The sequence below is a fragment of the Capnocytophaga felis genome, from assembly GCF_009684755.1.
GTDB classification, from domain to species: Bacteria; Bacteroidota; Bacteroidia; order Flavobacteriales; family Flavobacteriaceae; genus Capnocytophaga; species Capnocytophaga felis.
Genome location: NZ_BLBC01000006.1, coordinates 1 through 115,343 on the forward strand (window position 1 = coordinate 1; position 115,343 = coordinate 115,343).

The following is a 115,343-nucleotide window of genomic DNA, read 5'->3' on the forward strand; positions in this document are numbered from 1 at the left end:
TCGAAAAGTTTAAACAAGTTTTAAATAAAATACTACATAATAGAATGTTAATCATTCTATTATGTAGTATTTTTTATGAAGGTAAAATCAGCGGATTACTCCACAATTGTCATTTCATCAACAATGTGTTTTGCTCCTGAAAATTTGTCGATTACCCAAAGCACATAGCGGATATCTACATTAATGGTACGTTGTAATTTTGAGTCAAAAATAACGTCCCCTGCCATTGCTTCGATATTTCCGTCAAAAGCCAAACCAATCAGTTCTCCTTTGCCATTCATCACTGGCGAACCTGAGTTTCCTCCAGTAATATCGTTGTCTGTCAAGAAATTAACGTGCATTGTTCCGTCTTTATCCAAATAACGTCCGAAATCATTTGCTTCATACATTTCAATCATACGTTTCGGCATATCAAATTCCGGGTCGTTAGGTTTGTACTTGGCAATCATTGATTTGAATGCTGTATAATTATTGATAGAGGCATCGGCATTGCGTTTATCGGTAGGAAGTGCACGAACTGTTCCGTAAGTCAAACGCAGTGTGGAGTTTGCATCAGGATATAATGTATTTCCGATTTTGGAAACTCGCATTCCTTTCACGAATTTTCGGAAAGCTTTCTCGTAAGAATCTTGCAATGCAATTTCTTCCTCCGATTTATGATTATATTGATTTACAAGTGATAACGAAAGTTGTGCCAACATATCGTTTTCAAGTACTTCAGGATTTGGGTTTGCTAAGAAGTTTTTGAAATTCTCCTCTGAACCAAATACGCTCGTTTCGAAGGCCTTATCTGCAAATTTTTTGAAATCTCCTTGATAATTTGCCTGTATTTGTTTTACTTCTGAAGGAATATTTTTTGCTTTGTTTGCATATAATTTCAGTCCACTTGCCAAAATTGCTTTTTCCGTAGGAATGTGTTTCTCTTTATAGATTTCCAAAACGTTTTGCATACGGCTAACCAATTGGCTTTTTTGTTGATCAGGCATTTGTTCGTACTTTTGAAAAGCTTTTGTTATTGCTTGCGGAAGCCCAACAAAATCCGTTGCACGAATAAGCGAAACCAAATAGTTATTATCAGCCGATTGAACATTTGTTTTTTCAAAATAATCAGCCATTGTTTTTAGTACATTGCCGTATTCAGCTCTGTTTTGCTTTTTGTTAGCCCACTTAGCAACTTTTTTCTCGTAACTACGCTTTGTATCAGCGGTTTTGTGAGCTTTCAGAGCCTCAATCATACCTTGACGATTTTTCCAGTAATTTGCAATTTGTGCGTATTTTGAAGCATACATCAAACGTACGGCATCATCAGCATTCATAAAAGGTTTCATAGCGTCCATTGCTGTTTTTGAACCTTCTACCCAAGCCGGATACGCATATTCCACATTTTGGTCAACCCAGAAAGAAGGCACCCAGCGATTTGTACGCCCGGGATAGCCCAAAATCATAGCAAAATCTTTTTCTTGAACACCTTTCAGACTTACTGCCAGATGCTTTTTGGCTTTCATTGGGATATTTTCGGCAGAATAATCAGCTGCATTTCCGTTTTTGTCGGTATAAACACGGAAAAGTGAAAAGTCTCCTGTTTGACGAGGCCACTCCCAATTATCAGTATCTCCACCAAATTTCCCGATACTTTCAGGCGGAGTTCCTACCAAACGAACATCTTTAAAATCTTGATAAACAAAATAATAATATTCATTTCCTTGAAAGAATGAACGAACAGAAACCACATATTTTCCGCCTTCATCGTTTTCTTTTTGAATTTTTGCTATTTCACGATTCAATGCCGCTTCACGCTCTTTTTCAGTCATTTTATCATTAACAACAGAAAGCATTCGGTCAGTAACATTGTCCATACGAACGAAGAAACGAACAAAAAGTGATTGTGGTTTTATTTCATCTTTGTGTGTTTTTGCCCAAAATCCATCACGTAAGTAATTATTTTCGGGAGTAGAAACCTCAGCAATTTGTCCATATCCGCAATGGTGATTAGTTAATACCAGCCCATCTTTTGAAATAATACTTGCCGTACAACCTCCGTTAAATTGCACAATTGCATCTTTCAAACTATTGTTGTTGATGCTATAAATCTCTTGGGCAGTAAGTTGTAAGCCCATTTTTTGCATATCACGCTGATTCAAACGTTCTATGAACATTAAAAACCACATTCCTTCATCGGCACGAGCTATTGGCGTTAAAAGCAAAGCAGCGATGAATGTCAAACATATTTTTTTCATCATAAAATAAATTAATTTTTTTTCGAGGCTAAAAATAAATAATAATTACAACTAAAAACACTATTTAGTTATTTTTAACATTTTAAGTTGATTCCTTATATTCTTCTTTTTGGAAGAAAATTGAACGAAAGGTTTGAAAATGCTTTTTGCAAAATGTTTATAATGAAATTATTATGTTTTATAAATAAAATTATTTTTTTGCTCTTAACATTTCACGTTTTCCGGGTGGTCCTTGAAGTTTTTCAACCTGAAAACCACAGGATTTCATTGCTCTTTGAACAGTTCCTTTTGATGAATAGGTAACTAAGTAGCCACCTTTTTTCAGAGCTTTGTACATTTTTTCAAAAATAGAAATTTCCCAAAGTTCGGGTTGGACTCTTGCTCCGAAAGCATCAAAATAAATAAGGTCAAACTGCTCAAAATCATCAATTTGTTCAAAAAATTGCTTTCTTTTTTTGATGAAAAAACTTTCTGAAATAGAAATTTCTTTTTCCCATTCCGATTGATGAATTTCTTTAAAAATGGATTGTAGTGTATTGTTATTCAGTTGATTGCAATAATTCATTTGCTGGGCTTCTTCCCAAGAAAGTGGATAACCTTCCACAGTTTCATAGTGGATTTTCAAACCTAATTTTGAATGTTCCAAATACGTAACTAAGGCGTTTAATCCTGTTCCGAAGCCAATTTCAAGAATAGAAACTGATTGATTTTCAAATAAATGAAGACCATTTTTTATGAAAACGTGTAAAGCTTCCTGAACAGCACCGTGTTTGGAATGAAAACATTCGTCCCACTCCGGAATTTGAAAAGTAGTTGAACCATCGGAAGTTATGATAACTTTACGTTCCATTTTTTAATTTTTAAAACCTATTTTTGAAGGTTCAGAATTTTCCTTAAATTCCTTGACATTAATGTTTGTCAATTCTGCTAAAGAATAAGGTTTATTTACAGTGACTTGTTTATCAGTTGATTGTAAGTATTTATTTGCTTTCTCAACGGTAAGTTCTTTGAATTTATACTCTGCAATAAGTCTTCCTTTTCGCAAAAGTGCGGGATCAATTTTTGAAATATCAGAGTTGAAAGTACAAATTAACTGACATTCAAGCACATCGGAAAGCATTCCGTCAGCAATATTTAAGATAGAAGAAACTACATCTGTGTTGCTGTTGAAAACAGTTCGTTCGGCGATATAATTCTCGCAATCTTCCAAAACCAAAATTGAGTTTTTATTGCCAATTAACAAACCGATAAAAGCAGGGTCAGTAAGTGAGCCAATCATCGTTGTAGGAATAAAAATGAATTTCTTATTCGGAATTTGACTTGTTAACCATTTGATATAGTTGGTTTTACCAGAACCCGCAATACCGTGAAACAGAACGACTCCTTTCGTGTCATTGGTCAAAACATTTTTTACGCGATTGTGAATTTCTAAAAAATCATCATTGTACATTGTTTCAAAATCAATACGGTACGGTTTTATGGTATGCGTTTTGATTTCAAGCCCAACTTGAGTTTTCAGCAAAATAGATACTTTCGAATCTTTGGAAACGTACTTTTCAATATACTCCGAAAAAAGAATCATTAAATTTTCTTTTGCTTTCGGATTTGTATTCTCGTAGTACACATAATTCACCTTAAAAAGCCCGTCTTCAAAAATTTGATTGTCATATTCATTGGATAAGTTCTTGTCTGTCAAAATAAAAACCTCCAACTCAGGATGAAAAAAACATTCCTCCGATTCAAAAAGTTTGTTCTGGTGTGAAGCATAATCAACAGTGTAGTAATCAGTACATTTTATAAGATGTTTCAGTTTTTCTTTCTGGATTACCAAATCTTCTCCACGCAAATAAATTCGAGTCATTAAATCATCTAACAAACATTGATATGGATTGCTGTAAGTCAACACTTTGAATTTATCTACAACCTGAACGTTATCATCTTCATCGGTCTGTAATAAGTTAATAGGGCGATAATATTTAGAATCTTGTATTTTCATAAATGGATAGTTTTAAAAAGCATTCAAAAAATGAAAAAAGTTTGTTTTTTTTGTAAAAATAATTAAAATATTTTTTCCCAATCTGTATCCGGATTGTATTTTAAAAATCCTTTTTGAACAGATAGTGGAGAGGCAATGTTATTGGTGTATAAGGCTCCCGTTCCCAAACCTTGAGGCATTGGGTTGTTGAGCTTGAAAGTCCATTGAGCAATGGCATTGAGCCCGATGTTACTTTCTAAAGCACTGGTTATCCACCAACCGATATGTTGCTTTTCGGCGAGGGAAATCCATTCTTCCGAATTTTTATATCCTCCTACAAGCGAAGGTTTTAAAATGATGTATTGCGGATTTATTTCTTCCAAAAGTCTTTTTTTATCAGAAAAATGAATCACTCCGATAAGTTCTTCATCTAAGGCAATAGGCAAAGGTGTTTTTTGGCAAAGTTCTGCCATTTTTTCGGTTTGATTTGCTTTGATAGGCTGTTCGATGGAATGTAATTCCAATTCGCTGAGGCGTTTTAGCTTTTCCAAAGCCTCTTCAGCAGAGAACGCTCCGTTGGCATCTACCCGAATTTCAATATCTTGTGATGAAAATTCCTTTCGTAGGTTTTTTAAAATTTCGTACTCTTGTTTAAAATCAATTGCCCCGATTTTCATTTTAATACAACGAAATCCTTGCGAGAGTTTTTCCTTAATTTGCGATTTCATAAACTCGGGCGACCCCATCCAAATCAGTCCATTAATGGAAATGGAAGTCTTGCCTTTTGTGAAATCAGAAGGAAATAGAATGTGTGGGTTATCCGATTTTAAGGAAAGAAAAGCCTGTTCCAAACCAAATTGAATAGAAGGGAATTCGGTAAGTTTTTCGAGTAAATATTCTTTTCCTAACGCAATGTTATTGCAAACCCATTGTAAGGTGTCCTCATAATCAGGGCGGTGGTCGAAGCTCAATGTTTTTAGTAAGCCACATTCACCAATTCCTTTTTTTTCATTTTCGTTGATTATCAAGAAGTAAGTCTCTTTTTGGGTAAGTATTCCTCTTGATGTTCCTGACGGACGCTTAAAATCTAAAATATGTTTTCTGTAAAAAGCTTTCATTAATTTTTGGATTGAAGTGCTTAATTATCTTCCATTAAATCAACCTCAAGATGTTGTTCTTCCTCTTCGATTTCTTCTTTCTTTTTGGTGATGAGTTTTTCCATTTTCCGGTCATTTAAAACATATAAAACCGATTTTTGGTCTAATTCATCAAGAAATTCTTTAGAAATATCAACTTTTAGCTGTCCATTATCCATATTTAGATGGATGTTCTCTTTAGTATTGTGGATAACAAATGAAATTGGATAGTTTCCGCTATATTTTTCGATAATTTCTTTATAACTTTTGATTAAATCTGTTGAAATTTCCTCAATATTTAGATGTAAGGCGATTTTTTTTGAATAATTTTCCAACACATCTTGAAGCACCATCATTTGATTGAAAATGATTCGAGGTTCCGATTTTTCGTTACTTTCTTTCTTCTGCCACCCTTCTTTAACTCCGAACTTGCAGAACAGAAACGTTCCTAAAACCAAATAATTACGGAATTTTAAATAATCATCATTGAACAATTTAAACTCGTGCGAACCGTCGTAATCCTCCAAAACAAATGAAGCCCAGCCTTTACCGTTTTTTGAGGTGCGATGCTGAACGTCGGTAATCATTCCCGCAACGCTTATTTCTCTGTTAATGAGTGGATAAAGGTCTTGTAATTGACTGAGTGACAGATTGCAAAAATTATCTAAAGAATGTTTAAAATCATCAAGTGGATGCCCTGAAATGTAAATTCCGACAACCTCTTTTTCGCGTCGTAATTGCTCCAAATTTCCCCAAGTTTCGCAATTAGGAATTGTAGGTTCAGGGATTTCTACCTCATTGGTTCCGCCAAAAAGGCTCATTTGTGCAGAATTTTTACTTTCTTGATATTTATTTCCAAAGCGAATGGCCTTTTCCAGAAAAGGAACTCCATCTGCTTCAGTATGAAAATATTGGGCTCGATGTACTTTTGTGAAAGAATCAAAACCTCCAGCCAAAGCGATGTTTTCAAAGGCTTTTTTGTTGATATTTTTGTAATCGACACGTTTAGCCAAATCAAAAATAGAGGTGTAATTTCCGTCTTTTCGATGTGAAACAATGGTGTCCACCGCATTTTTCCCCACGCCTTTAATAGCCCCCATTCCAAAGCGAATATTACCGTCCTTATTTACCGTAAATTTGTAAAATGATTCGTTTACATCAGGGCTTAACACTTTGATTCCCATACGTTGGCATTCTTCCAAGAAGAAAGAAACTTGCTTGATGTCGTTCATATTATTGGAAAGCACTGCAGCCATAAATTCCGCCGGATAGTTGGCTTTTAAGTAAGCAGTTTGGTAAGCAATCCACGCATAACAAGTAGAGTGCGATTTGTTAAAAGCGTAACTTGCAAAAGCTTCCCAGTCTTTCCAAATTTTTTCCAAAACATCGGCAGGATGTCCGTTTTTGATTCCTCCTTCCACGAATTTGGGTTTTAGCTTTTCAAGCAAGGCGAAAATCTTTTTTCCCATTGCCTTACGGAGCATATCGGCATCACCTTTGGAAAATCCTGCCAACTTCTGCGAGAGCAACATCACTTGCTCCTGATACACGGTAATTCCGTAAGTTTCTTTTAAGTATTCTTCCATCGCATCAAGGTCATACACAATGGGTTCCGTGCCATGTTTTCGCTTAATAAAACTCGGAATATACTCCAGCGGACCTGGCCGGTACAAAGCATTCATCGCAATCAAATCGGCAAAAACAGTGGGTTTGAGCTCACGCATATATTTTTGCATTCCGGGCGACTCGTATTGGAAAATCCCCACAGTTTCACCACGTTGGAAGAGCTCGTATGTTTTTTTATCGTCAATCGGAATTTCATCCGGATTGATTTCTATGCCGTTACGTCTTTTGATGAGTTCAATCGAATCTTTAATAAGTGTAAGGGTTTTCAGCCCCAAGAAGTCCATTTTCAGTAGTCCGGCACTTTCAACGACAGAGTTATCAAACTGAGTTACAAATAAATCCGAATCTTTAGCGACCGAAACAGGTACAAAATTGGTGATGTCGTCAGGCGTGATGATAACCCCACAGGCGTGAATTCCCGTATTTCGGACAGAACCTTCCAGAACTTGAGCTTGTTGCAGTGTTTCGGCGGCTAAATCCGTTCCTTCGGCTATCTGTTTGAGTTCGTGTACTTTCGGAAGCTCATCGGAACGTAGTTTTTCTTTCAGTTGCTTATCATCCATACCGAAAATTTTCGCCAATTTCATATTTGGCACGAGTTTGGCAATTCTGTCCGATTCGTGCAAAGGCAAATCCAGCACACGGGCAGTATCTCGAATGGAGGATTTTGCCGCCATCGTTCCGTAAGTGATGATTTGTGCAACCTGATTTTTTCCGTATTTATTGATAACGTAATCCATTACTAATGAGCGTCCTTCGTCATCAAAGTCGATATCAATATCGGGCATACTAACGCGGTCAGGATTGAGGAAACGCTCAAAAAGCAAATCGTATTTTATAGGGTCTATATTGGTGATTCCGAGGCAATAAGCCACAGCCGAACCCGCTGCCGAACCCCTTCCCGGACCTACGGAAACGCCCATTTCCCGAGCCGCTGCGATAAAGTCCTGAACGATAAGGAAATATCCCGGGTAACCCGTTTTTTCGATAATCATCAATTCAAAATCCAATCGTTCGATAACTTCTTCTGAAAGAGGTAGTTCGTAACGTTTTTCAGCACCAAGATAGGTCAAATGTCTGAGATATTTGTTTTCTCCTTTTTTTCCGTCAGGGTCGTCTTCTACTAAAAAATCATTCGGAATTTGAAATTTTGGCAATAAAACCTCGCGAGCCAAGTTATAAATTTCAATTTTATCAATGATTTCTTGAATATTTAAAATGGCTTCAGGAATATCCTTAAACAAGTTTTTCATTTGTTCGGCGGATTTGTAATAATATTCCTGATTGGGCATCCCGAAGCGATATCCACGACCTCTTCCGATAGGAGTTGCCTGCTTTTCGCCGTCTTTTACACATAACAAAATATCGTGTGCGTTGGCATCTTTTTGATTGATATAGAAGGTGTTATTGGTTGCTACAAGTTTTACCTGATGTTTTTTGGATAGTTCTATAAGTGCTTGATTCACACGATTTTCATCTTCCTGATTATGTCGCATCAGTTCGATATAAAGGTCATCACCGAAAAGATTTTTCCACCAAAGTAAGGCAATTTCAGCTTGTTTTTCACCGATATTCAGCACTTTAGAAGGTATTTCGCCATTCATTCCGCCGGTTAATACAATCAGGTCGTTTTTGTATTTTTCAACGATATTTTTGTCAATTCGTGGCACGTAATAAAATCCGTCGGTATAGGCGATGGAAGCCATTTTTGCCAAATTGTGATAGCCTTTTTTGTTTTTGGCTAACATAACAACTTGATATCCATTATCTTGATGGCTCTTATCCAAATGGTTTTCACAGATGTTGAATTCACAACCTACGATGGGTTTTATTTCAATTTCTGTAGGGACTTCGCCTTTTTCGAGGGCTTCATCGTTTTTTGCTTTGGCAGATTTGTTATGCCCCAGAACTTCCTTGATGAAGTGAAAAGCTCCCATCATATTTCCGCTGTCAGTCATTGCAACGGCAGGCATTTTTTCCTGAATGGTTTTTTTTACTAAGCTCTGAATAGATGTAGTTGCTTGTAAAACAGAGAATTGTGTGTGATTGTGCAAATGAACAAATGAAGCATTTTCAAGCAGAGCGATGTTAGCTTCTATTTGTTGCTGAGTAAGTCCGCTTTCGGTTTGTTGGGATTGACGGATTTTATCGGAAGCCTCTTTTAAATTGACGTGTTTCAGCCCGATGGGTTGAATTTGAGTTGGGTTATATTCTTGAAATTCAGATATATATTCAGCACTAATATCTTTCGATTCAAAGCCTTGCCCGATGCGTATCAATTCAAAGAAACAACGTGTGGTAGCTTCCACGTCGGCAGTGGCGTTGTGAGCTTCAGCGAAAGGTTCTTGAAATAGAAATTCGTGTAACTCGGTGAGTGTAGGGAGTTTAAATCGACCTCCGCGACCTCCGGGTATTTTACAGAGTTCGGCGGTGATTTCGGTACACGTATCCAAAACGGGCATTGTAGCCAATGGACTTTCCACACCGTAACGATGGAATTCCGCTCCCATAATATTGATGTCAAAACCAATGTTTTGTCCCACCACGTAAGCCGATTTTTGCAACGCTTCGTTAAATTGTGCAAATACCTTGTGGATTGAAACTCCTTGTTGCTGAGCTAATTCGGTAGAGATTCCGTGTACTTTTTCAGCATCATACGGAATGTTAAAATCATCGGGAGCAATCAGAAAATCTTTATGTTCAATGAGCTTTCCGTGGCGGTCGTGCAATTGCCAAGCAATCTGGACAGCCCGAGGCCAATTGTCTGAATCTGTGATGGGTGCATCCCAACGTTTGGGTAAACCTGTGGTTTCGGTATCGAAAATTAAGTACATAAACTCTACTTTTGTTCAAAAGCGTAAAATTATGAAATAAAATTGTAACCAAGATAAAAAGTTATTCACAACTCATATAAATATATTGATTATCATATATTTATGTGGTAAATTTATAGAGAATATGACTTTATAAAAATTTTATTAGATTGTAATTACCTTTTTCTGGTGGGACTTATTATTTTTACGTTGTGAAAAGCAATTGCACCACGAATAACTCCTGAGATGACCTCGTATAAAGCATTGATTGTTTGTGATTTGAGTTCGTTTTTGTGGTAAATAAGACTTATTTCGCGTGCAGGATGAGGTTCAGCGAAAGGATGTATGTGTTTTTTTTCGTTTTCTTTCAATTCCAAAGAATGTAAGTAGGGAATGAGAGTCATTCCCAAGCCTTCGTTTGCCAATCGTATTAATGTTTCAAAACTTCCGCTTTTGAGTTGAAAACACGTTTTGGATTCTATAATGTCTTGGTTACAAATGTTTAACACGCTTTCTTTGAAGCAATGCCCATCTTCCAACATTAAAATATCATTGATGTCCAAGTCTTCCGTATAAATGGTGTTGTTTGCTTGTAGTCTGTGATTATCAGGTATATATGCTACAAAAGGCTCGTAATAAAGAGGTTTTTCAATAATATTTAGATGATTCAAAGGAGTTGCCAAAATAGCAGCATCATAAGTACCTTCTTCAACTTTCTGTAAGATGCTTTCAGTATTTTGTTCCTCAATTTTTAAGCAGACTTTTGGATATTTATGAATGAAATTAGCCAAAAACATCGGCAGTAGGGTAGGGGAAACCGTAGGAATTATTCCCACGCGGAATTCTCCACCAATAACTCCCTTTTGTTGAGCAACAATATCGTTCATTCTATCAGATTCATTAACAATGACTTGTGCCTGTTTAATGATTTGTTCGCCAATTTTAGTAATTTGCAATGGTTTTTTGCTTCTGTCAAAAATAATCACACCCAATTCCTCCTCTAACTTTTGGATTTGCATACTTAAAGTAGGCTGAGTTACAAAACTATTTTCGGCTGCGGTGGTAAAATTTTTATATTTTGCAACGGCTAAAACGTACTGAAATTGAGTGATAGTCATAGTTTCTTATTTAAAGTTGGATAATTTTTCGCTCGCTAAAAAGTTCTTTTTAATTGAGGGAGAACTTCTCTTCCAATTTCATCTAAAACAACATCTACTGGGCGTGAACTGTATTTTAGTACTAACATTACGTGATTGACCCCTATTTTCCTCAAAGTCAGAAACATATCAATCAAATAATTTCTGCCTAATCGGAATCCTAAATTAATATTAACAGGTTTGAAATCAGGGTCTTCCATAAGGTCAATGTATATGGATTGAATGTAGGGTTTTCGGGGTTGTCCTTCGTTTTCCAAAGTCTCAATCCAATTTTTAACAACTTTTCCCGTGAGAGCAAAATCACGAGGATAGTAAATCCATCCATCAGAATTTTTTGCAATCCATTCCAAATTAACTCCTCCAATATGTCCTGTAACATACATAGGAATATTTCTTTTCAAAGGTTTTGGAATTACATCGCCCGATTTGTTCATAAGGATGCCATAATCATTATTGTAATAAGGAAATTCCTTTGACCAAAAATTTCTCAGCATCTGCATATGCTCAAATACTCGAGCACTTCTTAATCCAAAAGGCTGATTAAAAGCAGGATACTCAATAGGACGGTCGCCTGATGCTACTCCCATATGAAAGCGGTTCGGGAAAAGAACATCCAAACTTGCTGAAGCTTTCGCAACGTGTAACGGATGACGCAAAGGCAACACTAAACTTGCTATTCCTATTTTGATAGTTTTTGTAAGAGACGCAATATGTGAAAGATATATCCAAGGATCAAAAATCTGACCTACATCTTTAAAATCGGGGTCTTTTAATGGAATATCACGAACCCAAACAGTATCAAAACCGTAAGATTCAGCCAATTGTATTAAATGTATCTGATTTTCCATCTTCGGAACGCTTCCTTCATAAGCCTCTATAGGAAGAAGTAACCCTATGGATAGATTATGGGCATCTAGCATAATGTTGCTTTTTACGTATGCAAAGGTAATTTTATTTTCAAAAATAACAAAAAATGAAATTGGATTTGTCTTGAAAAAGTTATCTTTTTCCAAACTTGTAAATATTTTTATTTTCTAATATAATCAGGATTAAATCATAAGAATAAACAAAAAGGTATAAAGTTCAGATAATGAGTGATTTAGTATGTTTCCAAGAATATATTTAAAAACAAGGCATAAGGTGAGGATAAAATTTTGTTTTATGTGTTTGATTTACAAATAATTAAAAACTATCTTGAAGATTCTAAATTAAAAAATGTTAATTTATTTTTTTAGATAAATCTAAATTATTATTTTTGCTAATCTAAAAATAAGACGAAGATAACAACATAAAATAATTGAAAAACAAAAAACTAACTATTTAAATCTGAAAAAAGACAATGAAAATTAATCATACACTTCCAGAGCTTCCGTACGATAAAAATGCTCTAAATCCGATTATTACAGAAGAAACTTTTGATTATCACTACGGAAAACATCACGCAGCGTATGTCAATAATTTGGCGGGTTTGGTAAAAGATACGCCAATGGCAGATGAAAACATCGTGGACATCATCCGAAAAAGCCACGCCGAAAACAATGTAGCCATTTTCAACAATGCAGCTCAGCACTGGAATCATTCCTTTTTTTGGCATTGTCTTTCGCCCGATGGCGGAAAAAATCCTACGGGAAAAATAGCCGAACTCATCAATCGCGATTTCGGAAGTTTTGATGATTTTAAAGAGCAATTTTCAACCACCGCCGTAAAATTATTTGGTTCGGGCTGGGCGTGGCTGGCTCAAAACCAAGAAGGTAAATTGGAAATTCTACCAATGAAAGATGCTTTTACTCCTCTAACCGAAAACAAAACGCCTATTCTCACCCTTGATGTGTGGGAACACGCCTACTATATCGATTACCGCAATGCACGACCTAAATTTGTGGAAGGATTTTGGGAAATCGTCAATTGGAATTTTGCTAACGAAAATTTGAAATAATATGAGCGACACTTGCGTAAATCACATCGAAAATTATTGGAAGATTTTGACCGAAGATGCTAATGAATCTTTCAAGAAAGGGAAGTATGAACTCGCTTTGGAAGGCTACCTCAACGCCTTGTACAGAGCCGAAGTGTTAAATAACAATCTGTCCGATTGTTTCCGACTGAAAGTTCCCTTTTTGCAGCTGTACATCGTTTCGCACAACAATCTGGCGAATTGTTACGAGAAATTGAATTTGATTGAAAAATCCGAAGAATCTTTGCGGAAAGTCGTGTTTTTTATCCTGTATTTCTTTGAGAAAAAACTTATCAACCAAGAGGAAATGAATAGTGAATTAAAGAAATCGGTTGTTACTTATTTAAACTTTATCAAGAGTAATAATCTTCAAATGAAAGACGAAAATTTATTTTTTGAATTATTACGAAGATACACAAAAGAAACAGAATTACAAAAACTTAATACATTAATCTATGCGTAAAATAAGGAATACTTAGCGTTAGAGGGCGACTCTCTGAATTTAAAAAAAGCCGTTATATTAACCAAACAAGATATAGAAATTACCGCTTGTATGTGAAAATCAGTGGTGTAAGTTCTATTTCAGTAAATTATAAAGATAAAATACAAACAATTTATAAATGAGAATGAAAAATATTTTTACAATTTTTTTAATAGCAGGACTGCTTGTTGGATGTTTTAATAAACAAAAAATCAAACCTTTAGAAAATTCTGTCAAAGTGGAATGGACAGCATACAAAACCACCGACAAACTGCCCGTCAAAGGCACATTTAACTCCGTAAAATTAGAAAAAATTGGAGAAGGGACTTCCGTTGAAGAAATTTTGAATGAAGCAGAATTCAGTTTGAACTCACTTGACTTGGCGACAGGAGATATTTCCAGAGACGAAAAAATCAAAAAATCTTTCTTCGGGCTTATGAACGAAGCTGGGACGATTTCTGGGAAAATATATCTAAAAGACAATCAATGGTTTGTAAAGTTAAAAATGAACGGAATTTTAGTTGAGGAAGTTCCTGCAACGGTCAGTTATGAAAATAGAAAACTAAAACTTACTGCTCCTATCAATCTGAAAGACTTCAACGCATTACAAGTTTTGGAGATGCTTAATAGTGTGTGTTTTGATTTACACAAAGGAGCAGACGGAATAAGTAAAGTCTGGGAAACAGTAGATGTTTTAGCAACAATGGAATTTACTGAAAAATAGGATTTATACCCAAAGAAACTATTTCGCAGGAGAATAAAGACCGATTTGTTATTTTTGTAACTTATTGATAATTAAAATTATAAAACAAATATTTTACTTTTCTGACTAAAAAATATATCTTTGCTACAAAAAGAGAGCATTTATGAAAATAATAGCAATGATTCCTGCACGTTATGAGGCTTCTCGTTTTTCGGGGAAATTAATGAAAGATTTGGAAGGAAAACCTGTGATTGTCAGGACTTTTGAAGCTGTACTTAACACGAAGCTTTTCGGACAAGTGTATGTGGTTACCGATGATAACCGAATTGAAGAGGCAATCCTGAATGTGGGAGGCAAGGTCATCCGTAGTAAAAAGGAACACAAAAGCGGAAGTGACAGAATTGCAGAGGCTTGCGAGAATCTGGAAGCGGATGTAATTGTAAATATTCAAGGAGATGAACCTTTTACAGAGAAGAAGAATTTGGAAATGTTACTCAAAATATTTTCGGAAGATGTTAATAATGAGGTGAGTGTAGCCAGTTTGATGGAACGATTAGATAATCCTGAAGAGGTTTGCAATCCAAATAATGTGAAGGTTGTAGTTAGTAAAAACGGTGATGCACTCTATTTTTCAAGGGCTTTTATTCCTTTCCCACGAGATGAAAAATCGGAAGGTGTTTATTTTAAGCATATTGGAATTTATGCTTACAGAAAAGAAGCCTTAATGCAGTTTACACAATTAGAAGAATCAATTTTGGAAAAGACGGAGAAGTTAGAGCAACTTCGTTATTTGGAAAACGGATTTAGAATTCGTTTAGCAGAAACCAACATTTCTACCATAGGCATTGACACGGAGGAAGATTTGCAAAAGGCAAGGCAACTTTGGAAAAAACGTAATCATTTATAATCAAGTTTTTAGTAAATATATAAGTAAAGGCTGTTTTTCTTTAGGAAAATAGCCTTTATTTTTTGTAATTAAAAGAAAAATATTATTTTTGTCGCCTTAAAAAATCAGTAATATAAATGAAACTACTTACTAAAAGATTGAAACTGAGGTTGTTTGCACTAGTGGGACTATTAGCTTTTGGATGTGCAAAAAACGAAAAACAAGAAAAAATCGTTGAGGTTGAGGTTGAAAAACAAGTTGTTAAAGATTTTGACCTTGCCAAAGCTTCCACAGTTACCGCTTTACAAGTGAAAACTTCAGGAACAGAAATGTTTACAGAAGAAGATAATAAAGAAGTAAACGGAAAGGTGATTCTTTACAATGACGATTTGAGAGCTTTCCGTGTGAATGAAATGCTGGAGGTGCGTGCCATTGAAGGAAATAAGTATCGAATCCGTAACTTTTTGCCTCACACTTTCACTAATGTTGAACTTCAAATGTATGTTGAAGGATTCAAAGCACCTGTAAAAATTGCTTTTTTTGAGGAATTTCCTCCTCTGTATGAGTATGTTGGTGATTTGCCTTTTTCTGCCAGAGAAACATTTTTTGAAGATATCAACGGACAAAAGTTTTCTGTAGAAAATATAAATAACCTTTCTCCTTCTGATTTGAAATTTTCTTTGATAAGCAATGACCCAATGCTTGAGAAAATGAAAGCAATCAAACTCAACACGTTGTATTGTTTCAGACCTTACGAAAGAGATAACAAATGGGGAAGATTAACTGCTGAAGATGCCCGTAATTACCTTCCGGTTGTGATGAATATGGCGTATATGTTCAGTTCAGATGATTTTGAAAAAGGGATTAAAGAAACTCCATATGAATTTGAAAATAAAAAAGGAGTAGCTTTGAACAGAGAGCAAATTATCCGTAGTTTTATTGAAATTCCTCGTCAGGATTTGGGTGTAATCATAGAGCCTGGTTTGGGTGGCTTAGGCGGAGGAAGTACTTTTGGTGTTCGCCGTGAGTATATTAACAATCCTAAAAGTGCTTATTATACAAAGTCCGATTTGGGAGCTCCTTGGTTTAGTTCGTTGGTTATGAATGTCTGGATTCACGAATTCGGTCACGTAGCTGGTTATGGTCACGACGGAAATATGACTTATTTCTATGGTGAGGGAAAAGACACTAAAGGTTTGGTACCTGTAGGAATGGCTGTTTACCAAAAATTATTGTTAGACGGAGAGCTTCCTTTCACAAAATATCCTTACGAAAAATAAAATAACACAACAGATGAAAAAAATATTTACATTTATCCTGCTTACTACTTTGTTTTCGTGCGGGAAGCAAGTTGAAGAAGTTATTATAGAGAAAAAAATTGAAAAAATAGTAAAAGTAGATCCTAAAATTAAATCAGAATCAACCGTTGCATACTATTTTGAAGAACAGAATCCAATTTTAACAAATAAAAAGCAAAACGAAAACTTTATTACTATTGATTGGTATGAAGATGAACTTTTCTTGGGAGTAGAAGCCACTAACGGAACAAATAAAACATATTCTGTCCAAAAATTAGACCTACAAACAGGAGTGCTTACTGAATTGATTTCCAATTTGAAAGAAATAAAAGATGTGGCAATCAATAATGATTATTTGTTTATTACACAGTCAAATACGGTACAAGTTTTTGACCGAAAAACTTTTTCTTTACAAACGACTATTGGCACAGGAAGAGACGGTTACGATAACAATGGAATGTTTCAGGCTTTGACATTATTGCCTATGGAAAATCATTTGTTAATTCGTGATTTACGAAGGCTTCTTTTCTACAGAAATTCAGATATTATACCTGAAAATTCAAAGAAAATTTCTGCTCCCATAAGAAGTGCTTTTTCACAAAGAAGTAACGCTTCATTGGCTTATATTGACAAAAAATTGTATTTATCAAATAATAATTCAATAGAAACGTATGATTTACAAGAAAATATGCTTATAAATAATGAGCAGTCTGCTTCTAAAAGTATAAATTTTGGAACGAGAATATACCAATTAGCTCAATTTAGAGGACATCTTTATGCCAGTTTTGGAGAGTTAGGATTTGCCAGAATTGATACTGAAAAAGGAATTGTAGGAAAAAGATATACAAATTTTCAATCTACACCACTTAGCGTTACGTGCTTTACTTTTTCTGAAGATAAACTATTTGTAATCAATAATATAAATAGTTCAATTTCACTCTATAATGTAAAGAATATTATTTATAAAGAATATTAACAGATTTGTCAAATATGTAAAAAGCTGCCTTTTATGGGCAGTTTTTTATTTTATTAAAGAATAATTTTAACCCAATAAAACGGGATTATTGCAAAAAAAGTGTAAATTTGCGGAATTGATTAATTTTTAAAAAAAATATCACTATGGCAAAACAAAAATATACCCGATTGCAAACAAGTTTGCATCCTGAAATTATTGATTTGTTAAATCTTCAAGTTAGTAAAGAAGCTGAGGCAAGTTCCATTTATTTGGCAATGGCATCTTGGTGTGAAGTTAACGGATTTCCAAGAAGTGCTGAGTTTTTCTACTGTCACGCAGTGGAAGAAAGAGACCATATGATGAAAATTTTCCGTTTTTTGAATGAAAACGGAGCTAGAGCTTTTGCTCCTGAAGTAGGCAAAGTGCAACAAGATTTCAAATCACTCAAAGAGGTTTATGAAAAAACATTGGAACACGAAATTGAAGTAACCAAATCTATTTTTTATATTTTCCAAAAGGCACGACAAGAGGCCGATTACGCGAGTGAAAATTTCTTGCAATGGTTTGTGGAAGAGCAACTTGAAGAAGAGCGTTTGGTACACGGTATTTTGGATATGTTTGAACTAATGGAAGGTAAAGATAATCCATTGGCACTTAAATTAATTGACGAACGTATTCCGTTAGAAGACGCATAATGATTTTAGTTACTGGCGGAACCGGATTGATAGGAAGTCATTTGTTGTTCTATCTAACTCAAAGAGAGGACAGAAAAGTAAGGGCGATTTATCGTTCCGAGGATTCGTTGGAAAAAATCAATAAAATATTTCAAAAATTATCTCATACAGGAGAAAAGCAATTTTCTCGAATAGAGTGGGTTAAGGCTGATATTAATGACATCCCGAGGCTGGAAATGGCTTTTCGGGATGTTTCTTATGTTTTTCACGCAGCAGGGTTTATTTCTTTTCAGCCTGATGATTTTGAGAAACTCATTAAAGTTAATGTAGAAGGTACGGCTAATATAGTGAATCTTTGCATTGATTTTCAGGTAAAGAAGTTGTGTCACGTGAGTTCTGTGTCGGCTTTATCTTCGGCGGTTGGTAAAATTACGAATGAATTAAGTGATTGGAATCCAGAAGATAACAACCACGATTATGCCATTAGTAAGCACGGAGCTGAAATGGAAGTTTGGCGAGGTTCGCAGGAAGGTTTAAAAGTTGTCATTGTAAATCCGTCGGTGGTTTTAGGAGCATACTTTTGGGACTCAGGTTCAGGGCTTTTATTTAAAAAAGTAGCAGACGGACTTTCATTTTTCCCTGCAGGCGGAACAGGCTTTGTTGATGTTGAAGATGTTGTAAAAGCAATGATTGCTCTTCAGTTTTCAGAAGTTGAAAATCAGAGATTTGTACTTAATGGCTCAAATCAAACGTACGAATATATTCTTAAAAACATTGCCAATTATTTGAAAGTAAAACCTCCTCGAAAAAAAATAAATTATAAAACACTTCGTTTTCTTGCTCGTTTAGATGGTTTTTTAAGTTTTTTTAGAGTTAAAAAGAGAACATTAACTTTAAGAAGTGCAGATTCACTGGGTCGTGTGATTAATTATGATGGAAATAAAATAACTCAATTTGTTGATTTTCAGTATAAAAGTATAGATGACTCTTTAAAAGAAATCTGTCAGAAATACAAGAAATAAAAAAACGTAAAATGATTTTTTCTTTTCTATTTTTCTAAAAAACTCAGTAATGCTAATTCATAACTTTTCATACCAAATCCTAAAATAACTCCTTTGGATACAGGCGAAATGTAGGAATGATGTCGGTATGTTTCTCGAGCGAATGTATTGGAAATATGTACTTCAATTACAGGAGTTTGAATAGATTTTATGGCATCAGCAATGGCAATTGAGGTATGTGTATAGGCCCCTGCATTGAGAATTATTCCGCTATAGTCAAACCCGATTTCGTGAATTTTATTAATAATTTCACCTTCTACATTGCTTTGAAAATAAATAAGCTGAGTTTGCAGATATTTTTTCTGTAAATTATTAAAAAAATGCTCAAAAGTTTGTTTTCCATAGATTTCCGGTTCTCTTTTACCTAAAAGATTGAGATTAGGACCGTTAATGATAGCTATTTTCATTATTTTTTATTGTTTAGAGTGATAATTTCTTCTATTTTAGTTAAAATTTCTTCTGTTGTGATAGTTTTTATAGCTCTTTCATAACCTTTTGGATATTTATTTCCGTAAACAGAGGTTGGAATGAGGGGAAAAGCCTTTCTGTCTGCCAATAAAGCGTTTTCAATTGGCTGACCATAAGGATAAAATCCGGCAAATGGGTGCGTTACTCCCCAAACGGTTATTGTTGGAACTCCAAACATCGCTGCTAAATGTGCATTTCCGCTATCCATTGCAATCATAACATTAAGATTTGCAATGAGTTGTAATTCTTTTTCAAATGGAAAACGCCCTACCATATTTTCTATATTTGGTAAGAAAGCAACTTCTTCAACAATTTTTCGTTCGTGTTCTCCTCCACCAAAAATATAAATTTTACTATTTGGATAGTTTTCTGATAGTTTGAAAATCAAATTTTTAAGGTTTTCAAAAGGATATTGTTTTCCCAAGTGTGAGGCAAACGGAGCAATTCCAATATTTTTCTCTTTTGAAAGTAAATTTTTTACCTCTTCTGATAACTTAGGTTTTGGCACTAAATAATTCTTATCCAACGAAATAGGAAAACCTAACTTTTCAAGAACATCGGCATAACGTTGATAAGAAGGTTTTAATTGTCTGAAAGTCTTGTTTTTAGGTCTTGTAAGAGCTTTTTTTTCCTTTCTTCCCTTATCAATTTGAAAAAATGGAATCCCTGAAATTTTGAAAAATATTTTTAAAATATTAGTTCTTAATACGTTATGAATATCAGCAACGGCTTCGATTCCCAAATTTTTAAGCTCTTTGAACAATTGATAGAGACCTGAAATACCTTTATGTTTGCCTTTTAAATCAATGTTAAATACTTCACAGTTAGGTATATGTGCAAACATTGGAGCAAATATTGGTCGTGTAACAAAGGTAATTTTTACATTAGGATATTGTTCCGCAAAGGCAGTTAAAACAGGAACACTAATAGCGACATCACCCATCGCCGACATACGAAACACTGCAATATGTTTGAAAGCCATTTTATTGATTTGTTGAGATTTATTCGTTACCTTTGGCTTTTGTTATTTATCTCATTTAGAGGTAATGAACGAAAAGCAATTACAAATGTATTGAAAATTTTCAAAAATGAAACGTATTTTATTGATTTTTTTTAGTTTTTTAGTTTCCGGAATATTTTATTCGCAAGAAAAAAACTTCGATTTTAATAAAAGTCTTCGGATTGATTTTTATTTGGTAGGTGATGCACATACAACAGAAGTAATCCTGACGCAAATGAAAAAGGAACCATATTGGGGAGGTTCAAAAACTAATTTCATTTTTCCGAATTATGGTGAGTTTCGGTTACAATTGATTGATGAAAAAACACAAAAAGTCGTTTTTTCAAAAGGATTTAATTCTCTTTTTAACGAATGGCAACATATTGAGCAGGCAAAAATAGAGAAAAAATTATTTTCACACGCTGTACAAGTACCATTTCTTATTAAAAATCTACAATTACAGATAGAAAAACGTAACAAGAATGGAAAATTTGAGAAAATATTTGAAAAAAGTATCAATCCGAATGATTATTTTATAAAAGAAGAAACGGTTTCGGTTTATTCAGTGAAGAAATTGCTTGAAAATGGCAATCCGTCTCAAAAGGTGGATATTGCTATTTTAGCAGAAGGATACACTGAAAGCGAAATTCAGAAGTTTTACGCCGACGCCAAGAGAATGGTTGATTATATGTTTACAATTCCGCCTTTTGACTCTTTGAAAAAAGATTTTAATGTATATGCAATTGGTGTAACTTCCAAAGAATCAGGTACGGATATTCCGGGTAAACATATTTACAAAAAAACTGCTTTTGATGCTTCTTTCTATACTTTTGATATGGAAAGATATCTGACAACCAACAATATGCAAGCAATTGCCGATGCTGCTTCACTGGTGCCTTATGACCAAATTTATGTTTTGGTAAATACGTCAACTTACGGAGGAGGAGGATTTTATAATCATCTAAATTTAGCAACTTCTGATCACGAATTATCAGAGAAAGTATTTGTTCACGAATTTGGTCACGGTTTTGTAGGGCTTGCCGATGAATATTATGATTCTTCTACTGCTTTTGATTCATTTTATAACATTTCGGTGGAACCTTGGGAGGAAAATATCACATCTTTGGCGAATTTTGAGACTAAATGGAAAGATATGATTAAAAAATCAACACCAATTCCTACTCCGAGAACTCCAAAATATGAAAAAGAAGTGGGCGTTTTTGAGGGAGGAGGCTATGTTTCCAAAGGAATTTACAGTCCGGTGCAGGATTGCCGAATGAAATCCAATGTACCGAAAGGATTTTGTCCTGTTTGTGAACGAGCTATTCGGAAAGTTGTGAAATTTTACACAGAATAAATAGCCACTAAAAAATTAAAATAAAAGTTTGTAGAGCCAATCATCTAACAAATTATCAAACCAGTTTCTATATCCGACTTTTTTTCTATTTTTGCAAAAATTTTTGGAAAATGAATTTTGATATTAAGGAAATTATATCCACAACAATGGTGCTTTTTGCCGTAATTGATATTATTGGTAGTATTCCCATAATCATTAATTTACGTCAGAAAGTTGGGCATATTCAGTCGGAAAAAACGGCAATTGTTTCGGCTATTTTGCTTATTTTGTTCTTATTTTTGGGGAAAGAAATTCTTAATCTATTTGGTGTAACGGTGGAATCATTTGCTGTTGCAGGGGCGTTCATTTTGTTTTTCTTGGCTTTGGAAATGATTCTTGGAATTACTCTTTATCGTGATGAAGAGCCACAAACAGCATCAATTGTTCCTTTGGCGTTTCCGTTGGTAGCAGGTGCAGGTTCTATGACCACAGTTCTGTCATTGCGAGCAGAATATTATCTTGAAAATATCATAATAGGAATTGTTATAAACATCATATTTGTTTACATTGTGCTAAAATCTTCTAAAAAAATAGAAAAAATATTGGGTAAACAAGGAATAAATGTAATACGTAAGATATTTGGAGTGATTTTGCTTGCCATTGCCGTGAAATTATTTGCTGCAAATGCCAAAGGATTATTTGCTTAAAAGTTTAGAAATTGATTTTTATGAAAATATTTATTGTAATATTATTTATTTTTTCTTTAGTCATCATTGGGTTTAATATCTATTTAATAGATTTTTCAAATCCGTTTGAAGGAAAGAGTTTTGTAGCTTTGATTTCAGCAGGTGTAGCAGGAGTTGCACTGTTGTTGCTTTCGATTTTTTATCTATCAAGGCGAATCAAAGACAAGTTGAAATAAAACATCTGATTTTAATTGTTATTTAATTGAAATTCAGTGAAATAATATCTGGAATTATGCTTGTATCTAATAAAGAAAATAATTTTTTCCTTTTGGCAGGTCCTTGTGCTATTGAAGGAGAAGAAATGGCGATGCAGATTGCCGAGAGAATAGTTTCCATCACGGATAAATTGAATATTCCGTATGTTTTTAAAGGGAGTTTCAAAAAGGCAAATCGCAGCCGGATAGATTCTTTTACGGGAATTGGTGATGAAAAGGCGTTGAAAATTCTTGAAAAAGTGGGAAAAGAATTTGGAGTGCCAACGGTTACTGATATTCACGAAGTTAGCGAAGCTGAAATGGCTGCTCAATATGTTGATATTCTGCAAATTCCAGCTTTTTTGGTGCGTCAGACTGATTTGGTGGTTGCAGCTGCCAAAACGGGTAAGGTTGTTAATTTAAAAAAAGGACAATTTATGAGTCCTGAAAGTATGAAACATGCCGTTCAGAAAGTACTTGATAGCGGAAATAATAGTGTTTTAATTACAGATAGAGGCACGATGTTTGGTTATCAGGATTTGATTGTTGATTTCAGAGGAATACCAACAATGCGTTCGTATGCTCCTGTAATTATGGATGTTACGCATTCTTTACAACAGCCTAACCAAACAAGTGGCGTAACTGGAGGTCGTCCCGATATGATTGAAACCATTGCTCGTGCAGCTATCGTGAATAATGCAGACGGGCTATTCATAGAAACCCACTTTGACCCGGCAAATGCGAAAAGTGATGGGGCAAATATGCTTCATCTTGATTTGCTTGAAGGTCTTTTAACAAGATTAACAGCAATCAGACAAACAATCTTATCATTTGAAGATTAGCAGCTTAAATTTTTCAAATTCGCTAATTTTCTAATTTTTTCAAACTAAAAATTATATGTATCATAAAGAAGCTCTTTCAAATCCAATTTTTTCGTTAATAAGCAAAATTTCAGGTGAAATTTCATTGGAAAGTTATGTTATTGGTGGATTTGTGAGGGATTATCTTCTGAAGAAAAAACTTCCGAAGGACATTGATATTGTTTCTATCGGGAGCGGAATTTCTTTGGCGGAAAAAGTAGCTGAAAAATTACCAAATAATCCGAAAGTTTCTGTTTTTAAGAATTTTGGAACTGCAATGATAAAAGCAGACGGGCTGGATATTGAATTTGTTGGAGCCAGAAAAGAAAGTTATGAATCCAACTCTCGGAAACCTTATGTAGAAAGTGGAACGCTCCAAGACGACCAAAATCGTAGAGATTTCACAATCAATGCAATGGCGTTGTCTCTTTCAGAACATAATTTCGGAGAATTGATTGACCCTTTTGATGGGCTTTCAGACCTTAAAAATAAAATTATACGCACACCGCTTGATCCGGATATAACATATTCGGATGACCCTCTTCGTATGATGCGGGCTATTCGGTTTGCGACTCAGTTAGGATTTGAAATAGAAGAAAAGTCATTGCAGGCAATTGCTAAAAACAAAGATCGTTTAAAGATAATTTCAAATGAACGTATTATAGATGAGCTAAATAAGATACTTGCTTCGCCAAAACCTTCTATTGGCTTGAAACTTCTGTACGAAACAAAACTTCTTCATTATATTCTTCCGGAACTTGTTGAATTACAAGGAGTAGAGGAACACGAAGGGCAACGACATAAAGATAATTTCTGGCATACATTAGAAGTTGTTGATAACATAGCCCAAAACACAGATGATTTGTGGCTACGTTGGTCGGCTTTATTGCACGATATCGGAAAAGCTCCAACGAAACGTTTTGATAAAAAAAACGGCTGGACGTTTCACGGTCACGAATTTTTGGGAAGTAAAATGGTTTTCCATATTTTCAAACGATTGCGAATGCCTCTGAATGATAAAATGAAATATGTTCAGAAGATGGTTCGTATGAGTTCTCGTCCCATTGTTATTGCTGAAGATATTGTTACAGATTCTGCGGTAAGGCGGTTGGTTTTTGATGCCGGAGATGATTTTGAGGATTTGATGACGCTTTGTGAGGCAGATATTACAACGAAGAATCCAAAGAAATTCAAACAATATCACGATAATTTTCAGCTGGTTCGCCAAAAAGTTGTAGAAGTAGAGGAAAAAGACCATATTCGTAATTTTCAGCCTCCGATTTCAGGAGAAGAAATTATGAAAACGTTCAATTTGAAGCCTTCGCGTGAAATAGGAATGCTAAAAGATGCTATAAAAGAAGCTATTTTGGACGGAAAAATATCAAATGATTACGAAGCTGCTAAAAAATTTATGTTCGATAAAGCCAAGCAGATGAAGTTGATATAAATAAAAAAAGGCTGAAGAGTATTTACATTCTTCAGCTTTTTTGTTTTTAAACTAAATTTTATTATAACAGATTGTTTGCAACCAGATATTCAGCAATTTGAATTGTGTTTGTTGCAGCTCCTTTTCTTAAATTATCTGATACTACCCACATATTTAGGGAGTTAGGTTGAGATTCATCTCTGCGAATACGTCCAACAAAAACATCGTCTTTTCCCTGTGCATACAAAGGCATAGGGTAGGTGTTTGTGCTGATATCATCCTGAAGAGTTAATCCAGAGGTTTTTGAGAATAATTCACGTACTTCATCTAAATCAAAATTGTTAAGAAGTTCAACATTTATTGATTCACTATGCCCGCCAACAACAGGAATACGTACAGCCGTAGCGGTAACAGCAATGCTGTCATCACGGAGAATTTTTTTAGTTTCGCGAACCAATTTCATTTCTTCTTTTGTGTAGCCATTATCCTCGAAAACGTCGCAATGCGGAATAGCATTTCGGTGTATTTGGTAATGATAAGCCATATCGCCTTTTTCTCCTTTGTACTCGTTTTCAAGTTGTTTCACGGCTTTTACTCCGGTGCCTGTGATGGATTGATAGGTAGAAACCACAACACGTTTGATTCCATATTTTTTTTGAAGTGGAGCCAAAGCAATCAGCATTTGAATTGTGGAACAGTTCGGATTTGCGATTATTTTATCTTCTTTTGTAAGAACATCAGCATTGATTTCAGGAATTACCAATTTTTTAGTTGTGTCCATACGCCAAGCAGAAGAATTATCAACCACAGTTGTCCCTACTTGTGAAAATTTGGGAGCCCATTCCAGCGAAACGCTTCCTCCAGCCGAAAACAATGCAATATCAGGCTTTAAAGAAACTGCTTGCTGCAATCCTATCACAGTGTATTCTTTGCCCTGAAAATTTATTTTTTGCCCAACAGACTTCTCCGAAGCCACGGGAATTAGCTCAGTTACAGGAAAATTCCTTTCTTTAAGTACTTCTAACATTACGTTACCAACCATACCAGTAACGCCCACAACAGCTACTCTCATAATATTTAAAATAAAATATGACGCACAAATTTACATATTAAATTTTAATTGTGGAATTTATAAAATTAAAATGTTTAATTTTTAACAAAATATTATTTTCTTGTTGATTTGAAAAGTGTTATGCCCAAAATATGTAAAAACGATTGTGTGAGAGCGTATTTAGGATGATTTTATAATAAAAATGTAGATAGTTTATCTCTTTTAAAATTCAAAAAAAATAATGAACTTTGTAGCCGTTTTTGATGATTTTAAACCATAAAAAAGAATGTTGCCACTAAAGGATACTTTGAAACATAAAGGGTTACGAAACCAATTAGCTGATTTACTAAAGGAGAAAGGAATTACGGATATAAACGTTTTGAATGCCATTCGAACAATTCCAAGACATTTGTTTATGGATAGTAGTTTCGAGGCTCACGCATACCAAGATAAGGCTTTTCCCATTGAGGCAGGTCAAACCATTTCTCAACCTTATACTGTAGCTTTTCAAACACAGTTATTACAAGTTTCTGCCGGACAGAAAGTGCTGGAAATAGGCACGGGAAGTGGTTATCAATCAAGTGTTTTGCTTTTTTTGGGAGTTAATTTATTTACCATTGAACGGCAACAAAAGCTTTTTAAGCAAACACAATTATTACTTCCGAAGCTAATGCCTCGTCCCGCAAAAATGTACTTTGGAGATGGCTATAAAGGATTACCCAATGAAGCACCTTTTGATCGTATTTTGGTAACAGCTGGGGCTCCTGAAGTGCCAACTGCTTTGTTAGCTCAATTGGCAGTAGGAGGAAGATTGGTTATTCCTGTGGGAGATGAAACACAAGTGATGACTCTCTTTGAAAGAATATCTCCAAGTGAATTTCATAAAACAGAATATGGTGATTTTCAATTTGTTCCTTTGTTAAAGGATAAGGTTTAGAAAAATAAAAAGAGAGCAAATCATAAGCCGGATTCTGTTTCTTGACTGGCAAGATGCTTATCATTTATCTTGATTTATAATTACTTATAAACTCAAACCGCCTACCCTCCAACATCGGGCGAGCAACCCTAAAAAGCTGGTTTACACGGCGTTGCACCACATAGAGTTTACCTGATTTCACTACAGCCTAACTGTACTTGCTTTCTGTTGCACTTGTCCTCATCTTACGACGGACGGGCGTTACCCGTTATGCTGCTCTTTGGTGTCCGGACTTTCCTCTATAAAATAGCGATAAGCCGATTTGCTCTCGGTGGCAAAGTTAAGAAATTATTTGAATTTTAGTTTCTGAAAATAATCAAAATAAACTTTTTTGGGTTTATACCTTTTTGTTTATATTTGCCCTCAAACATTTAATTTTATAATGGTTATCACAGAAAATATTTGTAAAAAATACGGAAACTACACAGCTTTAAACGATGTGTCCGTTACAATTCCTAAAGGAAGTATTTTCGGGCTTTTAGGACCTAATGGAGCGGGGAAAACTTCTTTTATAAGAATACTCAATCAAATAACATATCCCGATTCAGGGAAGGTATTTTTTGACGGGAAACCACTTCATCCTGAGCATATTTCACAAATAGGATACTTGCCGGAAGAACGAGGACTTTACAAAACGATGAAAGTAGGGGAGCAGGCTCTTTATTTGGCACAATTGAAAGGACTTTCAAAAGAAAAAGCAAAAGAACGTTTAAAATTTTGGTTTGAACGCCTGGAAATCGGAGATTGGTGGAATAAGAAAATACAAGAGCTTTCCAAAGGAATGGCACAGAAAATCCAATTTGTTGTAACGGTGCTTCACGAGCCTAAACTCCTTATTTTTGATGAACCTTTTAGTGGTTTTGACCCGATTAATGCCAATATTATTAAAGATGAAATTTTGTATCTTCGGGAACAAGGAGCTACGATTATATTTTCAACCCACCGAATGGAATCAGTAGAAGAACTTTGTGACCATATAGCCTTGATTAACAAGTCGGAAAAAATTCTGGAAGGTAATTTGTTGGATATCAAGCGTTCATTCAAAAGTAATGTTTTTGAAGTAGGACTGAAGGTTGATGAAGATAAACAAACAGAACTTCTATCCGAATTACAAGAACATTTTTCAGTAGATAACGCAAATTTTAGAAGTTTGTACGAGGGTTTAAAGCTTAATATTTACAAAAAAGAACATCAAACAGCCAATGAGTTGCTACAATATCTGAATTCAAGAGCAGAAATTATGCATTTTGTGGAAAAAATTCCGACAGTTGATGAGATATTTATGCGTTCTGTTGAAAAAAGAAACTAAAAACTGATATTTTTTGTTACATTTTTATTTTTTAGTATCGTAAAAGGAATGAAACATTTAGGAATAATAACAAAACGAGAATATTTAAATAAAGTACGAAACAAATCTTTTATCATTATGACCTTTGTTAGCCCGTTGGTTGTAATAATATTTGGTTTATTAATAGGTTATCTGACCAACATTAATAATGCAGGAAATGTTAAAAAAATAGCCATTTTGGATGAAAGTCATCGTTTTTCAAAAAGTTTTGAGAATACTTCAACAGTTGAATATTTCTTTTTGAAAGATGCTTCGTTAAAAGAAGCAAAAACGATAATTTTGGCGGAAAGTATGTACGGATTACTGTATATTCCTCCAGCCAACGATGAAAATTGGCACCAACACATTGAATTTTTTAGTGAAGAGTCACCTAATATTTCATTGCTAAATCAGTTTTCAGATAACATAGAAACGACTCTTTTTCAGGATAATTTAACATCAAAAGGAATAGATAAAAAGCAAATAGATGATTCAAAGGTAAAAGTGAGTATTTCTTTGGAGAATTTCAGTGGAGAAAAAAGTTCAGAGCTGGATAGTATCATAAGAATTGCGATTGGCGGAATGGCTGGTTATCTGATTTTTATGTTTATTATTATTTATGGAAATGCAATTATGCGTAGTGTAATTGAGGAAAAAACTAACCGTATTATTGAAATCATTATTTCATCGGTGAAACCTTTTGAGTTAATGCTGGGTAAGATTTTTGGGACTTCATTGGCTGGGATTACTCAATTTTTGATTTGGATGGTTTTCGGTGGTTTTCTGATGACTATTTTAACTTCATTTTTAGATGTCAATCCTTCGTCAACCAATGAGGTTTTAATGAATAAATCGGGAATGGACAAGATAACTTCGGAAGTTTTGTTAGCTTTTTTTAAATTTCCGTTTATGGAAATGTTCACCTCTTTTTTGTTTTATTTTGTGGGAGGATATTTGTTGTATAGTTCCTTTTATGCGACTATAGGAGCAATGGTGGATAATGAAACGGATACACAACAATTTTTGATGCCTATTTTAATGCCTTTAATATTAGCGGTTTATGTTGGTTTTTTTACTGTTATAGAAGAACCTCACGGCACAGTTTCTGTTGTCCTTTCATATGTTCCGCTTACGTCTCCTGTGGTAATGCTGATGAGAATCCCATTTGGCGTGTCTTGGTGGGAAGTGCTCATTTCCATATTATTACTCTACGGAACATTCTTTTTAGTAATAAAATTTGCTGCGAAAATTTATCGTATAGGAATTCTGATGTATGGCAAAAAAGCAACTTACAAAGAGGTTTGGAAATGGCTTAAATATTGATAAAAATAAGGGCAAAATGAACTTTTGCCCTTATTTTTTACTACTTTTTGAGTTTTAATACTTCATTTAAGATATCTTTTGCTACTTCGGTTTTGTTTTTTAAAGGAAACGAAACTTCACTATTCTGTGTGATAAATGTTATTTTATTTGTATCAGTTCCGAATCCTGCACCTTTATCTTTCAGTGAGTTAAGTACAATTCCGTCTAAATTTTTCTTATTGAGTTTTGTTTTTGCATTTTCTGACTCATTTTCAGTTTCCAGAGCAAATCCTATAAGGAGTTGTTGTTTCTTCTGTTTTCCTAACGAGGCAAGAATATCAATTGTGGAAACCAATTCCAAAGTTAGTGAAGTTTCTTTCTTTTTGATTTTTTCCGGAGCTTTTGTTTTTGGAGTGTAATCGGCAACAGCTGCTGAAAGAATGGCAATATCTGATGTTTCAAATTGATTTACAGTAGCTTCGTACATATCCGACGCACTCACTACACGATGTAAGTGAATATTTCTGTCAATATTTGTTTCTGAAGAAGGACCTAAAATTAAATGAACTTCAGCACCTTGTTTCACGGCTTCGTTGGCAATGGCAATCCCCATTTTTCCTGTTGAAAAATTACCTATAAATCGCACAGGATCAATAGCTTCATAAGTAGGGCCGGCTGTGATTAATACTTTTTTTCCTTTTAAAGGAAAGTTTTTGGATAAATTGGTTTCGATAAAATTTATAATATCCTCAGGTTCAGCCATTCTTCCTTGTCCGATTAATCCACTTGCCAATTCTCCATAAACAGCAGGAATTATTTGATTACCAAATGATTGTAATTTATTTAGATTCTCATTCACAGTGGGATGTGCATACATATCCAAATCCATAGCAGGTGCTACAAATATGGGAGCTTTAGCAGAAAAGTAGGTGGCTAATAACAGGTTGTCACACAAACCATTAGCCATTTTTGCCAAAGTATTTGCAGTTGCAGGAGCGATAAGAATCACATCAGCCCAAAGAGCTAATTCTACGTGATTATTCCATTGATTATCATTTGTTTTGAATGATGAAACCACTTTGTTTTTGGACAATGTAGCCAATGTTAAAGGAGTTACAAATTCTTCTGCACTTTCTGTTAAAATAATCTTTACATTGTGTCCTTTTTTTACCAATAAACGTACCAAGTGAGGCATTTTATAAGCGGCAATTCCTCCTGTGATTCCTAAAATTATATTCATAAACTAATCAAATCAAAAAAGGTTTCAAGAAATAAACCATTGTGTTTACTGCTTAAAACCTATGTTTTATACAAATTAATACAAATAATAATCTTGATTATTAGTTGGTTTCTCTATAATAAACCTTATCCTCTAACCATTCTTTAATTGCAATTGCTTGTGGTTTAGGGAGTTTTTCGTAGAATTTAGAAACTTCAATTTGTTCTTTATTCTCAAAAATTTCTTCCAAATTATCGTTATTAGTTGCAAATTCGTCTAATTTTTCAATTAATTCTTTTTTAATTTCAGAATTTATTTGTACTGCACGTTTTGCAATGATTGAAATGGCTTCGTAAATATTTCCGGTGGGAGCTTCAATAGCACTTCTGTTGTAAGTAACTGTAGAAGTAGGAGCATCAATCTTTTTAAAATCCATAGTATTCTTTTTTATAAATTTTTATGAGTAAATTTTCAATGATGTTTCAATTTTTTCAAGCATTTTATCAGCTTCTTTTTTGTAAGATGTTTCAGGATACGATTTTACCAAAGTTTCGTATGCTTCTTTGGCAATTTTCAAACGTTCCTCTTTTTTGTGTTCCACACTATTGATAGCCCACTCATAAGCTGAATGCAAACGAACAAAAAGAGCTTCCTCTTTGAAAACAGTTCCCGGATTGCTTGATAGGAAATTATCTAAAGCCTTCATAGCTGCTTGATAATCACGGATTAAATTGTATTGTTTTGCAATTTCAAACTCTTTTTTCTGAAGACGTGTTAGCAAGTCCAACGTCATTTCATTAGCTTCTTTTGCGTATTCTGTGTGGGAATATCGGTCTAAGAATAGTTGTAACTTTTCAAGTGCTTGATGTGTAACTTCTTGGTCAACACTGTACTTAGGAGTTTCCAAGTAGATTGTTTTGGCTGCCAAAAAAGCGGCTTCGGCTACTTTTTCACTTTTTGGGTACAATTTGCAAAAGCGTTCAAACTGATATGAAGCAGTGGTGTATTGTTTGGTTTTATAATACGCATCTGCAGCCATATAAACCACTCGTTCACCTTGAGGTCTTCCCGCATATTGGTCCATAATGTCTTTAAACAACTGGATTGATTTTTTGTATTTTCCCTCTTTATATAGTTGTTCAGCCATATTGTACTTAACTGTAGCATCATCAGACTTTAAGGCTTTCTGATATTCTCCACAAGCACTTAACAAACTCGCACCAACTAAACCTATTACGATATATTTCCTAACTTGCATTCGGCAAAAGTAAATAGTTTTTATGATTTATCAAAATTATGTAAGCATTCCGCCGTCAACATTCAATACTTGTCCTGTGATGTATGCCGACATATCCGATGCTAAAAATACACACGCATTGGCAACATCTTCTGGCTGACCACCTCTTTTCAAAGGAATATTATCTCGCCAACCTTGTACTACTTTTTCATCCAAGACGGCTGTCATTTCAGTTTCGATGAATCCCGGAGCTATTGCATTACAACGAATATTTCTGGAACCCAGTTCTAAAGCGATGGATTTTGTAAAGCCCAACATACCTGCCTTTGAAGCCGCATAGTTAGATTGACCCGCATTTCCTTTTATTCCCACAACACTGCTTATGTTGATAATGGAGCCTTTACGCTGTTTTAACATAGTACGTTGCACAGCTTTGGTCATATTGAAAACAGATTTCAAATTTACTTCAATTACTTTGTCAAAATCTTCCTCTGAAATTCGCATTAAGAGATTATCTTTTGTGATTCCGGCATTATTTATCAGAATGTCAATACTTCCAAATTCTGCAACGACATCTTCAGCTAATTTTTGAGCCGCTTCATAATCAGCAGCATTGCTTTGATATCCTTTCGCTTTCACACCTTTCGCTCTTAATTCGTCTTCCAATTTTTGAGCTGTTTCTACTGATGAACTATATGTAAAAGCAACATTTGCACCTTGTGAGGCGAAAACTTCGGCAATTCCTCTTCCGATACCTCTGCTTGCTCCTGTTATGATTGCAGTTTTTCCTTCTAATAGTCTCATATTTAGTTTAAATTTTATTGTTAAAAATTATTGTTTTTGTCTGAATGTGTTAAAAAGTAACTTTATTTTTTATCCGCCAACACGCTTTACTTTAAATCCTTTTCCTTTGAGAAATTCCATAATTTTATTGCGGTAATCTCCTTGAATTATAATAGTTTCATTTTTGAAAGAACCTCCAACCCCCAAAAGAGTTTTGATTTCTTTTGCTAAAATTTTAAAATCTTCATCAGCTCCTAAATATCCTTCAATGATTGTTACAGGCTTGCCTTTGCGTTTTTCGTACTTACAAATCAGAGGTTCATCCTGAAGCCAGATATTTGACACGTTTTCTGCAGGAGTTTCTTCCTCAATATGGTCAGGAAATAAATTTTTTAACTGTTCACGTAACATTTCAGATAAAACATTTTCAGAGTGCAAATATATAAATAAAATTTAATTTTCTTGATTTGAATGAATTCAATATTCTTTATTAAATTTGCCATCGTCTAATTTAAAACAGAAGAAAGTCAAACAAATGAAAAGAATATTTTTATCTTTTATTGCTATTTCGGTTTTTGGTTGTAGCATTCAAAAAAATGATGTTCAGAGTGAAGACAAGGTGCTTCCGATTTTCTTAAATGAAATTTCCGAACAGAGATTAAATGAAACGCTGAAAGTAATTGCTTCCGATGAGATGCAAGGACGAGATACGGGAAGTGAAGGTATCAAAAAGGCAGCAAATTGCATTGTAGAACAATACACAAAGGAAGGAATTACGTATCCGTCAAAGGCTTCGGGATGGTTTCAAACTGTGCCGAAATCTTTTTTCAGAAATAAATTCAACGATTCCGATAATATTTGGGCTTTTGTTGAAGGAAGTGAAAAACCGGAGGAAGTTATCGTAGTATCAGCACATTATGACCACTTGGGAATGAAAAATGGAGAAATATACAACGGTGCAGACGACAATGGTTCGGGAACGGTGGCTGTAATGGAATTGGCACGCGTTTTCAATTTAGCGAAGAAAAAGGGATACGCTCCAAAACGTTCGGTGATGTTTTTACTTGTAACAGGCGAAGAAAGAGGACTTTATGGGTCGAATTTCTATTCTAAAAATCCGTTATATCCTTTAAAGAATACCGTAGCCAATATAAATATTGATATGATAGGACGAGTTGATGATTTACACACAGACAATAATTATGTGTATGTTATTGGTGCAGACCGATTAAGTTCGGAATTGCATACAATTAATGAAGAAATGAACAGAAAATATGTCAATTTGAAATTGGATTACAAATATGATGATCGTGATGACCCGTGGCAGATTTATTACCGCTCTGACCATTATAACTTTGCAAAACACGGAATTCCTTCGGTTTTCTTTTTTAATGGATTACATTCTGACTATCACCAACCTACGGATACACACGATAAAATAGATTTTGAAGCAATGACAAAACGTACCAAGTTAATTTTTGCCTTAACGTGGGAGCTTGCCAATCGTTCGGAGCGTATAAAAGTGGACAGAGACGGAAAATAAATTTTTGTAGTTAAGACTTAATTTATTACCTTTGCGTTTCGTTAAAAAAAATACAAAAAATGAAATATCTACAAAATAAATATGTAAAAATTGTTCTTGCTGTGTTGATTAATGTTTATGCAATATATCAATTCACACAAGGAAATATAGGAAATGGAATAGCTTTGATATTGTTGTCTTCAATTCCCATATTGTTGTATTTCAGGAATGAATTTATTTTATTGGCATTCCTCAGGTTGAGAAAACAAGATTTTGAAGGAACGAAAAAGTGGCTCAGTAAAATAGTTGATCCGGAAACCGCTTTGATTAAAAAACAGCAAGGATACTATAATTATTTACACGGAATTATTTATTCACAGATAAACCTTACTCAAGCTGAAAAATACTTCAGAAAGGCATTACAATTAGGTTTGAATATGAGCTACGATATTGCGATGGCAAAGTTGAGTTTGGCTGGAATTATGATTCAAAAACGCAGAAAACGTGAAGCTCAAGAATTGCTTGCTGAAGCTAAAAAATTGGATAAGCAAAATATGATGACCGAACAAATCAAAATGATGCAGCAACAACTTAAACGAATTTAAAAAAAAAATTTTACTTTATATGAAAGGTGGTAATCGAAGGTTATCACCTTTTTATTTTTTGCTACTTGGGTTCAATTATAAAAATACAAAAGGAAATCACTTCCCAATGATTTCCTTCTGAATAATAAAATGTTTAAAACTATGAAAAAAACTTTTTGTATTTTAGATATGTAAAGCACGATTATCTGTGGCAGCCAAAGCAGCTTCTTTAATTGCTTCGGTGAAAGTTGGGTGTGCGTGGCTAATGCGTGAAATATCCTCAGCACTTGCTTTAAATTCCATAGCAGTTACGGCTTCGGCTATCATATCGGCAGCTCTTGCACCAATCATATGAACTCCCAAAATTTCATCGGTAGAAGCGTCCGCTAAGATTTTGACGAATCCATCTGTATCCATACTTGCTCTGGAACGCCCTAAAGCACGCATCGGGAATTGTCCTGATTTGAATGCAATTCCTTCTGCTTTAAGTTGCTCTTCTGTTTTTCCTACGTTGGCAACCTCTGGCCAAGTGTAAACGACTCCGGGAATTAGATTGTAGTCAATATGAGGTTTTTGTCCAGCCAATTGCTCAGCTACCAAAACTCCTTCTTCTTCTGCTTTGTGAGCCAGCATTGCTCCACGAACTACATCTCCAATGGCGTAAATATTTGAAACACTGGTTTGTAAATGTGAATTCACTTCAATTCTGCCACGTTCATCTGTTTTAATGCCAGCTGCTTCCAAATTCAGTCCGTCTGTGTAAGGCTTTCTTCCCACAGCGACCAAACAGTAATCCCCTTCAAGTGTGATTTCTTCTCCTTTTTGAGTAGTAGCTTTTACGGTTACTACGTTTCCATTCCGTGAAACTTCTTTTACTTGATGACTTATGTAGAACTTAAATCCTTGTTTTTTAAGTACTTTTGTGAGTTCTTTCCCTAAACTTTTATCCATTGTAGGAAGGATGCCGTCCATATATTCAACAACGGAAACAGAGGCTCCCAATCGTTTGTAAACTTGTCCGAGTTCCAAACCGATAACACCACCTCCAATAACAATTAAGTGTTTTGGAATTTCATTTAATTTTAGAGCTTCGGTAGAAGTTATAATTCTTTCTTTATCAATCGTTATAAAAGGTAAGGAAGAAGGTTTAGAACCGGTAGCGATGATTGTTTTTTGGGTTTCTATTCCTTCGGAAGAACCATCTTTTGAGGTAATTTTAATTCGAGTAGAATTCACAAAACTTCCCAATCCGTGAAAAACATCAATTTTATTTTTGTCCATCAAAAATTTGATTCCCGAACAAGTTTGTTCTACTACTGCTTTTTTTCTGTCAATCATTTTTTTAAGATTGACTTTTATCTCACCGGAAACTTCAATTCCGTGAGCTTCAAAGTGTTTTAGAGCATCTTCATAATGATGGGAAGAATCCAACAAGGCTTTTGACGGGATGCAACCTACATTTAAGCAAGTTCCTCCTAAAGTGTCATATTTTTCAATAATGGCAGTTTTGAATCCTAACTGTGCCGAGCGTATTGCTGCTACATAACCTCCGGGTCCTGAACCTATTACAACAACATCATACGTTTTCATAACTTAATGATTAAATTCTATGATTAATGCCACAAACATACAAATAAAAAGATAGAAATACAAAAACTAATTTTTTCTTTTTTTATCTGTAAGTAGAAAAACATTTTTCTAAATTATTTTTAAATTTCTTGGATTATTCGTTTTCTATCATTCCCTTTAAGAACTTGGCAGTGTAGCTCTTTTCTTGTTTTGCTACTTCCGCAGGAGTTCCGTAGGCTACCACTTCGCCGCCGCCTTTTCCGCCTTCATAGCCAATATCGATGATGTAATCCATTGCTTTAATTACGTCAAGATTGTGTTCTATCACAAGCACTGTGTTTCCTTTATCTACCAATTTATCAAGCACTTCCAGCAGAACGCTAACGTCTTCAAAATGAAGCCCAGTTGTGGGTTCGTCTAATATATAAAAGGTGTTTCCTGTGTCTTTTTTGGAAAGCTCCGTCGCCAATTTTACACGTTGGGCTTCTCCGCCTGAAAGTGTTGTAGATTGCTGACCCAGAGTGATATAACCCAAACCAACTTCTTCTATGGTTTTTAATTTTCGATGAATTTTCGGGATATTTTCAAAGAATTGAACCGCATCACTGATGGTCATATCCAAAACGTCGGCGATTGACTTTCCTTTATATCGCACTTCAAGTGTTTCTCGGTTAAAACGCTTGCCTTTACAGGTTTCACACTCCACGTAAACGTCTGGCAGAAAGTTCATTTCGATGACTTTTAGTCCCGAGCCTTCACAGGTTTCGCATCTACCGCCTTTGACATTAAAGCTGAATCTCCCTGGTTTGTATCCACGTATCATCGCTTCGGGCGTTTGTGTAAAAAGAGTGCGAATCTCGCTGAAAACTCCCGTGTAAGTTGCCGGATTGGAGCGAGGTGTACGTCCAATAGGTGATTGGTCAATAGCAATGACCTTATCAATATTTTCCAATCCTTCGATACTTTCATAAGGCATCGGAACTTTTACCGCATTGAAAAAATGAGCATTCAAAATCGGATAAAGCGTTTCATTTATCAAAGTTGATTTTCCGCTACCCGAAACGCCCGTTACGCCAATCATTTTTCCCAAAGGAAAGGTTACGGACACGTTTTTAAGATTATTTCCGGTACAACCACGCAAAATAAGCTCCTTTCCGTTGCCTTTTCGGGGGCTTTTGGGTTCGGAAACGCGTCGCCTGCCACTGATGTAATCCGCAGTGATGGTTTTTGCGTCCATCATTTGCTTGGGTGTACCTTTAAAAATGATTTCTCCGCCGTTTTTCCCCGCTTTTGGACCTATATCAATGACGTAATCGGCTTCGAGAATCATTTCTTCGTCGTGTTCCACCACCAAAACCGAATTCCCGATATCACGAAGCGATTTTAAAGAGTTAATAAGTCGTTGGTTATCACGTTGATGCAAACCGATGCTGGGTTCGTCTAAAATATACAAAACGCCCGTGAGTTGCGACCCGATTTGCGTTGCCAAACGTATCCGCTGGGCTTCTCCGCCTGAAAGCGATTTTGAACTTCGGCTTAATGATAAATACGTCAGCCCTACATCTACCAAAAATTGCAAACGCGTGCGTATTTCTTTGATAATTTCCGATGCAATTTTACGTTGTTTGTCCGAAATTTGGTCGGAAAGCGTTGCAAACCACTGCGAAAGCTCCAAAATATCCATATTGGAGAGTTCCGCGATGTTTTTCTCGTTTATTTTGAAATAAAGTGCTTCTTTTCGCAATCTGCTTCCGTTACATTCTTGGCAAGGAAGCGTGTCCATAAACTCGGAAGCCCATCTTTTTATGGAAGAAGAATCGGAATTATCGTATTGATTCTTAATGAAATTCACAATTCCTTCAAAATCAATTTCATAATCTCGGGTAATTCCCAAAACATCTGATTTTACGGAAAATTTTTCTTTTCCACCATATAAAATAAGCTCTACAGCCTCTTGCGGAAGTTCCTCAAAACTATCGGACATTTTCGCTCCGAATTTATGCAAAATGGTTTCCAATTGTTTGAAAATCCACGTGTTTTTTTGCTCTCCTATGGCTGAAATGGCTCCGTTTTTGATAGAGAGTTGCTTATTCGGAATTATTTTATTGATGTTTACTTCTTGAACTTCGCCCAATCCGTTACAATGCGGACACATTCCTTTGGGAGAGTTGAACGAAAAGGTATTTGGCTCGGGCATCGGGTAGGAAATTCCGCTTGTAGGACACATCAAATTACGGCTAAAATACTGAACTTGCCCTGTTTCCTGTTCAAGAACCATCAAAACGCCATCGCCGTAGTGCATTGCAGTTTTGATGGATTCACTCAGGCGTTTTTGGGTTTCCTCCTGATTATCAATAAGCATTCGGTCAATGACGATTTCGATGTCGTGTGTTTTGTAACGGTCGAGCTTCATTCCTTTTTCGATGTCGCGGATTTCACCGTTTGTTCGCACCTTTACGAAACCTTGCTTGGCAATCTGTTCGAAGAGTTCACGGTAATGCCCTTTTCTGGATTGCACCACAGGGGCTAAAATATTTATTCTGTGATTGTTATATTTTTCAGAAATAAGTTCTTGTACTTGTGCATCACTATAACTGACCATTTTTTCTCCCGTTTGGAAGCTATACGCATCGGATGCACGAGCAAAGAGCAAACGCAGAAAATCATACACTTCCGTGATAGTACCCACGGTGGAACGCGGTGATTTTGAGGTGGTTTTCTGTTCGATAGCAATTACGGGTGAAAGTCCATCGATTTTATCCACATCCGGACGCTCTAATCCGCCCAAAAACTGCCTTGCATAAGCAGAAAAAGTCTCGATGTAGCGTCGTTGTCCTTCGGCATAAATGGTATCAAACGCCAACGATGATTTTCCACTTCCGGAAAGCCCCGTGATAACCACGAGTTGTTCTCTGGGAATGTCAATATCTATGTTTTTAAGGTTGTGAACGCGTGCACCTTTGACGGAAATATTTTCCTCAAATTGGGTTTGTTTTTCTTCCAAACAGGCTATCGTTTGATTTTTTTTGTGTTGTATTGTTTTGTCGTTTTTTTCTTTTTTTTGGCTCTCTTTCATTTGAATATGAGATTAGGGGGCAAAGTTACGAATTTCAGTTAAAATATAAGGCGTGAAACGGAAATAGTGATAAGTCATAAAAAAATAGTAGCTTTGCACTTTCAATTGAAGAAAAATATTTTCATTAGGTAAAAATGAACAAAAATATTTCAAAAAGAGTAGTAGTAGGGCTTAGCGGAGGAGTAGATAGCAGTGTTGCTGCTTATTTACTTAAAGAGCAAGGTTATGAAGTCATTGGTTTGTTTATGAAAAACTGGCACGATGATTCGGTTACGATTTCCAATGAATGTCCTTGGTTGGAAGATAGTAATGATGCCCTTCTGGTAGCTGAAAAATTAGGCATTCCATTTCAGACTGTTGATATGAGTGAGCCGTATAAGCAACGCATTGTTGATTATATGTTTCGCGAATATGAAAATGGTCGTACTCCTAACCCTGATGTGTTGTGTAACAGGGAGATAAAGTTCGATGTGTTTATGAATTTGGCTCTTTCACTTGGTGCTGATTATGTGGCAACTGGGCATTATTGTAGAAAGGAAGAAATTGATGTTAATGGAGAAAAAATATATCGTTTGCTTTCTGGGAAGGATACAAATAAAGACCAGTCTTATTTTTTATGCCAATTATCACAACAACAGCTAAGTAAAGCCCTATTTCCTATTGGTGAATTGCAAAAATCACAGGTTAGAACTATCGCATCGGAGCAAGGGCTAATTACTGCCGAAAAGAAAGATTCTCAGGGGCTTTGCTTTGTGGGGAAAGTACGTTTGCCTGAATTTCTGCAACAGCAATTACAACCAAAGGTAGGTGATATTATTGAAATTCCAAATGATTGGCAAGGATATAAATCTTTTGATAATTTGAAAACCTTTGAAACTTACGAAGATGAATTAAAATATCTTTCAAAACGATTTGAATATCAGCCTTCTGACGGGAAAAAGGTTGGTACACATCAAGGAGCTCATTATTTTACAAAAGGACAACGAAAAGGTTTGCACGTGGGAGGCACACCTGAACCACTTTTTGTGATAGAAACTGATGTAAATCAAAATATTATCTATGTCGGGCAAAGCCATAATCACAGAGGTCTTTTCCGAAAAGCTCTTTTTATAAAAGAAGATGATGTACATTGGGTTCGAAAGGATTTATCCTTGCAAGTAGGTGATAAAAAAGTGTTTATGGTACGCATTCGTTATCGTCAGCCGTTGCAAAAAGCCGTTTTGTACAAAGTTGAAAGTGGGCTTTTCATTCATTTTGAAGAGCCACAAAGTGCTGTAACAGAGGGGCAGTTTGCTGTTTGGTATGACGGGGAAGAACTTGTAGGAAGTGGAGTGATTAGTTAAAATTCTGAAAGATGAGTCATTAATGAATTTGTTTTTCTGATTTTTGAACTTTTTATTAGGAATTTAAGAGATGAGATTGTTTAAAAGAAGTCCGTTCGGACAAATATTATGGATAAAACGCTGGCTTATAAGGCTTTTTGGAATTATTACACACAGTCGTTATAATGGATTCAATCAGTTAAAAATAGAAGGCTCGGACGTTATCAGAGCATTGCCACAAACTAATGTGTTATTTATATCCAATCATCAGACGTATTTTGCTGATGTGGCTGCGATGCTTCACGTTTTTAATGCGAGTTTGAAAGGAAGGGTAAATACCATCAAAAACATAAGCTATTTATGGAATCCGAAGCTAAATATTTATTACATAGCAGCTTCCGAAACAATGAAATCAGGATTACTTCCAAAAATTTTGAGTTATGTCGGTGCAATTCCAGTGGACAGAACTTGGCGTGAAAAAGGGAAAGACATTAAGCGTGAGGTCAAACAAAGTGATGTAAATAACATCGGAATTGCTTTGAATGACGGCTGGGTAATTACTTTTCCTCAAGGGACGACATCTCCTTGGAAACCTATTCGTAAAGGCACAGCTCACCTAATAAAACAGTACAAACCTATTGTAGTGCCTATTGTGATTGACGGATTTCGTCGTTCTTTTGACAAAAAAGGAATCAATATCAAGAAAAAAGGCGTTCAGCAGTCAATGGTTATCAAAGCACCTTTACAGATTGATTATGAGAATGAAAGTGTTGAGCAAATTGTTGAGAAAATAGAAATGGCAATCGAGCAACACGAATCATTCTTGAAAGTGAAAAAAACCGACAACTAATTTTTAGTTGTCGGTTTTTTCTATTTTGGATAAATCTCTTTTAATGCTTTCACATACACCAAAACACCTTTATCCTTAAACTCCTCTTGCTCATAGAGTTTGATGGCACCAATTTTGTCAGTAGAAGTGAAAAGCAGAATTTCCCCCAAATCTAATGACTTTCCTTTTTTAATAAGGGCTTGAATGAGTTTCTTGCCTATTTTCTTTCCACGTTGAGATTCGCTTACAACAACGTCCTCAATCCAGCCTTTGTGACCCGAAATAACCTTGTAAACAGCCATTGAAGCCATTCCTAAAAGCCTTCCATCTTCAATATGACAAGCTATGAAAGGAGCTTCTTTTTCGTTTTTAAAAATCTCAGAAAGAGAAAGTTGATTTCTTTTGCTTAGCAAGGAGAATAAATCGCGAGCATCTTGCTCAATTACCGGAGTAATGAGCTCTTTTGTTAAAAATGTAATCATAGTTTTCTTCTTTATTTTTCCAACAAAACTAATCAAAAAAAAGTAAAAAACAACAAGGAATGCAAAAAATTGATAAAAAGCAAAGAGAAAATGTATGATAAAAATTTATTTAAGATTGTAAAAATATTTGTAAGTGATTAATAATTAATTTTATATATATAGAATCTTTAAAAATTAGAATTATTAATTTCTTTTTGTTAAACCATTCATTTTTTTCGATGTCTAACGGAGTATATTTTTATAAAATAAGATTATAATTATGAAGAAATTAGTATTTCTGCTAACTTTTGTTACATTTTCGGTTTGGGGACGGTTCTTTATAGTCGGCTTTTTTGTGTACAAACTTTTCTCTTTCATTTAATAATAATATCTTTGCCCCCGATTTAATTTTTAAAGACAATGCTAACAGTTTCAAATTTATCGGTTCAGTTTGGGAAAAGAGTTTTGTTCGATGAGGTAAACGTAACCTTTACTCAGGGCAATTGCTATGGTATCATCGGAGCAAACGGAGCAGGAAAATCAACTTTTTTAAAAATCCTTTCGGGAAAAATAGAGCCTACCAGCGGGCGTGTCATCCTTGAACCCGGCAAACGAATGTCTGTTTTGGAGCAAGACCACTATGCGTATGATGAGTTCACGGTTTTGGAAACCGTTATTATGGGGAACAAAGTTCTTTCTGCCATAAAAAAGGAAATGGACGCCCTTTATGCCGATTATTCCGATGAAAATGCCGACCGTATCGGTGAGTTGCAAATGCAATTCGATGAAATGAACGGATGGAATGCCGAAAGCGATGCTGCTGCTTTGCTTTCAAACTTAGGGATTTCGGAAGATATGCACTATACGTTGATGGGCGAAATGGACGGAAAGTTAAAGGTTCGTGTGCTTTTGGCTCAGGCACTTTTCGGAAATCCTGACGTACTGATTATGGACGAGCCTACTAACGACCTTGACTTTGAAACCATCGGTTGGCTCGAAAATTTCTTGGCAAATTACGATAATACGGTGATTGTCGTTTCACACGACCGCCACTTTTTGGATGCCGTGTGTACTCACATTTCAGACATTGACTTCGGAAAGATTAACCACTATTCCGGAAACTATACTTTTTGGTACGAAAGTAGCCAATTAGCTGCTCGTCAGCGTGCACAACAAAACAAAAAGGCTGAGGAAAAAGCCAAAGAGTTACAGGAATTTATCGCCCGTTTCAGTGCCAACGTGGCAAAGTCAAAACAGGCAACTTCCCGTAAAAAAATGTTGGAGAAACTCAATATCGCCGAAATAAAACCTTCATCGCGTCGTTATCCTGCCATTATTTTCGATAAAGAACGTGAAGCGGGCGACCAAATTTTGCACGTGGAAAATCTTTCGGCTTCTATCGATGGTGAAATTTTGTTTCAAAATGTAGATATTAACTTGGCGAAAGACGATAAAGTGGCGGTGATTTCAAAAGATTCGCGAGCTACGACGGCTTTCTACCAAATTCTGAACGAAAAACAGCAACCTGACAGCGGAAAATTCCAATGGGGAATTACCACTACGCAATCGTATCTTCCGGTGGACAATTCGGAATATTTCAATAACGATTATTCGTTGGTGGATTGGCTTCGTCAGTGGGCAAAAACGGAAGAGGAACGCGAGGAAGTGTATATTCGCGGATTTTTGGGCAAAATGTTGTTTAGCGGAGAGGAAGCTCTGAAAAAATCATCGGTATTGTCGGGGGGTGAAAAGGTTCGTTGTATGCTCAGCCGTATGATGATGCTTCGTGCTAACGTACTGATGCTTAACGAACCAACGAACCATTTGGATTTGGAGAGTATCACGGCTTTTAACAACTCGTTGAAGAATTTTAAAGGGAATGTTTTGTTTACCACGCACGACCACGAGTTTGCTCAAACCGTTGCTAATCGAATCATTGAGCTTACGCCTAACGGGGTTATCGACCGTTATATAACTTTCGACGAATATATGGACGATAAAAACGTTCAAGAACTTCGCAAAACGATGTACGAAAGAAAATAAAGGGTTGTGTTATAAAAAGTATGATTGAGGTTATGATTGTCAGGCTGAGCGTAGTCGAAGCCTTGTAATGATAACGCTTCGACTACGCTCAGCCTGACAAAAACACTTTTTTTAAAGGCATCATACTTTTTACATCACTTCCAATAAAAGTTTTCAAAGGCTAAAAAATAATTACGATAAACGACTCCGAATGCATTTTTTGTGTTCGGAGTTTTTTTGTTTCTGTTTTGAAAATCTAAAAAAGCAAAAAAAGAATTTAAAAAAGCAAAAAGATAGATTACGTAATCTAAAATATTGTCATCAGAACCTAAAAAATAAATTCAGGAAGCTAAATTATTATTATCAGAAGCTAAAATATTGCTTCTTGAATTTAAAAAATAGTCATCGTAATCCAAAATATTGTCATCAGAACCTAAATTATTGCTTCTTGAATCTAAAAAATAGTCATCATAATCTAAAATATTGTTTTCAGAACCTAAAAAATAAATTCCTGAAGCTAAAATATTGTCTTCAGAATCTAAAAAATTATTTCTGTAATTTAAAATTTAGTTATTGGAAGCTAAAAAATAAATTCCATAACCTAAAAAATAGCTTTCGAAAGCTAAATTATTGTCTTCAGAATCTAAAAAATTACTTCTGTAATTTAAAATTTAGTCATTAGAACCTAAAATATTGCTTTTTGAATTTAAAAAATAATCATCGAAATCTAAAATTTAATCATTAGAATCTAAAAAATAAATTTCAGAAGCTAAAATATTGCTTTCATTCAGTTTTTATCTTTAAAATTATAAAATAAAAAAGGTTATCAATTCAAAACTGATAACCTCTTCTTTATTTTGATATTTTATTTAGTAATTAATTTCGAACGTAGTTACGTATTTTTCTTTATCGTGGGTATTTTCGTAGTTTTCAGTAATTTTTGTAACATAGCCTTCTTTATCGAATTCATATTCGTAAGAATAGGAATATCTGTCAGAAGAGACTTGAGTAGGAAGCATTTCTGAGCTTTTTCCCGTAGGAAAAGGTAAACAAAGTAAAAACATTTTATTATAAGAAAAACGATTTAATAAAATGAATGAAAAATTATTTTTATTACTATGCTTACCGTATTCAATTCTTACATCAGGATTATTTTTGTCTCCTAAAGCTACAAAATTGCCATTTTCCCAATGATAATTATATATTTCATCTTTATCAATGGTTCCTTTGCCTGCTTTTTTAGTTTCTTGAACTAATTGATTGTCAGTATTGTATTTATATTCGTAGTTTTTCTCGGAAGATTCTATTCTTGTCAAGGAAACAACGTTTCCTTTTTCATTGATTGTTGCTGATATCTTAAATTTTTCAATTTCAATCTTATCTTTTTGGTAAGATACGTCAAACGAATTAGCGATTTTAGTGATTTTATTTTCTTTATTGTAGGTGTAATGAATTATAGCATCTTTTAAATTTTCTTCTCCGCCGTTGATTTTTACTGACTTAATAAGTTTTTCAGAAGTTGAAGCATTTTCATTAGGTTTTGGACTATCAGTATCTTTTCCGCAAGAAATAGTGGTTAATAATACTACCAAAAGAATCATTTTCAAAACATTTTTTTTCATTTTTTTCGATTTTTATTTGTTGAAAGAGCAAATATATAGAAATATTTTTCAATTTTCAGTTTTTTTAAAAATTAAAATAAAATCCACAATATGATGAGATTATCAATTTTATTTATTAGATTTGCCCTTTAAATTACAAACAGATGAAAAAATGGATTATTATCATAGCGGTACTTGCCGTTATAGGATTTTGGGGTGTAAGTAAAAACAACCAAATGGTGCGTCTTAAAGGAGAAGCCGAAAAAGAATGGGCAGATGTGGAAAGTTCATATCAACGTCGTGCTGACCTTATCGGTAATTTGGTAAAAACAGTACAAGGAGCCGCTGATTTTGAAAAAGGAACATTAACACAAGTGATTGAAGCACGTTCCAAAGCTACTTCTGTAAATATTGATGCTTCTAATTTAACTCCTGAAGCTATCAATCAGTTTCAAGAAGCACAAGCTGGGCTTACTTCGGCTTTGTCTCGCTTGTTGGTAACTGTGGAACGCTATCCTGATTTGAAAGCAAACCAAAACTTTTTGCAGTTACAATCACAAATTGAAGGTACAGAAAACAGAATTAATGTGGCTCGCAATCGTTTTAATGCGTCAGCAAAGGAATACAATGTTTACATTGAGTTATTTCCTAACAGTTTGATTGCAGGTTTCACAGGTCGTTCAAAAATGCCGTTGTTTAAAGCCAAAGAAGGAGCTGAAAATGCACCCGAAGTTAATTTTGATTTTAAATAAATGCCAAGAATTGAAGATTTTTTAACTTCGCAAGAAGAACAACAAATTGTAGAAGCTATCCGTATTGCCGAAAAAACTACTTCGGGTGAAATACGTGTGCATTTAGAAAGTCAAACTTCCACAGAGCCTCTCAAAAGAGCTGTGGAGGTTTTTCATTTATTAAAGATGGATACCACAGCCCAACGCAATGGCGTATTGTTCTATTTTGCTGTTCAAGATAAGAAATTTGCCATTTATGGAGATGAAGGCATAAACAAATTAGTTCCAGCAGATTTTTGGGAAAGCACTAAAAATCAAATGAAAGCGTATTTTCAAAAGGGGCAATTTTATCAGGGAATCATTGAAGGCATTCTGAAAGCTGGTGAAGAGTTAAAACGCTATTTTCCATACCAGAAGGAAGATATCAATGAGCTTCCTGATGATATTTCAAAAGGAGAAATTTGATGAAGAAACTATATTACTTTATTATATTGCTTTTGGCTGTTCAGCCGTTGCTTTTGGCACAAGTTCCCAAACTGAAAAATCCGAATGAGGCGGTGCAGGATTACGTTAATTTGCTTTCTGACCAAGAAAGGATGCTTCTTAATACAAAACTGACACATTATGCCGATTCTACTTCTACGGGGATTGTCATAGCAATCGTTCCGAGAACTGATGATGACATCAATTTTCAGGCTGCTGAAATTCTTTCCCAATGGAAAATCGGGCAAAAAGGAAAGGACAATGGCGTATTGATATTAATGGCTTCTGAACAAAGAAAAGTAGCAATATCAACAGGTTACGGCGTAGAAGAATACCTAACTGACGCATTGAGCAAGCAAATTATCACACAAGATATGATTCCTCACTTTAAACAAGGGGATTATTATGCGGGTTTTGACAGTGCCACGACCTCAATAATGCAAGTTCTTTCAGGAACATATAAGAACGATGCTACTCCAACGCAAGGAATTCCTTTCTCTGTGATAGTTATTTTTGGAATTGCAATGCTTTTGCTGATTATAGCTTTATCAAAAGGAGGCAAAGGCGGAAATAATAGCCGAGGTGGAGGCGGTTTTGACCTTTTTGATATGATAATCCTTTCCAGTATGGGGCGAAATTCCGGCGGTTTTGGCGGAGGTTTCGGAGGCGGAGGCAGCTCGGGAGGTTTTGGCGGCTTCGGCGGTGGAATGGGCGGAGGCGGAGGTGCCAGCGGAAGTTGGTAAATCCACTTTTGAAACTGTTACTATCGATTACTCAAAATTACAAAGAGATATTGACGAAAAAATAGGAATAATTTTCAACATCAAGCCGAAACAAATTAGGATTTTTACAAGAGTAAACTTTTAATCGTACGTGAATTTAGAAATTTTTTGACGTACGTATTTTACATAGAAAACCTCGAAATGGAATTTTCTCTTCTGAAAGAAAATCCGTTTCGAGGTTTTTGATTTACCAATTTACTTGATATTTACGGTAAACATCTTCTGATTTTCCAAAAAACCTTCCAGAATATCGTTCGGAGCCACGCTGCCAACACCTGCCGGCGTACCCGTGAAGATAATATCGCCTTTGCGTAAGGTAAAAAACTTCGAAGCTTCGGCAATGATTTGGTCAAAAGTCCAGAGCATTAAACTTGTACTGCTTTCTTGAACCGTTTGTCCGTTTTTCTCTAATCGGAAGGCAAGCGAGTTTAAATCACCGAGACGTGATTTATGGATAAAATCCCCGATAATCGCCGAACCATCAAAGGCTTTGCATTTTTCCCACGACAGCCCGTTTTGTTTTAAGGAAGCCTGTAAGTCGCGAGCGGTGAAGTCAATCCCCAAACCGATTTCCTCGTAATACTTGTGAGCAAACTTCTCCGAAATACATTTCCCGTTCTGTGTGATTTTGAGAATTACTTCTACTTCGTGATGCAAATCGTTAGTGAAGTCGGGAATATAATAGGGGAGTTCCGTGTTGTGAATTGCCGTATCGGGTTTTAAAAATAACACGATGTTTTTAGGATGTTTGCCGTCAAATTCTTTTATGTGGTCAGCATAATTTTTTCCTACACAAATGATTTTCATAAAAATATAGCGTTTATGGTGAGTGCTTTTGTTATTATATTTTTTCTGTTTAATTCTTCTCGATAGCTTTTAAGTCGCTTGCGTTTTCAATTGGCAAACTGTTATACTCTAATGTCCAGCCAATGGATTTTGTCAAAAAGATGATGTTTGCCAGTTCCGAAATCAGGCGATTTTCTGCATTTTTCTTTAATCCGGATTGTGCAACTTTCTTCTCCAATTCTTCATTTACTCTGCGTTGAATTTTATTAACGTCATTAGTGCCGAACGGATTTACCGGATTTTGGCTGACATCGTAGTACTTCATCTTGGGATAAATCTTTACTTCGGCGTCCGGAATTGACTTGATAATTACTTTTTTATTGACCTCATCAATATCATAAACTACCTTTTGCAAATCATAAGAGACAGTAACATCTGCATTTACTACGATGAGAATCTTCTTGTCGAACGACAGTAAGTCCATAAAATACTTCTGGCTGTCGGTGTAAGAAATGACCTCAGCAAAATGCCCTTCCGTTACTATGAGTTTGCTGACGTTGGCTATCTGCGTTTGAATCAAAGCCGAATCCGCTTCCAATGTTTCCCTTGCTTCCTTTTTATCCCAAAAGTATTTGATAACCAGCAGAAGGGCTATTGCGGTAAGCATTCCAAAGATAAATTTTTTCATAATACGTTCATTTTAAATTATTTTGAAGGAATTGTATGCTATTTGTTGCGGTTTGCCAAAGAAATGATTGCCGTAAACTATTTGGCAAATGCCCGCAGTTTGATGGCAGTCAGTACTTTTTTGGTGTACAGCGGGAAGTCGGCATTCAAGAGCCAACCGAAATATCCCGGTTCTTCATTAAGGATGTCCGTAACTTTTCGTCCTTTATGCTTCCCGAAGGTAAAAATCTCTTCGTTTTTGTCATTGAGGGCGATAAATCCGGCGAAGTCCACAGCTTGTTTTCGGGTGGTGAACTCGCTGAGTTTTTTCATATTGTTGTCCAACTCGGGATAACGGTCGAGTTGTGATTTTAGTATCTCATAGGTAGCGTTGGTGTCTGCTGCTGCCGAGTGGGCATTGTTCAGCGTTTTTCCGCAGTAGAACTTATAAGCGGCACTCAGGGTGCGTTGTTCCATTTTATGAAAGATAGTTTGCACGTCCACCGTTACGCGGTTTCCTAAATCGAAATCGACTTCGGCACGGAGCATTTCTTCCGCCAAGAGTGGAATGTCAAAGCGGTCGGAATTATAGCCAGCAAGGTCAGCATCTTTAATCATATTGTGAATGGTTTTTGCCAATTCCCTGAACGTCGGTTCGTTGGCAACGCGTTCGTCAGTGATTCCGTGTACGTCGCTTGCTCCTTTTGGTATCGGAATTGTAGGATTTACAAGCCACGTTTTGCTTTCTTTGTTACCATTGGGATATACTTTCAGTACGGAAATTTCAACAATACGGTCTTTAGTAATGTCGGTTCCGGTAGTTTCCAAATCGAAGAAACAGATAGGTTTTGCTAAATTTAATTCCATTGAATGTTTGATTTTAAGCTGAAAAGATTAGCAATATTACCTGATAACTAATTCTTTTTTTGCTGTTATTTTTCTATGTTTATTATTTGAATTATTTACTTTTTACTGTTTTAAGCTCCCTCAGATAGCACAGATTTTCACAGATTTGTATGTAATGTATAAATAACAACCCGTGTGCATTTGTGAAATCTGTGGGGAATCATATTACAAATATCGGCTATAAATCTTAATTCTTTCCGTTTAAAACCATACCCCGAAGCCATTCGTTGGTTTCTTCAAAGCCTTCAAGCCAACTGATTTTCCACTTTCCGTCTTCTTTTTTTGCCTTGACTTTGTAAGTGAAATCACCCCAAGAAGGTTCGCCCCATTGCCATTGAAAGCTGGCAACATCATCTTTAATTTTTATGTTTTCAATAGTCATTCGCTCGTAATAGTCGGGCGAAGGAATATCCTGACACATACACCAATCATTTGTTCCCCTGCTAAACGGAGAAATATCGCCCACAGCCCATTTCACGTGATGCTCTCGCAAAGCGAAATCAATATTCTGCCCAATTTCATCATATAGGTTAATCAAATCTCTCCCAAAGAAGCCCGATTTTTCAAGTTTACGTATCTGTGCATCGTGGATAGCGAAATCTATTCCGTTAAATAGCGTATCATTGGGGGCGGCAGTGGGTATGAAATCTTCGTAGGAATACTCATTCTCCAACCATTTGTAGGCATTGCGTGTTAAGTTGAGCAGTGCCAAGCTATCATTCTGAACGCTTTGAGCGATATTTTTTGACTTATTCCCAGTTGCTTTTTCGCCTTTGGATTGCTGTTTGCACGCTATCAGAGCCACAAAAGTAAGCATTAAAATTAGTTTTTTCATAGGTTTTTTTGTTTTTATTATAATGTGCGGAAATAAAAAAGAGTCACTTCTTTTAACTCTTTTTATAGCACTTAATAATTTTTAGAACAATATATACTTTATTTCAGCTCCCAGCGTTGGGGCAAAAGCCAGATATTTGGAATTACTATTCCATTCCTTTACGTACGATTTTCGGTAATAATGCCCGATACCAACGTGCAGAGTAAGAAGCAATTTCTTGACGATAACGGTTCGTACGCCCCAATGTATTTCATTTATCATTCTCACATCATTGTCACTGATAGCTCCGTATAGAATTTTATTTTGGAAAGCAATAAAGTTACCTCGATTAAAGGAATTGTCTTTTCCTTTACGTTCTCGTTTATTACGATTGTAGTAATATCGGAAACTTGCTTTGGTGTAAGGAGAAAATTTTTCATTGAGAGAATTTATGCTATATCCCTTTTCTTGATTAAAAAAGTCGCCGACTCCTGCCGATAATTCAGCTTCGGTATTTTTGAAAAGAGGCTGTTCGTAGGCAATTCCCAACCGAAGCCAAGACGCTTCCAGACTAAATTGCTTATGTAAATCGGCTTGACTGCGTCCCATAAAAGGAAGAGCTAAAAAAATAGTAAGTATTAAATATTTCTTTTTGTTTCTTGTTAAAAATAATTTTTTCATCTCTGAAAATGATTTTTTATTAGTAGTAATGCAAATTTAATTCTTTATTTCAAGATTATAACTTTCAGTACGTTTTATTTATTTTTACGTGTTGTGTTTATTTTTATGGGGCGTATGCGATACGCCTCTACGTTGTTGTGATTTTATTTCTGTGGGTGTATGTGATATACCTGTATATATGTTTGAAAATTTCCTGACGTCAGAAAAAAAATTTCTTGACGTCAGGAAATTTTTTTCTTGCCGTGCGTTTTTTTTCATCTTTGCCGAGGGAAAATTATTTACGTACCGGAAGCAATAAAAAATACGACTGTATGATAGATACAGCCGTAAGTTTTAAAGTTTGTTTTTACGATTTTTCAAAAGAAATTTCTTCGATGGCTTTTTTCATTTCTACCCCTGGTGTGAAGATAATACGCACGTCTTTAATCATTGAGGAGTTGAAATCTTTTTCATTTTCCACGCCTTCGCTACTTACGGAGATGCGGAACGTTCCGAAGTCGCCGAGCTTCACGCTGTTTCCTTTTACGAGTTCTTTCGGAAGTTCTTCCAATAGGTTTTGAATTACGTTGGCTATGTCGCCTGCCGTAAGAGACGATTTGGAAGAAATTGTTTTAGCGATGTCTTTCTGTTCCACCTTGCTTGAAATTACTGCATTGGCGTACCATTTCTTTTTGGAACGGTCTTGCGGATTTACCTTTTGTACTAAATGATACTTCATAGTTGTATGTTTTTTAGTTAAACATTCCGTTTTGAAAAATTATTTTTCGCTACCAAAGATATTTATTTTTCGTGAAAAACAAAAATAATTAACGTTTTGTTGTGATTTTTACCACAAGGAAATATTATATATTTCCTTTATTATTTGTTTTGATGGTAAGAGCGAAAAATAATATTTTGTCCTTACGTATTGTATGAAATTACAATTACTTGACGGATTGTATTTTGTACTCGGGATATATTTCTGAAAGATACTTTTCTTTATTTTTTGGAATATGGAATGTTGCCACATACATCGTTATGATAGCAAACGTGAAAAAGGCAGCATAAATCACTAAAAACGGTTTGCTTTGCGGAAGGTCTTCCCTAAATTGAAATAACATTTGGAAAAAGAGAAATAATATGAAAGAATAGCCGTTTAATTTTATGATAATATCTTCAAGAAGCCATTTCTTTTCGTTTTTTTGTTTGAAAAGACGTCTGTTTTTGATGGAGAATACAATAAATACAATTAAGATAGTCAAAAAAAATACGGGAACTATTATATTGATATTTCCTAATAGGGAAAGCAATAAATAGATAACAATCCCTATACATAATGTTAGTATGATTTTCGGAATGGTAAAAAACTCTTTTGTTTTCTGCCAAAGCATACGATTGTAACGTTTGCTCATTTGTTTCATTTTTTCCTCTAATACGTCCATAAAACCAAACACCCCGAATTTACGGAATTCTTTCTGTAGTACGGTTTCAAAATCATCGTCAGGAAATTCTTGCCAATGCGTTTCGATGGCATTTGCCAGATGGTCAACCAGTTCAGTCTGTACGTCATAATATTCCACGTAATGCTGACGCGTAAATTCGTATAGACGTTCGATTTGTTCAGGAGTTACTGTTTTCATATTTTAATAGGAGTTAAATTGGTGTCATTTTGCGGATTGATTATATTTTGCAAACAGGCAATAAAGTTTTGCATTTCAGATACTTGTTTTTCAGTTTCCCGTATGCCGCTTTCAGTTATTTTGTAATATTTGCGAATGCGGTTGCCTACTTGCTCTATTTCGGGAGTGAGCAATCCTTGTGCTTCCAGCTTGTGTAAAGTAGGGTATAGGGCACCTTCGGTAATAGCGATTTCACCCTGTGATAGTTCTTTTACTCTTTGTGTGATTTCATAGCCGTACATTCGTCCGTTATCCTGCAACAGTTTCATAATGATGGTACTGAGGCTTCCTTTATAGAGTACTGAATTTTGTTTTTTCATTTGCTTATATATTTATGTTGCAAATATACATAATTTTCTTATGTGTTGTAAGAAATGCATTATTTTTTTCTTTTATCTTTACTTTTAGTTGCCGGAAAGAATTTTGAAATGTACTGTAAACAAATTAAAAAGCAGCGTGTTTATTGTTTTTTCTTGCAGTGAGAAGAAACACATTGAAGATGTCTTTTGAAAGTAGTTATTGCTTTATTTTTTTGATTTTACCCTTTGATGCTTACTTTTATTTGCATATCTTCTCAAAAATATATAGGTTTGCGTCCGTACCAACAGATGATAAATTATGAATGTGAGTGATACTGTGAGTTTTTTTTTGCACTTTAAGAGGTTTGTTCTGGGACTGCCGATTTTTTTCGTTTTGCAGGTTGCTCAGGCACAAATTCAAGTAAAATCGGAATATATAGGAGCTTCACAAGTAAAGGATAATCACGGTAATTCACTTGCCGAGGGAGGAGATATAAAGGTGGTAGATGCTATCGTTCGTCTTCCTTTGGCGATGCAAAAAAATGAAAATGACGAGGTTATAAAAGCTACTTTTATGTCGTTTTGGGGAACATACGCCTCACTTGGCAATCAACGATTATCAGAGGCACATACTATTTCCGACGTAACCAATGTTTCTTTAACCTTTGGGCAATTACTACCCATAACGGGAAAATGGTCGGTTTTGGCAATGGCGGGAGGAGGAATTTTTACAACCGATTTTCCGAATTTTACAGCAAAATCGGCTTTTTTGCAAGGAGGGGCAATGGTTTTGCGAAAGGAAAACATAAAATTTGATTGGGGAATAGGAGCTTCTATCAATAATTCGTATGATTATGTGATGATTACGCCTGCTTTCTTGCTTAATTGGAAAATTGACAATAGGCATAAATTAAGTATTTGGTATTATAATTGTCTTGAGTTTGAACTTAGTAGAAAAATTTCTGAAAGACTGAAAATAAGTCTGGTAGCTGAGGGCGAAGTGCTTTTTGGATTACATAATAATTATGCAAAAGAAATCTCTTTTGTTACTCAATTTGGACACGGAGGAGTTCGTTCCGAATTTAAAGTAGGGAAAAATTTTCACATTCCCGTTACATTGGGAGTTTCTTTTTCAAGAAATACCTATTTTGATGAAAAAACATTCAAGTTTTACTATAATGTTATAGGCGAAAATAAGCTTTCGTCTTATTTTGCGGCTGGTTTCCGATATGGAGGCTGATAGTTGAACTTTTAAAATATTTAGCAAAAAAAATGCGATTACATCGAAATTTAACAGATGCAGTGATTGAAGGCTTGGGATTGATTTTCAACGAGAGTCGTTATGCGGATAAAGTAGTTGAAAAACAACTGAAAAAAGATAAACGCTGGGGGGCTCGTGATAGGGCTTTCATTGCAGAAACTACTTATGAAATCGTTCGTTGGAAACGTCTATACGCTGAGATTGCAGAAGTAAAGCAGCCTTTTTCGGTTCAGGATTTACGCCGGATGTTTGCCGTTTGGGCAGTATTGAAAGGAATTTCATTACCTGATTGGTCGTATTTTGAAAACACTCCTCAACGTCGTATAAAGGGAAAATTTGACGAACTTTCAAAAGTTAGAAAATTCAGAGAATCAATTCCTGATTGGCTTGATGTTTTGGGAGAAGAAGAGTTAGGTAATGAATTCTGGACGAAGGAGTTGCACGCTCTGAATGAGTTGGCTCCCGTTGTTTTACGGGCAAATACTTTAAAAATTTCTTCTCCGCAACTGAAAAGTTTATTACAACAAGAAGGTATCGAAACTCGTTTACTGAAAGATTATCCGGAAGCTTTGGAGCTTTCCGAACGAGCCAATGTGTTCTCAACCAAGGCTTTTTCCGATGGCTTGTTTGAGTTGCAAGATGCCTCATCACAAAAAGTAGCTCCGTTTTTGGAGGTAGTTCCGGGAATGCGTGTGATAGACACTTGTGCCGGAGCTGGTGGAAAGACGTTGCATTTGGCTTCCTTGATGAAAAATAAAGGACAAATCATTGCGATGGATATTTATGAAAATAAACTCCAAGAGTTAAAGCGAAGAGCCCGACGCAATGAAGTTTTCAATGTAGAAACGAAACTGATTGACCCAAAACAGCTAAAACGAATGCAAAATACAGCTGACAGAGTTTTAATTGATGCTCCTTGCAGTGGTTTGGGTGTTTTGAAGCGAAATCCAGATGCAAAATGGAAGCTAAAACCTGAATTTTTGGAACAAATTCGAAAAACTCAACAGGAAATTTTACAAAATTACAGCAAATTAGTAAAATCAGGAGGAAAATTAGTGTATGCTACTTGTTCCATTCTTCCGTCCGAGAACCGAAATCAAATTGATGAATTTTTGAAATCAGAAGCCGGAAAAGGGTTTGTTTTTGAAGCAGAAGATAAAATTTTTGCTCATCAATCAGACTACGACGGATTTTATATGGCAAGAATGCGAAAAAATAGCTAAAAAATTGAGACACCATAATTTGTTTCATTTTTCTTTTCATTGATATTTTTCTGTTTAATTCAAAAATTATCTGTAAATTGCACCTCTTTTTATTCTTAAATAAGAATTATATTTTTTAGTTATATTTCTGATATTTATGTTGTTATAGAAATGCTGAGGTGGATTAAAGATAGGTTTTTTATATTTTTTGTGGTGATGTTAATATCCTCCTGCGAGTATTTTTCAAAGGAAACTCCCCAATATGCTATTGCCCGAGTTGGTGAAAAATATCTCTATAAGGAAGATATAGCTGCCATTATGCCAGTTGATTACACAAAAGAAGATAGTATAAACATAGCTGAAAAATATATTAATAATTGGGCTATAAAAGAATTAATGCTCGCAAATGCTGAACGAAATATAAATGATGAAGAAAAGGAAAATTTTGAACGTTTAGTAAATGATTATCGAGCAGATTTATATATAAATTTTTATAAAGAAGGGTTGATAAACAACGCGATAGATACTGTTGTTAATGAGAAAGATATGCAATTCTTCTATGAAAAAAATAAGGAGATTTTCAAATTAAATGAGGCACTGATAAAGTTGAGATATATTCAAATCTCATCTAATGAAAAGAAGAAAAAAATAAGTGCTCTTGAAGAAAAAATAAAACGTTTTGAAAAATCTGATGCAAGGGAGTTAGATTCATTGTCATTGCAATTTACATCCGTTTATCTGAATGATTCTACTTGGGTTAAAGCCGAAAGTGTTTTGAAGAAACTACCTTTTTTAAGCAAAGAAATGGAAACAAGTAAGCAATCATTTGTAACTCATAAAGATTCTACGGGAATTTATTTTGTACAGATTTGCGACATTTTGCGAAGAAATGAGCAAGCTCCTATGGAGTATATTTTGCCTACTTTACAACAAATTATATTGAATCAGAGGAAATTAGAGTTTGTTAAAAAACTTGAAACAGATATTATAAACACAGGTATAAAGAAAAAACAATTTGAAATTATTTATGAATAGAAAAATTGTATCCGCTATCGGAATGTTATTTTTAACTTTGGGCTTATATGCTCAAAATGATACAGTTACTAACAAAGAAGTTGTTCAAAAACGCTTGAAGGTTGATGGCGTGGCAGCTGTTGTTGGTGATTATTTAATTTTGGAATCGGACATAGATAAAACTTTTATTGAATTACAGAACCAAGAGGTTGATACAAAGAATTTTACACGTTGCCAAGTTTTGGGTAAATTGATGGAAGATAGGTTATACGCTCATCAAGCAGTTCAAGATAGTATCACGGTAACGGATAGCAGAGTTCGTGAGTCTGTAAATCAACGGATTGAATTTTTATTATCAAAGTTGGGAGGCGATATGAAAAAATTGCTTGAATTCTACAAAAAGGAAGATGAGCAATCAATGCGTGATGAGCTTTTTGATGTTTTCAAACTGAATATGCTTTCTCAGCAAATGCGTTCGAAAATAGTTGAAAAAGTGGAAGTTACACCGGAAGAAGTGCGTCAATTTTTTAATTCCATTCCTGAAGACGAGCGTCCTATTTTCAATACGGAACTTGAAATTGCTCAAATTGTTATAAATCCGGTGGCTCCGAAAGAAGAAGTTCAGAAGGTAATAGACCAATTAAATGAAATTAAAGCCGATGTGGAGCAAAACGGAGCGAGTTTTGCCACCAAAGCGATACTTTACTCAAAAGACCGTGCAACAGGAGGTCAAACCTTAAGTTTTAACCGTTCATCACATTTTGATAAAGCTTTTAAAGATATGGCTTTCAGCTTGCAAGAAGGCGAAATTTCCAAACCTTTTGAATCAAGCTTCGGTTGGCATATCATCGAAATGGTTAAAGTTAAAGGGAAAGAAGTAACTGTACGTCATATTTTATTGACACCTAGCGTGCCACGTGAGTCATTGATAGAAGCTAAAGAGAAAATTGAAAAAATTCGTGAAAGAATAATCAATAAAGAGCTTGCCTTTGATGAGGCTGCACGTAGCTTATCCGATGAAAAAGAAACTCGAGGAGATGGAGGTCAGCTTGTTAATCCGGAAGATTTTTCTTCACGTTTTGAGCTTACACGATTGGAACCTGCTATGTATGAAAGAGTTGCTAAGTTGAAAGACGGAGAAGTTTCTATTCCGTATCTTGATGAGGACGATACAGGAAAGAAAAGCTATAAAATTTATCAAGTAACAAATCGTCACGAAGAGCATAAAGCTGATTTTGTGAAGGATTACGTTAAAATTCAGGATTTGGCTTTAAAAGAAAAGCAATTAAAAGCTGTAGCCAAGTGGATGAATGAGAATATTCAAAAAACACATATTATGGTTAATGGAGAATATAAAAAATGTGAATTCTCTAATAATTGGCTTAAAAAATAGTATTATTTATTTAGAAAAGCTGTGATTTTTGATGTTTTTTACAATGCAACTTTTTTATTATTCTGAAATAGACGAGCAAAGCACTTCCTTTTTCTTTGATAAGGAAGAGAGTCAGCATATTGTGAAGGTTTTACGAAAGAAACAAGGTGATTTTCTATATGTTACAAACGGAAAAGGATGGCTTTTTGAAACAGAAATTACGTTTGCTTCTCCTAAAAAGTGTGAAGTTTCAATATTGAAGTACGAGTATAAGTTACCTCGTCCGTACCATTTACATTTGGTGGTTGCTCCAACAAAAATGAATGAGCGTTATGAGTGGTTTTTGGAGAAAGCCGTTGAAATTGGCGTAGATGAAATTACTCCGATAATATGCCATCACTCTGAAAGAACGGTAATTAAAACGGAACGCTTTGAAAAAATTATACATTCGGCGATGAAACAGTCTTTGCAGTATTATTTGCCTAAACTTAATGCTCCCGTATCATCAACAGAATTTTTTAAGCAATTAAAAGATGATAATTCGACGAAGTTTATTGCTCATTGTCAGGATGGTACAAAATATTTATTTTCAGAAAAACTTAGTCCGTTCCCTGAAAAAATAATGGTTTTAATAGGTCCTGAAGGAGATTTTTCTTCAGAGGAAATCAAATTAGCTTTGCAAAATCGTTTTCAACCAATTTCACTCGGAGACAATCGCTTACGAACAGAAACAGCAGGAATTGTAGCTTGTGATTTTGTAGCGATTTGCTCCAAATTAAAATAAAACGTAATAAAATTTATTTGAATATGAATTCTAAAATGATAGCCAATGGAATACTGCGAGCCGTTGTAACCATTGTCTTGACCATATTACTGCTCTATGTTCTGTATTTGATAAGGTCAATCATAATATATATAGTATTGGCTTTGGTCGTTGCCTTGATAGCCAAACCGTTAGTTTATTTTCTGGCAAAAAAAATGAAGATAAGGAATAAAACCGTCAGGATTTTGATAACGATGGGAGTGTTTATTATTTTAAGTTTGGGAACATTCAGTTTGTTTGTTCCATTGCTTATTTCGCAGGGGAAAAACCTGTCCGAACTGAATATAGACCTGTTGCGGGAAAATTTAGATGGTTTGATGTCACAACTTTTTGATAACTTAGGAATGAACAAGGAAAATTATACTATGAGTGCTTCAGAGGTGCTTAATTTCATAGATATTCCTAATTTTCTTAATTCGTTTGTTTCTTTCATCGGGAGTTTTGGAGCAGGAGTATTTTCTGTTTTATTCATTTCATTCTTCTTTATAAAAGACGGAAGTAAAATGTTTGGTTCAATTTTGACATTAGTTTCTGCAAAAAATGCACAAAGAACAAGGGTTTCTGTGCTTAAAATCAATCATTTGCTTTCTCGTTATTTTCTTGGATTGGTTTTGCAATTAACGATTTTATTTGTAATTTACACAATCACATTATTGATTTTCGGGGTGCAAAATGCTTTAATAATTGCTTTTTTATGTGCTTTTTTGAATGTGATTCCTTATATAGGACCTATTATCGGTTTTGTGTTGATGACTCTTTTGACGATGAGTAGCAATATCAGTAGTGATTTTATGTCTGTTACTCTTCCCACTACGATTTATGTCTTAATAGGATTCTTTATAGGGCAATTTATCGATAATGTTTTTTCACAACCACTTATTTTTTCTAATTCTGTGAAATCTACTCCTTTGGAGATTTTTTTAGTGATTTTGATTACAGGAACACTTTTGGGAATTATGGGAATGGTAATTGCTGTGCCGGCTTACACGGTAATTAAAGTGGTTCTTAAAGAGTTTTTCCCGAATAACGAATTAGTTAAATTAATGACTAAGGATTTGTAATTTCTTATCATTGAATTTATAAAAAATATACGGGATTGGGATACAGAAAGTTGTAATCCAATTCCGTTTCCAGTTTTTTTGAAAGAACGATTTTTCCGTAAGGTTTTTCTTTAGGTTTAGTTTTTGTTCCTTTTTGATAATTGATAATTTCTTGTTTTATAGGATGTTCCGGAGCTACCACGTTGTACAATTTTGATTGTAAATTCAGTGAAATCATCTTCTCAATTATCAAGCAAACATCCTGATAATGAGTGTGATTTGCTACTTGATTGGGTTCAGAAATTTTGTATTTGCTAAGTATGCGGTCATCTCCCATCAATCCGCCTAATCTCAGAATATTTATTTGAGGAAATTTACTTTTCAGAAAAGATTCTACAAAAAATAACTTAGATTCTAATAAAGTAGAAGGTAAATTTTCATCTATTTTCATATCAGATTGTGGATAAATTCCTATTGAACTGGTAAAAAATAATTGTTTTTTGAAATTCTGAATAAAAAAATCAATATTTTTTAATCTTTTTTCCAAAATATTGTTATCAAGATGTCTTCCAAATGGAATTGTTATTATAATACAATCCAAATCAGAAAGAATTTCCCATTTTTTTGCTTCAAAATTATCGAAATCTATTAAAAAGGAATGAAAATAAGTGCCTAAAGATGTATATTTATCAATATTTCGAGTTGTAGTATAAATTGTATTATTTTCGTTTAAGTGTTTTGCCAATCGAAAACCCAACCAGCCACATCCTATGATACCTATTTTCATTCTTTGATACTATTTTTTTAAAGCCACTGAAATTTTTTCAAATAAATTTTTCAAACCTTCTTCGTCAACAGAATTTCCGCTCAAAGTAGTTGAAATTTTTGAAAGTTGTGTTACGTCTAAGCCGTTGGACAGAATTCTCAAAAGAGCCATTTTTTCTCCTTTTTGAAGAATGAGAATGATTACTTCTTTGATATTTTCGTCTGTACCAACGTAATCAACCTGAAATTTAATACCTTTATCAGTAGTTCGGATTAAATCTTGGTATTTTTCATCTTTTAAAATGGTAGCTACTTCGTCGTATTCTTTTTTGAGTTGCAAGCTATCACTTTTATTCAGCAACAGTAAATTAACTCTTTCAATGATATTGAAAATATTTTCTTTTTCCGTAGATTTATCACTCAAATAATCCTTTGGAGAAATATTCATTGAAATAAAGTTAGGGTTTTCCGAGTTTTTAACGATGTACTGCTGTATGCTTTTCTGTTGGCAAGCCGTGAATGCAAACAGAAATCCGAATAGAATTAAAATACGCATTTTTAATAAACATTATTTTGTTTTCACTTCTTTTACTTCTTCCGGCAGGTTCATATTTTTTGTCAGAACGCCTATTTTGTTAAGGTCAATATCTCCTGTGAGGCTCAAAATCACCGCTTTATTTGAATTACCTCCATCTTCAACAAACATCAATAATTCAGAAACGTGGTCGGCATTTTTTCCTTGTTTTACGTAAAATTTCACGTTTGCAGCTTTGTCTTTTACTCGCATCAACTCGGTTAATGTGGTTTTGCCTAAATAATTTTGGACTTCTTTTTTCATATTTTGTGCTACAGTTTTATCTTCTGTTGTGAAGATTTTCAAACCCGTTAATTTATTGGCAATATCCATAAATTCCTTTGCTTCAGCGTCTTTACTGTCAATTTTGGAAAGCATTTGAAACATTTTTTGGGAAACCACTACAGTTGTAACCTTGTCATTTTCTTCAAATTTATCAAAAGCAGATTGCCCCACTGCACTCATTGATGTCAAAAAAATATTTACTAAAAGAATTAATTTTGTTTTCATATTATTACTTTTTATATTTTGTTTATTTTTCACTAAAGCTCGTTTAAATTTATTATTTTATTTGTTGTTTCGTCGAATTCTTTTAAATATGTAATTTTTGTTGTTCCTTTGTTATAATTAACGGAAACCATTTCTAAAGCCTCTTTTACTTGTTCAAAAACCATTTCGGCTTCCTGTTGCTGTTTTTGCTGCTTGAGATGGTAACTAATTCCGAAAAAGACACCCAAAAATGTTGCTGCAATTCCAATTTTCCAGAATAAATTTCTTTTTTTAGGTTTGTTTAGAGGTAATTCTTTTTTTGTAAATTCTTCTAAACCAGCTTTTTGAAAGTATTTGAACATTGGCTTGTATTTTTCAAGGGAAGCATCTACTTGTTCGGAATTGAAATATTCTTGCAATTCTTTTTCTTCTTGCAGAGAAGTTTCTCCTTCAAAATATTTTTCTAATAATGATTCAATTTTCTTTGTCATATTTTTATTTTTAATATTCAAATGTTGATAATTTTTCACGTACTGTTTTTCGGGCTCTTGATAGAATTACTCTGATGGTTGCCTCTTTTATTCCTGTTATTTTTTCAATTTCATCAAACTCATATTGCTCTATATCACGTAGTTGCATAACCATACGTTGCTGTTCAGTCATAGTATTGATTATATTTTTCACTTTATCCAACATATCATTTGTTTCTACTTGTTTTTGTACCGAAATATGTGTTTCAGTTTCATATTTTATATTTGTAAGAGACACATTTTCAGAGCTTTTTGCTTTTAATTTATCATAACATAAGTTTTTTGTTAAGGTCATTGTATAGGCTTCCAAATTTTGTATGTCTTTTATTTTTTGGTTTTGTTGCCACAATTTCAGTAAAATTTCCTGCGAGGCATCTTCGGCTTCATCTTTTGAGATAAGTAATCGCTTGGCAAAACGATAAATTTTATCTTGAAACGGACGAATATGCTCTAAAAAAGCTTTGTGTGTCATACAAAAATCATAATTTTCTTCATACAAAAGACGAATATATGAAAAAAATGTTACATTTGTAGGAAAAATTTTATGTTATGAAAAGAATATTTTTATCTATTTTGTTGACGGCGAGTATTTTATCTTGTAAAAAAGATGTTGATGATACTCCAAAACCAGATGATGTAAAAAATCAAGATGCATTAAATTTAGAAATCAAAGATTTTATCTGGAAGGGACTTAACACATTTTATTTATGGCAGGCAGATGTTCCAAATTTGGCAGACACACGTTTTGCTTCAAGTGTGCAACAAACTAATTTTACAAATTCTGCTTATTCTGATTTTTTGAAGAGTTATAAAACGCCTGATGAATTGTTTTTCAATTTGTTAAATAAATCTGAAAAACTATATAAAAATGGAGCTATTGACCGATTTAGCTATATTACAAAGGATTATACAGAATTGGAACGTAATTTTCAAGGAGTTTCGCTCAGTACAGGAATGGAATTTGGTTTGACGAGGTACGGACAAGAAGGAGGCGTTTTAGGATTTGTTAACTATGTGCTTCCTAATTCTGAAGCAGAACAAAAGGGCGTTAAAAGAGGAGATTTATTTTTAACCGTAGATGGTACTCATCTGACAGTCAGCAATTACAGAAATTTGTTGTTCAATGATAAAACATCAATGGCTATTGAAATTTACAGATTAGAGAATGTAAATGGACAAAAAACAATTCAAAAGATGAATAAATCGGTAGTGATGGCAAAAAAAGAAATCACTGAAAATCCGATACTTATTAAAAAAGTAATTGAAAAAGGAACTCACAAAATAGGCTATTTGATGTACAACGGATTCGTTGCTAACTTTGACAAACAACTCAATGAAGCTTTCGGAGAGTTTAAAAGTCAAGGAATTACGGATTTTGTTTTAGACCTGCGTTACAACGGAGGCGGACGAGTTTCTTCGGCAACGTATTTGGCTTCAATGATTACAGGTCAATTCAACGGACATATTTTCGCTAAAGAGCGTTGGAACAATAAGTTACAACCCATTATGGAAAAAAAGAAAGGAGGAGTGGATAACTTCTTCACCAATGAAATGACTACGGATAACAAAGAAAAGATAGCGATTAATAGCTTGAATTTGAGTAAGATATACATATTAACTTCAGGCAGAACAGCCTCAGCAAGTGAGCTGGTAATCAACGGATTAAGAGCATATATTGATGTTGTTCAGATTGGAGATGTAACCGTGGGCAAAAACCAAGGTTCTATAACTGTTTATAACAGTCCTTCAGGGTTTTCAAAGGAAGGAATTAATAAAAATCATAAATGGGCAATGCAACCACTGGTTTTGAAAATTGAAAACGCTAAAGGCGAAGGAGATTACACAAGCGGTTTACGCCCAACTTTCCAAATGGAGGAAGATTTGACAAATTACGGAATTTTGGGTGATGAACAAGAACCATTCTTAGCTAAAGCAATTCAATCTATTACAGGAATTACTGACAAACGCTTGCCAAGAAAACCTGAAATGCCAATAAAGGAGTTAGCTAATTCAAAATCATTCAATTTTGCGGCAAACGAAATGTATAAATAGTTGATTATTAATTATGATTTGTTTTTAAATTCGATTTTCTGCTTTCAGAATGAGTAAATTTTACAGATTAACGGTATCAGATATAAAAAAATTGACAGAAGATTCTGTTAAAATTACTTTTGCCTTGCCTGAGCTTCTGAAACAAGTATTTTCTTATGAAGCAGGACAATATCTTACATTACAGCAAGATGTTGATAATCAAAAGGTAAGGAGAGCGTATTCAATTTGCTCGGGAGTAGATGAAAATCAGTTGAGTGTCGCTGTAAAACGCATTCCAAACGGAATTTTTTCGACCTACGCAACCACAAGACTCAACAAAGGAGATACCATAGAAGTAATGCCTCCGGAAGGAAGATTTGTTTTCCTTGATATCTTCGGAGATAGGGATATTGTGCTTTTTTCCGCAGGAAGCGGCGTAACTCCAATGATGAGCATCGCCAAAACGGCTTTGAGTAAAACGGATATAAAAGTTGTATTTATTTACGGAAATAAATCAAAAGAAGAAACGCTTTTCTTTGATGAAATAGAGCAACTTAGAAGGATGTATCCGAATAGATTTTTGGTACATTATGTTTTTAGTCGGCAAATGTGGGGAGAAAATATTTCAGGAAGAATTAATTCGCAAGTAGTTGATTTTATTCTTGAAAAATACAGAAAATTGAATTTAGGATATTATTATATTTGTGGTCCTAATGAGATGGTTTCCACTGTTAAAGAGCATATTCTTAGTAGAGAAATTCCTCAGGATTATATTTTTACGGAGCTTTTTGAAATTACGGCATCCAAAAGTGATGATTTTTCGCATTTACAAGGTAAAGTTACCGTATCTTGTACTTTAAAAGGCGAAGAAAAGATATTTCAAATACCTAAAAATCAATCACTTTTGGAAGGAATACTTTCACAAGGAATAGATGTGCCATATTCGTGTTTGAATGGGGTTTGTAGTAGTTGTATAGGCAAAATTACCGAAGGAGAAGCGAAAATGGCTAAGAATGAAACACTTGTTGAAAAGGAAATTTCGGAAGGATTTGTGCTTAGTTGTCAGGCGTATGCAGTAACAGAAAGTTTGAAAATTGTGTATGATATATAAAAATGATTGATTTAAGATATGAAACGTATATTTATTTTAGCTGTTAGTTTATCTTCTTGTGGTTCAGGAAGTTCATCAAAGCATATTTCTATGGATGAATATCAGCCCAATTCATCGGATATTCTTGTGGATATTCGTACTCCTGAAGAATTTTCTGAAGGACATTTGGAGAATGCCGTGAATGTGAATTTTTTTGATGAAGATTTTGTTTCAAATTTTGAAAAAGAATTTGATAAAAATGATACGATTTATATTCATTGCAAAAGTGGAGGCAGAAGCACCAAAGCAGTTCAAATTCTTGAAGATAAGGGATATAAGAATTTAATTCACTTAGATGGAGGAATTTTACGTTGGCTGGAAGCAGGCAAACCTGTGGAAAAATAATGGAATTTTTTATTTAAATTGAATATAAATTAAAGCTGCTGATTGTAAAAAATGAATTTTGAAAATCAGAAGTATATAAAAAAGGTATATCTTTGGGCAAAATTTTAAGTTATGTTTGAATTTGATCAATATTTAGGATTTTTAGTATTTTTAGGTATTGCAATGATTGGCTTTTGGTTGATGATTTTTTTGCTTACCTTTGTAGTTCCTTATTGGGTTGGTGGTGCTATTATGGAAGCCATTAAAGAAAAAAAGGAAGCCAAGAAAGCTAAACAGCAATCATAAAAAGGTCTTTAGCTTTTTAAAAAATATATTTTGATTAGGTCTCTATGGGGAAAACTTTCCATAGAGGTCTTTTTATTGTTTTAATATTTTACTTATGTCAGCGGTTATAGAAGAAAAATTACAGAAGATACCCATTGTTCGCAATGTGGTTTCCTTCCTGAAAAAAATTCCATTATCAAGTAATGCTTTTTCTCTTTATGACTTGCTTGAACTTTATATTGTTGGGATTGTAAAAGGAGCTTTAACTCATAGGGCAAGTGCCATTTCTTATAGTTTTTTTATCGCAATGTTTCCCTTTTTGTTGTTTATCCTGAATTTAATTCCCTACATCCCTATTGATAATTTTCAAATGGACGTCTGGAATTTTATCAATAGTTTGTTACCTCCCGGCACTCACGATTTTTTTTCCGGTATTTTCTTTGATATTGCCGATAATCCCAGAGGAGGTTTGCTTTCTTCTGTTTTTTTGCTATCTATCTTCCTGATGACTAACGGAGTAGTTGCTATTTTTGGCGGTTTTGAATTTTCATATCACGTTAAAATTACCAGAACTTTCATAAAACAGTACATTGTATCTCTGGTTGTGGCTATCATATTGGGATTGTTGATATTAGTAGTTGTAGCAATGTTTATTTCGTATGAGATTTATTTGCTTCCTTATTTAGAAAAATGGGGACTTTTGTACAGCAATGAGGCATTAATTAAGTGGTCAAAAATAGTATTTATTTCTATTATAACGTATTTTGGTACGTCGATTCTTTTCTTTTTTGGCACTCACGAAGGGAAGAAAAGCAGATTTTTCTCAGTGGGTTCTATCTTTACTGTGTTGCTTTTTGGTGTAACTACGTATTTCTTTGGTATTTATATTGAAAATTTCTCTCAGTACAATCAACTTTATGGTTCTATTGGGGCTTTGTTGATTTTTTTGTTTTATATTTGGCTGAATTCAAACATTCTGTTATTGGGATTTGAACTTAATGCAGCGTTATTACAACTAAAAAAATCAAATTAAATGCCTTATTTTGTTGATGTTATTCTTCCGATTCCTCTCCGGAAATTATTTACTTATGGTGTAAATGAAGATGAAGCACATTTTTTAAAACCCGGAAAGCGAGTTGCTGTATCTTTTGGTAAATCAAAGATTTATACGGCTTTGGCGTTCCAAGTACATACTTTTGAACCAACTTATCCAACTAAGGATATTGAATATATTTTAGATGAAACTCCTGTTGTAAATCCGTTACAATTACAACATTGGCAATGGATTTCCGAATTTTATATGTGTTCGCTGGGAGAAGTTTTTAAAGCAGCAATGCCTTCTTCCTTTCTGCTGGAGAGTGAAACAATCGTAGAGATGAATTCCAAAGATTTGGAAATTAGTATTTTTACAGATGATGAATGGTTGGTGTATGAAGCTCTGAATTTCAAAACTGCCCTGACGGGAAATGAGGTTGTTAAAATAGTAGGAAGAAAAAAAGCCTTAAAAGTTTTAAAAGGTTTGGTGGAGAAAAACGCTGTGAAAATTTCCGAAAAGATGTTTGAAAAGTATGTCCCGAAGTTGATAAAGTATATCAGATTATCATCTGAATATCAATCTGATGAAGGAATACAAAAAGCTTTTGAAATCCTTTCAAGGGCAACCAAACAAAAACAACTTATTGTAGCCTATTTCAATTGCATTAATAAAGAGAAGGGAGTTTTAAAGGCTGAAAAATTACTTTCGGAGGCAAATGTTTCTGCCGGTGTTTTAAAATCTGTGATTGAAAAAGGAATTTTTGAAGAGTATTTCATTCAGAAAGACCGTGTTAGTTTCGCGGGGGATTTGCTCGATAAAAAAACATTGAGCGAAGCCCAACAAGAAGCCTTTTTTCAAATTCAGAATCAGTTTAAGGAAAAACAAATTGTTCTTCTTCAGGGGGTTACGGCATCTGGAAAGACAGAAATTTATATTGAACTCATTGACCAAGTGTTGCAGTCGGGCAAACAAGTTCTGTTTCTGCTTCCTGAAATAGGGCTTACCGTGCATCTAATCAATAGATTAAAGAAATACTTTGGAGATAAGATGGGCGTTTATCATTCTAAATATACCACCAATGAAAGAGTTGAAGTTTGGAATAATGTTTTAAATGGAAATACTAAGAATCAGCTTGTTGTGGGAGTTCGTTCCTCGGTTTTTTTACCTTTTTCAAACTTGGGATTGGTCATCGTTGATGAGGAACACGATTCTTCCTATCGCCAATTTGAACCGGCTCCGCGTTTCCATACTCGTGATGCAGCGATAGTTTTATCTAAAATACATAATGCCAATGTGTTACTGGGGTCGGCAACTCCTTCGTTGGAGAGCCTTTACAATGCGAAACGAGAAAAATATGGTTATGTGTATCTTTCCAAACGATTTGGTAACTTTCAAGTTCCTGATATAGAAATTGTTGATATGAAGGACAAACGCCATCGGAAACAAATGACCGGACACTTTTCGGATACGCTTATAAAAGAAATTGAGCAGACACTTCAACAAGGAAATCAGGTTATATTATTCCAAAATCAGCGAGGTTATGCCCCTGTACTTCAGTGTGAATCTTGTGCTACGGTGCCGCAATGCCCTCATTGTGATGTGAGTTTGACGTATCATCAAGGTAGAAATCAGTTGCGATGCCATTACTGTGGTTACGCCATAGCAAAACCTGAAGTTTGCATAGCCTGCGGAAGTTCTGACTTAATAACAAAAGGATTTGGAACAGAGCAAATTGCAAAAGAACTAACGGAACTCTTCCCAACAGCAATAATTGACAGAATGGACCAAGATACTACAAGCGGAAAGTATGGCTATGAAAAAATTTTATCGAAGTTTGAACAGCGAGAAACACATATTTTGGTCGGGACGCAAATGATTAGCAAAGGTTTGGATTTTGAAAATGTTGGTTTGGTGGGAGTTATGAACGCCGATTCGCTTATTCATTTTCCTGATTTCAGAGCGTACGAGCGTAGTTTTCAGTTATTGGTGCAAATTGCGGGTAGGGCAGGGCGTAGCTCCGAAAAAGGAAAAGTTTTAATTCAGACTTACAGTCCGAAACATCCTGTTTTACAACAAGTTTTATACAATAATTTCAAAGAAATGTTCCAAAATCAAATTGAGGAACGTAGGGAATTTCATTATCCTCCCTTTGTCCGATTAATTAAAATAACGTTCAAACATTCTGATTTCAATAAAGTAAATGAAGGAGCAGAGTGGTTTGCAGAGGTTTTGCGTCAAGGATTTTCTGAGCAGAAACTTCTACAAGTGTTGGGACCTGAATTTCCGTTGGTTTCCCGTATTCGGAATGAATATATAAAGGATATTTTAATAAAAATACCACCAAAAATTTCCGTAGAAAGCGTAAAAAAATACATTTTACGAACCGAAACTAGTTTTCAATCTGTTGCTAATTTTAGGTCTGTCCGCGTAATCTTCAATGTGGAATAAAAAACCAAATATTTTTATTTGATTTTTCTTTATGAAATCAATTTTTATAGTGAACCAAATTGTAGTTTTTTATGAAAAAATTATTACTTTTGCCTGCAAAATTATCTCATAACAAATGGAAAGCCAAATTGTAACTTTTTTGTTGTATTGTGTTCCTTCGGCAATTGTTGGTGTAATTGCGTATTACTTCTTTTATTTACATATCAAAAACGAAGAAAAACGCCGTTTTTTTCTGTTGCAAAAAGAAAATCAGAAGCTTTCACTTCCGTTGCGTTTGCAGGCGTACGAGCGAATGGCTTTATTTTTGGAACGCATCAGCCCACAACAATTATTACTTCGCATTCCTTCACGCAACTTGCCTAAAAAAGAATATGAAGCATTATTGGTAAATTCAATTGATGAGGAGTTTGAGCATAATCTTTCACAGCAAATATATATGAGCGAAGATTTATGGAATGTTATCCGAACAGCCAAAATGGCAACTATTCAAGTGATTCGCAAAGCCACATATGATGAGGAATTGGCTGATTCCAAGGCTATGACCGAATTTATTTTTAAAGAATTTATCAACAAACCATCACCTTCATCAAGTGCTTTGAGCCATTTAAAGGACGAAGTTCGTGAATTTTTACGCTAATTTTTGAAATCTCAAAAAAGAATACTTTGCTAAATTATCGGAGACAAATAATTTTATTGATAGGTTTATTAATCGCAACTACTTTCTTTTGGTATGCGGAGTTGTTTGCTATCCGAAAGATGGATTATCAGAGTTTTCACACGTTTTCAATGTTGGATACTTTGAGGCGTTCCAAAAACTCGGTGAGAGACACTATCAAAAAACCAAATATAAAACCCCAAAAGGATTCTCTTTTGCAAGAAAAAGATTCTTTAAAAAAAGATTCCGTGCAGAAACCCAAAGGAGCTTTGGAAGATATTGTTAAATACAAAGCGAAGGACAGCATTGTATTTAATAAGGTAAAAAGTGAAATCATTTTGTACAACGAAACGCAAGTACAATATACTGATATTGAAATATCTGCAGGAATTGAGCTTATTAAATTTGATATAGGAGAAGTTTACGCAGGACGATTGAAAGATTCTGTTGGAGAATACACGCAACATCCTGTTTTTAAGCAAGGTAATGACATAATTGAACCGGATTCCATTCGTTTTAATTACAAAACTCAAAGAGCAATCATCCGAAATGCTTATACAAAACAAGATGAAAATAACATAAAAGGGGAAATTATCAAAAAAGAGAATGATTCTACCTATTTTATGAAAAATGCTATTATCACAACTGCGGAAGATTTGGACGACCCGGATTATTATATCAAGGTGAGAAAGGCAAAATTTGTTCCTCAGAAGAAAATAATTGCCGGACTCAGTAATATGTACATTGTTGATGTCCCAACTCCTATTGCTATTCCTTTTGCATATTATCCGATGGTTTCAGGACGAACATCAGGGCTTATTTTTCCTACTTTTGGAGAGGTAAACAATCGTGGATATTTTATACAAAACGGAGGATATTATTTTGTTATCAGCGACCATTTGGATTTGGCACTCACGGGTGATTATTTCACAAACGGAAGTTATGGTTTCAGGGCTCAGTCTGCGTATAATAAACGATATAAGTTTTCCGGGAATTTCAGTCTGAATTACGAAAATCAGATTTACAGCATCAAAGGGCTTCCTGATTACAGTGGTACGACTTTGTACAACATTCAATGGACACACTCAAAAGATGCAAAATCAAATCCCAATTCAAGTTTTTCGGCATCTGTGAATTTGGGAAGTAGTCGTTATTATCAGAATTCGTACAATCAAATCAATTCACCCAATGTTTTGAACAATACGTTGTCCTCATCAATTTCGTATTCCAAAACGTTTCCTGCATATCCTTCTGTAAATCTTTCGCTTACAGCATCGCACTCGCAAAACACTAACACACAGAATATTGAAATGACCTTGCCTGCATTGCGAGCAAGTATGGAGCGTATCTATCCGTTTGTCAAACAAGGGCAGTCAAAGAAAGGTTTGATAAAAAGCCTTAATTTTCAATATAGTATGCAGGCTGATAATCGTTTTTCTACTACCGATAGTTTGTTCTTTTCAAGAAAAATGTTCAATGATGCTAAAAACGGTGTGAGACATTCAATTCCTGTTAGCACTACCGCAAAATTGTTTAAGTACATAACCTTAGGGCTGAATTCGTCACTGAATGAAACTTGGCAATTTAAAACGATTCGTAAAAATGACTTCAATAGCAATATAGGAAAATCTGAAATAGACACGTTAAACGGCTTCGACCGCTTTCTTACGTATAATTTAGGAGCGAGTTTGGGAACTACCGTTTACGGAACTTTTCGTTTTAAGAAAGATAGTAAAATACAGGCTATCAGGCACGTAATGCGTCCGTCGGTTAGTTATGGCTACACACCTGCTTTTGATCAATATTATGAGGATTATATTTCTGATGCTTTTGGGAATACATCACAATATACTCGTTTTGAAGGGGGAATTTACGGAACGCCGGGGCTTAACAAGTCGCAATCCATCAGTTTTTCATTGAGTAATACTTTGGAAGCAAAAGTGCAGCAAAAAGATAGTACGCAAACAGAGCCAAAGAAAATTATGTTGCTTAATAGCTTGAATTTCAGCTCAAGTTATAATGTGATTACAAAACAATTTAGTCCCGTATCTGTAACGGGAGGAACTTCTTTTTTTGAAGGGAAATTGCCTATTAATTTTGGTATGACTTTAAATCCGTACGCAATTGATGAAAATGGAAGGCAGATGGAGAAATTTAACATCAACAATGGAGGAAGTCTTTTCCGTTTAACAAATGCAAATCTTTCAACGAGTTATACGTTTTCAAACCGAGATAAAAACAAAACAAAAAATAATGATAACACCGCTTCTGGAGGACGTGCAGATGATTTATTCGGTTCATCTAAACCCATAAATGATATGCAAAATGAAGATGAAGAAGCAGAGGAAAAACAAGAAGAAAGAGAAAAGAAAAGTTCCTTTTACAATGCAAGTATTCCGTGGGATGTGAATTTAGCGTATTCTTTGACTTACAGTAATTCAGCTCGTGAAAGTCGAATCTCTAACAATTCTATTATGTTTTCGAGTAATGTTGAACTTTCGCCAAAGTGGCAAGTTGGAATCTCAAGCGGATACGATTTTATAAACAAAGGAATTACCTACACACAATTACGATTTGAGCGTGATTTGAATAGTTTTAGAATGAGTTTTCACTTCACACCTATTGGATACAGAAATTCTTGGTACTTCTTCATAGGTATAAAATCCTCAATGCTATCCGACTTAAAGTGGGATAAGAGTAAAGAACCGGACAGAAGGTTGCGTTAATATTTTTCACAGCGGGAAATTTACTTTTTGTATAATTCATAAATTGTGAATATGTTAATATGATGTATTTTTTTATGAAAAATTTTGAATTTTATTTGCGTTTTTTATTGAATAAATAATTACCTTTGCCTCCAATTGGATATTACTTACTAATAATATAATAGCTTATGAAGAAATTTTTTACCTATGTAGTTGTTGCATTGATGATTGTAATGACAGCTACAAATTGTTCCAAAAAGGAAGAGGTTGTTTATGATGACCTTAAATTGAGTGTGGCAGGTCAGGATCTTGCCGTTAGAGAAGGGAAAGATATTTCCTTTGATATCAAAGCTGGTAGCGGAGAGTACGAAGTGTTAAGTTCTAATAATCAAGTAGTAAAGATTTCTCTTTCGCAAACTAAGGTGGTTTTGATGGGAGCTGCTGCAGGAGAGGCAACAGTTACTGTAATTGACAGAAAAACTAATCAAAAAGCAACAGTTAAAATAACTGTTAGCAAGGAGTTGGTAGATTTGGCTCTTGATGTAAATGAATTGACTTTGTATTTAGGAGAAAAAGGAACTGCAAACATTTCTTCTGGAAACGGGCAGTATGAAGTTACCGTGGCCGACAATACCATAGTTAGTGCAACTCTATCACAGACAACCGTAGTTGTTCAAGGTGTAGCATCAGGTACAACAACAGTTACAGTTAAAGACATAGCAAGTAACAAAGAAACTGTTTTGAATGTAATGGTAAAAGAGAAGCAGGCCATTGAGTTGAATATGGAAGGTAACGAGTTGGTTGTTAAAGCTTTCACTGACATTGAAAGAGAACAGGCAGCAGTTAAAGGAGAAAAGTTAGAAAATACAAAAATACAAATTACTTCTGGAGCAGGAAATTATACCGTAACTTCAAGTGATGAAACAATAGCTAAGGTAAGAGTAGAAGGTAATGAAATTTTTATTGATGGTTATAAAACAGGAACTGTAACAATAACCGTTTCTAATGATGTGAATGAATCTAAGCAAATTGTAGCTAATGTATATGCTTTGAGCCTTGAAGTTAGCAATATCAGCTTAAAATCTAATGAATCAGTTGCCGTTCAAGTGATTGATGGAAGTGGCCAGTATGAGGTGGTAGGAACACCTTCCGGTGTGGGAGTAACCATTTCTGAAAGTACGATAACAATAACAGGTACGAATTCTGTTAAAACAGACATTACTATAAAGGATAAAGTTTCAGGAAAAGAAGTTCTTTTAGGGGTTTATGTGGTTGAAAATATTGTGACACCTGAAGATACTGATACAGTTTTGGTAGAAGGCGGAACTTTCAGAATGGGAAGCGATAATGGAGATCCTGATGAAAGAGTTCGTCATAACGTAACGTTAAGCAGTTACCGAATCAGCAAATATGAAATTACAAATGCACAATATGCCAAGTTTTTGAATGCAGTAGGTAATAAGACTGAAAACGGATTATACTATTATTATGGTGCAGATAAAGAAAGAGAAAAAGGGATTATTAGAAATGGCAATACTTATGAACCGGTAAAAGGTCGTGAAAACTATCCGGTAACTTATGTATCTTGGTATGGAGCAAATGCTTATGCAAAATGGGTAGGTGGTAAATTGCCAACAGAAGCTCAATGGGAGTTTGCTTCTTTAGGTGGAAATAAAAGCCAAAAATACAGATTTTCAGGAAGCGATAATGTCAATGAAGTAGGCTATCATTTAGGAAACTCAAAAGGATTAAATCCGGTTGGAACCCTGAAAGCTAATGAATTGGGTATTCACGATATGAGTGGAAATGCTTGGGAATGGACTGCTGACGAGTACTATTCAAATTACACACCCGAAGACAAAGTAAACCCTGAACCATATAAAACAGATAATGTTAAAAAACGCTTTGTTCGCCGTGGAGCGAGTGTTTACTGCAAACCAAATTATTGTCGTTCTGCAAATCGTGGAGCCAATGATGCTTATCAAAACAACATTAGTTTCCGTGTTGTATTTAAAGTAGAATAGATAGGTTGAGAAAAAATACAAACCAGCCCTTTGATGTTAGAATAAACATTGAAGGGCATTTTTTATGGATTTAGGAGATTGTTTTTATCTGCTCTCTAAATAAAAAACATTTTTTATCTTCTTTTATAAATGGAAAAATAGTATATTTGTCCCGAATTTTAATAAAACTAACTAACAATTTAACAAATATGTCAAACGACATCCGCATTCGAAAGGGGTTGGACATACATCTGGAAGGCGAGGCTGAAAAGATTACCAAGCAGCTACCGCTGGCAAAAGTGTATGGATTAAAACCCTCTGATTTTCATTCTGTTGTGCCAAAGCTCATCGCTAAGGAGGGCACAGAGGTTAAAGCCGGAGAAGCCGTTTTTCACGACAAAAAAGACGAGCGAGTGGTTTTCCCTTCGCCCGTAAGTGGTAAAATTACCGAAATTGTTCGTGGAGAACGCCGTAAGATTTTGGAAATCAAAATCACACCCGATGCTCAGCAAGCTTATAAAGACTTCGGGAGCAAAGATCCGGCAAAAATGTCCGCCGACCAAATCAAAGATTTCTTGCTTTCAAGTGGAGCGTGGACGCTCATCAAGCAACGTCCGTACGACATCATCGCAGGAGCTGATACTCAGCCCAAAGCGATTTTCGTATCCGCTTGCAAGACCAATCCGTTGGCTCCCGATTACAGCTACGTGCTGAAAGGTAAAGAATCGTTTTTGCAGGCGGCTCTCACGGCACTTTCCAAACTAACCGCAGGAAAGGTTCACGTGTCGGTGTTCAAAAACGACCCGCAGTCGCCACTAAGAGGCTTGAAAGACATTGTAATTCACAACATTTCAGGTCCGCATCCTGCTGGTAATGTAAGCACGCAAATTGCTCAAATCGACCCGATTAACAAAGGCGAGGTGGTATGGGTGGTAACGCCGCAGGATTTAGTAGTCATCGGGGAGCTTTTCGTAACCGGAAAACTCAACCTTACCCGAACCGTAGCACTCACAGGGGCTTGTGTGGAAAAACCGCAGTACTTTTCGGTAATTGCAGGAGTCTTAGCAAGTAGCATCGTGGCAGGAAATCTTAAAGCCGTGAAATCGCGTGTGATAAGTGGTGATGTGCTTACGGGAGAAAAAGTTTCGGAAGGCGGATTCTTAGGCTATTACGACGACCAAATCACCGTAATTCCCGAAGGTGATGACTACGAATTTTTCGGTTGGAACAAACCTGTCTTCAACAAAGTTTCAACTACACGAGCGATGACTTTCTCGTGGCTTAATCCGAAGAAAAAATACAACTTGAATACCAACACCAACGGCGAGCATCGTGCGTTTGTGATGACGGGTATGTATGAGGAGGTTTTCCCGTTGGATATTTATCCGATGCAGCTTTTAAAGGCGTGTTTGTACAAAGATTTGGACGAGTTGGAAAACTTGGGTGCTTACGAAGTTGCTCCTGAGGATTTTGCACTGACCGAGTTTGTGTGCGTTTCCAAACAACCGCACCAAAAGATTATCCGCGAAGGGTTGGATTTGATGATGCAAGAGCTTGGATAATCCTTCTGACATAGTTTAACAGATATTTTCATATGAAATTAACAGAAGAACAGTACAAGCAAAAGTATCCAGAAGATGATGCTTCACCTGGTTGGGATGCAATTGACCAGACTTTGGAAAAAGTATACGGAGACACAGAGCCCCGCCATTATGGAACTATTATCAAGTATATGTTGGGAGGGGAAGACCCGCTTGATGGTATTAGCATTTACGATAATGCTGAACAACAATTTCACCGACACATTATTTCTTACGGGATGAGCGAGCTTTATTACTCGCCTGAAAGCGTTGAAAATGAGTTTAGTGGTTGGGGATTTGAGTTCACGTTTCGTATCGTTCCTTTTGCTGGGGATAAAGATGCTGATAAAGCAAAAAATGAACCTTATTGGGCGATGAATCTGATGCAGAATTTGGCTAAGTACGTGTTCAACAGTAAAAAATGGTTTGAGGCGTATCATTTCATTCCTGCCAATGGTCCCATTCGTTTGGATTCCGATACGAAATTAGTGGGAATCGCGTTTGTACCTGACCCGCAATTGGGCGTGATTGACACACCACACGGGGAGGTATCGTTCCTGCAAATGGTCGGACTTACGCAAGAGGAGTTGGATTGGCTTTGGCAAGACCCTAAAACAGGTCGAGTAGAGGAGCTTATCAACCGAATGCGAGCCGACAACCCGCTACTTATTACCGATTTGGGAAGAATCCAATCCTATGTATAAGTAAGTACAACGTTCTGTTAGTTCATTGAAAAATACAAATTATGCCACGTCCACAATCAAAAGATGAATTGTTGTTTTTGGCAGAAGAAAACTACCAAAAACTCTGTTTGTTTATTGACGGATTATCTGAAAGCCAAAAGGAAATCGATTTCCCCGAAGGAACGCTTAACCGTAATGTGCGGGATGTTATTGGGCATCTGTACCACTGGCATTTGCTGTTTCTGACTTGGTATGAGGTAGGAATGCGAGGTGAGAAGCCAGCTATTCCCAAAGAAGGGTACACTTTCGCTGACACATCACGTCTGAATCGCGATATTTGGGAAGAGAGCCAAAGCGTACCGCTTGAAACGATGCAAATTCGATTTGAAAAATCACATCACGAGGTGTTTGCCATCATCGAAAAACACACTGATGTCGAGCTTTTTACTAGGAAAATGTATCGCTGGACAGGAAGCACCTCAATGGGTTCGTATTTGGTTTCGGCAACATCAAGTCATTATGATTGGGCGTTAAAGCTCCTGCGGAAAGTTTTTAAGAAAGGAAAGAAATAACTTTCTTCGGATTTTAAACTTTGGGGCGTTTAATATGCAGTGGCAATACATAATAAGTTCATAAACAGATTGGATTACGACAAAAGGCAAAAAGAAGTCTTTTTTATGAGATTTCCGTAAGAATTTTCCCCCAAATGGGTGATTTTTTAAGGAAATACGCTGTAAAAAAGAGCTGAAAAGGTTTTTTGAGTGGAAAAATACGGGAATTTTGAAATTCTTACTATTTTCTTGACAGGAGATGTATGGCGTTTCAGGATTCTGGGTAGTTTCCGAACAGAAAATGCTTGTCGTTTCAAAATTCTGAAGAGTTTTGAAGCGGAAAGGATATAGAATTTCGGAATTCTTGTCAGTTTCTTTGAGGAAACTGTTCAGTGTTTCGGAATTTTTTAAGGAAGACATCCCTCTAACCCCTTTAAAGGGGGAATTAGGAAGCGAAAACCTTTTGAGATTTAGCGTTTTTTGCAAAAAATAGGCTTCTGACAGCTTTCTCTTTGGGATTATGTAGCAAATTCGTTTTGAAATGTTACGTAACACAATCCTCCTTTGAAGGAGGTGTCCGAAGGACGGAGGATGTATAGAAAAACGAAAAATGCTTTTGTGGTATCTTATAATATGGGAAACAAAATTTTTGGACAATGATAAAGATTAACTTAGGAAAATTGCAAAACGCCGAGCATTTGGCATTGATGTCCGATGTGCTTGACTTGCTTACGCAGGCAAATTTGCAACCGCTTGGAGCTTTGAAAGAAGCATTGGCAGTGCAGGTAGCCCACGAGCGTGAGGCACAGAAGCAAATCCGCAAGAACCAGTACACGCAAGAGCTGGAAATGCTTGATGACAAACGCGACGCTCTTTATCGGGGGTTGGTACTTCGGGTGGAATCCGAAACCTATTCTCCTCTTGAAGAGACTCAAAAGGCGGCAGAAAAGGTGCAGATTGTGGTGGATACCTACGGGAACTTTACCAAATACAATTACCAAAAGGAAACCGCCGACATTCAGAATTTTGTGGCAGACTTGCGTTCGGAAAAATTCCTTACTGCGGTGCAGAAAATCGGCTTGGAGCAATGGGTAAGTTGGTTGGAAGCGGCAAACGAGGCGTTTCGTACCAAGCACAATCAGCGACGGGACGAATACGCAGAGCAACCTGCCTACAACTTGAAGGCAATCCGCAAGGAGGCTGACGAGTTGTTCTGCAAGGTGCAACAAACCGCTTCGGCATTGGCAATTTTGCAACCCGACGACACGCTCAAAACCTTTATGTCAAAACTCGACGCTTCGGTTACCAAATGGAAAGAAGTCATCGCTCAACGCAGTGGCAATAAAGGCGGTAAAAAAGAAGCTGAATAATTAGTCGTATCCGACAAACATTCGTTTAAAAGAAATTAAAAAAGTAAATAATCATTCTTATCAGTTAAGAAAATGAGTTTAAAAAGTAAATTACATACGTTAAAAGAAAAGTATAAAGGGACGAAGCTCGAAACGACCTTCAATGCGTTGCATACCTTCCTTTATATGCCTAATGAAACGACCCACGCAGGGACGCACATTAAGGCAGCCGATGACCTTAAACGTACGATGAACACCGTGATTATGGCACTTGTTCCGTGTCTTATCTTCGGGATTTTCAACGTGGGGTATCAGCATTATGTAGCCACGGGCGAGTTGTCTCACGCCGTAGGGCTACCTTTTTTTAGTCCCGAATTCTGGTCGTGGCAAAACTTCTCGTTTGGGGCAGTAAAAGTGCTTCCGCTCGTGGTGGTTTCCTACGCCGTTGGTTTGGGGATTGAGTTTATCTTCGCTACCCTTCGCGGACACGAAGTGGAGGAGGGCTACTTGGTAACGGGAATGCTCGTGCCACTTATCGTTCCTGTGGATTTGCCTCTTTGGATGCTTGCCGTAGCGGTGGCTTTCGGGGTAATTATCGGGAAAGAAGTTTTTGGCGGAACGGGAATGAATATCCTAAATCCTGCACTTACTATCCGTGCGTTTTTGTTCTTCGCGTATCCAACATCAATGAGTGGCGACAAAATTTGGGTGGAAGGTGCCACTGAAAGAGCAAGAGAAATCGCCTCGGGAGCGAACTTGGATGCTATTTCAGGGGAAACTATCCTTGGGCATTTGGCTCAACACCACAATATTGCGGATAAATATTCCGTTTCGGATATGTTCTTCGGCTTTACACCGGGGTCTATCGGAGAGACATCAACCGTGCTGATTATTTTAGCAGCTTTGTTCTTGATTTTCACTAAAATAGGAAGTTGGAGAATTATGCTCAGTATGGTACTTGGAGGTTTGGCAATGGGGTATATCTTCAATGCTTTTGCTCCGGCTATGGAAGGAACGAAGTTCTTCACTTTGTGGAACTTGCCTGCGTGGCAGCACTTGCTGATTGGGGGCTTTGCTTTCGGTACGGTGTTTATGGCTACCGATCCGGTTACGGCATCGCAAACCAACACGGGGAAATACATCTACGGATTCTTGGCAGGGTTTATCTCCATTATGATTCGTTGCTTCAATCCTGCTTATCCGGAAGGGGTAATGTTGGCGATTTTGTTGATGAACGTGTTTGCTCCGACCATTGACCATTACGTGGTACAGGCAAATGTGGCAAGAAGAAAGAAACGTTTAAAAGCTAAAACTGCATAGGTATGTCAAACAGAACTGAAAGTAATTCATATACAGTGATTTTTGCCATCATAATGGTAATTATCGTAGGAGCGTTGCTTGCGGGGGTTTCTTCGGCGTTGAGCGATAAAATCAGCGAGAACAAGAAATTCGAAAAGCAGCAGAACGTACTTTACGCAATGGGCGTAAACAGAAATCAGAATACCAACTTGGGCGAGGGCGACGTTACGTTCGTTCCCACTTCGGAGGTGAAAGCCGAGTTTGGGAAATACATCAAACAACAATTGGTAATTGACAACGGGCAGGCTTCGGAGCGTAACCTGATTGAAAATCCGCTGAAAAAAGGCGAAAAAGGCTTACCGCTTTTCGTAGGTGAGAAGAACGGAAAAACCTTTTACATCATTCCCGTTTTCGGAAAAGGACTTTGGGACGCCATTTGGGGATATGTAGCTGTGGATAAAAACTTAATCGTACAAGGCGTTTTCTTTGACCACAAGGGAGAAACTGCCGGATTGGGGTCGAACATCAAAGAGCGTTTCTTTATGGATGATTTCATCGGAGAGCATTTGTTGGACGCTTCGGGGCATTTTCAAAGTGTAGAAGGTTCAAAATCAAATGGCGACCCTGAAAACAAACGTAAAGAAGACGGAAAAGTAGATGCCATCGCAGGAGCCACCCTTACCGTAAACGGTGTAAATGAGATGGTGAAAACAGGCGTTGGTGCGTATGTTGATTATATTAAAAACTTAAAAAACTAATATTATGGGACTATCGAAAAAAGACGTAAAATTGGTTACCGACCCGCTATGGGATAACAACCCGATTACCGTGCAAGTGTTGGGGATTTGTTCGGCATTGGCTATCACGGCACAACTTAAAGCGGCTATCGTTATGGGATTGTCCGTAATATTTGTACTCAGTGTAGGAAACGTGGTAATTTCTTTAATCAGAAACGTTATTCCTGGGAAAATTCGTATTATCGTACAATTGTTGGTGGTTGCTGCATTGGTAATTATCGTTGACCAAGTGCTGAAAGCCTTTTCGTACGAACTCAGTAAGCAACTTTCGGTATTCGTGGGGCTTATCATTACCAACTGTATCATTATGGGGCGTTTTGAGGCATTCGCTTTGGGGAATACGCCTTGGAAATCCTTCTTGGACGGAATTGGAAACGCAGGCGGTTACGCCATCGCTTTGGTGATTGTGGCTTTCTTCCGTGAGTTGTTAGGTTCCGGAACGCTTTTCGGAATTCAAGTATTGGGCGACCCTATCAAGAAAACGGGCTTATATGCGTTGGGCTACGAAAACAACGGATTTATGTTGCTCGCTCCAATGGCACTTATTACTTACGGAATCGTAATCTGGATTCAGCGTACGCGTAACAAATCCCTCGTTGAGGAATAATTAACTAAATAAAGATTAGAAAATGGAATATATAGAACTGATTTTTAAATCGATATTCGTAGATAATATGGTGTTCGCTACCTTCTTGGGTATGTGTTCGTACCTTGCGGTATCCAAAAAGGTATCTACGGCGGTTGGTTTGGGTGCGGCAGTTATCTTCGTATTGGCGGTAACAGTGCCTATCAACTGGTTGCTTAACGAATATTTGCTCAAAGAAGGAGCGTTGGCGTGGTTGGGCGAAGAGTACGCAAGTTATGATTTGAGCTTTTTGACCTACATTTTGTTCATCGCTACGGTGGCAACAATGGTACAATTAGTAGAAATCATCGTTGAGAAATTTGCTCCTGCCTTGTACAACTCACTGGGGATTTTCTTACCGCTTATTGCCGTAAACTGTGCAATTTTAGGGGGGTCGCTTTTTATGCAATCTCGTGAAATTCCGTCTATCGGTTTGGCGGCTACTTACGGTTTGGCTTCGGGAATTGGTTGGTTTTTGGCGATTGTTGCCATTGCTGCCATTCGTGAGAAAATCCGTTACTCGAACGTACCGCCTGCTCTTCGCGGATTGGGAATCACATTCATCATCACGGGGCTTATGGCTATCGGCTTTATGAGTTTCGGAGGTATGCTTACCGGTGGCACTAAAAAAGCCGAAGAAGAGAAAACCCAAACGATGATGGAGCAAAAAGTTGATAAAACTGAAAAATTAGCCAATAACACAAAAGAAATTAAGTAATGGTATTGTCAAGTAGTATATTTGTAACGGTAGCAGTAACAGTAATCGCCTTGCTGGTGATAACCTTGCTGTTGGTGGCACTTTTGCTGGTTGTAAAGCAGAAGTTAGCTCCGTCAGGACCTGTAAAAATCAAGATTAACGGCGAGAAAGTGATTGAAGTTCCGTCAGGAGGCTCATTGCTTTCTACCTTAGGAAATCAGAAAATATTTTTGCCTTCGGCTTGTGGTGGCGGTGGGTCGTGTATCCAATGTGAGTGCCACGTGCTTTCGGGTGGAGGAGAGGCTCTTCCGACAGAAACACCTCACTTTACCAAAAAAGAATTGAAAGAAGGAGCTCGTTTGGCTTGCCAAGTGAAGGTAAAACAAGATATGGAAATTTCCATTCCTGAGGAAATTTTTGGTATCAAAAAATGGGAAGCTGTGGTGGTACGTAACTACAACGTGGCTTCTTTTATTAAAGAATTTGTGGTGGAAATTCCTGAGGATATGGATTATAAACCGGGAGGATATATTCAGATTGAAATTCCGCCGTGCGAAATCAAATATTCGGATATTGATATTACGGCACACCCTGCTGAACACCCTGGCGAGCCTGACAAATTCAAAATGGAGTGGGACAAATTCAACCTTTGGCCTTTGGTGATGAAAAACACTGAAAGCGTAGAGCGTGCCTACTCAATGGCTTCGTATCCTGCCGAAGGACGCGAAATTATGTTGAACGTTCGTATCGCTACGCCACCTTGGGACAGAGCTAAAAACGGTTGGATGAGCGTGAACCCTGGGGTAGCTTCTTCATACATTTTCTCTCGTAAAAAAGGCGATAAAGTCGTAATTTCAGGGCCTTATGGGGAGTTCTTCATCAACGAATCCAACGCCGAAATGTTGTATGTAGGTGGTGGAGCAGGTATGGCACCAATGCGTTCGCACTTGTATCACCTATTTAAAACATTGAAAACAGGACGTAAGGTAACGTATTGGTACGGAGGACGTTCTAAACGAGAATTGTTCTACTTGGAGCATTTCTGGGAATTAGAGCGTGAGTTTCCGAACTTTAAGTTTTTCATCGTGTTGTCTGAGCCGCTTCCCGAAGATAATTGGAAGGTGAAAAAAGACATTCACGATACGGAAGGCGACGGATTTACAGGATTTGTTCACAATGCTGTAATTGAGCAGTATTTGAGCAAACACGACGCTCCGGAAGACATCGAATTATATTTCTGCGGACCTCCGATGATGAACAAAGCGGTTCAGAAAATGGGACAAGACTTCGGTCTGCCTGATGAAAATATCCGCTTCGACGACTTTGGTGGCTAATAAAAGCCGAAAGTGGTTAGATATTATAATATAAAAATCCTTTCCCAAATTTAGGGAAGGGATTTTTGTATTTTAAGTACTATATTCGTAGGTCTTTTATGTACTAAAAACATAAAAGCAAGGTCAACTGAAACTTTATTTTTTTATCTTTGTTGATTATCATAATAATTTTTGTCAATCTATAAATACTTTATATCTTCGCATCGTTTCGGTGAGGGATTTGTATTTTCGTTAAAAAAATAATCGAAAGAACACGAATTTTAAAAATAGAGAAAAATGTATTCAACAACTAAGGCAATTGTGATTTCAGCTTTGAAATATGGAGATAACAGCTTGATAGTTAAATGTTTTACTGGAAATTTTGGAGTTCGTTCGTATTTGCTTCAAGGAGTTTTATCCTCAAAAAAAACAACATTAAAGCCAGCTCTTTTTCAACCCTTTATGCAATTGGAGTTGGTGGCAAGTAACAGAAATACAAGTACTTTGGAACGCATCAAAGAAGCAAAAGTAACTAAAGTTTATCAGTCTATACACACAGATGTTTACAAAAGTTCTGTTGTGATGTTTTTAGCCGAAATCTGCTCTTTTGCTTGTACTAATGAGTATGCAGAGCCTGATTTGTATCAATTTTTAGAAGAAAAACTATCTTTTTTTGACAAAAATAACTTTTTACCTAACTTTCATTTGAAATTTTTGATGGATTTAACCCGATTTTTAGGATTTTATCCTGATATTTCCAATGAGGATAATTCTTTCTTTAGTTTGGAGGAAGGAATTTTTAGTCATTCTGATGAAACAAAACATTCAATTTCGGGCAAGGAGCTTATTTTTTTCAAAAATATTATTTCTTGTGAATATTCTGATTTATATGAAATTAAATCTTCAAAAAATGAAAGAAATATTCTTTTAAATCATCTTTTAAAATATTATCAGTGGCATTTTCCCGGTTTTAGAAAGCCAAAATCTTTGGAAGTTTTACAAGTTTTATTTTGATTTGGATTTTTTCAAAAAGAATCTTTTTTAATAAGCAGATTTAAAAAGTTTAATACTAAAAATAAATTAAAATTTTATATAGTTCATTTTTTAATCTTAACTTTGCCAATTGAGAGGTGAATTTTTGAAATATTGAATTTTTCAGCTTTATATTTTAAGTTTTTAAATGTTAATTCGAATATGAATATATTAATCAAATCTGCAAGAATTTTAGATAAACTAAGTACTTTTCACAAAACTACTAAAGATATTTTAATTTCTGACGGAATTATTACAAAAATTTCGGATGTTATTACAACTGAAAATGTAGATAAAATCATTGAGAATGTGTACGTTTCACAGGGTTGGACGGATAGTAGTGTTTGTTTTGGTGAGCCGGGATTTGAAGAACGAGAGACTCTGAAAAATGGAATGATAACAGCTGAAAAAAGTGGGTTTACACACGTACTTGTTAATCCATTAACGAATCCTGTGACAGACACAAAGGCTTCCGTATTATACATCAAAAACCAAACGAAAAATTTTGCAGCAACAGCATATCCTATCGGAGCTTTAACGGAGCAGAGTAAAGGAGAAGCTTTGGCTGAATTATTCGATATGAAAAGTGGTGGAGCAGTCGCTTTTGGGGATTATAAAAAAGCAATAGGAAACAATAATTTATTGAAAATAGCGTTGCAATATGTGCAAAATTTTGGAGGAATCGTAATTTCTTTTCCCAATGATTCAAAAATAATGGGAAAAGGAGTTGTTAATGAGCATATTTCTGCAACCCGATTAGGGTTAAAAGGAATTCCCGCTTTAGCCGAAGAACTTTGCATAGCTCGTGATTTAGCGGTGTTGGAATATACAGGCGGCAAATTGCATATTCCTACTATTTCAACAGCAAAATCTGTGGAATTGATTCGTGAGGCTAAGAACAAAGGACTTGATGTAACGTGCAGTGTTGCAGTTCATAACATTCATTTCACTGATGAAGTTTTAGATGGATTTGACACTAATTTTAAAGTATTACCGCCATTACGGGATAAAGAAAATGTTGATGCTTTACGTAAAGCTTTAAAAGAAGGAATAATTGATTTTGTAACTTCTGACCACAATCCGTTAGATATTGAATTGAAATTCAAGGAGTTTGATTATGCGTCATTTGGTACCATTGGTCTGGAAAGTGTTTTTGGTATTGTAAATCAGTATGTTGATTTGGAAACAACGGTAGAGTTACTGACTTCTGCTCGTGGGCGATTTGGAATAAAAACAGAACCGATATCAGAAAACATTCAGGCAGATTTAACGTTGTTTACTCCGGAAGGAAGTTACGTGTTTGAAAAAGAAAACATAGTATCAGCTTCAAAAAATTCGGCTTTTCTTGGAGAAACTTTGAAAGGGAAAGTTATTGGTATTATAGCTAATAATCAGTTTGTTATGAACGATTAGTTTTTCAGAATATGAATTTATAAATCATTGTAAAATTGATAAATCCCGATTGTAAAAAAACAATCTTTATAAGTCAATAGAAGTAATAAAATAGAAAACAAAAAATATGGAAACAAACAATTTTTTGCCTTTAAGGTATGTAATGCGTGAGCCTTTGGTGAAAGTCAAGCGTTCACCGGTTATTTTTATGCTTCACGGTTATGGAAGCAATGAAGAAGATTTATTTTCCTTTGCGGGAGAATTACCAAAAGAATATACAATCATCTCATTAAGAGCTCCGTATAGGCTTCCTGATTTTGGATATGCTTGGTATTCAATTAATTTTGATGAGGAACAAGGGAAATGGAGTGATAACGAACAAGCAATAAAATCACGTGATTTGGTGGTAGATTTCATTGACGAAGCGTGTAAGTTGTTTAATTTGGATACAAAAAATATCACTTTATTGGGGTTCAGTCAGGGAAGTATTTTGAGTATGTCAATTGCAATTTCATATCCACGTAAAATACGGAATGTTATAGCGTTAAGTGGATATCTGAATACAGAAATTTTGAAAGAAGGTTACAATAATGAGAACCATTCTGCATTACATTTTTATGTTTCACACGGTACGAGTGACCAAATAATCCCAATAGAATGGGCGAGAAAAACTCCGGAATTTTTAGAGAATTTGGGAATTGAGTATGTGTATGAGGAATTTCCTGTTGGGCACGGAGTGTCTCCCCAAAATTTCTACTCTTTCCGAAATTGGCTTTCAAATAATTAAGAAACATAAATATTTAGTGCTACGTTGAAAATTTTGATAAAAAATTTCAAATAAAATCCTTAAAAAATTATGCGAGGTGTAATAAAATCAAAATACGATATTTTAAAACAACAGGCGTACGTTATCATTTATGGTACAAATACGCCTTTGGGAAAGCTTTTTGATATTGTTCTGCTGATACTTATTTTCCTCAGTGTAATTATGGTAATGCTTGAAACTGTGAAAGATATTGACCATCAAGCTCACGGGATTTTAGTGTTTTTAGAATGGTTTATTACAATTTTCTTCACGATTGAATATGTTTTGAGAATTATTTCCAACAGAAAGCCGTTACAGTATATATTTAGTTTTTACGGAATAATTGACTTGATTTCTATTTTGCCGATGTATTTATCGTTTTTTATTCCCGGTTCAAAGGCTTTGTCGGTAGTTCGGGCTTTGCGTTTACTACGTGTTTTTCGTATTTTGGAACTCGCAAACTTTATGAATCAGGGAGAAGAATTAAAGATGGCACTGCGAACCAGCCGAACCAAAATATTGGTTTTTATTTATTTTGTTTTGGTAATTTGTATTTTGTTAGGCTCTTTGATGTATGTTATTGAAGGTGAAGAAAGTGGATTTACCAGTATTCCTCGTAGTATCTATTGGTGTATAGTTACCTTAACTACAGTGGGTTACGGAGATATTGCTCCAGCAACAACACTCGGGCAAATGGTGGCTTCGTTTGTAATGGTTTTGGGATACGGTATCATTGCTGTTCCAACAGGAATTGTCACAGCCGAGTATTCACGAACAAAAAGAAGAACTTTTGATGTTAAGGAAAATAGTGAATATCAGAAAGAACAGGATACAAATGCGGTTATTTGTCCGAATTGTAGAAACAAAAATCATCAGGAGGGAGCTAAATTTTGTTGCAAATGTGGAGTTTTATTAGGAAGAGAAAAAGATGATAGATGAACGTAATAATTTGTTAATAACTGTTGTAGGTCCTACTGCTATTGGGAAAACTCGCTTGGCAATAGAATTGGCAAAACAATTTGATACAGAAATTATTTCCTGTGATTCTCGTCAATTTTTCAAAGAAATGCGAATTGGGACTGCAGTGCCGGAACCATTCGAGTTGGAAACGGTAAAACATCATTTCATTCAACATAAAAGTATTTTTGATTCTTATTCCGTTGGAGATTTTGAACGTGATGCAGTCAAGCTTCTTGAAGAACTTTTTAAGGATAGAAAAGCCGTAGTAATGGTAGGAGGGAGCGGGCTTTATGCTGACGCAGTTATAAAAGGACTTGATGAATTTCCTGAAGTTCCGGAGGAAGTACGTGAAGAATTAAATCGAAAATATCTTCAAAACGGAATTGAATATTTACAAGAAGAGTTAAAAAAATTAGATTTTGTACAATATTCCCGAATGGACATACAAAATCCGCAACGGTTAATTCGGGCTTTGGAAGTGTGTTTGGCAAGCGGACAACCATATTCTTCTTTTTTAAATAGAAAAGATACTAAAAGAAATTTTTCTCATATAGAAATTGGGCTTACTGCTGATAGAGAGATTGTTTACCAGCGGATTAATCAACGCGTAGAACAAATGCTTGAACAAGGATTGCTCCGCGAGGTTCAAGAATTAATTCCTTATAAAAAATTAAATGCCTTACAAACAGTAGGTTACAAGGAGTTGTTTCAATTCTTTGAAGGACAATATTCGTTGGATTTTGCAATAGAGGAAATCAAAAAAAATACTCGGCGTTTTGCCAAGCGGCAATATACTTGGTTTGGTAAAAATGAAAATATTAAATGGTTTGATTATCAGTGTGATATATTTGATGTCTTAAAACAAATCAACTTTAATGAAATCAATTAAAATCTTTTCACAATAAAGATTAAAATTAATATTTTTAATTATTTATCTTTGAAAATTATTAAAGTTTTATTAAAAATTGAAATTTTGTTTTTTTGTATCTGTTTTCTAATTACATTTGCCCCAGAGATTAAACTAAAATAATTTTTAAAACAAAAAATCAAGTAGTTATGGGATTTTTAAAAGAATTTAAAGAGTTTGCCGTAAAAGGAAACGTAATTGATTTGGCTGTCGGTGTTATCATCGGAGGTGCTTTTGGTTCAATTGTTAACTCAATGGTATCGGATGTGATTACACCATTGTTATTGACTCCGGCTTTGGAAGCAGCAGGAGCAAACAGATTAGAGGAACTTGTTTGGAACGGAGTATCGTATGGTAAGTTTTTAGCGGCTGTTATTAACTTCATTTTCATTGCTTTCATATTGTTTGTAATGATTAAAGGAATCAATTCAATGAAGAAAAAAGAAGAGAAAGCTCCGGCACCTCCGGCAGGACCAACACAAGAGGAATTACTTGCAGAAATCAGAGATTTATTGAAAAAACAATAAAACATAGTACGAAAAAACGTATAGTTTTTTGTAACGTATAACATATTTTGTTAAGGCTATCTTTGTTAAGATAGCCTTATTTTTTGTCTTTTTGCTTTTATTGTTTTACCTTTGTTGCATATTGCTAATTTGTTTAATATGGCATACATAGATTATTACAAAACGTTGGGGGTTGAAAAAACAGCAACTTCGGAAGAAATAAAAAAAGCATATAGAAAGTTGGCTCGGAAGTATCATCCGGATATGAATCCCGGAGATAAAATTTCGGAACAAAAGTTCAAAGAAATCAATGAAGCTAACGAGGTGCTCAGTGATCCGGAAAACCGAGCGAAGTACGATAAATACGGAGAAAATTGGAAACACGGGGAAGAGTATGAAAAAGCACAGCGTCAATATTCAAGAAGTAATTTTGATGAAGCAAATTATGAGGGTTCGGCGGATTATTCCGAGTTTTTCAGAGATATGTTCGGTGGAGCAGGTTTTGGAGGAAGTGCTTACAGTCGTGCCTCAGGTAAATTTAAAGGGCAGGATATTTATGCCGAAGCATCGCTTTCTTTTAGGGAAGCAGCCCAAAAACAACAAAAAATGTTTTCCATTAACGGAAGAAACATTCGCATTACTGTACCAGCTGGAGTTTATGATGGTCAACAAATAAAACTGAAAGGTTACGGAGGTAAAGGATACAACGGAGGACCGAGTGGGGATTTGTACATAACCTTCAATATTCAGCCTGATACACAATTTGAACGAGTAGGTAATGATTTGAAAACCAGAGTTCTGATTGATTTGTACACAGCAATATTGGGTGGAGAAATTCAGGTAGAAACTTTGGAAGGAAAAGTGAAACTAAAGGTACAGCCTGAAACTCAGAATGGTACGGTAGTACGTTTGAAAGGGAAAGGTTTTCCTGTGTATAAGAAGGAAGGAGAATTTGGAGATTTATTTATCACGTATGAAGTTCAGCTTCCTAAGGACTTGACAGACAAGCAAAAAGACTTATTTGAACAACTTAAAAATTCATAGATTATGGAAGGAAGAATTTCAAGAGAGGAAATTATCAGGATATACAACATTGAAATTGCTTTTTTCAATGAGTTGGAGGCTTGTGGGTTGATTCAAACTGAAGTTGTTGATGAAACTATTTATCTTAATTATAGTCAATTATCTAATTTTGAGAAGTTTATAAATTGGCATTATGATTTGGAAGTAAATATGCCAGGGTTGGAGATTATTCACCACTTGTTAAATCAAATTCAATCATTACAAGAAGAAAATAGGAAATTATTGAGTAAATAAGAAAATTATTACCTTTAACAAAATTTAATTTTATGGAGAAAAAGCAAATCATTCAAAAAAGCTTACTAAATAGCATATCATACACAACCTACAGAAATCTTATTGATAAAATGGTTGAGGAGGGAAGAACGAGTGGTCCGGAGCAAACTCAAGACCTCATTGATTACACGGCACTTAATGAGAAGCGTTACAAGAGATTGGATAAAACCATAAAAATTTCGGAAGAAAAGGCAGAGTTTTTTAAAAATTATTCAAAAAGTGTTACTTTTCTTGTCATCACAGAAACTTGGTGTGGAGATGCTGCTCAAATAGTTCCTGTTATTAACAAAATAGCAGAATTAAATCCTAAGATTACTTTAAAATTAGTGTTTAGAGATGAAAATGAAGAGCTTATGAATTTGTTTCTAACCAATGGAGGGAAAGCAATCCCGATTGTTGTAATTTTGGATTTGAAAGATAACGTGTTGGCATCGTGGGGTTCTCGTCCGTCAGTCGCCACCAAAATGGTTGAAGATTACAAGGCTCAGCACGGAAAATTATCTGCGGAATTCAAAGAAGAATTACAGAAATGGTACAACCAAGATAAAGGAAACAACATAGTTGATGATTTTATCAAAATATTAAGCGAGAAATAAATTTTTCTCAGAAATTATTTAGAATTGATGATTAACTCGGCGGTACGGTCACTGGCACCTGAACCTCCGAGTTTTTTTCGTAATTCGCTATAATCTTTGAGTATTTTCTCTCTGTGATTGTTATCCAAAATTTTGTCCAATTCAGTTTTTAAATTGGTTTTATTGAATTCATTTTGAATTAGTTCTGTAACAACAGGTTTATCCATTATCAGATTTACTAATGAAATGTATTTCAGATTGATAATGCGTTTGGCAATTTGATACGATAACCAATTTCCTTTATAGCAAACCACTTCGGGAACGTTGAACAGAGCGGTTTCGAGTGTAGCCGTTCCGCTGGTAACTATTGCAGCAGTTGATATGGATAGTAAATCATATGTTTTTCCACTTACAAAATGAATATTTTCCGTATTGATGAATTGCCGGTAAAACGAAAATTCTTGTGAGGGTGCTCCTGCTATTACAAATTGATAATCACGATAACCTTCTGTAATAGAAGTCATAATAGCAAGTATTTTGGCAATTTCTTGTTTTCTACTTCCCGGCAAAAGAGCAATGATGGGACGACTATCCAATCCATTTTCTTTTTTGAAGGTAATTTCATCTGTTTTCTGGTATTGTGTGATGGCATCAAGTAAGGGATGACCTACAAAATGTACAGGAAATTGATGTTTTTTTTCGTAAAAATCTTTTTCAAAAGGCAAAATAACGTACATATTGTCAATATCACGTTTTATGTCTTTAATACGATTTTCTTTCCAAGCCCAAATTTGTGGAGATATGTAGTAATTTGTTTGAATTTTTTGTTGTTTAGCCCATTTTGCAATTCGCATATTAAAGCCAGGATAATCAATAAAAATCAATTTATCAGGTTGATAATTTTCGATGTCTTTCTTGCAAAAATGAATATTACGTAGAATAGTTTTCAGGTTTGTGATAACTTCCCAAAAACCCATAAAAGCCAAATCACGATAATGCTTAACAATCGTTCCTCCAACTTGTTGCATTCTATCTCCGCCCCAGAAACGAAATTCTGCTTTTGAGTCTTTTTTTACAATGGATTTCATCAAATTGGCTCCGTGTAAATCGCCAGAGGCTTCGCCTGCAATAATGTAATATTTCATTTGTTTTATGAAAAGTTTATTTTTTCTTTTTCAATTTGTAAAATAAACGAGTAATTCGCTCAAATTGGAAAATGGGTTTGTCTGTTGCTACACGTGAAGTTAGGTAAAATCCTAAAGGTAAGAGAATTAAAGTGGAAATCCACGGAGCAAATATAGGGCTTATCGAGTTGTTTTCTGCAATATTTTTAATAAACAAACCAATAAAGTAGTATGACAGAAAAAGAAACATAGCCACAACCAAAGGCAAACCAATTCCTCCTTTGCGAATTAACGCACCCAAAGGAGCTGCCACGAAAAATAGCACAAAACAAGCCACAGTTAGGGCGAATTTGTCATTAAAGTTAATGATGTGCAGGTTCATCAGTTTGTAACGATATTCTACTTCATCTTGTCGGAATTTAAGATTGTCAAACTGACTTTTATTATTACTGACGGCAACATCCCAAATTTGGATTTTTTTATATTCATCAAGAAGATTGGTCAAATCATCGATTGATTTTACTTTAAATTTTTCTTTTTTTTCAGGTTCAGAATCTTTAGCTTCTTTTGTGTTATTCAGATTTAGAATTCCTGTACGGCGGAACATACTATTTCCTTGGTCAGTCAAATTTTGTTTGAAATCTGTTTTTAACGAATCAATAGCGTAACTTAACTGACCTACATTCATCATTTTATAGGTCGTTACATCTGATTTTTCATTAAAATCTACATTATTCAAATGTGAAAGGTCGAGATTGATAATGTACTTTTTGAAATGAACCTTAGCAAAAGGAAATCTTTCTTGTTGGGAGTAACTCCTTGTCTTAATATCCTCATAATAAGTGCCATCTTCCAGAATTAATTGAAGAAAATCATTGTTCTTTCCACTTTTTAATTCTCCTCGTTCGGCATTGATAACCACTCTGTTTACTTTGTCAGGCGATTTTTTATGAATGATTACTTTTTCCAGAAATTCGCCATTTTCTCCGTGTTTGTTACTGACTTTGATGCTTATATCATCACCGATATTGGAAAAAATTCCTTCAGGAATAGCCATAGAAGGTTTAACTTTTGCAATGTTTCTTCGCAAATCATAAACTTCCCGATAAGCCACAGGAATAACATTGTTTACGAGGAAAAAAGTAATGCCGCTTAAAATTGCCATCAGAACGATTAACGGACGCATTATTCGCATTAAGGAAATTCCTGAGGCTTTCATTGCAGCAAATTCATAATGTTCGGCAAAAGAACCAAAAGTCATTATTGAGGAAACAACTACAGCCAAAGGCAAAATAATAGGAATTAATTGCGGAATGAAAAACAATATAAATTTCCCGATTACCCATAATTCCAATCCACGTCCGGCAAGTTCATCGATGTATGTCCAAATAATTTGGAAAATAAAAATAAGGATTAAAATGGAAAGAGTTCCTAAAAAATTTTTTAGGAACTGTATCAGTATATATCTATCTAAAATTTTCAAGGTTTGTATTTTACAATTCTCAAATTTGATACTTTTTAATGCTTGCAAGAAATCTTAAAACGAGTTAAGCTTCAAAAAACTAAGAAATTCTATAATTCTGAAATATAATAGCCTTCTTTTTTGTACTTTTCTTTGTCAAATTTGAAAAGATTAGCAGGAATAGGCTGATTTGTTTTAAAACTTGTTACGGTAATCGTGGTTTTTGTGCCGTTTTTTCCTATTTCAATGAGATTATAGATGTGTTTTGTTTGTACATCAATTCCTAATAAGATTTGTTTCACATCAGAATTTGCTTTCTGTGGTTTTAATTCGATATATTGAATTTTTCTTCCGCGTACATTTTGCTCAATATCCCATTTGTAGTTATAACCTTTTCTGTAGAAAGTTAGCATCTTTGACGGAGTAATAGCTGCATCATCTTCGTTAGATGTAGTTTCAATTACAACCTCTTCATTTTCAGGTACTATTGTGTATGTTTTATTTCCGTCGTATATTCTGGTAGACCCCAAATAGTTTAAAACATATTTGTTTTTGGCTAAAGTAACATTTCCTTTGGTTTCCTGACTGATGTTCTCAGCCATATTATCCAGATTGTATTTAAAATCAATGTAAATGTTGTCGTAACTTGTGATTTTGTTATAAACTTCATCTAACATTTTTTTTGCTCTATCACTATTTTGTCCGTTTACAAAAAATCCACACAAAGCGATAAATCCTAAAAATATTTTTTTCATTTTAATTTTGTTATTTTTGATGTTATATTTTGTTGTATCAATAATTGTTCCAAAAAACTTAATTCATTGGCTTATAGGTTGAAATAAATTACATTCCTTCCAAAAGTCTGTCTAAAGAAACGATATCTTGTATTAAAACTTGTCTGGCTTTGCTTCCTTCAAACGGACCTACGACACCGGCGTGTTCCAGCTGGTCAATAAGTCGTCCGGCTCGGTTGTAGCCTAATTTTAGTTTACGTTGCAAAAGTGATGCAGAACCTTGCTGTGCATTTACCACAATCTCAGCTGCTTCTCTAAACAGAGGATCTCTATCTTCCGGATTGAAATCCAAATCAAGACCTTCACTTTCTCCTCCAACATATTCTGGTAGTAAATAAGCATCAGGATACGCTTTTTGGTTACCGATATATTCAGTGATGTGGTTTATTTCCGGAGTGTCAACAAAGGCACATTGAATACGAATTGGTTCATTGCCTTGTGTATAAAGCATATCCCCACGACCAATCAATTGTTCTGCTCCCGAACCATCTAAAATAGTTTTAGAATCAATTTTTGAAGTTACACGGAAAGCGATTCTTGCAGGGAAATTCGCTTTAATGATACCGGTAATTACGTTTACAGACGGACGCTGTGTGGCGATAATTAGGTGAATACCAATGGCTCGTGCCAATTGTGCCAACCGAGCGATAGGTAATTCAACTTCCTTTCCGGCAGTCATAATCAGGTCGGCAAATTCATCAACTACCAACACGATGTACGGCAAGAATCTGTGTCCGTCATTTGGATTAAGTTGCCTTGCTTTGAACTTTGCGTTATACTCTTTAATGTTACGAACCATAGCATTTTTTAGCAATTCATAACGGTTATCCATCTCAATACACAATGAATTCAATGTGTTTACTACCTTTTTGTTATCTGTGATTATAGCATCTTCACTGTCAGGTAGTTTTGCTAAAAAATGACGTTCAATTTTATTGAAAAGTGTAAGTTCTACTTTTTTAGGGTCAACCAAGACAAACTTTACTTCCGCAGGATGTTTTTTGTATAACAAAGATGTTAAAACCACATTCAAACCGACAGACTTTCCTTGCCCTGTCGCTCCAGCCATCAAAAGGTGTGGCATCTTGGTTAAATCGGCAACAAATGTTTCGTTACTGATGGTTTTTCCGAAAGCAACAGGTAGCTCCATTTCAGCGTGTTGGAATTTCGGAGAAGTTATCATCGAACGCATAAAAACCGTTGTAGGTTTTTTGTTAGGCACTTCAATACCGATGGTTCCTTTTCCCGGAATAGGGGCAATGATGCGTATTCCTAAGGCTGCCAACGACAAAGCAATATCATCTTCCAAATTTTTGATTTTGGAAATACGAATTCCTGCCGCAGGGACGATTTCATACAGTGTAACGGTTGGTCCGATGGTGGCTTTTATTTGTGAAATTTCAATTTTATAATCCTTAAGTGTTTGAACAATAGTGTTTTTGTTTTCTTCTAATTCTTCTTGATTGATAATAATTCCGTTATCTTTTGGTTCAATTAACAATTCGATTGATGGAAATCTATAATCACTCAAATCCAATCTCGGGTCATATTCTCCGTAATTTTCAACTAATTTTTGAGCAAGTAATTCAGGGTCAATCTCTTCTGTTTTAGGTTTTTCTACTTCAAAATCAGGTTCTTTTACATTTGTTATGAAAAAATCATTCTCAACTTCAATTTCTTGAGAAGCCTCATTTTGGGAATTATCAATGAAAGGGATTTCTTTCTTGTGGGTGAAGACATCTAATTTTTCAGTTTCTTTTTCTTTTATGAAAACATCTTTTTTGTTTATTTCGATATCTTCTTTATTATCAATCTTTTCTATTGATTTTTCTGCATCTTTGTAAGATGATTTTTCTCGTTTGAATTTGGACAATATATCAGAGAAAATTGCACTAACTTTTTCCGGAGTTAAGTTGGCTTTGAAAACAACGTATAAGGTTAAAAATAGCAATAAAACTAATATTGTGCCAAAACGTCCCAAATAATCTTGAAGGAAGTGATTGATTTCAAATCCTGAAACTCCACCAAGAATACTTGCTTTTCCTGAGAAAAAACCTAAAAATGTAGCAATGAAAACAGTCCAAAGTACTCCCCAAAACCATCGATTTAGCATAGGAATTTTCAGGTTAAAAGCGATTTTTAATCCTGACAGAAATAACAAACTAATAGGAATAAGCGTTGCCAAACCGAAGCCCTTGTAAATGAAAAGGTATCCGAGATAAGCTCCTATCTTACTGGTAAGATTGTTGGCTTTTTCCTGTCGGTTACCAATTTCAGACCAAATACTTTGGTCGGTTTGCCAAGTGAAAAAATAGGACACAAATGTGATAATTAAGAAAAGAGAAATAACAATCAAAACAATTCCGAAAATTAATTTTCGTTGTTTTGACTTATCAGATTGATTTTTAGGTTTTTTATCTGTTTGTTTTTGTTTTTTTTGTCCCATTTATATTTTTGAAAAATTGAAATTGAAGACGAAACGAAAAAATTGAGAATGCTTTTTTTCACTCTCAATTCATTGATTCTAAGATTTTATGTTACTTCAGTTTTGTTAATGCAGCCTCATAATTAGGTTCGTTAGCAGTTTCAGCCACTTGTTCCGTATGAATGACATTTCCTTCTTCATCTAAAACAATTATGGAACGCGACAGCAATCCTTTCAAAGGTCCGTCAGTAATTGTTACTTCATAATTATTTCCAAAATCTCCTCTGAAATCAGAAAGCATTACTAAATTTTCGATGCCTTCTGCTCCACAAAAGCGACCCAAAGCAAAAGGTAAATCTTTTGAAATGCAGAGAATTTGCACATTATTCAAGTTACTGAGTTCTTTGTGAAATCTGCGAACAGAAGCTGCACAAACTCCTGTGTCAATGCTTGGAAAAATATTTAAAACTACTTTTTTCCCTTTAAAATCACTTAAAGAAACCTCTGTCAATCCTGTTGAAACAGCTGTAAAGTTAGGAGCTGATTTGCCTATTTTTGGTAACTCTCCTGCTGTGTGGATGGTATTGCCTTTTAATGTAATTGTTGCCATAAAAATTTGAGTTTTAAAATTAATGAATACGGGCAAAGATAAGATAAAAAAATGGAAAGTTAAAAGTAAAAATGAAAAAGTCCGAAGTTCAAAATTATGAGAAAGAACTACGGACAAAAAATATTGATTTTATTTAAAGCTAATTGAGTTTATCGAACCCTTTTCCATAAACGCCCATTACAGTAGCTTTTGTTACAAAAGCCTCAGGGTCAATGCTTCCTACTAATCGGAAAATAGAAGTGGCTTCAGTGCGGCGTGCTATTACAATTACTATTTTTTGAGGAGTTTGGGAATACCAACCAAGTCCGTCAATTACGGTGCATCCGCGTTTTATTTCTGTGTTGATATGAGTAGCAATTTCGTCGTAATGTTTTGAGAATATGAAAAGTTGAACCGATTGGCGAGCTCCATTTATCACAATTTCAACCATTTGCCACATCAAAGGAAGAAGAATCAAGCCGTAAATGGTTCTTTCTAAAGTTTCTTTGTCGCTATCTAAGATGAAATAAGATGAAACAACTATCAGAACGTCAACGATTAACAGAATTCGAGCGAGACTGATACGATAATATTTTGTAACCAAAGCACCTATAATGTCAGTTCCTCCCGTACTTCCATTTACTGAAAAAACAAGCCCCAAACCTGTACCGCAAAAAAGCCCTCCTACGATTGCAGAAAGAAATTCGTCGCTAACCGGTGGATTTTCAGAGAAATATGGTTGTAAATAAGATTCCCCAAAGCTCAACATTAATGATAATAAACCAATTCCTAACAATGTACGAATGACATATTGGCGGTTTACGGCACGAAAAGCAATCGCCAGTAAAACAATATTTACCACCAAAGTTGTTTTCCAAATTTCAATGCCTGTTACATATTTAACTATGATGGAAATTCCTGATAGTCCGCCGGTTACAATTCTGTTTGGAATGATGAACCCCGTCAACCCAATGGTGAAAAGAGCCAATCCTAAAATGATTACCAAATAATCTTTAATGTAGAAAGACTTCAGATATTTTATTCTACGACTTTTATTTTTTTTCATATTCTTAAAATATATCCATTTATTAAATTTGAGTGCAAAAATATTTAATATTTTTTAATTTGGGAGCTTTTTTCGACTGTTTTTTTTCATATCCTCAAAATGTATTTATAGTTTGTTTTTTTGTTTTATTTTTCTACTTTTGCACCCGAAAATAATGCTGGTAATCAAAATCATATTTTAGAGTTCTTAAATTTATGTTGACACGAAGACATATCAGAGTAAAGGTGATGCAATCCATTTATGCAATGACACAAAGTCAAAGTCAGAGCTTGGATAAAGAATTGAAGTTTTTACAAAATAGTGCGAACGATACGTTCAAACTCTATTTACTAACCTTCTCTCTTTTGAAAGAACTTCACAATATGGCTGTTACGCAGTTTGAAGTTGCACAAAAGAAATATTTAGCAACCACGCAGGATAAAAATTTGAATAAGAAAATAATTGACAATCAGGTTTTTATTCTTATTTCGAATAATGAGCTTCTGCAAGATGCAATCAATAATGCTCAGATGAATTGTTGGGATTTGGATAGCGAATATGTCAAAATTATTTATAAAAAGATTATAGATAGTGACATATATAGAAAATATGTATCTGAAAAGAAATCCAATTTCAACACAGACAGAGATTTTGTTGTAGATGTATTTAAGGAAATTGTAGCTCCTGATGAAAAAATTTATGATTATATAGAAGGATTTAACTTAACTTGGATAGATGATTTTTCAATAGTTAATACTTTTATATTGAAGTTGTTAAAGAGTGTAAAGCCGGATAGTAATGAAAAATATTTTGTGCCGAAGCTCTTTAAAAATGATGATGACAAGTTGTTTGCTACCGATTTACTGAAAAAGGTAACGTTAAATGACGAAAAATTACAGAGTTATATACACGAAAAAACAATTAATTGGGATAAAGATCGTATCGCTGTGTTGGATAACATCATTATAAAAATGGCTATTTGCGAGTTTTTGAGATTTCCGACAATCCCTGTGAAAGTAACTCTGAATGAATATCTTGAGATAGCTAAGGAATATTCAACGGAAAAAAGTAGTATTTTTATCAACGGAATTCTTGATAATTTATCTAAAGAATTTCAGGAAAGAAACGAACTTAATAAAATAGGAAGAGGATTACTTTAAAAATAGATTAAAAATAATTTTAAATCAATTTATTATGAGTGCAATTAATAATTTTTTACCGATTATATTGATGTTTGCGGTGCTTTATTTTCTTATGATTCGTCCGCAAATGAAACGTCAAAAACAAGAAAAGAACTTTATTCAAGAGATGAAAAAGGGAGATAGCGTAATAACTAAGAGCGGTATGCACGGACGTATAGTTGAGCTTACCGATGATAGTTGCGTTATTGAAACTCTTGCCGGTAAAATCAAATTTGAGCGTTCGGCTATTTCTATGGAAATGTCGAAGAAATTGAACGCACCAAAAGAGGTGAAAAAATAATTAAATACGAAGAACAAATTTAATTGTAATATAAAATCCGTGAGTGTGTATCATTTCACGGATTTTGAATTTTTGTAGATTAGGATTTTAAAGAAATTTAGATGGCAGCTCATAATGATTTTGGAAAAGAAGCTGAGCAAATTGCAGCAGATTTTTTGGTGAAAAATGGACACCAGATTTTGGAACGTAATTTCACGTTTGGTCACGCCGAAATTGATATTATCTCACAAAAAGGAAATACTTTGCACATAGTTGAGGTTAAAGCCCGAACTTCAACAGCTTATGGAGAGCCAGAGAGCTTCGTTAGCAAACAAAAAATAGATTTGGTTATAAAAGCAACAAATCATTATATCGAAAAAAAAGATTTGGATTTGGAAGTTCAGTTTGATATTATTTCAATTGTAAAAAATAGTATTGAATTTAATATCAACTATATAGAAGATGCGTTTTATTCTTTTTAAAAAGTTAAGAAAAAGTGAAAAAATAAAATTGCTGTTACAAAATCATTTTTTGTTGTATTTTTGTAACAAAAATAAGATTAACTTTTTTAGAAAATAATTTGATGAAAACAGTATCATCTGCCGTTGAAAATTATATCAAATCAAAACCTTTTTTGCAAACAGCACTCTCTCAGGGAATTATTAATTTAACTTCTCTGGCACGTATTATTCGTAAGGAAATTCAAAACGATACGACGCATCGTGAAGTGCGTAACGGAGCTATTGTGATGGCTTTGAAGCGTTTATCTACCGATATGGAATTTCGTTCAACGCATCGTATTGTTAAGGTTCTGAAAAATATCGGAGAGATTATAGTTCGTTCAAATTTAACGGATTATACTTTTTTAGTTTCTGAAACAATTCTAAATAGTCAAGCTGAATTGTTGAAAAAAATCCAAAATACAAAGGATGTTTTTTATGCAACATCAAGGGGAGTGAATGAAACCAGCTTGATTGTCAGCAACTCTACGGAAGTGATTGTTGAAGAGGTTTTCAAAAACGAAAAATGCTTGCACAAGTTTACAAATTTGGGTTCAATAAGTGTGAAACTTCCTGAGGAAAATATCTCAGTACCAGGGATTTATTATTTTATTTTCCAACGACTGGCTTGGGAGGGAGTCTCGATGAATGAAGTAATTTCTACAGCCAACGAATTTACAATTGTAGTGCCTGAATTTCAGGTAGATGTAGCATTTAAAGTTATTAAAGATTTGAAATTATTATAGTTTAAAGATAATTACTAACCACTAAGAAATAAATTATGGTTCGAGTTCGATTTGCTCCAAGTCCAACGGGAGCATTACACATAGGCGGGGTGCGTACTGCTTTATTCAATTATTTATTCGCTAAAAAACACGGAGGAGAATTTTTACTTCGCATAGAAGACACTGACCAAAATCGATACGTGGAAGGTGCTGAAAAATACATTATTGATTCGCTAAATTGGTGCGGAATTCCGTATGATGAAGGGGTAGGAAAAGAAGGAAAACACGCTCCGTATCGCCAAAGTGAACGTAAAGAAATTTACAAAAAATATGCCGATGAACTTATTGAAAAAGGTTGGGCATATTATGCATTTGATACAGCAGAAGAACTTGATAATCAAAGGAAAAAAAACGAATCTGAAGGGAATACTTTTATCTATAACTGGAGCAATCGGCAACAATTGAAAAATTCGTTATCACTCTCAAATGAAGAGGTACAAAAGCGAATTCAAAACGGAGAAGAATTTGTAATTCGATTTAAAATGCCACACGATGAGGTTCTGAAAATGAATGATTTAATTCGTGGTGAGGTAACTGTTGATACTAAAACATTGGATGATAAGGTTTTATTTAAAAGTGATGGAATGCCCACGTATCATTTGGCTAACATTGTTGATGATCATTTAATGGAAATTTCGCACGTAATTCGTGGTGAAGAATGGCTTCCATCAATGCCATTGCATATTTTATTGTATCGTGCTTTTGGCTGGGAAGCTCCACAATTTGCTCATTTGCCGCTGATTTTGAAGCCGGTAGGAAATGGGAAGTTAAGCAAACGCGATGGAATTAAGTTAGGTTTTCCGGTTTTCCCAATGAATTGGCAAGAAGAAAGCGGAATGCTCAAAGGATTCAGAGGAGAAGGCTATTTTCCGGAAGCGTTGGTAAATTTTTTGGCACTTTTGGGCTGGAATCCAGGTAGCGACCAAGAAATTTTTTCGTTGGAAGAACTTACTCAATTATTTGATTTGGAGCGAGTTCATAAAGCAGGAGCAAGATTTAATATTGAAAAAGCTCAGTGGTTCAATCATCAGTATTTGCAGAAAAAATCAAATGCCGAATTAGCGAGCGAGTTTCAAAAAATTCTTTCTGAAAAAAATATTTCAAAATCAATTGAAATAGTAGAGAAAATAGTTTCATTGATTAAAGAAAGAGCAACATTTGTGTCAGATTTTTGGGAATTAGGCAATTATTTCTTCCAGAAACCTGAGAAATATGATGAAAAAGCGTTTAAAAAGCAATGGAAAGAGAACACAGCTGAAATCATTTCGGAAGTAGCTGAAATCATTAAAAATACAGCGGACTTTTCTTCATTAGTTTTGGAAGAAAATGTCAAAAAGTATATTTCTGAAAAAGGTTACGGATTTGGGCAGGTAATGCCTCCGCTCCGATTGGCTTTGGTAGGAGAAATGAAGGGAGCACATATATTTGATATTATGGAAGTTATTGGAAAAGAGGATACACTTAACCGATTGTCAGCCATTTTGGAAGCAAACAAGTAATTAAAATTTTAAACAAAATGACATTCTTGAATTTTATTTGGAATCCGGATGAGGCTTTACTTACCATTCCTATTTTGAATATAGGGGTGCGTTATTATAGTCTGATGTTTGTGGTGGCTTTTGGTTTGGGTTGGTATCTGACAAAAAAAATCTATCTGAATGAGGGAAAAACATTACAGCAGTTAGATACATTATTCATTTACACGGCTTTAGCTACATTGATAGGTGCTCGGCTTGGACATTGTTTTTTCTATGATTGGGATTATTTTAAGCACCATATTTTAGAAATATTTTTGCCCGTTCGGTTTGAGCCTGAATTTCAATTTACCGGATTTTCGGGGTTAGCGAGTCACGGAGCTGCGGTGGGGATTATCATTGCAATGATTTTGTATGTTAGAAAATATAAAGATATCTCACTTTCGTGGATTTTGGATAGGGTAGTAATTCCTATTTCTATTGGAGGAATGTTTGTTCGTTTTGGTAACTTCTTTAATTCTGAAATAAACGGAAAAGTAGTAAATGAGAGTTTTCCGTTGGGAGTGAAATTTGTTCAAGGAGGAATGATTTCTCCTCGTGAGGCAATGAAAATTACCGGAACAAATACTCCCGATGCAGCTTATGACTTAATCGTTTCCGACCCTCGTTTTTCTGAGGTTTTGGCAAGTATTCCGTACCAACATCCGGCACAATTGTATGAGGCATTTGGCTATTTCATATTATTCTGGATTTTGTGGTATTTTTATTGGAAAACGGACAAAAAACGGCAACCTTATTTCATTTTTGGTTTATTCCTGATTATTCTTTGGGGAATTCGTTTTGTAGTGGAATTTGTAAAAGAAAGTCAAGGCGGATTTGAAAGCAGTTTAGGATTATTTTCAACAGGTCAATGGCTTAGTATTCCGTTTATCATTGCCGGATTTTTTTTCCTATTTAGAAAAACCAGATAAATATTTTGAGAATGATTAAAAAAGTGATTTTTTAAATTAAAATAATATCAGATAATGAATTTTTTTAGAAAATATTTTGTGCATCTTGCATTAGGATTTGTTGGGCTTGCGACATTGGCGTATGTTTTGCCCGCACTTTTTTCATCTGAAGAAAAAAAGATTGCGTTTCAAGAAACCGAAATTAAAGCTCCTGAAATTGATTTCACAAGAGAGGCCGAGTTATCAATCTTTAAAAAAGGTAATTTGTTGAAAAAGATAGATATAGAATTTGCTAACACACCTGAAGAAACGAGCTTAGGGCTGATGTATCGTAAAGGAATGGATGAAAATCAAGGAATGTTATTCATTTTTCCAGAAGAGGAAATGCGTTCATTTTATATGAAAAATACTGAGTTTCCGCTTGATATTATTTATTTAAATGCTCAAAAACAAGTAGTTAGTATTGTAAAAAGAGCTAAACCTTATGATGAAACTTCACTTCCGTCAGAAAAACCAGCAATGTACGTTTTAGAGATAAATGGCGGACTTTCAGATAAATGGGGAATCGAAGAAGGAGATACAATTACATTTGAGAAGAATTAAGTGAAAATCAAAAATGGAGGAAAAAGTAATTCTGGTAGATGAACAAAACAATCCTATTGGCTTGATGCCCAAGTTGGAAGCACACGAAAAAGCGTTACTTCACCGTGCTTTCTCGGTTTTTGTAATGAATCAAAAAGGAGAAGTGATGTTACAACAACGGGCATTTCATAAGTATCATTCACCGGGATTGTGGACAAATACCTGTTGCAGCCATCAGCGTGAAAATGAAACCAATGTGGAGGCAGGAAAACGTCGTTTGCAAGAAGAAATGGGATTTGTAACCGAGCTGACCGATGTAATTTCTTTCATATACAAAGCTCCTTTTGACAATGGACTTACAGAACACGAATATGACCACGTTTTGTTAGGATATTATGAAGCAAATCCAAATATAAACACCGAAGAGGTTGCCGACTGGAAATGGGAACTTCCTGAAAATATCAAAAAAGATATTGAACAAAATCCACAAAAATACACCGAATGGTTTAAAATTATTTTTGAAAAATTTTATGATTATTTGTTCAATAAGAAAATAAAAAAATAGAAAGTTGAAAAACTTAATCTCGGAATACTTTTAGGGATTAAGTTTTTGTTTTTTACGTAAAACATTTTATTTTTGCCGTATGAATCATTTTGTAGTATCCGCAAGAAAATACCGCCCACAATCGTTTCGTGATGTGGTTGGGCAACAAGCAATTACCAATACGCTTATGAATGCCATTGAGAACAATCATTTGGCTCAGGCTCTTCTTTTTACGGGACCTCGTGGAGTAGGGAAGACTACTTGTGCAAGGATTTTGGCAAAGAAAATCAACGAGCAAACTTCGGAAGTGCAAGATGATAATGATTTTGCGTTCAACGTATTTGAGTTGGATGCTGCTTCTAACAATAGTGTGGACGATATTCGCAGGCTTATTGACCAAGTGCGTATTCCGCCTCAAGTAGGAAAATATAAAGTGTATATCATTGATGAGGTGCATATGCTATCAACAGCGGCTTTCAATGCTTTTTTGAAAACTTTGGAAGAACCTCCCAAACACGCCATTTTTATTTTGGCAACCACCGAGAAACACAAAATTATTCCAACGATTCTTTCAAGGTGTCAAATATTTGATTTCAAGAGAATTACTGTAAATGATGCTCGTGAGTACTTAAAATATATCGCTCAAGAACAGGGAATTCAGGCAGAAGACGAAGCCTTGCAGATTATTGCTCAAAAAGCAGACGGAGCGATGCGTGATGCTCTTTCTATTTTTGATAGAGTGGTTAGTTTTTCCGGAAATAAAATTACACGTCAAGCCACTTCCGAAATACTGAATGTGCTTGATTATGAAACATATTTTGCCATTACAGACCTCATTTTAGGAAATAAACTTCCTGATTTGCTAAAGGCTTTCAATGATATTATTGCACAAGGGTTTGATGGTCATCATTTTATATCTGGTTTGGCAAGTCATTTCAGAGATTTGATGGTTTGTAAAAATCCCATCACCATCGCACTTATGGAGGTAAGTGAGGAAACGCAGAAAAAATATTCACAACAAACTCAAAGAACTACCGTTCCATTTTTGATGGAAGCTATCAATATTGCTAATGATTGTGATTTGAAGTACAGAAGTAGTAAAAATCCGCGATTGTTGGTTGAAATTGCTTTGATGCAACTTGCATCTTTGACCTTTGAAGGTGATAAAAAAAAAATGATGGACGCTTCATAATTCCGGCGTATGTGTTTAATAAACAGGAAGAAATACAACCGTCATCCGTAACAGCTAATGAGCAAAAATCGGTTACGCAAATAACAACTTCCAGACTTCACGCTAACATCCCAACAATAACAAAACAGGAACGAACAGAGGTAATTTCAAGTTTTTCAATACGAAGTGTTCAATTAAAGACAGAAGTAAAGAAGAACTCGAAAGAGGAAATTATTGATCCAAATTCTCTGCCCCGGGAAGAATTTTCTGAAACGGATTTTCTCCGTTTTTGGAATAATTATATCGAAAATTTATTGGCAAAAGGAGAACGAATCCAAGCTTCGTACTTGCAAATGAGTGTTCCCGTACTCAAAGAGAAAGAGATTCATTTGGAGGTTTCTAACGATACTGCTCATACGGAAATTTTACAGAATGAAAGCAGATTACTTGATTATTTACGCAAATCACTACGTAATTATGATATTTCTTTGAAGCTTATTAAGAATGAAGAATTAGCGAAAAAGATTTTAGTTACTCCTGATGATAAATATGAAAAATTACTTGAAAACAATCCTTTACTGAAAGAGTTTCGTGAGGCATTTAACTTAAATTTAGGATTTTAGTCAATTGTGAACCAAATGTAAACTTTAAACTTAACTTTTAAGTTTGAAAAATGATAAAAGAGAGTTTATATAAAATAAATTTCTATATTTGTGGGGTTTAACTTAAATAACAAATTATGTTATATATTTATATTCTTATTACGGCACAGATAATCAATGGATTATTTTTTTGGAAAGGCTACCAAAAGGCAGGTTATAAGGCGTGGGAAGCCTTTGTCCCTTTTTATAATAATGTTATATTTTTGAAAATAATAGAACGTCCGTGGTGGTGGCTCTTTCTGATGTATTTGCCTGTAATCGGGAATATTATGCTTATCGTAATGAACTATGAATGGTTGCACGTTTTTGGTTATCGCAAAAAGAGATATACTTTGCTTTCTGTTCTTACTTTAGGATTATTTACAGCTTACCTAACGTATTTGCCTACAACTAAATACATCGGCAAGGATAATGAAGTAATTAAGAAGAATGTATCTTCGTGGATAAGTGCTACATTATTTGCTGTGGTTGCGGCTTCGGCAATTCATACCTATTTTATTCAGCCATATATGATTCCTACTTCCTCTTTGGAAAAAACGTTGTTAGTCGGTGATTTTCTGTTTGTTAGTAAGTTTCATTATGGAGTTCGCGTGCCAATGACACCTCTTTCGTTACCTATGGTTCACGATTCCATTCCGTTAGTAGGTACAAAATCATATTTGAAAGTTCCGCAGTTGCCTTATTTGCGTTTACCGGCATTGCAAAAGATTCAGCGTAATGATATTACGGTTTTTAACTGGCCTACCGATACGGTGCGTTTCTTCCGTGATAATTCTAATATTCACGTCGATAAACCCATTGATAAAAGGTCGAATTATGTAAAAAGAACTGTTGCCGTTCCGGGAGATAAGTTTGAAATCAAAGACGGAGACGTTTATATAAACGGAAAAAAAGAAATCTATCCTGTCAGAGCAAAATTACAGACTTCTTATGTTGTTGAAACTAAACCTAATATCGGTCAGTTAACTCCTGATTTTATGTATCAACAGTTTGATGTAACCGATTATTTTACACCAATACAGCAAAATGTGTACGTATTTTCTTCATTGACTGAGGAAGTAGCCGAAGCTCTGAGAAAAAGCCCCAACGTAGTTTCTGTAAAAAAGCGAATTGAAGAGGCTGGAAAGTATAATCAGGCTGTGTTCCCGCATTCGGAAAATTACAAATGGAATGAAGACCAATACGGACCGATAACAATTCCTGCTGAAGGACAAACAATTACACTTTCCATTGAAAATTTACCACTTTACAAACGAATTATTGAAGTTTACGAGAATAATTCGTTGGAAATCAAAGGAAATGATATTATTATCAACGGACAAAAGACAAATTCCTATACTTTCAAGCAAAATTATTACTGGATGATGGGAGATAATCGTCATAATTCGGAAGATAGCCGCTATTGGGGATTTGTTCCTGAAGATCACGTACTTGGAAAACCTGTTTTGATTTGGATGAGTACAGACAAAAATGCTTCAGGTTTGAATAAAATCCGCTGGAATAGACTTTTCACTACTGTTAATGGCGAAGGTGAACCCGTTTCCTACAGATATTACGCTCTTGTTCTCATAGTTTTAGTTTGGGGCGGATATGAATTTTATTCCAGAAAAAGAAAGAAAGCAAAAGAGTCAAAATAAAAGGTAAAAGAATAGCATAATCGTTATAAAATTCAAAGAAGTCGTGCTGAATTGAAGCATTATTCAGTTTGAATTGAATTTTAAAAAGAAAAAACGAGTTCAATACTTAACTACATATCTTTTTATGATTTAAGTGTTGATTTTAAATGTTTTTCAGTGTTTTCTGTCGGCATTGGAGACGAAGCGTTAAGAAGATCAATGAATGTAGCGTAGAAAATTTCTACTGTTTGAGCGTAGCGAGTTTAGAAATTTTCAGCAGAATAAATTGATTTTTAGCGAAGTATCCATAGCCTTGAATTTTTGGTACTTTTGTTTCAAGACAAAAGTATAAATATGAAAGTAAATGATGAAGTCAAAAAGAAAAATAATATAAAATGTATCAGGCACTTATTCACCCGACATATTTCCCGAGCATTGCTCAATTTCATTTGATGCTCACACATCCTTGTGTTTTGGAGGTATCGGATAATTATCAAAAACAAACGCTCCGAAACCGAGCTTATATTTACGGAGCTAACGGAAAATTGGCGTTAAATCTGCCTATTAAGCACGTTGGGGGCGAAACCGGAAGACAACTTTTCAAAGATGTGCGTGTAGAAAATCATTTTCCTTGGCAGCGATTGCATTGGAAGAGCCTCGAAACCGCATATCGAACTTCACCTTTTTTTGAGTATTATGAAGATGATTTATTTCCGCTTTTTGAGAAGAAATATACCTTTCTGTTAGATGTAAATATGGATACTATTGAAACGGTGTTGGCTTGTTTGCAAACGGATATAAATTTTGATAAAACAAAAAGCTATGAGGCCGAACCTAAGGAAGTTAAAGATTTCCGTTTTTTGACTTCTGCTAAAAAAGAATTTCCTTTGCAGATGGAGCAGTATCATCAAATTTTTTCCGACAAACACGGATTTTTACCTAATCTGAGCGTATTGGACTTACTTTTCCACGAAGGACCTAACACGGAGGATTATTTGATAAATAAAGTACAATTATAAACATAAAAACCAACCTGAAAATTACGTTTTTAGAATATAAAGAAGTAAAATGAAATTTCCGCAACCCTATACATTAAAGCAAATTGCCACCATCATCAAGAGTTCTTTCGTGGGTGATGAGAATTTTCCTGTACTCGGAATGAATGAAATCCACGTAGTGGAAGAGGGCGACATCGTTTTTGTTGACCACCCGAAGTATTACGACAAAGCTTTGCAATCACGTGCTACAATCGTGCTGATTAACAAAGAAGTAGAATGCCCCGAAGGAAAAGCACTCCTCATTTCCGACGACCCGTTCAGGGATTTTAACAAATTAACGGATTTCTTCAAACCGTTTCAAAAATCTACGGCATTGGTTGCTCCATCGGCTCAAATTGGAGAAAATACGGTTATCCAACACGGAGCGTTCATCGGAAATAACGTAAAAATCGGAAGAAATTGCACAATTCATTCCAACGTAAGTATTTACGACGATTGCATTATCGGGGATAATGTAACCATTCACGCCGGAACGGTGCTGGGGGCTGATGCGTTTTACTATAAAAAACGTCCTGAAGGCTTTGATAAACTCAAATCCGGAGGAAGAGTTGTAATAGAAGATAATGTGGATTTAGGAGCTTTGTGTACTATCGACCGAGGTGTTACGGGCGACACAACAATCAAACGCGGAACAAAGATAGACAATCAAGTTCACGTGGGGCACGATACAATTATCGGGGAAAAATGCTTAATTGCTTCACAAACCGGCATTGCAGGATGCGTAGTTATTGAAAATGAAGTAACTATTTGGGGGCAAGTGGGAATGACCAGCGGAATTACCATTGGGGCAAAGGCAGTTATTCTGGCACAAAGCGGAATTTCCAAATCATTGGAGGGCGGACTAACGTACTTCGGTTATCCGGCTGAGGAAGCTCGTAAGAAATACAAGGAAATGAGTGCTTTACGACGATTAGTCAAATAAAATAAAGTTCCTCCGTAATTAAAAATAATAAAATTCAGTAGAAACAACGATGGAAAAACCTGTATTAGAGTTAAAGAACGCATCAATATACCAACGTTCAAGCCTGATTCTCACAGAAATCAACCTAACGATAAACAAGGGCGAATTGGTTTACCTTATCGGGAAGACGGGAACCGGAAAAAGCAGCTTAATAAAGCTTCTCTACGGTGATTTGCCTCTGGAAAAAGGTGAGGGGAGTGTTGTCGGCTTTAATTTGAAGAACCTCAAAGAAAGCGAAATCCCGCTTTTGCGAAGAAAACTGGGCGTGGTGTTTCAGGACTTTAAGTTGCTTTCGGATAGGAGTGTTTTTAACAATTTGTCGTTCGTGTTAAAGGCAACGGGCTGGCAAGATAAAGAAAAAATCAAACAACGCATAGAAACCGTTCTTGCTAAGGTAAAAATGCAGGATAAAGCGAAAAAATTTCCGCACGAATTATCCGGAGGAGAGCAGCAACGCGTTGCAATTGCACGTGCTTTGCTCAATGACCCGGAACTTATTTTAGCAGACGAGCCTACGGGAAACTTAGACCCTGAAACCAGCGTTGAAGTTATGCAAGTTCTGAAAGAAATCAATGCTTCGGGGCGTACTATTTTGATGGCAACGCACGATTATGCCCTTATTTTGAAGTTCCCCTCCAAAACGCTCAAATGCGACGAGAAAAAAGTATTTGAAGTAGTGCAAAAACGTCCTGAAATATAAGTTTGAAAAAGTAATTTTTGACAACATTGTACTGCGGAAACACTAATTCAAACCACAAAAATGAACATAAGGCATATATTTACTACGTATTTATTTGAAATTTTACTATTCTTCTTTTCAGTTTCCATTCCGTTTGTGTTGGATATGGGACCGGCTTTTTACGGAATCATAGCCACGTTTCTGATTTTCCTTTCTCTACGCCGAATTAACTATGTGTTGTTCGCCGTTGGGTTTGTTTTTGTTCTGATAACGTGCATATTGTTTCTGCCACAGATAATCTGGTTTGGGCATCCGCCTGCCACGATGATAGGAGCTTTTTTTGAGAGCGATTTGCAGGAGTCCAAAGAGTTTATTCAGTCGTTACCTTTATATTCGTACATCATCTCGGTTATTTATTTCTTGTTCGGATTGTATATTCTCTATTTAGGTAAGAAAAAAACGATTGTCCGAACCAAAAAACACATCTTTATAACCATTTTGTTGGTGGTTGTGTCGTTGGGGCTGACCCTTTTGCGTCCGTTGGAGAAAAATAGTGAGGGAGAGCCTTTCTACTGGGCGTATTCCAGAACTGCCATTATCGGTTTTTACGGAAAAATATTCAAAAACATCGAAGAATATCGTATTTTGAAGGCGGAACTTGAAAAAGGAATCGCCGACAAACCCAGTTGGGAAATAAATGCTGTTGAATCATCTTTTAATGATTATGTTTTGGTCATAGGCGAGAGCGTTCGCAGGGATTATATGTCCCTTTACGGGTTTCCTCTTGAAAATTCATCATTCTTGAAAAGCGTAAACGGAACAGTTGTGGAAGGATACACGGCAGCCGCTCCCAATACTTCTTCATCGTTGTTAAGAATGTTTGTACGGCAACAAAATGAAGCATTCTTGTATGCCAATAATATTATTTCACTGGCAAAATCGGCAGGGTTTGAAACCATTTGGCTATCAAATCAGGGATATGCAGGAGGACACGATTCGCCCGTTACGAAAATCGCTAACTTATGTGATAAAAAAGCGTTTACAAAGAAGTCCGAGTTTGCTTCTATGAACTATCCGGATTCGGTTTTGTTGCCATCTTTTGAAAAACATCTGCAAAACAAGTCCGGAAAAAGACGGTTGATTGTGTTGCATCTGTTAGGCTCGCATACGCAGTTTACATCGCGTCTGGAAAATCCGATTCATTACGATTACGTCAATAAAAACCTGTCGGCTTACTTGCAAACCATCGAGCAGACCGATTCTCTCCTTCAAAAGATATATCAAATGTTGCAAAAGCACTCGAAATCCTTCTCAATGTTGTATTTCTCCGACCACGGATTGATGACGCAGGACAGAGAAAGCTCCTTTTTTGCCACACTTACGCACGGGGACACCAACCCGAACAAAGCCGTGTATGAAGTTCCGTTCGTATTGATAACAAGTCAGGATACGCTGCATAAACATATCAAAGTTAACAAATCGGCTTTCCATTTTTTGGACGGATATGCCCATTGGCTGGGGATAAAAGAAAAAACGCTTGACCCGGCATACGATTTTCTTTCCGAAAAACCCGATTCCTTAAAAGTTTTTAATCATTTTGAAAACGTTCCGTATGAAACCTTAGCCGATGACGAGGTAATTCGGTTTTAGGAGATACAAAAAACGATAAAATCAGAGGGATTTAAATATTTTTTGAAAATTATCCGTAAAGAAAATTTGGAAATTAGAATTATAAAGCATAAGTTTGTCATATATTTCAAAATGAATTGTATAAAATAAAAATACATCTGACAGAAATAAACTTTGGTCTGTGTGTATTTTTGAAAGTTCTGATGCAAGGATAAAACAATCCAACAGAAACGGAGCATCATCCGATGGAAATGGAGTGTTATCCGATGGAAATGAAGCGTCATCTGATGGAAACGGAGCGTTATCTGATGGAAATGAAGCATTATCTGATAGAAATATGATATAATCCGATAAAAAAGAAACATAAAATTGAAATAAAATGAGAAAACATTACTACACAATCGCAGGAATGATACAGAATTTTGGAATTCTGTTTGAAAATTTGAAAAATAATGCCGAAATTGCCCAAGAAATGGCAGAATATGGCTATGGAGAGACAGAAATTGCACAAGGAAAGGCTTTGTATGATAAGGCTATCGAATTACATCAAGCCAATCTGAAGGAAACCAAAGAAGAAACGGAGTCGTATGCCGATTTCGACAAGAAATTCAACTCCGTCTTGTCCGTTTTTATGAAAGACCGCAAGAAGGGAAAAATCGTTTTTAAAGACCAAGAAGCCAATTTGCGTACACTTCGTTTGAAAGCCTTGCCCTCAAAGAGCATCGCTTCACTGATGGAGGAGATGAAGAATTTTTATAACGTGCTCGACCAAGATGAAGCCTTACGCCAAGCTATTTCTCGCTTAAAAGTTGATGAATCGCACATCAAATCGCAGTTGGAAGGCATCGTACAAGCCGAGAAAGCCTACGCCGCATATCAGAATGAAAAAGGAGAGGCACAACAAGCCACAAAAAACAAAGATGCTGCATTCAGCGAGTTGGAAAAATGGGTGCGTGAGCTGTACAGTATCGCAAAAATAGCCTTGGAGGACAAGCCTCAACTGCTGGAAAGCATCGCAAAATCAGTTCGAGGTTAAAAATAACAAAATAATATAGTATCTTTGCCGAAGTTTTACTGCTTTGGCAAAGATTTTTTAATAAAACAACGAATTAAATACATTAACTAATCGTATTTATTTTCAAGCTGAACGTATTTATTTTCAATCGGAATGCATTAACTGTCAGGCTGAGTGTATTAATTGTCAGGCTGAGCGAAGTCGAAGCCTCTTTGAGTAAAGTCTAAGCCTTTTTGAATAAAGTCTAAGCCTCTTTGGATAAAGTCAAAGTCTCTTTATACAAAAAAATCCAAATTCGTTCGGTTTGATAATGAAAAAATCTTGTTTTGATACATAAAATCATTTAAAACGAATAAAAAACATATAAAAAAGAACATATTCTTATAAAAATCACCTAAAAACAACTATGAAATTATCATTAACGGCTGTATGGTCGCTCTTATTCTGCTCTTTTTCATTTGCACAAACAGATTTTGCCTCTCCGCTGGACATTCCGTTGCTATTATCGGGCAATTTTGGGGAATTACGTCCCAATCATTTCCACGCGGGAGTTGATTTTAAAACGCAGGGACGCGAAGGACTCAATATATACGCCGTAAAGGAAGGATATGTATCACGAATTAAGGTTAGTGCGTACGGATATGGCAAAGCACTGTACATAACGCACCCTAACGGATATACAAGCGTGTATGGGCATTTACAAAAATTCGCTCCTGCTATTGAAGCCTACATCAAAAAGCAGCAATATGCTCGTAAATCGTTTGAAATTGACGTCTATCCGAAAGAAAATGAATTGGTAGTAAAGAAAAAACAGCTCGTGGGACTTGGAGGAAACACGGGAAGCAGTGCAGGGCCGCATTTGCATTTTGAAATCCGCGATGCCAATTCCAATGCACTTAATCCGCTGTTGTACGGATATGAAATAAAGGATAATATTCCGCCTGATGTGTATCAAGTGATGGCATATCCGCTGGGAAGAGAAGCCCAAGTGAATCAATCGCAGCTTCCG

General features: G+C 35.3%; 113 protein-coding genes and 1 other RNA gene (1 of these 114 running past the window's edge). 75 read left to right on the forward strand and 39 right to left on the reverse strand.

From position 1 onward, the window contains the following. Positions 1–95: 95 nt before the first annotated feature. The 7 genes from GN105_RS05015 to GN105_RS05045 form a co-directional block, all read right to left on the reverse strand. Entirely contained in the window at positions 96–2,237 is a 2,142-nt protein-coding gene (locus GN105_RS05015; RefSeq protein WP_155284489.1) for a S46 family peptidase, read from the reverse strand. A gap of 190 nt (positions 2,238–2,427) precedes the next feature. Further along, complete coding sequence (gene mnmC2 / locus GN105_RS05020) at positions 2,428–3,087, reverse strand: tRNA (5-methylaminomethyl-2-thiouridine)(34)-methyltransferase MnmC2 (protein ID WP_155284342.1); 660 nt, start codon at positions 3,085–3,087, stop codon at positions 2,428–2,430. Positions 3,088–3,090: 3 nt separating this feature from the next. Beyond that, positions 3,091–4,233 (reverse strand): AAA family ATPase, encoded by a 1,143-nt coding sequence (locus GN105_RS05025; RefSeq protein ID WP_155284343.1) that lies wholly within the window; start codon positions 4,231–4,233, stop codon positions 3,091–3,093. 62 nt (positions 4,234–4,295) lie between these two features. Further along, on the reverse strand, positions 4,296–5,330 hold the full coding sequence (locus GN105_RS05030; RefSeq protein ID WP_155284344.1) for an o-succinylbenzoate synthase: 1,035 nt from the start codon (positions 5,328–5,330) through the stop codon (positions 4,296–4,298). 20 nt (positions 5,331–5,350) lie between these two features. Then, positions 5,351–9,808 (reverse strand): DNA polymerase III subunit alpha, encoded by a 4,458-nt coding sequence (gene dnaE / locus GN105_RS05035; protein WP_155284345.1) that lies wholly within the window; start codon positions 9,806–9,808, stop codon positions 5,351–5,353. A gap of 155 nt (positions 9,809–9,963) precedes the next feature. Next, complete coding sequence (locus GN105_RS05040) at positions 9,964–10,905, reverse strand: hydrogen peroxide-inducible genes activator (RefSeq protein WP_155284346.1); 942 nt, start codon at positions 10,903–10,905, stop codon at positions 9,964–9,966. 35 nt (positions 10,906–10,940) lie between these two features. Further along, complete coding sequence (locus tag GN105_RS05045) at positions 10,941–11,864, reverse strand: TIGR03571 family LLM class oxidoreductase (RefSeq protein WP_155284347.1); 924 nt, start codon at positions 11,862–11,864, stop codon at positions 10,941–10,943. 419 nt (positions 11,865–12,283) lie between these two features. Here GN105_RS05045 and GN105_RS05050 point away from each other — a divergent pair, with 419 nt between their 5' ends. The 8 genes from GN105_RS05050 (at position 12,284) to GN105_RS05085 (ending at position 18,917) form a co-directional block, all read left to right on the forward strand. Next, positions 12,284–12,880 (forward strand): superoxide dismutase, encoded by a 597-nt coding sequence (locus tag GN105_RS05050; RefSeq protein WP_155284348.1) that lies wholly within the window; start codon positions 12,284–12,286, stop codon positions 12,878–12,880. Between the two features lies 1 nt (position 12,881). Beyond that, the gene (locus GN105_RS05055) at positions 12,882–13,361 is read left to right on the forward strand and encodes a DUF2753 family protein (protein ID WP_175577628.1); all 480 of its coding nucleotides are present in this window, start codon (positions 12,882–12,884) and stop codon (positions 13,359–13,361) included. A gap of 163 nt (positions 13,362–13,524) precedes the next feature. Further along, positions 13,525–14,103, forward strand: coding sequence for a hypothetical protein (locus GN105_RS05060; protein WP_227977341.1), 579 nt, complete (start codon positions 13,525–13,527; stop codon positions 14,101–14,103). A 142-nt stretch (positions 14,104–14,245) separates the two neighbouring features. Then, a complete protein-coding gene (kdsB, locus tag GN105_RS05065; RefSeq protein WP_155284350.1) occupies positions 14,246–14,989 on the forward strand; it encodes a 3-deoxy-manno-octulosonate cytidylyltransferase in 744 nt (247 codons plus the stop codon). 116 nt (positions 14,990–15,105) lie between these two features. Then, on the forward strand, positions 15,106–16,248 hold the full coding sequence (locus GN105_RS05070; RefSeq protein ID WP_155284351.1) for a hypothetical protein: 1,143 nt from the start codon (positions 15,106–15,108) through the stop codon (positions 16,246–16,248). 13 nt (positions 16,249–16,261) lie between these two features. After that, on the forward strand, positions 16,262–17,242 hold the full coding sequence (locus tag GN105_RS05075; protein WP_155284352.1) for a YncE family protein: 981 nt from the start codon (positions 16,262–16,264) through the stop codon (positions 17,240–17,242). 143 nt (positions 17,243–17,385) lie between these two features. Further along, positions 17,386–17,916, forward strand: coding sequence for a ferritin (locus GN105_RS05080; RefSeq protein WP_155284353.1), 531 nt, complete (start codon positions 17,386–17,388; stop codon positions 17,914–17,916). Next, a complete protein-coding gene (locus GN105_RS05085) occupies positions 17,916–18,917 on the forward strand; it encodes an NAD-dependent epimerase/dehydratase family protein (RefSeq protein ID WP_155284354.1) in 1,002 nt (333 codons plus the stop codon). Before GN105_RS05080 ends, GN105_RS05085 begins: the two co-directional genes overlap by 1 nt. A 26-nt stretch (positions 18,918–18,943) precedes the next feature. Here GN105_RS05085 and aroQ read toward each other — a convergent pair whose 3' ends face one another. Both aroQ and GN105_RS05095 read right to left on the reverse strand, forming a co-directional pair. Beyond that, the gene (aroQ, locus tag GN105_RS05090; protein ID WP_155284355.1) at positions 18,944–19,363 is read right to left on the reverse strand and encodes a type II 3-dehydroquinate dehydratase; all 420 of its coding nucleotides are present in this window, start codon (positions 19,361–19,363) and stop codon (positions 18,944–18,946) included. Beyond that, positions 19,363–20,406, reverse strand: a complete 1,044-nt coding sequence (locus tag GN105_RS05095) for a glycosyltransferase family 9 protein (RefSeq protein WP_155284356.1) — start codon at positions 20,404–20,406, stop codon at positions 19,363–19,365. Before GN105_RS05095 ends, aroQ begins: the two co-directional genes overlap by 1 nt. A 106-nt stretch (positions 20,407–20,512) precedes the next feature. On the opposite strand from GN105_RS05095, the gene GN105_RS05100 reads away from it, so the two are divergent. From GN105_RS05100 to GN105_RS05120, 5 genes are all read left to right on the forward strand, one after another. Then, the gene (locus tag GN105_RS05100; RefSeq protein ID WP_155284357.1) at positions 20,513–21,781 is read left to right on the forward strand and encodes a M64 family metallopeptidase; all 1,269 of its coding nucleotides are present in this window, start codon (positions 20,513–20,515) and stop codon (positions 21,779–21,781) included. Between the two features lie 110 nt (positions 21,782–21,891). After that, complete coding sequence (locus GN105_RS05105) at positions 21,892–22,467, forward strand: MarC family protein (protein ID WP_155284358.1); 576 nt, start codon at positions 21,892–21,894, stop codon at positions 22,465–22,467. 20 nt (positions 22,468–22,487) lie between these two features. Further along, positions 22,488–22,682: a hypothetical protein gene (locus tag GN105_RS05110; protein ID WP_155284359.1), complete on the forward strand. Its 195-nt coding sequence runs from the start codon at positions 22,488–22,490 to the stop codon at positions 22,680–22,682. Positions 22,683–22,738: 56 nt separating this feature from the next. Then, positions 22,739–23,542, forward strand: coding sequence for a 3-deoxy-8-phosphooctulonate synthase (gene kdsA / locus GN105_RS05115; protein WP_155284360.1), 804 nt, complete (start codon positions 22,739–22,741; stop codon positions 23,540–23,542). Positions 23,543–23,597: 55 nt separating this feature from the next. Further along, positions 23,598–25,007, forward strand: a complete 1,410-nt coding sequence (locus GN105_RS05120; RefSeq protein WP_155284361.1) for a CCA tRNA nucleotidyltransferase — start codon at positions 23,598–23,600, stop codon at positions 25,005–25,007. Positions 25,008–25,068: 61 nt separating this feature from the next. On the opposite strand, the gene GN105_RS05125 is transcribed toward GN105_RS05120, so the two are convergent. Then, on the reverse strand, positions 25,069–26,058 hold the full coding sequence (locus GN105_RS05125) for an aspartate-semialdehyde dehydrogenase (RefSeq protein ID WP_155284362.1): 990 nt from the start codon (positions 26,056–26,058) through the stop codon (positions 25,069–25,071). Between the two features lie 265 nt (positions 26,059–26,323). On the opposite strand from GN105_RS05125, the gene GN105_RS05130 reads away from it, so the two are divergent. Next, a complete protein-coding gene (locus GN105_RS05130; RefSeq protein WP_155284363.1) occupies positions 26,324–26,974 on the forward strand; it encodes a protein-L-isoaspartate(D-aspartate) O-methyltransferase in 651 nt (216 codons plus the stop codon). Positions 26,975–26,982: 8 nt separating this feature from the next. Here GN105_RS05130 and rnpB read toward each other — a convergent pair. Further along, positions 26,983–27,282: RNase P RNA component class A (rnpB, locus tag GN105_RS05135), an RNA gene on the reverse strand. A 113-nt stretch (positions 27,283–27,395) separates the two neighbouring features. Here rnpB and GN105_RS05140 point away from each other — a divergent pair. Both GN105_RS05140 and GN105_RS05145 read left to right on the forward strand, forming a co-directional pair. Beyond that, complete coding sequence (locus tag GN105_RS05140) at positions 27,396–28,322, forward strand: ABC transporter ATP-binding protein (RefSeq protein ID WP_155284364.1); 927 nt, start codon at positions 27,396–27,398, stop codon at positions 28,320–28,322. A 48-nt stretch (positions 28,323–28,370) separates the two neighbouring features. Beyond that, complete coding sequence (locus tag GN105_RS05145; RefSeq protein WP_155284365.1) at positions 28,371–29,663, forward strand: ABC transporter permease; 1,293 nt, start codon at positions 28,371–28,373, stop codon at positions 29,661–29,663. A 40-nt stretch (positions 29,664–29,703) separates the two neighbouring features. On the opposite strand, the gene coaBC is transcribed toward GN105_RS05145, so the two are convergent. The 5 genes from coaBC to GN105_RS05170 all read right to left on the reverse strand — a co-directional run bounded on the left by coaBC (position 29,704) and on the right by GN105_RS05170 (position 33,292). Then, entirely contained in the window at positions 29,704–30,882 is a 1,179-nt protein-coding gene (gene coaBC, locus GN105_RS05150; RefSeq protein WP_155284366.1) for a bifunctional phosphopantothenoylcysteine decarboxylase/phosphopantothenate--cysteine ligase CoaBC, read from the reverse strand. A 100-nt stretch (positions 30,883–30,982) separates the two neighbouring features. Further along, the gene (locus GN105_RS05155; protein ID WP_155284367.1) at positions 30,983–31,297 is read right to left on the reverse strand and encodes a DNA-directed RNA polymerase subunit omega; all 315 of its coding nucleotides are present in this window, start codon (positions 31,295–31,297) and stop codon (positions 30,983–30,985) included. Positions 31,298–31,318: 21 nt separating this feature from the next. Then, entirely contained in the window at positions 31,319–32,119 is an 801-nt protein-coding gene (locus tag GN105_RS05160) for an outer membrane protein assembly factor BamD (RefSeq protein WP_155284368.1), read from the reverse strand. A 36-nt stretch (positions 32,120–32,155) separates the two neighbouring features. After that, the gene (gene fabG / locus GN105_RS05165) at positions 32,156–32,902 is read right to left on the reverse strand and encodes a 3-oxoacyl-[acyl-carrier-protein] reductase (protein WP_155284369.1); all 747 of its coding nucleotides are present in this window, start codon (positions 32,900–32,902) and stop codon (positions 32,156–32,158) included. Between the two features lie 69 nt (positions 32,903–32,971). Further along, on the reverse strand, positions 32,972–33,292 hold the full coding sequence (locus GN105_RS05170) for a translation initiation factor (protein ID WP_155284370.1): 321 nt from the start codon (positions 33,290–33,292) through the stop codon (positions 32,972–32,974). Between the two features lie 124 nt (positions 33,293–33,416). Here GN105_RS05170 and GN105_RS05175 point away from each other — a divergent pair, with 124 nt between their 5' ends. Together GN105_RS05175 and GN105_RS05180 are read left to right on the forward strand one after the other, a co-directional pair. Further along, complete coding sequence (locus tag GN105_RS05175; protein WP_155284371.1) at positions 33,417–34,424, forward strand: M28 family metallopeptidase; 1,008 nt, start codon at positions 33,417–33,419, stop codon at positions 34,422–34,424. A gap of 59 nt (positions 34,425–34,483) precedes the next feature. Beyond that, positions 34,484–35,008 (forward strand): DUF2892 domain-containing protein, encoded by a 525-nt coding sequence (locus tag GN105_RS05180; protein ID WP_155284372.1) that lies wholly within the window; start codon positions 34,484–34,486, stop codon positions 35,006–35,008. A 162-nt stretch (positions 35,009–35,170) separates the two neighbouring features. On the opposite strand, the gene lpdA is transcribed toward GN105_RS05180, so the two are convergent. After that, a complete protein-coding gene (lpdA, locus tag GN105_RS05185; protein ID WP_155284373.1) occupies positions 35,171–36,577 on the reverse strand; it encodes a dihydrolipoyl dehydrogenase in 1,407 nt (468 codons plus the stop codon). 133 nt (positions 36,578–36,710) lie between these two features. Continuing rightward, entirely contained in the window at positions 36,711–39,632 is a 2,922-nt protein-coding gene (gene uvrA / locus GN105_RS05190; RefSeq protein WP_155284374.1) for an excinuclease ABC subunit UvrA, read from the reverse strand. A gap of 134 nt (positions 39,633–39,766) precedes the next feature. Here uvrA and mnmA point away from each other — a divergent pair, with 134 nt between their 5' ends. Both mnmA and GN105_RS05200 read left to right on the forward strand, forming a co-directional pair. After that, on the forward strand, positions 39,767–40,975 hold the full coding sequence (gene mnmA, locus GN105_RS05195) for a tRNA 2-thiouridine(34) synthase MnmA (protein WP_155284375.1): 1,209 nt from the start codon (positions 39,767–39,769) through the stop codon (positions 40,973–40,975). A 70-nt stretch (positions 40,976–41,045) separates the two neighbouring features. Further along, a complete protein-coding gene (locus GN105_RS05200) occupies positions 41,046–41,804 on the forward strand; it encodes a lysophospholipid acyltransferase family protein (protein ID WP_155284376.1) in 759 nt (252 codons plus the stop codon). Between the two features lie 20 nt (positions 41,805–41,824). Here GN105_RS05200 and GN105_RS05205 read toward each other — a convergent pair whose 3' ends face one another. Beyond that, positions 41,825–42,265 carry a GNAT family N-acetyltransferase gene (locus GN105_RS05205; RefSeq protein WP_155284377.1) on the reverse strand — a complete coding sequence of 147 codons (441 nt, stop codon included), beginning with the start codon at positions 42,263–42,265 and terminating at the stop codon, positions 41,825–41,827. A gap of 399 nt (positions 42,266–42,664) precedes the next feature. Between GN105_RS05205 and GN105_RS05210 the strand changes: the two genes are divergently transcribed. Next, on the forward strand, positions 42,665–44,287 hold the full coding sequence (locus GN105_RS05210; RefSeq protein WP_155284378.1) for an ABC-F family ATP-binding cassette domain-containing protein: 1,623 nt from the start codon (positions 42,665–42,667) through the stop codon (positions 44,285–44,287). An 848-nt stretch (positions 44,288–45,135) separates the two neighbouring features. Here the strand turns inward: GN105_RS05210 and GN105_RS05215 are convergent. After that, positions 45,136–45,888: a DUF4595 domain-containing protein gene (locus tag GN105_RS05215; RefSeq protein ID WP_155284379.1), complete on the reverse strand. Its 753-nt coding sequence runs from the start codon at positions 45,886–45,888 to the stop codon at positions 45,136–45,138. A gap of 143 nt (positions 45,889–46,031) precedes the next feature. On the opposite strand from GN105_RS05215, the gene GN105_RS05220 reads away from it, so the two are divergent. From GN105_RS05220 to GN105_RS05230, 3 genes are read left to right on the forward strand one after another with little or no spacing between them, the layout of a single operon-like run. Beyond that, positions 46,032–46,619 carry a LemA family protein gene (locus GN105_RS05220; RefSeq protein WP_155284380.1) on the forward strand — a complete coding sequence of 196 codons (588 nt, stop codon included), beginning with the start codon at positions 46,032–46,034 and terminating at the stop codon, positions 46,617–46,619. Continuing rightward, entirely contained in the window at positions 46,620–47,063 is a 444-nt protein-coding gene (locus tag GN105_RS05225) for a TPM domain-containing protein (RefSeq protein WP_155284381.1), read from the forward strand. Continuing rightward, a complete protein-coding gene (locus GN105_RS05230) occupies positions 47,063–47,824 on the forward strand; it encodes a TPM domain-containing protein (RefSeq protein ID WP_155284382.1) in 762 nt (253 codons plus the stop codon). The genes GN105_RS05225 and GN105_RS05230 overlap by 1 nt, the downstream gene beginning before the upstream one ends. A gap of 234 nt (positions 47,825–48,058) precedes the next feature. On the opposite strand, the gene GN105_RS05235 is transcribed toward GN105_RS05230, so the two are convergent. The 8 genes from GN105_RS05235 to GN105_RS05270 all read right to left on the reverse strand — a co-directional run bounded on the left by GN105_RS05235 (position 48,059) and on the right by GN105_RS05270 (position 53,694). Further along, complete coding sequence (locus GN105_RS05235) at positions 48,059–48,670, reverse strand: fumarylacetoacetate hydrolase family protein (RefSeq protein WP_155284383.1); 612 nt, start codon at positions 48,668–48,670, stop codon at positions 48,059–48,061. Positions 48,671–48,719: 49 nt separating this feature from the next. Next, positions 48,720–49,337 carry a DUF4230 domain-containing protein gene (locus GN105_RS05240; protein WP_155284384.1) on the reverse strand — a complete coding sequence of 206 codons (618 nt, stop codon included), beginning with the start codon at positions 49,335–49,337 and terminating at the stop codon, positions 48,720–48,722. Positions 49,338–49,414: 77 nt separating this feature from the next. Continuing rightward, a complete protein-coding gene (locus tag GN105_RS05245) occupies positions 49,415–50,182 on the reverse strand; it encodes a 3'-5' exonuclease (protein ID WP_155284385.1) in 768 nt (255 codons plus the stop codon). A 226-nt stretch (positions 50,183–50,408) separates the two neighbouring features. Next, positions 50,409–51,056: a hypothetical protein gene (locus GN105_RS05250; RefSeq protein WP_155284386.1), complete on the reverse strand. Its 648-nt coding sequence runs from the start codon at positions 51,054–51,056 to the stop codon at positions 50,409–50,411. A gap of 81 nt (positions 51,057–51,137) precedes the next feature. Further along, positions 51,138–51,716, reverse strand: a complete 579-nt coding sequence (locus GN105_RS05255; protein WP_155284387.1) for a hypothetical protein — start codon at positions 51,714–51,716, stop codon at positions 51,138–51,140. Between the two features lie 346 nt (positions 51,717–52,062). Beyond that, the gene (locus GN105_RS05260; protein ID WP_155284388.1) at positions 52,063–52,434 is read right to left on the reverse strand and encodes an HU family DNA-binding protein; all 372 of its coding nucleotides are present in this window, start codon (positions 52,432–52,434) and stop codon (positions 52,063–52,065) included. Between the two features lie 205 nt (positions 52,435–52,639). Continuing rightward, on the reverse strand, positions 52,640–53,335 hold the full coding sequence (locus GN105_RS05265; RefSeq protein ID WP_155284389.1) for a hypothetical protein: 696 nt from the start codon (positions 53,333–53,335) through the stop codon (positions 52,640–52,642). Then, a complete protein-coding gene (locus tag GN105_RS05270) occupies positions 53,332–53,694 on the reverse strand; it encodes a PadR family transcriptional regulator (protein ID WP_155284390.1) in 363 nt (120 codons plus the stop codon). Before GN105_RS05270 ends, GN105_RS05265 begins: the two co-directional genes overlap by 4 nt. A 298-nt stretch (positions 53,695–53,992) precedes the next feature. Between GN105_RS05270 and GN105_RS05275 the strand changes: the two genes are divergently transcribed. From GN105_RS05275 to GN105_RS05300, 6 genes are all read left to right on the forward strand, one after another. Further along, complete coding sequence (locus tag GN105_RS05275; protein ID WP_155284391.1) at positions 53,993–54,913, forward strand: DUF6268 family outer membrane beta-barrel protein; 921 nt, start codon at positions 53,993–53,995, stop codon at positions 54,911–54,913. A gap of 32 nt (positions 54,914–54,945) precedes the next feature. Then, entirely contained in the window at positions 54,946–56,157 is a 1,212-nt protein-coding gene (locus tag GN105_RS05280; RefSeq protein WP_155284392.1) for an RsmB/NOP family class I SAM-dependent RNA methyltransferase, read from the forward strand. A gap of 195 nt (positions 56,158–56,352) precedes the next feature. Continuing rightward, a complete protein-coding gene (locus GN105_RS05285; RefSeq protein ID WP_227977343.1) occupies positions 56,353–57,171 on the forward strand; it encodes a peptidyl-prolyl cis-trans isomerase in 819 nt (272 codons plus the stop codon). Then, positions 57,164–58,543: a peptidylprolyl isomerase gene (locus GN105_RS05290; protein ID WP_155284393.1), complete on the forward strand. Its 1,380-nt coding sequence runs from the start codon at positions 57,164–57,166 to the stop codon at positions 58,541–58,543. The genes GN105_RS05285 and GN105_RS05290 overlap by 8 nt, the downstream gene beginning before the upstream one ends. Before the next feature lie 43 nt (positions 58,544–58,586). Beyond that, a complete protein-coding gene (locus tag GN105_RS05295; RefSeq protein WP_155284394.1) occupies positions 58,587–59,306 on the forward strand; it encodes a 16S rRNA (uracil(1498)-N(3))-methyltransferase in 720 nt (239 codons plus the stop codon). A 23-nt stretch (positions 59,307–59,329) separates the two neighbouring features. Next, a complete protein-coding gene (locus GN105_RS05300; protein ID WP_155284395.1) occupies positions 59,330–60,406 on the forward strand; it encodes an AI-2E family transporter in 1,077 nt (358 codons plus the stop codon). Positions 60,407–60,422: 16 nt separating this feature from the next. Here the strand turns inward: GN105_RS05300 and GN105_RS05305 are convergent, their stop codons facing one another. The 5 genes from GN105_RS05305 to GN105_RS05325 are packed head-to-tail and all read right to left on the reverse strand — an operon-like array spanning position 60,423 to position 63,215. Further along, positions 60,423–61,172, reverse strand: coding sequence for a Rossmann-fold NAD(P)-binding domain-containing protein (locus tag GN105_RS05305; RefSeq protein ID WP_155284396.1), 750 nt, complete (start codon positions 61,170–61,172; stop codon positions 60,423–60,425). 9 nt (positions 61,173–61,181) lie between these two features. Next, on the reverse strand, positions 61,182–61,706 hold the full coding sequence (locus GN105_RS05310; RefSeq protein ID WP_155284397.1) for a DUF4252 domain-containing protein: 525 nt from the start codon (positions 61,704–61,706) through the stop codon (positions 61,182–61,184). 12 nt (positions 61,707–61,718) lie between these two features. Further along, entirely contained in the window at positions 61,719–62,234 is a 516-nt protein-coding gene (locus GN105_RS05315; RefSeq protein WP_155284398.1) for a GFO_1090 family protein, read from the reverse strand. Positions 62,235–62,266: 32 nt separating this feature from the next. Next, entirely contained in the window at positions 62,267–62,704 is a 438-nt protein-coding gene (locus GN105_RS05320; protein ID WP_155284399.1) for a PG0215 family putative anti-sigma factor, read from the reverse strand. A 10-nt stretch (positions 62,705–62,714) separates the two neighbouring features. Next, positions 62,715–63,215 (reverse strand): GFO_1088 family ECF-type sigma factor, encoded by a 501-nt coding sequence (locus tag GN105_RS05325; RefSeq protein WP_155284400.1) that lies wholly within the window; start codon positions 63,213–63,215, stop codon positions 62,715–62,717. A 77-nt stretch (positions 63,216–63,292) separates the two neighbouring features. Here GN105_RS05325 and GN105_RS05330 point away from each other — a divergent pair, with 77 nt between their 5' ends. From GN105_RS05330 to GN105_RS05455, 27 genes are all read left to right on the forward strand, one after another. Beyond that, entirely contained in the window at positions 63,293–64,795 is a 1,503-nt protein-coding gene (locus GN105_RS05330; RefSeq protein ID WP_155284401.1) for a GFO_1087 family putative carboxy terminal peptidase, read from the forward strand. A 49-nt stretch (positions 64,796–64,844) separates the two neighbouring features. Then, positions 64,845–65,885: a ferredoxin--NADP reductase gene (locus GN105_RS05335; RefSeq protein ID WP_155284402.1), complete on the forward strand. Its 1,041-nt coding sequence runs from the start codon at positions 64,845–64,847 to the stop codon at positions 65,883–65,885. 18 nt (positions 65,886–65,903) lie between these two features. Continuing rightward, positions 65,904–66,269 (forward strand): rhodanese-like domain-containing protein, encoded by a 366-nt coding sequence (locus GN105_RS05340; RefSeq protein WP_155284403.1) that lies wholly within the window; start codon positions 65,904–65,906, stop codon positions 66,267–66,269. Positions 66,270–66,380: 111 nt separating this feature from the next. Further along, positions 66,381–66,554 carry a hypothetical protein gene (locus GN105_RS12850; protein WP_173014970.1) on the forward strand — a complete coding sequence of 58 codons (174 nt, stop codon included), beginning with the start codon at positions 66,381–66,383 and terminating at the stop codon, positions 66,552–66,554. A 94-nt stretch (positions 66,555–66,648) separates the two neighbouring features. Further along, a complete protein-coding gene (locus GN105_RS05345) occupies positions 66,649–67,566 on the forward strand; it encodes a YihY/virulence factor BrkB family protein (RefSeq protein WP_155284404.1) in 918 nt (305 codons plus the stop codon). Next, entirely contained in the window at positions 67,567–70,017 is a 2,451-nt protein-coding gene (gene priA / locus GN105_RS05350) for a replication restart helicase PriA (RefSeq protein WP_155284405.1), read from the forward strand. It abuts the gene before it with no gap. A gap of 115 nt (positions 70,018–70,132) precedes the next feature. Next, complete coding sequence (locus tag GN105_RS05355; RefSeq protein WP_155284406.1) at positions 70,133–70,654, forward strand: DUF7935 family protein; 522 nt, start codon at positions 70,133–70,135, stop codon at positions 70,652–70,654. 149 nt (positions 70,655–70,803) lie between these two features. Continuing rightward, positions 70,804–73,398 carry a putative LPS assembly protein LptD gene (locus GN105_RS05360; protein WP_373279394.1) on the forward strand — a complete coding sequence of 865 codons (2,595 nt, stop codon included), beginning with the start codon at positions 70,804–70,806 and terminating at the stop codon, positions 73,396–73,398. Positions 73,399–73,565: 167 nt separating this feature from the next. Next, entirely contained in the window at positions 73,566–75,401 is a 1,836-nt protein-coding gene (locus GN105_RS05365) for an SUMF1/EgtB/PvdO family nonheme iron enzyme (RefSeq protein WP_155284407.1), read from the forward strand. A 188-nt stretch (positions 75,402–75,589) separates the two neighbouring features. Continuing rightward, positions 75,590–76,942, forward strand: a complete 1,353-nt coding sequence (locus tag GN105_RS05370; protein ID WP_155284408.1) for a Na(+)-translocating NADH-quinone reductase subunit A — start codon at positions 75,590–75,592, stop codon at positions 76,940–76,942. Between the two features lie 32 nt (positions 76,943–76,974). Beyond that, the gene (locus GN105_RS05375) at positions 76,975–77,664 is read left to right on the forward strand and encodes a suppressor of fused domain protein (RefSeq protein ID WP_155284409.1); all 690 of its coding nucleotides are present in this window, start codon (positions 76,975–76,977) and stop codon (positions 77,662–77,664) included. Between the two features lie 41 nt (positions 77,665–77,705). After that, entirely contained in the window at positions 77,706–78,215 is a 510-nt protein-coding gene (locus GN105_RS05380) for a ClbS/DfsB family four-helix bundle protein (RefSeq protein ID WP_155284410.1), read from the forward strand. Positions 78,216–78,850: 635 nt separating this feature from the next. Continuing rightward, complete coding sequence (locus GN105_RS05385; protein ID WP_155284411.1) at positions 78,851–79,564, forward strand: DUF6261 family protein; 714 nt, start codon at positions 78,851–78,853, stop codon at positions 79,562–79,564. Positions 79,565–79,636: 72 nt separating this feature from the next. Beyond that, positions 79,637–80,863 (forward strand): NADH:ubiquinone reductase (Na(+)-transporting) subunit B, encoded by a 1,227-nt coding sequence (locus GN105_RS05390; protein WP_155284412.1) that lies wholly within the window; start codon positions 79,637–79,639, stop codon positions 80,861–80,863. Positions 80,864–80,865: 2 nt separating this feature from the next. Further along, positions 80,866–81,600, forward strand: a complete 735-nt coding sequence (locus GN105_RS05395; protein ID WP_155284413.1) for a Na(+)-translocating NADH-quinone reductase subunit C — start codon at positions 80,866–80,868, stop codon at positions 81,598–81,600. A gap of 4 nt (positions 81,601–81,604) precedes the next feature. Further along, positions 81,605–82,246 carry an NADH:ubiquinone reductase (Na(+)-transporting) subunit D gene (locus GN105_RS05400; RefSeq protein WP_155284414.1) on the forward strand — a complete coding sequence of 214 codons (642 nt, stop codon included), beginning with the start codon at positions 81,605–81,607 and terminating at the stop codon, positions 82,244–82,246. Between the two features lie 22 nt (positions 82,247–82,268). Next, positions 82,269–82,982 carry an NADH:ubiquinone reductase (Na(+)-transporting) subunit E gene (gene nqrE / locus GN105_RS05405; RefSeq protein ID WP_155284415.1) on the forward strand — a complete coding sequence of 238 codons (714 nt, stop codon included), beginning with the start codon at positions 82,269–82,271 and terminating at the stop codon, positions 82,980–82,982. Continuing rightward, positions 82,982–84,295, forward strand: a complete 1,314-nt coding sequence (nqrF, locus tag GN105_RS05410) for an NADH:ubiquinone reductase (Na(+)-transporting) subunit F (protein ID WP_155284416.1) — start codon at positions 82,982–82,984, stop codon at positions 84,293–84,295. Before nqrE ends, nqrF begins: the two co-directional genes overlap by 1 nt. 276 nt (positions 84,296–84,571) lie before the next feature. Next, positions 84,572–85,288: a DNA repair protein RecO gene (recO, locus tag GN105_RS05415; protein WP_155284417.1), complete on the forward strand. Its 717-nt coding sequence runs from the start codon at positions 84,572–84,574 to the stop codon at positions 85,286–85,288. A 180-nt stretch (positions 85,289–85,468) separates the two neighbouring features. Continuing rightward, a complete protein-coding gene (locus GN105_RS05420) occupies positions 85,469–86,719 on the forward strand; it encodes a dihydroorotase (RefSeq protein ID WP_155284418.1) in 1,251 nt (416 codons plus the stop codon). A gap of 106 nt (positions 86,720–86,825) precedes the next feature. Next, positions 86,826–87,485, forward strand: a complete 660-nt coding sequence (locus GN105_RS05425) for an alpha/beta hydrolase (RefSeq protein ID WP_155284419.1) — start codon at positions 86,826–86,828, stop codon at positions 87,483–87,485. A gap of 69 nt (positions 87,486–87,554) precedes the next feature. Beyond that, the gene (locus GN105_RS05430; RefSeq protein ID WP_155284420.1) at positions 87,555–88,442 is read left to right on the forward strand and encodes an ion transporter; all 888 of its coding nucleotides are present in this window, start codon (positions 87,555–87,557) and stop codon (positions 88,440–88,442) included. After that, entirely contained in the window at positions 88,432–89,352 is a 921-nt protein-coding gene (gene miaA / locus GN105_RS05435) for a tRNA (adenosine(37)-N6)-dimethylallyltransferase MiaA (RefSeq protein WP_155284421.1), read from the forward strand. Before GN105_RS05430 ends, miaA begins: the two co-directional genes overlap by 11 nt. Positions 89,353–89,519: 167 nt before the next feature. Next, positions 89,520–89,897 (forward strand): large conductance mechanosensitive channel protein MscL, encoded by a 378-nt coding sequence (mscL, locus tag GN105_RS05440; RefSeq protein WP_155284422.1) that lies wholly within the window; start codon positions 89,520–89,522, stop codon positions 89,895–89,897. 138 nt (positions 89,898–90,035) lie between these two features. After that, the gene (locus tag GN105_RS05445) at positions 90,036–90,920 is read left to right on the forward strand and encodes a DnaJ C-terminal domain-containing protein (RefSeq protein WP_155284423.1); all 885 of its coding nucleotides are present in this window, start codon (positions 90,036–90,038) and stop codon (positions 90,918–90,920) included. Between the two features lie 3 nt (positions 90,921–90,923). Then, positions 90,924–91,193 (forward strand): chaperone modulator CbpM, encoded by a 270-nt coding sequence (locus GN105_RS05450; protein ID WP_155284424.1) that lies wholly within the window; start codon positions 90,924–90,926, stop codon positions 91,191–91,193. Positions 91,194–91,225: 32 nt separating this feature from the next. After that, positions 91,226–91,828, forward strand: a complete 603-nt coding sequence (locus GN105_RS05455; protein ID WP_155284425.1) for a thioredoxin family protein — start codon at positions 91,226–91,228, stop codon at positions 91,826–91,828. Between the two features lie 14 nt (positions 91,829–91,842). Here GN105_RS05455 and lpxB read toward each other — a convergent pair whose 3' ends face one another. From lpxB to GN105_RS05485, 6 genes are all read right to left on the reverse strand, one after another. Then, the gene (lpxB, locus tag GN105_RS05460; protein ID WP_155284426.1) at positions 91,843–92,952 is read right to left on the reverse strand and encodes a lipid-A-disaccharide synthase; all 1,110 of its coding nucleotides are present in this window, start codon (positions 92,950–92,952) and stop codon (positions 91,843–91,845) included. A 16-nt stretch (positions 92,953–92,968) separates the two neighbouring features. Continuing rightward, entirely contained in the window at positions 92,969–94,414 is a 1,446-nt protein-coding gene (locus GN105_RS05465) for an LptF/LptG family permease (protein ID WP_155284427.1), read from the reverse strand. 89 nt (positions 94,415–94,503) lie between these two features. Then, entirely contained in the window at positions 94,504–95,148 is a 645-nt protein-coding gene (lolA1, locus tag GN105_RS05470) for an outer membrane lipoprotein periplasmic chaperone LolA1 (protein ID WP_155284428.1), read from the reverse strand. An 88-nt stretch (positions 95,149–95,236) separates the two neighbouring features. Next, positions 95,237–97,633, reverse strand: a complete 2,397-nt coding sequence (locus GN105_RS05475) for an FtsK/SpoIIIE family DNA translocase (protein ID WP_155284429.1) — start codon at positions 97,631–97,633, stop codon at positions 95,237–95,239. Positions 97,634–97,724: 91 nt separating this feature from the next. Further along, positions 97,725–98,222, reverse strand: a complete 498-nt coding sequence (tpx, locus tag GN105_RS05480) for a thiol peroxidase (RefSeq protein ID WP_155284430.1) — start codon at positions 98,220–98,222, stop codon at positions 97,725–97,727. A 139-nt stretch (positions 98,223–98,361) separates the two neighbouring features. Beyond that, positions 98,362–99,267, reverse strand: coding sequence for a YitT family protein (locus GN105_RS05485; protein WP_095896917.1), 906 nt, complete (start codon positions 99,265–99,267; stop codon positions 98,362–98,364). A 194-nt stretch (positions 99,268–99,461) separates the two neighbouring features. On the opposite strand from GN105_RS05485, the gene nusB reads away from it, so the two are divergent. The 18 genes from nusB to GN105_RS05575 form a co-directional block, all read left to right on the forward strand. Continuing rightward, positions 99,462–100,406, forward strand: a complete 945-nt coding sequence (gene nusB / locus GN105_RS05490) for a transcription antitermination factor NusB (RefSeq protein ID WP_155284431.1) — start codon at positions 99,462–99,464, stop codon at positions 100,404–100,406. 34 nt (positions 100,407–100,440) lie between these two features. Continuing rightward, the gene (yajC, locus tag GN105_RS05495; RefSeq protein ID WP_155284432.1) at positions 100,441–100,728 is read left to right on the forward strand and encodes a preprotein translocase subunit YajC; all 288 of its coding nucleotides are present in this window, start codon (positions 100,441–100,443) and stop codon (positions 100,726–100,728) included. Positions 100,729–100,829: 101 nt separating this feature from the next. Further along, on the forward strand, positions 100,830–101,189 hold the full coding sequence (locus tag GN105_RS05500; RefSeq protein WP_155284433.1) for a YraN family protein: 360 nt from the start codon (positions 100,830–100,832) through the stop codon (positions 101,187–101,189). A 101-nt stretch (positions 101,190–101,290) separates the two neighbouring features. Further along, positions 101,291–101,953, forward strand: coding sequence for an aspartate kinase (locus GN105_RS05505; RefSeq protein ID WP_155284434.1), 663 nt, complete (start codon positions 101,291–101,293; stop codon positions 101,951–101,953). Between the two features lie 35 nt (positions 101,954–101,988). After that, on the forward strand, positions 101,989–103,491 hold the full coding sequence (gene gltX / locus GN105_RS05510) for a glutamate--tRNA ligase (RefSeq protein ID WP_155284435.1): 1,503 nt from the start codon (positions 101,989–101,991) through the stop codon (positions 103,489–103,491). Positions 103,492–103,508: 17 nt separating this feature from the next. Further along, a complete protein-coding gene (lgt, locus tag GN105_RS05515) occupies positions 103,509–104,438 on the forward strand; it encodes a prolipoprotein diacylglyceryl transferase (protein ID WP_155284436.1) in 930 nt (309 codons plus the stop codon). Between the two features lie 54 nt (positions 104,439–104,492). Next, complete coding sequence (locus GN105_RS05520) at positions 104,493–105,020, forward strand: DUF192 domain-containing protein (protein ID WP_155284437.1); 528 nt, start codon at positions 104,493–104,495, stop codon at positions 105,018–105,020. Between the two features lie 13 nt (positions 105,021–105,033). After that, positions 105,034–105,564 carry an isopentenyl-diphosphate Delta-isomerase gene (idi, locus tag GN105_RS05525; RefSeq protein WP_155284438.1) on the forward strand — a complete coding sequence of 177 codons (531 nt, stop codon included), beginning with the start codon at positions 105,034–105,036 and terminating at the stop codon, positions 105,562–105,564. A 79-nt stretch (positions 105,565–105,643) separates the two neighbouring features. Beyond that, a complete protein-coding gene (gene dnaX / locus GN105_RS05530) occupies positions 105,644–106,735 on the forward strand; it encodes a DNA polymerase III subunit gamma/tau (RefSeq protein ID WP_155284439.1) in 1,092 nt (363 codons plus the stop codon). 11 nt (positions 106,736–106,746) lie between these two features. Further along, a complete protein-coding gene (locus GN105_RS12960) occupies positions 106,747–107,337 on the forward strand; it encodes a DUF8439 domain-containing protein (RefSeq protein ID WP_227977344.1) in 591 nt (196 codons plus the stop codon). A 116-nt stretch (positions 107,338–107,453) separates the two neighbouring features. Continuing rightward, positions 107,454–109,013 (forward strand): signal peptidase I, encoded by a 1,560-nt coding sequence (lepB, locus tag GN105_RS05540; protein WP_155284440.1) that lies wholly within the window; start codon positions 107,454–107,456, stop codon positions 109,011–109,013. Between the two features lie 374 nt (positions 109,014–109,387). Beyond that, positions 109,388–110,011 carry a WbqC family protein gene (locus GN105_RS05545; protein ID WP_155284441.1) on the forward strand — a complete coding sequence of 208 codons (624 nt, stop codon included), beginning with the start codon at positions 109,388–109,390 and terminating at the stop codon, positions 110,009–110,011. Between the two features lie 49 nt (positions 110,012–110,060). Continuing rightward, positions 110,061–110,972, forward strand: coding sequence for a UDP-3-O-(3-hydroxymyristoyl)glucosamine N-acyltransferase (locus GN105_RS05550; protein WP_155284442.1), 912 nt, complete (start codon positions 110,061–110,063; stop codon positions 110,970–110,972). A 49-nt stretch (positions 110,973–111,021) separates the two neighbouring features. Beyond that, positions 111,022–111,711, forward strand: a complete 690-nt coding sequence (locus GN105_RS05555) for a cell division ATP-binding protein FtsE (RefSeq protein WP_155284443.1) — start codon at positions 111,022–111,024, stop codon at positions 111,709–111,711. Positions 111,712–111,771: 60 nt separating this feature from the next. Continuing rightward, positions 111,772–113,340 (forward strand): phosphoethanolamine transferase family protein, encoded by a 1,569-nt coding sequence (locus GN105_RS05560; RefSeq protein WP_155284444.1) that lies wholly within the window; start codon positions 111,772–111,774, stop codon positions 113,338–113,340. Between the two features lie 160 nt (positions 113,341–113,500). Next, complete coding sequence (locus GN105_RS05565) at positions 113,501–113,665, forward strand: hypothetical protein (protein WP_155284445.1); 165 nt, start codon at positions 113,501–113,503, stop codon at positions 113,663–113,665. A gap of 33 nt (positions 113,666–113,698) precedes the next feature. Then, positions 113,699–114,355, forward strand: coding sequence for a PQLLE family protein (locus GN105_RS05570; RefSeq protein WP_155284446.1), 657 nt, complete (start codon positions 113,699–113,701; stop codon positions 114,353–114,355). A 385-nt stretch (positions 114,356–114,740) separates the two neighbouring features. Then, positions 114,741–115,343, forward strand: the 5' portion of a protein-coding gene (locus GN105_RS05575) for a M23 family metallopeptidase (protein WP_155284447.1). It continues 1,074 nt past the right edge of the window; only the first 603 of its 1,677 coding nucleotides appear in the window; it begins with the start codon at positions 114,741–114,743; its stop codon lies beyond the right edge, outside the window.

Coding starts and splice junctions, on each gene's coding strand:
- GN105_RS05015 (WP_155284489.1), bottom strand. CDS start 2,237: ATGAAAAAAATATGTTTGACATTCATCGCTGCTTTGCTTTTAACGCCA.
- mnmC2 (WP_155284342.1), bottom strand. CDS start 3,087: ATGGAACGTAAAGTTATCATAACTTCCGATGGTTCAACTACTTTTCAA.
- GN105_RS05025 (WP_155284343.1), bottom strand. CDS start 4,233: ATGAAAATACAAGATTCTAAATATTATCGCCCTATTAACTTATTACAG.
- GN105_RS05030 (WP_155284344.1), bottom strand. CDS start 5,330: ATGAAAGCTTTTTACAGAAAACATATTTTAGATTTTAAGCGTCCGTCA.
- dnaE (WP_155284345.1), bottom strand. CDS start 9,808: ATGTACTTAATTTTCGATACCGAAACCACAGGTTTACCCAAACGTTGG.
- GN105_RS05040 (WP_155284346.1), bottom strand. CDS start 10,905: ATGACTATCACTCAATTTCAGTACGTTTTAGCCGTTGCAAAATATAAA.
- GN105_RS05045 (WP_155284347.1), bottom strand. CDS start 11,864: ATGCTAGATGCCCATAATCTATCCATAGGGTTACTTCTTCCTATAGAG.
- GN105_RS05050 (WP_155284348.1), top strand. CDS start 12,284: ATGAAAATTAATCATACACTTCCAGAGCTTCCGTACGATAAAAATGCT.
- GN105_RS05055 (WP_175577628.1), top strand. CDS start 12,882: ATGAGCGACACTTGCGTAAATCACATCGAAAATTATTGGAAGATTTTG.
- GN105_RS05060 (WP_227977341.1), top strand. CDS start 13,525: ATGAAAAATATTTTTACAATTTTTTTAATAGCAGGACTGCTTGTTGGA.
- kdsB (WP_155284350.1), top strand. CDS start 14,246: ATGAAAATAATAGCAATGATTCCTGCACGTTATGAGGCTTCTCGTTTT.
- GN105_RS05070 (WP_155284351.1), top strand. CDS start 15,106: ATGAAACTACTTACTAAAAGATTGAAACTGAGGTTGTTTGCACTAGTG.
- GN105_RS05075 (WP_155284352.1), top strand. CDS start 16,262: ATGAAAAAAATATTTACATTTATCCTGCTTACTACTTTGTTTTCGTGC.
- GN105_RS05080 (WP_155284353.1), top strand. CDS start 17,386: ATGGCAAAACAAAAATATACCCGATTGCAAACAAGTTTGCATCCTGAA.
- GN105_RS05085 (WP_155284354.1), top strand. CDS start 17,916: ATGATTTTAGTTACTGGCGGAACCGGATTGATAGGAAGTCATTTGTTG.
- aroQ (WP_155284355.1), bottom strand. CDS start 19,363: ATGAAAATAGCTATCATTAACGGTCCTAATCTCAATCTTTTAGGTAAA.
- GN105_RS05095 (WP_155284356.1), bottom strand. CDS start 20,406: ATGGCTTTCAAACATATTGCAGTGTTTCGTATGTCGGCGATGGGTGAT.
- GN105_RS05100 (WP_155284357.1), top strand. CDS start 20,513: ATGAAACGTATTTTATTGATTTTTTTTAGTTTTTTAGTTTCCGGAATA.
- GN105_RS05105 (WP_155284358.1), top strand. CDS start 21,892: ATGAATTTTGATATTAAGGAAATTATATCCACAACAATGGTGCTTTTT.
- GN105_RS05110 (WP_155284359.1), top strand. CDS start 22,488: ATGAAAATATTTATTGTAATATTATTTATTTTTTCTTTAGTCATCATT.
- kdsA (WP_155284360.1), top strand. CDS start 22,739: ATGCTTGTATCTAATAAAGAAAATAATTTTTTCCTTTTGGCAGGTCCT.
- GN105_RS05120 (WP_155284361.1), top strand. CDS start 23,598: ATGTATCATAAAGAAGCTCTTTCAAATCCAATTTTTTCGTTAATAAGC.
- GN105_RS05125 (WP_155284362.1), bottom strand. CDS start 26,058: ATGAGAGTAGCTGTTGTGGGCGTTACTGGTATGGTTGGTAACGTAATG.
- GN105_RS05130 (WP_155284363.1), top strand. CDS start 26,324: ATGTTGCCACTAAAGGATACTTTGAAACATAAAGGGTTACGAAACCAA.
- GN105_RS05140 (WP_155284364.1), top strand. CDS start 27,396: ATGGTTATCACAGAAAATATTTGTAAAAAATACGGAAACTACACAGCT.
- GN105_RS05145 (WP_155284365.1), top strand. CDS start 28,371: ATGAAACATTTAGGAATAATAACAAAACGAGAATATTTAAATAAAGTA.
- coaBC (WP_155284366.1), bottom strand. CDS start 30,882: ATGAATATAATTTTAGGAATCACAGGAGGAATTGCCGCTTATAAAATG.
- GN105_RS05155 (WP_155284367.1), bottom strand. CDS start 31,297: ATGGATTTTAAAAAGATTGATGCTCCTACTTCTACAGTTACTTACAAC.
- GN105_RS05160 (WP_155284368.1), bottom strand. CDS start 32,119: ATGCAAGTTAGGAAATATATCGTAATAGGTTTAGTTGGTGCGAGTTTG.
- fabG (WP_155284369.1), bottom strand. CDS start 32,902: ATGAGACTATTAGAAGGAAAAACTGCAATCATAACAGGAGCAAGCAGA.
- GN105_RS05170 (WP_155284370.1), bottom strand. CDS start 33,292: ATGTTACGTGAACAGTTAAAAAATTTATTTCCTGACCATATTGAGGAA.
- GN105_RS05175 (WP_155284371.1), top strand. CDS start 33,417: ATGAAAAGAATATTTTTATCTTTTATTGCTATTTCGGTTTTTGGTTGT.
- GN105_RS05180 (WP_155284372.1), top strand. CDS start 34,484: ATGAAATATCTACAAAATAAATATGTAAAAATTGTTCTTGCTGTGTTG.
- lpdA (WP_155284373.1), bottom strand. CDS start 36,577: ATGAAAACGTATGATGTTGTTGTAATAGGTTCAGGACCCGGAGGTTAT.
- uvrA (WP_155284374.1), bottom strand. CDS start 39,632: ATGAAAGAGAGCCAAAAAAAAGAAAAAAACGACAAAACAATACAACAC.
- mnmA (WP_155284375.1), top strand. CDS start 39,767: ATGAACAAAAATATTTCAAAAAGAGTAGTAGTAGGGCTTAGCGGAGGA.
- GN105_RS05200 (WP_155284376.1), top strand. CDS start 41,046: ATGAGATTGTTTAAAAGAAGTCCGTTCGGACAAATATTATGGATAAAA.
- GN105_RS05205 (WP_155284377.1), bottom strand. CDS start 42,265: ATGATTACATTTTTAACAAAAGAGCTCATTACTCCGGTAATTGAGCAA.
- GN105_RS05210 (WP_155284378.1), top strand. CDS start 42,665: ATGCTAACAGTTTCAAATTTATCGGTTCAGTTTGGGAAAAGAGTTTTG.
- GN105_RS05215 (WP_155284379.1), bottom strand. CDS start 45,888: ATGAAAAAAAATGTTTTGAAAATGATTCTTTTGGTAGTATTATTAACC.
- GN105_RS05220 (WP_155284380.1), top strand. CDS start 46,032: ATGAAAAAATGGATTATTATCATAGCGGTACTTGCCGTTATAGGATTT.
- GN105_RS05225 (WP_155284381.1), top strand. CDS start 46,620: ATGCCAAGAATTGAAGATTTTTTAACTTCGCAAGAAGAACAACAAATT.
- GN105_RS05230 (WP_155284382.1), top strand. CDS start 47,063: ATGAAGAAACTATATTACTTTATTATATTGCTTTTGGCTGTTCAGCCG.
- GN105_RS05235 (WP_155284383.1), bottom strand. CDS start 48,670: ATGAAAATCATTTGTGTAGGAAAAAATTATGCTGACCACATAAAAGAA.
- GN105_RS05240 (WP_155284384.1), bottom strand. CDS start 49,337: ATGAAAAAATTTATCTTTGGAATGCTTACCGCAATAGCCCTTCTGCTG.
- GN105_RS05245 (WP_155284385.1), bottom strand. CDS start 50,182: ATGGAATTAAATTTAGCAAAACCTATCTGTTTCTTCGATTTGGAAACT.
- GN105_RS05250 (WP_155284386.1), bottom strand. CDS start 51,056: ATGAAAAAACTAATTTTAATGCTTACTTTTGTGGCTCTGATAGCGTGC.
- GN105_RS05255 (WP_155284387.1), bottom strand. CDS start 51,716: ATGAAAAAATTATTTTTAACAAGAAACAAAAAGAAATATTTAATACTT.
- GN105_RS05260 (WP_155284388.1), bottom strand. CDS start 52,434: ATGAAGTATCATTTAGTACAAAAGGTAAATCCGCAAGACCGTTCCAAA.
- GN105_RS05265 (WP_155284389.1), bottom strand. CDS start 53,335: ATGAAAACAGTAACTCCTGAACAAATCGAACGTCTATACGAATTTACG.
- GN105_RS05270 (WP_155284390.1), bottom strand. CDS start 53,694: ATGAAAAAACAAAATTCAGTACTCTATAAAGGAAGCCTCAGTACCATC.
- GN105_RS05275 (WP_155284391.1), top strand. CDS start 53,993: ATGAATGTGAGTGATACTGTGAGTTTTTTTTTGCACTTTAAGAGGTTT.
- GN105_RS05280 (WP_155284392.1), top strand. CDS start 54,946: ATGCGATTACATCGAAATTTAACAGATGCAGTGATTGAAGGCTTGGGA.
- GN105_RS05285 (WP_227977343.1), top strand. CDS start 56,353: ATGTTAATATCCTCCTGCGAGTATTTTTCAAAGGAAACTCCCCAATAT.
- GN105_RS05290 (WP_155284393.1), top strand. CDS start 57,164: ATGAATAGAAAAATTGTATCCGCTATCGGAATGTTATTTTTAACTTTG.
- GN105_RS05295 (WP_155284394.1), top strand. CDS start 58,587: ATGCAACTTTTTTATTATTCTGAAATAGACGAGCAAAGCACTTCCTTT.
- GN105_RS05300 (WP_155284395.1), top strand. CDS start 59,330: ATGAATTCTAAAATGATAGCCAATGGAATACTGCGAGCCGTTGTAACC.
- GN105_RS05305 (WP_155284396.1), bottom strand. CDS start 61,172: ATGAAAATAGGTATCATAGGATGTGGCTGGTTGGGTTTTCGATTGGCA.
- GN105_RS05310 (WP_155284397.1), bottom strand. CDS start 61,706: ATGCGTATTTTAATTCTATTCGGATTTCTGTTTGCATTCACGGCTTGC.
- GN105_RS05315 (WP_155284398.1), bottom strand. CDS start 62,234: ATGAAAACAAAATTAATTCTTTTAGTAAATATTTTTTTGACATCAATG.
- GN105_RS05320 (WP_155284399.1), bottom strand. CDS start 62,704: ATGACAAAGAAAATTGAATCATTATTAGAAAAATATTTTGAAGGAGAA.
- GN105_RS05325 (WP_155284400.1), bottom strand. CDS start 63,215: ATGACACACAAAGCTTTTTTAGAGCATATTCGTCCGTTTCAAGATAAA.
- GN105_RS05330 (WP_155284401.1), top strand. CDS start 63,293: ATGAAAAGAATATTTTTATCTATTTTGTTGACGGCGAGTATTTTATCT.
- GN105_RS05335 (WP_155284402.1), top strand. CDS start 64,845: ATGAGTAAATTTTACAGATTAACGGTATCAGATATAAAAAAATTGACA.
- GN105_RS05340 (WP_155284403.1), top strand. CDS start 65,904: ATGAAACGTATATTTATTTTAGCTGTTAGTTTATCTTCTTGTGGTTCA.
- GN105_RS12850 (WP_173014970.1), top strand. CDS start 66,381: ATGTTTGAATTTGATCAATATTTAGGATTTTTAGTATTTTTAGGTATT.
- GN105_RS05345 (WP_155284404.1), top strand. CDS start 66,649: ATGTCAGCGGTTATAGAAGAAAAATTACAGAAGATACCCATTGTTCGC.
- priA (WP_155284405.1), top strand. CDS start 67,567: ATGCCTTATTTTGTTGATGTTATTCTTCCGATTCCTCTCCGGAAATTA.
- GN105_RS05355 (WP_155284406.1), top strand. CDS start 70,133: ATGGAAAGCCAAATTGTAACTTTTTTGTTGTATTGTGTTCCTTCGGCA.
- GN105_RS05360 (WP_373279394.1), top strand. CDS start 70,804: ATGTTGGATACTTTGAGGCGTTCCAAAAACTCGGTGAGAGACACTATC.
- GN105_RS05365 (WP_155284407.1), top strand. CDS start 73,566: ATGAAGAAATTTTTTACCTATGTAGTTGTTGCATTGATGATTGTAATG.
- GN105_RS05370 (WP_155284408.1), top strand. CDS start 75,590: ATGTCAAACGACATCCGCATTCGAAAGGGGTTGGACATACATCTGGAA.
- GN105_RS05375 (WP_155284409.1), top strand. CDS start 76,975: ATGAAATTAACAGAAGAACAGTACAAGCAAAAGTATCCAGAAGATGAT.
- GN105_RS05380 (WP_155284410.1), top strand. CDS start 77,706: ATGCCACGTCCACAATCAAAAGATGAATTGTTGTTTTTGGCAGAAGAA.
- GN105_RS05385 (WP_155284411.1), top strand. CDS start 78,851: ATGATAAAGATTAACTTAGGAAAATTGCAAAACGCCGAGCATTTGGCA.
- GN105_RS05390 (WP_155284412.1), top strand. CDS start 79,637: ATGAGTTTAAAAAGTAAATTACATACGTTAAAAGAAAAGTATAAAGGG.
- GN105_RS05395 (WP_155284413.1), top strand. CDS start 80,866: ATGTCAAACAGAACTGAAAGTAATTCATATACAGTGATTTTTGCCATC.
- GN105_RS05400 (WP_155284414.1), top strand. CDS start 81,605: ATGGGACTATCGAAAAAAGACGTAAAATTGGTTACCGACCCGCTATGG.
- nqrE (WP_155284415.1), top strand. CDS start 82,269: ATGGAATATATAGAACTGATTTTTAAATCGATATTCGTAGATAATATG.
- nqrF (WP_155284416.1), top strand. CDS start 82,982: ATGGTATTGTCAAGTAGTATATTTGTAACGGTAGCAGTAACAGTAATC.
- recO (WP_155284417.1), top strand. CDS start 84,572: ATGTATTCAACAACTAAGGCAATTGTGATTTCAGCTTTGAAATATGGA.
- GN105_RS05420 (WP_155284418.1), top strand. CDS start 85,469: ATGAATATATTAATCAAATCTGCAAGAATTTTAGATAAACTAAGTACT.
- GN105_RS05425 (WP_155284419.1), top strand. CDS start 86,826: ATGGAAACAAACAATTTTTTGCCTTTAAGGTATGTAATGCGTGAGCCT.
- GN105_RS05430 (WP_155284420.1), top strand. CDS start 87,555: ATGCGAGGTGTAATAAAATCAAAATACGATATTTTAAAACAACAGGCG.
- miaA (WP_155284421.1), top strand. CDS start 88,432: ATGATAGATGAACGTAATAATTTGTTAATAACTGTTGTAGGTCCTACT.
- mscL (WP_155284422.1), top strand. CDS start 89,520: ATGGGATTTTTAAAAGAATTTAAAGAGTTTGCCGTAAAAGGAAACGTA.
- GN105_RS05445 (WP_155284423.1), top strand. CDS start 90,036: ATGGCATACATAGATTATTACAAAACGTTGGGGGTTGAAAAAACAGCA.
- GN105_RS05450 (WP_155284424.1), top strand. CDS start 90,924: ATGGAAGGAAGAATTTCAAGAGAGGAAATTATCAGGATATACAACATT.
- GN105_RS05455 (WP_155284425.1), top strand. CDS start 91,226: ATGGAGAAAAAGCAAATCATTCAAAAAAGCTTACTAAATAGCATATCA.
- lpxB (WP_155284426.1), bottom strand. CDS start 92,952: ATGAAATATTACATTATTGCAGGCGAAGCCTCTGGCGATTTACACGGA.
- lolA1 (WP_155284428.1), bottom strand. CDS start 95,148: ATGAAAAAAATATTTTTAGGATTTATCGCTTTGTGTGGATTTTTTGTA.
- GN105_RS05475 (WP_155284429.1), bottom strand. CDS start 97,633: ATGGGACAAAAAAAACAAAAACAAACAGATAAAAAACCTAAAAATCAA.
- tpx (WP_155284430.1), bottom strand. CDS start 98,222: ATGGCAACAATTACATTAAAAGGCAATACCATCCACACAGCAGGAGAG.
- GN105_RS05485 (WP_095896917.1), bottom strand. CDS start 99,267: ATGAAAAAAAATAAAAGTCGTAGAATAAAATATCTGAAGTCTTTCTAC.
- nusB (WP_155284431.1), top strand. CDS start 99,462: ATGTTGACACGAAGACATATCAGAGTAAAGGTGATGCAATCCATTTAT.
- yajC (WP_155284432.1), top strand. CDS start 100,441: ATGAGTGCAATTAATAATTTTTTACCGATTATATTGATGTTTGCGGTG.
- GN105_RS05500 (WP_155284433.1), top strand. CDS start 100,830: ATGGCAGCTCATAATGATTTTGGAAAAGAAGCTGAGCAAATTGCAGCA.
- GN105_RS05505 (WP_155284434.1), top strand. CDS start 101,291: ATGAAAACAGTATCATCTGCCGTTGAAAATTATATCAAATCAAAACCT.
- gltX (WP_155284435.1), top strand. CDS start 101,989: ATGGTTCGAGTTCGATTTGCTCCAAGTCCAACGGGAGCATTACACATA.
- lgt (WP_155284436.1), top strand. CDS start 103,509: ATGACATTCTTGAATTTTATTTGGAATCCGGATGAGGCTTTACTTACC.
- GN105_RS05520 (WP_155284437.1), top strand. CDS start 104,493: ATGAATTTTTTTAGAAAATATTTTGTGCATCTTGCATTAGGATTTGTT.
- idi (WP_155284438.1), top strand. CDS start 105,034: ATGGAGGAAAAAGTAATTCTGGTAGATGAACAAAACAATCCTATTGGC.
- dnaX (WP_155284439.1), top strand. CDS start 105,644: ATGAATCATTTTGTAGTATCCGCAAGAAAATACCGCCCACAATCGTTT.
- lepB (WP_155284440.1), top strand. CDS start 107,454: ATGTTATATATTTATATTCTTATTACGGCACAGATAATCAATGGATTA.
- GN105_RS05545 (WP_155284441.1), top strand. CDS start 109,388: ATGTATCAGGCACTTATTCACCCGACATATTTCCCGAGCATTGCTCAA.
- GN105_RS05550 (WP_155284442.1), top strand. CDS start 110,061: ATGAAATTTCCGCAACCCTATACATTAAAGCAAATTGCCACCATCATC.
- GN105_RS05555 (WP_155284443.1), top strand. CDS start 111,022: ATGGAAAAACCTGTATTAGAGTTAAAGAACGCATCAATATACCAACGT.
- GN105_RS05560 (WP_155284444.1), top strand. CDS start 111,772: ATGAACATAAGGCATATATTTACTACGTATTTATTTGAAATTTTACTA.
- GN105_RS05570 (WP_155284446.1), top strand. CDS start 113,699: ATGAGAAAACATTACTACACAATCGCAGGAATGATACAGAATTTTGGA.